Below are 114087 nucleotides of genomic sequence, written 5' to 3'. Positions count from 1 at the left end.
AGGGTCGCGCTCACCGGCACATAGCCGCCGGACAGGGCCTTGGCCACGCAGACCAGGTCCGGCTCGACCCCGTCGTCGTGCTGGTAGGCGTAGAAGTCCCCGGTGCGGCCGAGGCCCGTCTGCACCTCGTCGGCGATGAGCAGCGCCTTGTGCCGGTGCAGCAGTTCCTGCGCGGCGCGCAGCCAGCCGGGCGGCGCCTCGTGCACGCCCTTGCCCTGGATCGGCTCGACGATCAGGGCGGCCACGTCGCCCTTCCTCAGCTCCCGTTCGAGCGCGTCGAGGTCGCCGAGCGGGACGGCGGTGTCGGGCAGCAGCGGGGCGAAGCCGTCGCGGAAGCCCTCCTCGCCGTTGACGGACAGCGAGCCGGTGGTCAGTCCGTGGAACGAGTGCTCGCAGTACAGGATCCGCCCTCTGCCGGTGGCGCGGCGGGCGAACTTCAGCGCGGTCTCCACCGCCTCCGTGCCGCTGTTGCCGAAGAACACCCGGTCGAGGTGGGGACTGTGCGCGAGCAGCCGCTCGGCCAGCAGCCCGGGCAGCGGCTGGCAGTCGAAGCGGGTGAGGTCGGCGAGCTGGGCGTCCAGCACGTCGTGCAGCGCCTTGCGGACGACGGGGTGGTGGCGGCCCAGGCCCATCACCCCGAACCCGGAGAGCATGTCGAGGTAGTCGTTGCCCTCCGCGTCCCAGAAGTACGCGCCCTCGGCCCGCTCGTAGACCTTGTCGAAGCCGATGGTGTGCAGCATCCGCGGCAGTTGGTGGTTGAGGTGCCTGGCGTGCAGCTCGTAGCGCTCGGCGCCGCGCTCGGCCAGCAGGGCGCCGAGGTCGAACTCCGTGGTCATTGGGTGGTCTCCTTGACTGCCATGACGACCCCGGCGCCGTCCTGCGCCGGGAGCGTCCCGGCCTGCTCCCGCACGGCCAGGCTCGCGCCGATCCGTCCGGCGACCTCGACCGGGGTGAGCCCGATGTCGGCCAGTACCTCCCCGCGCTTGGCATGCGCGAGGAACTGCTCCGGGATGCCGAACCGGCGTACCGGTACGTCGACTTCGGCGTCACCGAGCGCCAGGGCGACCGCGGCGCCCACGCCGGACGCGCGGCTGTTGTCCTCTACCACGGCCACCAGCCGGTGCCCGGCGGCGAGGTCCGGCAGCGCCGGATCGACGGGCTTGACCCAGCGCGGGTCGACGACGGTGCAGCCGATGCCCCGCGCCTGGAGCAGTTCGGCGGCCTGGAGGCAGACCGGCGCCATCACGCCCACGGCGACCAGCAGCACGTCGGAAGTCTCCGCGCGGTGCAGTACGTCCATGCCGCCGACGTGGCCGACGGCCTCGATCCGCGGCCCGACCGACTCCTTGGGGAACCGGATCAGGGTCGGCGCGTCGTCGACGGCGACTGCCTCGCGCAGCTGGGCGCGCAACTGGTCGGCGTCGCGTGGCGCGGCGATCCTGAGCCCGGGCACGACCTGGAGCACGGACATGTCCCACATGCCGTTGTGGGAGGGCCCGTCGACGCCGGTGACTCCGGCCCGGTCCAGGACGAAGGTGACCCCGCAACGGTGCAGGGCGACGTCCATCAGGAGCTGGTCGAAGGCACGGTTGAGGAAGGTGGCGTAGACGGCGACGACCGGGTGCAGACCGCCGGTGGCGAGCCCCGCGGCCGAGACGACCGCGTGCTGCTCGGCGATGCCCACGTCCCACACCCGGTCCGGGAACCGCTCGGCGAACTTGCCGAGGCCCACCGGGTGCAGCATGGCGGCGGTGATCGCCACGACGTCGTCCCGCTCCTCGCCGATCCGCACGATCTCGTCGCCGAACACGGAGGTCCAGGACGGCCCGCCGGCCGGGGTGAGCGGCTCGCAGGTGAGCGGATCCATCACGCCCACGGTGTGGAAGTGGTCCTCCTCGTGGGCCAGCGCGGGCTCGTAGCCGCGGCCCTTCTCGGTGAGGCAGTGGACCAGGACGGGGCCGTGGAAGCGTTTGGCACGGCGCAGCGCCGACTCGACGGCCTTGATGTCGTGCCCGTCGATCGGGCCGAGGTACTTCAGCCCCAGGTCCTCGAACATGCCCTGCGGCGCGAACGCGTCCTTGAAGCCCTTCTTCGCGCCGTGCAGCGACTCGTAGAGGGTGCTGCCGACCACCGGGGTGCGCTGGAGCACGTCCTTGCCCCAGGCCAGGACCTTCTCGTAGCCGTCGGTGGTGCGCAGGGTGGCCAGGTGGTTGGCGAGGCCGCCGATGGTCGGCGCGTAGGACCGCTCGTTGTCGTTGACGACGACGATCAGCGGCCGGTCCCGGGCGGCCGCGATGTTGTTCAGCGCCTCCCAGGCCATGCCGCCGGTCAGCGCGCCGTCGCCGATGACGGCGACGACGTGTCCCTTCTCCTCCTGCACCTGGCGGGCCTTGGCGAGTCCGTCGGCCCAGCCGAGCGCCGTGGAGGCGTGGCTGTTCTCGATGACGTCGTGCTCGGACTCCTCGCGCGAGGGGTAGCCGGACAGCCCTCCCTTGCCGCGCAGCTTGGAGAAGTCCTGACGCCCTGTCAGAAGCTTGTGCACATAACTCTGGTGACCGGTGTCCCACAGGATCCGGTCGACCGGCGACTCGAAGACCCGGTGCAGTGCGACGGTGAGCTCCACCACCCCCAGGTTGGGCCCGAGGTGACCGCCGGTCCTGGAGACCGCCTGCACCATGAACTCACGTATCTCGTCGGACAGTTCACCCAGTTCCGCCTCGGACAGCGCCTTCAGGTCGCGTGGTCCCCGGATGCTCTCCAGAATGGTCACGCTGGGCCCCCTCTCGGTCCGTGCCGTACTTCAACTCACTGTCACTGTCGGTGTCCCCGTGACGGTGCCGCCGCCGGAAGCGGCGTCGTCCTGCCCCATCCCCTCCGCGAGCTTCATGGCCTCCTCGATCAGGGTCTCCACGATCTGCGACTCCGGAACGGTCTTGATGACCTGCCCCTTGACGAAGATCTGCCCCTTGCCGTTGCCGGAGGCCACCCCGAGGTCGGCCTCACGGGCCTCGCCCGGACCGTTGACGACACAGCCCATCACCGCGACCCGCAGCGGCACCTCCAAACCGGTCAGACCGGCGGTGACCTCCTCCGCCAGCTTGTACACGTCCACCTGCGCACGACCGCACGACGGACACGACACGATCTCCAGACCGCGCTGACGCAGGTTCAGCGACTCCAGGATCTGGATGCCGACCTTCACCTCCTCGACCGGCGGCGCGGACAGCGAGACGCGGATGGTGTCACCGATGCCCCGGGAGAGCAGCGCGCCGAAGGCCACCGCCGACTTGATCGTGCCCTGGAACGCCGGACCGGCCTCCGTCACACCCAGGTGCAGCGGATAGTCACAGCTCTCCGCGAGCTGACGGTAGGCCTCGATCATCACGACCGGGTCGTTGTGCTTGACCGAGATCTTGATGTCCCGGAAGTCGTGCTCCTCGAACAGGGACGCCTCCCACAGCGCCGACTCCACCAGCGCCTCCGGAGTCGCCTTCCCGTACTTCTGCAGCAGCCGGCGGTCGAGCGACCCCGCGTTCACCCCGATCCGGATCGGCGTGCCGTGATCCTTCGCCGCCTTCGCGATCTCCCTGACCTTGTCGTCGAACTGCTTGATGTTGCCCGGATTCACCCGCACCGCCGCACAGCCCGCCTCGATCGCCGCGAAGACGTACTTCGGCTGGAAGTGGATGTCAGCGATCACCGGGATCTGCGACTTCCGCGCGATCGTCGCCAGCGCGTCCGCGTCGTCCTGCGTCGGACACGCCACCCGCACGATCTGGCAGCCCGACGCCGTCAGCTCCGCGATCTGCTGCAACGTCGCACCGACGTCCGACGTACGCGTCGTCGTCATCGACTGCACCGACACCGGGGCCCCGCCCCCGACCGCCACCGGCCCGACGTCGATCTGCCGCGACACGCGCCGCTCGGCGATCGGCCGGGCCGGTACCTCGGGGACGCCCAGAGGAATGACGGCCATGGCGTCAGTCCCGGTTTCCGGAGACCGTCTCGCGCATCGCGCGCAGGGACTCCTTCAGCGATCCCATGGTGGCCAGTACGGCGGTGGGCTCGTAGCCGCAGTGCGCCATGCAGTTGGCGCAGCGCGGATCCTTGCCCCGGCCGTACTTGTCCCAGTCGGTGTCCTCGATGAGTTCCCGGTACGTCGGCACGTACCCGTCACTCATCAGGTAGCAGGGGCGCTGCCAGCCGAACAGGGAGTAGTTCGGGATCGCCCACGCGGTGCACGGGAAGTCGACCTTGCCCTCGAGGAAGTCGAGGAACAGCGGGGAGTGGTTCAGCCGCCAGCGGCGCCTGTTGCCGCCCGCGAAGGCCTTCCTGAACAGCTCGCGGGTCTGCTCCACGCCCAGGAAGTGTTCCTGGTCGGGCGCCTTCTCGTAGGCGTAGGCGGGCGAGATCATCATCTCGTCGACCTTGAGGTCGTCGTTGAGGAAGTTGAGCACCTCGACGACGGTCTGCGGGGTGTCGGTGTTGAAGAAGGTGGAGTTGGTGGTCACCCGGAAGCCGCGCCGCTTGGCCTCCTTGATGGCCTCCACCGCCTCGTCGAACACGCCCTCCTTCGCCACCGACTCGTCGTGCCGCTCGCGCAGCCCGTCGATGTGCACCGCGAAGGCGAAGTAGGGGGACGGCTTGAACTTGTCCATCTTCTTGCGCATCAGCAGCGCATTGGTGCACAGGAAGACGTACTTCCGCTTGGCCACGAGCTGCCGGACGATCTCGTCGATCTGCGGGTGCATCAGGGGCTCGCCGCCCGCGATGGACACCATCGGCGCGCCGGACTCCAGTACCGCTCCCACCGCCTGGGCGACGGGCATGCGCTGCTTGAGCACTCCGGCCGGATGCTGGATCTTGCCGCAGCCCTCGCACTTGAGGTTGCAGGCGAAAAGCGGTTCGAGCTCGACGATCAGCGGGAACTTGTCCCGCTTGCGGACCTTCTGTTCGGCCAGGTATGTGGCGACTTTGATGGACTGGCGCAGCGGCATGGCCATCTGGCTCACCTCCGGGGGAGCAGCACATTACGGTGCCATTCGAAAAAAGTCGGCAGGACGGAACGAAGAACACGGAAGGCCGATATTCCACCGCGCACCGTACCGATCCGGACGAGTTCATGTTCTGGAGCGTCCACGACCACCCGCACGGCCGCAACAGGGCGCACGCCCGTACGCACGGCGCTCAGAAGCGTGGCCGCCGACTCCATGTCGACCGCGATCGCGCCGGTGGCGCGCAGGTCGGACCGCTCGGGTCCGCGCACGACGTGATCGGAGCCGGTGAGCGGCCCGGTGTGCACGGTGCGCCCGGGCAGGGTGCGGGTGAGTTCCTTGACGAGCAGTTCGGTGCCCACACAGGGGACGGTGCCGCGCGGGTCCCGGGTCTCCTCGGCGACGACGAGGTCGCCGGGGTGCATGCCCGGGGCGAGTCCCGCGCAGAAGCCGGTGGCGAGCACCGCGGCCCGGTCCAGCGGCGGGCCGGCGAGGACCCGGGTGACGGAGCGTTCCGCCGCCTTGGGCCCCATGCCCGTCCGCAGGACGGTGACCGGCCCGCCGGCTCCGCCGCGGTCGCCGGCGCGCAGGGCGAGACGCTCGATGCCGAGCGCGCAGGCGATCAGCAGCGGGGCCGGTCCGGGCTGTGTGCGCATCAGCTCCCCTTGGCCTCGGCGCCGGGCCGGTCGGCGAGGGAACCGGTGGTGGGGCGCCGGCCGGCGAGTGGCTCGCCGTGCACGTACCGGCCGAGCGCGGTGAGCGGGAAGACCTGCCGGTACAGGTGGTAGTTGATGGAGAAGTCCCAGGGGAAGCCGGTGCCGGTGAAGTACGGCTCGTCCCAGGAGCCGTCCTCCCGCTGGGTGGCCGCGAGCCACTCGACTCCGCGCTCGACGGCCTTGGAGTCCTTCTCCCCCGCGGCCAGCAGGGCCATCAGGGCCCAGGCGGTCTGCGAGGCGGTGGAGGCGCCCCTGCCTCTCCACTCCTCGGCGTCCTTGTAGGAGCGCAGGTCCTCGCCCCAGCCGCCGTCGTCGTTCTGCACGCTCTCCAGCCAGCTCACCGCGCGGCGGACGGCCGGATGGGAGCCGGGCAGGCCCGCGGCGGTCAGGGCGGGCACGACCGACCCGGTGCCGTAGAGGTAGTTGACGCCCCAGCGGCCGAACCACGAGCCGTCCGGCTCCTGTTCGGCCAGCAGCCATTCGATGCCGCGCCGGGTGCGCGCATCGTGGGTGAGGCCCTCGGCGGCGAGCATCTCCACGACGTGCGCGGTGACGTCCGCCGAGGGCGGGTCGATCACCTCGCCGAAGTCGCAGAACGGCAGCCGGTTGGGGAACGGGCTGGTGTTGTCGGCGTCGAAGGCTCCCCAGGCGCCGTCCTTCGACTGCATCCCGAGGTTCCAGCGCACCCCGCGCCCGATGGCCTTGTCCAGCCGCTCCGGGTCGTGGTGCCTGACCCGGCGCAGGGCCAGGACGACCTCGGCGGTGTCGTCGATGTCGGGGTAGTTGTCGTTGTGGAACTCGAACGCCCAGCCGCCCGGCGGCAGTCCGGGACGGCGCACCGCCCAGTCGCCGGGTCGGACGATCTGCTCGCCCAGCATCCAGTCGGCAGCCTTGACCAACTGGGGGTGGTCGGCGGGCAGTCCGGCGTCGGCGAGGGCGATGGTGGCCAGGCAGGTGTCCCACACCGGCGACTGACAGGCCTCGATCATGCGGGCGCCGTCCTCGCGCCACACCGCGTAGCGGTCCAGCGACTTCAGGCCCGCCCGCATCACCGGGTGTTCGAGGTCGTAGCCGAGCAGGTACAGGGCGATGACCGAGTACACGGCCGGGGGCTGGATGCCGCCCCAGCAGCCGTCGTTCTCCTGGCGCTCGATGATCCAGCGGGCGGCCGAGTTCATGGCGGCCTCGCGCACCCTGCGCACGGCGACGCCGCGGTAGCCGCGCACCACCATGTCGAGCCGCTGGAACAGTCCGTCCCAGGTGCGCGCCGGGGCGAGCGGCCGCGGCGGACGGGGGTTGCCGGGGTCGGTGTGCAGCTCGTCGAGCGGGAACGGGGCCGGACGCACCGGGCGCTTGGCCGAGACGACGGTCAGGGGCACGATCGTCTGCCGCGCCCAGCAGCCGAAGTTGTAGATGTTGAGCGGGAACCACTTGGGGAACCAGATCAGCTCGGGCGGCAGCTCCGGCAGGTCCTCCCACTTCCACCAGCCGAACAGAGCCAGCCAGATCCGGGTGAAGACACGGGAGGCGGCGATGCCGCCCTGCTCGCGGATCCAGGCGGAGGCCCGGGCCATGTGGGGGTCGTCCGGCGCGTCGCCGGCCAGCCGGAGGGCGACGTACGCCTCGATGGTGGTGGAGAGTTCGCCCGGGCCGCCGTAGAAGGTGGCCCAGGTGCCGTCCTCGCGCTGCTCTCCGCGGATGAACAGCGCGGCGGCCCGAGTGGTGTCCTCGTCCAGGATGCCCAGGAACTGGCGCAGCAGCAGGTCCTCGGCGTCCATGGTGACGTTCGTCTCGAGGTCGCCCTTCCACCAGCCCTCGGCGTCCTGCTGGGCGAGCAGGAAGTCGGTGGCCCGCCTGACGGCGGCCGCGGCGGCTTCTTGTACCCCGGCCGCCTCGGGGGTGCTGAGTACGGTTTCACTGGCCGCGGCAGCGCGGGTCGGCAGTGTCGCCCCGGTGCTTCCGTCGGTCGTCGCTGTCATGGCTTCCCCTTCGTGCAGTCGTGCAAGTCGTGCTGCTGTGGGTCCGCCGTCGGCCGGTGCCTGAAACCTCCTTGCGGCACCGGCCGGCGACTACGCGAGGCTGGTTCGACCGATAGTGATCATCTCTTTCGTACGACGACGAAGTCGGCGAGCGCCGTGAACGCGGCCCGTACCTGCTCGGGCATGTCGACGGCGTCGAGGGCTTCGATGGCGATGGTGTGCTGACGGCGCGCCTCCTCGGCCGTCCACTCCCGGCCGCCCGCCTCCTCGATGAGGGCGGCGCGGGCCGCGAACTCCTCCTCGGAGAAGTTCGCGAAGTCGCTGCTCTTGGCGTCGGCGGCGAGGATCTCGCCGAGCCGTTCGGAGGCCGGGCCGCCCGCCGCGAGCGCGGCGACGACCGGCAGGGACTTCTTGCGCTGGCGCAGATCGCTCCAGGTCTGCTTGCCGGTGGCGCCCGGGTCGCCCCAGATGCCGAGGAGGTCGTCTACGGCCTGGAAGGCCAGGCCGAGGTGGTACCCGTACGTCTCCAGGGTGTCGGCGGTGCGGTCGTCCGCGCCGCCGAGGACCGCGCCGACGGAGGAGGCGCAGGCGAGCAGGGCGCCGGTCTTGTTGCCCTCCATCTCCAGGCACTCGGCGACGCTGACCCGGTCGCGGTGCTCGTAGGAGATGTCCTGCGCCTGACCGTCGATCAGGGCGCGGGTGGCGCTGGTCAGGCGGCGGGCGGCGCGGCCGGCCTCGGCGGTGCCCGGCTCCAGCAGCACCTCGTTGGCCAGGGCGAACAGCGCGTCGCCGACCAGGATGGCCTGGGCGGGGCCGTGCACCTTCCAGACCGTGTCGCGGTGGCGGCGCTGTTCGTCGCCGTCCATCAGGTCGTCGTGCAGCAGGGAGAAGTTGTGGACCAGCTCCACGGCGACCGCGCCGGGCACACCGGCCTCGGGCGCGGCCCCGGCGACCTCGGCGGAGAGCACGGCCAGGGCCGGGCGCACGGCCTTGCCGCCGTCCCCGGCCGCCGGGTTGCCCTGGGCGTCGATCCAGCCGAAGTGGTAGGCGGCGACGGTGTCCATCGGGGGCGCCAGGCGGTCGACGGCCGCCCGCAGTACCGGCGTGGCCAGGGTCCGGCCGCGCTCCAACAGCGCGGTCACGTCCACCGCGGTCCTCCGAGCGGCCGGCGAGGCCGGGGGCACAGTGGGCACAGTCTCTCCTCTTGTTGCGGTGCCGGAGGTGCGGGGGCCCGCCGCGGGCTGCTGATCGAACGTCATGCCGCCGCCTCCTCGATGGCGAAGAGACGGCTCGGGCGGGGCCGGCCCAGGGCGCTCAGCGCGGCCTCGGCCGCCTTCACACCGCTGCGGACCGCACTCTCCATGGTCGCGGGCCACCCTGTGGCGGTCCACGCTCCGGCCAGGTACAGGCCGGGAACCTTGGTGCGGGCGCCGGGCCGCAGCCGTCCGACGCCGGGGGCCGGGGCGAACGTCGCCGTGCGCTCCCGGGTCACGAAGAAGTCCTTCACCTCGGCCCCGCGGGCGCGGGGCAGCAGCCGCGTCAGTTCGGGCAGATAGCGCTCGCGCAGTACGGCGACCGGCGCGTCGATCTCGTCCTGCGCCACCGACTGGGACACCGCGAGGTACTGACCCTGCTTCAGGCCGGCCGCCTCGGTGCGGTCGAAGACCCACTGCACCGGTGTGCCGATGGCCGCGAAGAAGGGCGCGTTCAGCACCGTGCGGTCGTAGACGACGTGGGCGTTGAGGATCGGCGAGGTGCCGATCCTGAGCAGCCGGTCCGGCGCGTCCAGGGCGCCGGGCGGCAGCAGGCCGTGGGCCTCGCGCTGCGGTACGGCGAGGACGACCGCGTCCGCGAGCAGGTTCTCGCCGGGAACCTGAACGTTCCAGCTCCCGTTTCCGTTGAGGGAGACGGAGGTGACGCGTGTCCGGACCTCGGTACGCACGCCCGCGGAGTCGAGCGCCCTGCGGGCCAGCCGGTCGTGCAGTTCGCCCAGCGGGACGCGGGCCCAGCCGATGTCGGCCGCTCCCGCGTCGGACAGCAGTCCGGTCTTGAACACCATCGCGGCGAGCCCCAGCGAGGCGTCGCCCGCGACCGCGTTGAGGGTGGCGACCCCGACCAGGTCCCACAGGGCCTCGACGGCGCGCGCCGACTGGCCGTGCTCGGCCAGCCAGCTGCCGAAGTCCTGTGAGTCCAGGGTCGGATCGGAGAGGTCCAGGCCCTTGAGCGCGAGCGCGGCGCGACCCACCCGGGCCCGCTCGGCGAGCGAGAGGTGCGGATAGGTGGCGAGGCTGCGCCCCAGGTGCAGGGGCACGGGCAGCGCGTCGCGCCGCAGCGTGCCGAGCCGCCGGCCCTCGGGTCTCGCCGCGTCGACGACGGGCACCTCGAGACGGTCCTGCAACGGGGCGAGCGCGGCGCCGCCGATCCGGTCCAGGAACCAGCGGTAGGCGGTGCAGCAGCGCAGGTACACGTGCTGCCCGTTGTCGATGGTGAGGTCGCCGCGCTGGAAGGAGAAGGCGAGCCCGCCCAGGCGGGGTCTGCCCTCGAGGAGGGTCACGCGCATGCCGGCGTCGGCGAGCGCGAGCGCGGAGGTGAGGCCGGCCAGACCGCCGCCGACCACGACGGCGTGCCGTCCCGCCGGTCCCGTGACGTCGTCGAGCGGTCCGTCCCGCCGTGTGCCGTCGGTCATCGTGCGCCCTCCCCTGTGCGTCCGCCGCGATGAGCGGGGGCCTCGCGGGCGACCGTTGCCGTCAGGGACGCCGCCCGGCACCCGGAGGTTGCCCGCCTCTTCTCGCCGGTGGCCCCACCGTGCGCTGACATCGCCATCAGGCGCGCCTCCTGACGGTCTGCCGGGACACGTACCGGGCGTCGAGGCCGGACAGGCCGCGCACGGCGACGTACGCCTTCTCGTGTCCGGGCAGCGAGACCCGGCCGCGCAGCACGGCCTCCGGGTCGCGCTCGATGCGGTCGAGCAGGCGGCGGTAGATGCCGGCCATGGCGGCGACGCAGGCGCCGCTGCGCCGGTCCAGCAGGGGCAGCAGCCGGTAGCCCTCGGCGAACAGCGCGCGGGCCCGCCGCACCTCGAAGTGCACCAGGCCCGCGAAGTCGGAGCCCTCCGGCGGCGTCGGCCCGTGGAACCCGGCCGAGCAGCCGAACTTGGCGAGGTCGTCGGCGGGCAGGTAGGTGCGGCCGCCCTCGGCGTCCTCGCGGACGTCTCTGAGGATGTTGGTGAGCTGCAGCGCGAGCCCCAGCGTGTCGGCGTACTCGGCGGCGCGTTCGGCGCCGCGCGCGCCCGGCTCGGTGCCGAACACGCCGAGGGAGAGCCGTCCGATGGCGCCGGCCACGCAGCGGCAGTAGACCTTCAGGTCCTCCCAGGTCTCGTAGCTCACGCCGCGGACGTCCATCAGGACGCCGTCGATGAGTTCGTCCAGGCCGCCGAGCGGGATCGGGAAGACCCGGGCGGCGTGGGCGAGCGCGACGGCCACGGGGTCGGTGTCGTCGTCCTCGACCGCGCCGTCGCGGACCCGGCCGAGCAGGGCCCGCGTGTCCTCCAGACGGGTGATCTTCACGTCGGCGGGCAGCGCTCCGTCGCCGATGTCGTCGACGCGCCGGGAGAACGCGTACAGCGCCGACATCGCCCGCCGCTTGGCCGTCGGCAGCAGTCTGATGCCGTAGGCGAAGTTGCGGGCCTGCTGCCCTGTGACCGCCTCGCAGTAGCTGTAGGCGGCGAGCACCGGCGCGGACACGTGTTCCGACTCCACGGCCCGGATCACCCCTCTCCTCGCAGAGTCAGGCCCACCTCGCGCAGCAACCGGGTCTTGCCGGGCTTGGGCGGGCCGGGAAGTACGTCGTATTCGGCGGCGGCGATCGCCCGGATCGCCGCCCTTCCCCCCGCCACGAACCCCGCGAGCAGCAGCTTCAACCTGCCGTGGACGCTACCCACCAGGGGGGCGCCTTCATTCAGCAGACCGCGGGCGCGTTCCGCTTCGTACGCGACCAAGGCGCGCACCGATGCGCCCGCGGTGGGCGCGGCGAGATCGGACTCCTGCACGTGGAAACGTTTCATGTCGGCGGCGGGCAGATAAATGCGGTCCCGTCCGAGGTCCTCCCGGACGTCCTGGAGGTGCTCGACGATCTGGAGGGCGGTGCAGACGGCGTCGGAGCGGCGGATCCGCTCGGGGGTCGAGGTGCCGGTGACGGCGAGGACGAGGCGGCCCACGGGGTTGGCCGACAGTTCGCAGTAGGCGAGGAGGTCCTCGTAGGTCTCGTACCGGGTGACGAGCTGGTCCTGACGGTTGGCGGCGATCAGGCCGAGGAACGGCTCGGGGGTCAGTGAGCGGCGGCGGACGGTGGGCTGGAGCCGGCGCAGCAGGGGATGGCGCGGGGCGCCGTCGAAGACCCGGCGCAGATCTTCCTCGAAGGCGTCGAGGAGGACCAGGCGGTCCTCGGCCTCGCCGGGCGACACGCCGAGCAGCCGGGCGTCCGCGCCGCCGGGGGCCAGGTCGCCGTCGCCGATGTCGTCGACGAGACGGGCGAAGCCGTAGACAGCCATCAGGTCGACACGCCACGCCCTGGGCAGGAAGAACGGTGCCACGGGGAAGTTCTCACCCGCGGCCTTGTCGAGAGTGGCGCGCTCGGGGTCGCGCGCCGTCGTTGTCCACGTCATCGTCCACTGCCCGGCACGGTGACGGCACCTGCTGCGTTGAGCTGGGGAGTTTCCGTAGCCATTGCCGTCACATCTCCCGTTCTACACTGCCGACCCAACACACACTATTTCGGACACGCCGCCCGGCCGTCCGCGCGGCGGCGTCGGCGGAGGGTGTCGCGCATTATCTCCCCACTTGCCGCTTTCCGGGACCGGTACAGCTTACGTTGTACAACGCAGCCAGCCGCGCGGGGGGTCTCCCGCACATCACAACAACACACCGATTGCTGTCAAGATTCCTCAGGACGGCGCGAGTTGACGCATCCTTTGCGGACGAGGGGCCCCGCCGGACGCGTTCCGGCGGGGCCCTGACGCCTGCGGGCTACTTGCCCGTGAACTTCTCGTACTCCTTGAGCACCTCTTCGGTAGGGCCGTCCATGCGCAGTTCCCCGCGCTCCAGCCACAGCACCCGGTCGCAGGTGTCACGGATCGACTTGTTGTTGTGGCTGACCAGGAAGACGGTGCCGGCCTCCTTGCGCAGCTCCCGGATGCGCGCCTCGGACCGCTTCTGGAACTTGCGGTCGCCGGTGGCCAGTGCCTCGTCGATCATGAGGACGTCGTGGTCCTTGGCGGCGGCGATGGAGAAGCGCAGCCGGGCGGCCATGCCGGAGGAGTACGTGCGCATCGGGAGCGTGATGAAGTCGCCCTTCTCGTTGATGCCGGAGAAGTCGACGATCCCCTGGTAGCGCTCCCTGATCTCCTCGCGCGACATCCCCATGGCGAGCCCGCCCAGGATGACGTTGCGTTCGCCTGTGAGGTCGTTCATCAGCGCCGCGTTCACGCCGAGCAGCGAGGGCTGGCCGTCGGTGTAGACCCGACCCCTCTCGGCGGGCAGCAGGCCGGCGATGGCACGCAGCAGCGTGGACTTGCCGGAGCCGTTGGAGCCGATCAGACCGATCGCCTCGCCGCGGTGGGCGACGAAGGAGACGCCCCTGACGGCGTGCACCTTGCGCACGCCCCGCGCCTCGTCGTCGGAGCCCCGCTTGAGGATGCGGCTGAGTGCGGCGGTGGCGCTGCCCCTGCCGGTCCTGGCGCCGTTGACGCGGTAGACGATGTGCAGTTCGTCCGCGATCACGGTGGGCACCTGCGGCCCGTTGTCACGCATGTCCTGAGAGTGGTCCTGGTCAGCCACGGCCGTACCTCTCCTCCGCCTGCCAGAAGTACACGAAGCCGCCGACGAAGGCGAGCACGGCCCAGCCGATGGCGCCGGCCCACACGTGCGGCGGCAGGTGCGAGGAGCCGTAGCCGTCGATCAGCGCGAAGCGGATCAGGTCCATGTAGATGGCGGCGGGGTTGACCTGCATCAGCCGGATGAGCCACTCGGGCTTCCCCGCGAGCATGCCGCTGAGGGAGAACATCACGCCCGACGCGTACATCCAGGTCCGCGTGACGAACGGCATGAGCTGGGCAAGGTCGGGGGTCTTGGCACCCAGCCGGGCCATGATCAGCGCAAGGCCGGTGTTGAACAGGACCTGCAGCGCCAGCGCCGGCACGATCAGCAGCCAGGACAGGCCCGGGTAGCTGCCGAAGGCCATGGCCACGAGGAACAGCACGATCATCGAGTACAGCAACTGCTGGAGCTGCTGGAGCGCGAACGAGATCGGCAGGGAGGCGCGCGGGAAGTGCAGCGCGCGCACCAGCCCAAGGTTGCCGGAGATGGCGCGCACGCCGGCCATGACCGAGGTCTGGGTGAAGGTGAACACGAACACCCCGGTCACCAGGAACGGGATGTACGTGTGCCGGTCGAGTCCCCGGGTGGCGTGGATGAGGACGCCGAAGATGAAGTAGTAGACGGCGGCGTTCAGCAGCGGTGTCGCCACCTGCCAGAGCTGGCCGAGCTTGGCCTGGCTGTACTGGGCGGTCAGCTTCGCCCGGGAGAAGGCCAGGATGAAGTGGCGCCGACCCCAGAGCTGCCGGACGTAATCCCTCAGCGAGGGCCGGGCGCCGCTGACGGACAGCCCGTACTTGTCGGCAAGCTGGGCCGCGGTGAGGCCCTCGTCGGGCGACGGAGCCGCGCCGAGGGCGACGCCGCCGTCATGCGTTGTCTCACTCACAAGTGGAAACTTTCGTCTTCGAGATGCGCTGCCAGTGCGGATGTACGGGCCTGGCTGAAGCAGCGGCCGGGCGGGCCGGTGCTCCCAGGGAAAGAGCTTGGTAAGAGCTTCTCAGATGACCGGTGGCCGGCCCAGCCGGGTGAGTCGCCACACCGTACGCCACTTCATGGGCCGTCGCGGCCCGCAGGAGGTGGTCCAGCCCTCCCGGAAACCGCCGAACCACGCCTTCAGGGCCGGACGCGAGGGGCGGCGGGCGAGGGTGAGCAGCAGCCACACCCCCAGATAGACCGGGACGAGCGGCACGGGCAGGTTGCGGCGGGCCAGCCACACCCGGTTGCGGGCGACCATGCGGTGGTACACCGCGTGCCGCGACGGCGCGGTCGTCGGGTGGTACAGCACCATGTCGGACCGGTAGTCGATCATCCAGCCCGCGTCGAGGGCCCGCCATGCCAGGTCGGTTTCCTCGTGGGCGTAGAAGAACTCGTCCGGCAGGCCGCCGACTTCCGCGAAGACGCGGGTGCGTACGGCGTTGGCGCCACCGAGGAAGGTGGTCACCCGGGAGGAGCGCATCGGGTCGGCGGCACGCAGCCGCGGGACGTGGCGCCGCTGGGTGACGCCGGTGTCGGGGTCGGCGATGCGGAAGCTGACGATGCCGAGCCGGTCGTCGGCGGCGAAGGCCTGCCGGCACAGCTCGGCGGTGTCGTTCCGGGCGAGCAGGCCGTCGTCGTCGAGGAAGAGCAGGATGTCGACGTCCCGGCCGGCCGGGCCGAAGGCCTCGATGCCGACGTTGCGGCCGCCGGGGATGCCGAGGTTCTCCTCCAGCTCGATGGTCCGGACGCCCTCGGGGAGGTCCGGGACGGGCGAGCCGTTGCCCACGACGACCACCTCGACACGGTCGCCGTCCTGCTTGGCGACCGAGTCGAGCAGGGCCCGCAGTTCCTCGGGCCGGTTGCCCATGGTGATGACGACGGCGCCGACCTTGAGCGGAGTGTTCACAGAGGTCACGCCGCTCACCTCAGCCTGCTGGAGACGAGGACGGACACCAGGTGCAGCAGGGTCTGCAGCAGCGCGATACCGGCGAGCACGGCCGTGCCGAGCCGGGTGAAGAACAGGTCGCCCCTGACCGTGTCGGCGATCGCGAGGACCAGGATCAGCAGGGACGCCTCGATCCCGAGGATCAGCCGGTGGAACTTGAGCGCCGCCGCGGCCCGGCGGGCCAGCGCCATGCCGGAGGAACGGGGCTCGGCGGCGCTCTCCTTTACCGGCGGCAGCCCGGCCTGGTGGCGGGCCACGCCGACGAGGTCGGTCTCGGCCTTGATCAGGATCGCGCCGAGGGCGGCCAGGGTGCCCAGGAAGGCCCACAGCCAGTCGATCCGCCCGGACCCCCACAGGTCGGCGGCGCGCAGCCCGAGCCCGACCAGGACGGCGGCGTCGGTGAGATAGGCCCCGACCCGGTCCAGGTAGACCCCGCCCAGCGAGAACTGCTGCTTCCAGCGGGCGATCTCGCCGTCGACGCAGTCCAGCAGCAAGTACAGCTGGACCATCAGCACACCGAGCACGGCGCCCGCGATCCCCGGCACCAGCAGGGCCGGGGCCGCGAGGACGCCGAAGACGGTCATCAGGTACGTGAGCTGGTTGGGCGTGACCCTGGTGCCCACCAGGTAGCGGTCCACCCGCAGGGACACCTCACGCATGTAGAGGCGTCCCGCCCAGTGCTCTCCGCTGCGCCGGTCCTTCACCCCTGCCGGATGGACGACCGGTCTCAGTTCAGCTACCGATGGCCTTGACATAGTCGGCGTAGATGTCCTTGATCTGGTCGGTCTTGAGGTCGAGGTGTTCGAGGATCGTGTAGCGGCCGGGCCGGGTCTCCGGGGCGAACTCGACGACCCGGACGAACTCGTCCACCGTGAAGCCGATGTCCTTCGGCAGTACCGGCAGTCCGTGCCGACGCAGCACCTCGGCCATGTCGGCGGACTCCTCGTGGGCCCCGCGCAGGTACATCGCGAAGGCCGCGCCCAGCCCGCACTGCTCACCGTGGCTCGCGGCCCGCTTCGGGAACAGCAGGTCGAAGCCGTGGTTGATCTCGTGGCAGGCGCCGGAGGCGGGCCGCGAGTCGCCGGAGATCGACATGGCGACCCCGGTGAGCACCAGGGCCTCGGCAAGGACCTGGAGGAAGTCGTTGTCGCCGATGCCGCCCGGATGCCGCAGCACTGCCTCGCCCGCCTGGCGGGCCATGGCCGCGGCCAGGCCGTCGATCTTCTCACCGGTGACACGGTGGGACAGTTCCCAGTCCGCGACGGCGGAGATGTTGGAGACGGCGTCGCCGATGCCGGAGCGCACGAAGCGCGGCGGGGCGTCGCGGATCACGTCCAGGTCGATGAGGACGGCGATCGGGTTCGGCACACCGTACGAGCCGCGGCCCGCGTCGTTGTCCAGGGTGGCGACCGGGGAGCACAGGCCGTCGTGCGAGAGGTTCGTGGGCACGGCGACCAGGGGCAGCCCGACGCGCGCGGCGGCGAACTTGGCACAGTCGATGATCTTGCCGCCGCCCAGGCCCACGACCGCGTCGTAGCGGCCGGCCTTCATCTCGCCGGCCAGCCGGACGGCGTCGTCGAGGGTGCCGCCGCCGACCTCGTACCAGGTGGCGCCGGGCAGCGAGGGGGCGATCCGCTCACGCAGCCGGGCGCCGGAGCCGTTGCTGACGGCGACGGCGAGCCTGCCGGAGTGCGAGATGCGCTCGTCCGCGAGCACACTCGCCAGGTCGTCGAGGGCTCCGCGGCGGATCTCCACCACGACCGGCGACGGGATGAGCCGGCTCAGTACAGGCACGCGATCCCCCGGCCCTTGGCGAGGTCGTCGTGGTTGTCGATCTCGACCCACTTGACGTCGCCGATCGGCTCCACGTCGATCCTGAAGCCGCGGTTGACGAGCTCCTGGTAGCCGTCCTCGTAGTAGAGCTGCGGGTCCCGCTCGAAGGTGGCCTTCAGCGCGTCCGCCAGCTCGGGGGCGGCGTCGCCCTCGATCAGGGTGACGCCGATGTACTCGCCGGTGGCCTCGGCCGGGTCCATGAGCTTGGTGATCCTGCGCACGCCCTGCTCGGGGTCGGCGACGACCTTCATCTCCTCGTCGGCCAGCGACTTCACCGTGTCCAGGGCGAGGATGATCCTCTTGCCGTCGCCGCGGGCGGCGAGCAGGGCCTTCTCGACGGAGACCGGGTGCACGGTGTCGCCGTTGGCGAGGATCACGCCGTCCTTGAGCGCGTCACGTCCGCACCACAGGGAGTAGGCGTTGTTCCACTCCTCGGCCTTGTCGTTGTCGATCAGGGTGAGCTTCAGGCCGTACGTCTTCTCCAGGGCCGCCTTGCGCTCGTACACGGCCTCCTTGCGGTAGCCGACGATGATCGCGGCCTCGGTCAGGCCGACCTCGGCGAAGTTGGCGAGGGTGAGGTCAAGGACCGTGGGGCCGTCCTCCGCGCCGTCGGGCCCCACCGGCACCAGCGCCTTGGGCAGGGTGTCGGTGTAGGGGCGCAGACGCCGTCCGGCGCCGGCCGCCAGCACGAGGCCGATCATGCGGGTTCTCCTTCGTCGTGTACGGCGGGCGTACCCCCCAGATGAGAGGCCACCCAGAAGCGGATGCTCTCGACGAGCACCAGCAGGGCGACGGCCACGGCGAGAACCGTGAGCGCGACCTTGAACTGCGCGGCGGTGAGCAGCGCGGCGAGCAGGGTGAGGAGCAGCGTCCGCCCCTCCTGCCCCCCGAGTGCGCGCACCAGCCAGGCCGGCGGCGCGCCGGCGTTGCCGCGGATGCGGTACACCTTGTCGTAGTGATGGTAGGCGACGGCCGCCACCAGGCCGAAAGCTGCGGGAAGTGCTCCGTTCACGTCCGCTCTGGCCGCCAGCACCAGCACGGTGCCGTACTCGGCGGCGCGGAACAGCGGGGGGACGAGCCAGTCGAGGGGGCCCTTCAACGGCTGGGAGAGGGCCAGTCCCGAGAAGACGACGTAGAAGCAGGCGCCCACGAAAGGCATCCAGCGGTCGCCGTCGTACAGGCTCCCGGCAAGGAAGGCTGCGCCGACCAGGGCGCGCAGGAGCGGGTAGTCGAGGTACCAGCGCGCGTTGGGATCACGCAGTCCGGCGACGAAGCCCGCGATCGGGCCGTTGTCCGCGAGGTCCGCCAGGGCCTGCCCCGCCCTGTCGGTGCGCCGTGCCTTGCGCGTCACGGACCGCAGGACGCGGCCCGCCGTCGTGTACGACGCCGCCAGGGCGCAGCCGACGAGCAGGACGTAGAACGTGATCCTGGGGGTCGTGACCGCCGTCAGGACCGCGATCATCGCCCAGCGCTCACCGATCGGCAGGACGATTATCCGGCGCAGCCAGACCGTCCAGCCGACGCTGTCGAGCTTGTCGGAGAGGGCGGCGGTGGGGCTGGTGTTGGCGGTCGCGTCGTGATTCGCCTCGTTGAACGAGAAGTCGACCACGTGCCGGCAGGTCTGGAGGACCATGGCGGCCAGGGCCAAGGCCCAGACGTCGTCGCCGCCGCGGGCGGCGCCCAGCGCGAGGCCGGCGTAGTAGGCGTACTCCTTGGCCCGGTCGAAGGTGGCGTCGAGCCAGGCTCCGAGGGTGGAGTACTGGAGCGAGTAGCGGGCCAGCTGGCCGTCGGCGCAGTCCAGCACGAACGACGCGATCAGCAGCACGCCGGCCGCGACGAAGCCGGCGCGGGTGCCGGTGGCGGCGCAGCTCGCGGCTATGAGCGCGGTGAGCAGGGAGGCCGTGGTGACCTGGTTCGGGGTCAGGCCGCGGCGGGCGCACCAGCGGGCGACGTAGCGCGAGTACGGGCTGATGAAGAAGGTGGTGAAGAAGCCGTCGCGGGCCTTGACGGCCGACTTCAGGCGGACGGCCTCGTCGTCGACGGCGGCGACGGACTGGCGTGCCTCGTTGCGGGTCTGGGGATCCTGGGGCACGGCGGCGACGAGACTGCCGAGCACCGGGCGGTGCACGTCGGAGCCGTCGGCGTCCAGGGCGGCGGAGATCCGGTCGGCGAGGCCGGCGACCGCGACGGCGGTGTGGCCGCCGACCGAGTTCTCGCGGGCCATCGCGCGGATCAGCGCCTGACGGCCGGCCGGGCGTGCGGTCACCGCGCCGGGGACGGCGGCGAGCGGGAAGCGGGGGTCGGTCAGGCCCAGGCGCAGCGCGTGCAGGTGACCGACGAAGCGGGCGTCGACGATGGCGACCCGCTGGTCACCGGGCACCTGGGCGAGCAGCGTCTCGGCGTCGGTGCCGTCGGAGGCGACCCGCACGTCGAATCCGAGGGACCGCAGATCGCCCTCGAGCGACGATCCGGGGACCGGCTGACCGGTCAGGATGGCGGTCGACAACCGAACTCACTCCCTGGGTGCCGACGCGTCCGCGCCGGTCATGTGCATATGGGTCTGCCGCCTGCCTGTGGCGCCCGGGCGGCATGTCGGCAGAGGCTATCGGATGGCGGGAAGCCCTCGTTCACCGCCCGTTCACCGGCCCGACGGACCCGGTCCGGCGGCAGCCTGCACCGCGATCATCATGGGTGATCCGGCCGCCGGGCCACAAACTCCGCACCAGAGCGGGCATTCGTCACATCCGGCCCCGCGCCACGGGGAGGAGACCGCCTCGGGCCTCGCCCGCCGGGCCCGCCGTCCCGCCGCCACCGCCGTGCGCCGCGGCGCCGTCGCGTACCCTGACCTGCGATGCGTTTGCGCAGTTCAGGGCACATGACAACGGTGTTCAGTGCCGCGTTGCCCCATACCCCCCGCCCGTAGTTGACTGTGATCCCGGACGCAATACGGAAAGGGCGGTCATCCCATGGGGGCCGGTCACGACCACGGGCACGCGCACGGCGCGGGAGCGGGCGGCACGGCCGGCGCAGCGCACCGCGGCACGCTGCGCATCGCGCTGTCGATCACACTCACCGTGATGGTGGTGGAGATCGTCGGCGGCCTGCTCGCGGACTCGCTGGCGCTGATCGCGGACGCCGCCCACATGGCCACCGACGCCCTCGGCCTCGGCATGGCGCTGCTGGCCATCCACTTCGCCAACCGCCCGCCGAGCGGGAACCGCACCTTCGGCTACGCCCGTGCGGAGATCCTCGCCGCGCTCGCCAACTGCCTGCTGCTGCTCGGCGTCGGCAGCTATGTGCTCTACGAGGCGGTCCAGCGGTTCCTCACCCCGGCCCCCACCCACGGCGCTCTGATGCTCGTGTTCGGCGCGATCGGCCTGGTGGCGAACTCGGTCTCCCTGATGCTGCTGATGCGCGGCCAGAAGGAGAGCCTGAACGTGCGCGGCGCCTTCCTGGAGGTGGCCGCGGACGCGCTCGGCTCGGTGGCCGTCATGGTCTCGGCGGCGGTGATCCTTCTCACCGGCTGGCAGGCCGCCGACCCCGTCGCCTCCCTCGCCATCGGCCTGCTGATCGTGCCGCGCACCTTCCGGCTGCTGCGCGAGACCCTCGACGTGCTGCTGGAGGCGGCCCCGAAGAACGTCGACATGGACGAGGTGCGGGCGCACATCTTGGCGCTCGAGGGCGTGGCGGACGTACACGACCTGCACGCCTGGACGATCACCTCGGGTCTGCCGGTGCTCTCCGCGCACGTGGTCGTCCGTTCCGACGCGCTCAGCGCCATCGGCCACGAGAAGCTGCTGCACGAGCTCCAGGGCTGCCTCGGGGACCACTTCGACGTGGAGCACTGCACCTTCCAGCTCGAACCGAGCGGGCACGCGGAGCACGAGGCCCGCCTGTGCCACTGACGGCGCCCTCCCCGCGGCCTTGACCGACAGGGTGCCCGGCGCGCACGGCGCTCGCGCCGGTCCGCGCGGGCCGGTGTGCGCCCGTGTCCTCGCCGCGGGGGTGCCCGGACGGTTCCGGGTGTACCCGGCCGGGCACGATCACCTACGGTGCCCGGCGGCTGCCGAGCCGCCGACCGCGGCGCCCGCAGGACATGCGGATGCCGGGAAGTGCCGGGAGTGCCGGTTTCGTACGGCAGACTTGGGACTCGAGGACCGAAGTGAAGGATGGGTATGCCGACCACACCTGCCACCGCGAAGCACAGCTCGTCGAACGGTGCCGCGGACGCGATCTTGCTGGAACTGGTCGACGAGGACGGCGTGACGGTCGGCACCGCCGAGAAGCTGTCCGCCCACCAGCCACCGGGACGGCTGCACCGCGCCTTCTCCGTGTTCCTGTTCGACAACCGCGGCCGGCTGCTGCTGCAGCAGCGGGCCCTGGGCAAGTACCACTCCCCCGGTGTGTGGTCCAACAGCTGCTGCGGCCACCCCTACCCCGGTGAGGCGCCCATGGCGGCGGCGGCCCGGCGCACGTACGAGGAGCTGGGGATCTCCCCGTCGCTGCTGGCCGAGGCGGGCACGGTCCGCTACCACCACCCGGACCCGGACTCGGGCCTGGTGGAACAGGAGTACAACCACCTCTTCGTCGGCCTGGTGCAGTCCCCGCTGCGGTCGGATCCGGACGAGATCGCCGCCACGGCGTTCGTGACGCCCACCGAGCTGGCGGAGCGGCAGAAGGAGGACACCTTCTCCGTCTGGTTCCCGACCGTGCTGGACGCGGCCCGCCCCGCAATCAGGGAACTGACGGGTCCCGCCGGCTGGTGAGGTCCACGGACAGCCCCGCGGGCGCTGTCAGACCCGGTGCCCGGGTTTGAGCGGCAGGGCGGCCCAGATCACCTTGCCGCCGCTCGCGGTGTGCTCGACGTCGCAGACCCCGCCGGCCTCCCGCGCGATCTCGCGGACCAGGAGCAGCCCGCGCCCGCCGGTGCGCCCGTGGTCGGCCTCCAGGGCGGTCGGGCGGTAGGGGTGGTTGTCCTCCACGGACACCCGCACCCACTCCGCGCCGACCGCGACCTCCACGGCGAGCATCGGCGAGAGCAGCGCCGCGTGCCGCACGGCGTTCGTGACCAGCTCGGACACGATCAGCAGCAGCCCGTGGACCAGGTCGTCCGAGACCGGGACGCCCTGGCGCAGCAGCAGATCCCGGACCGCGTGCCGGGCCTGCGGGACGGAGGCGTCGACGGCGGGCGCGGTGAACCGCCAGACTCCCTCGTACGGCAGCGGATCCAGCGGTACGCCGTGGAGAGGTGCCCCTGCGCCGCCTTCTGGGCGTGAGCCGTACCCGCGCCCGTGGTTGTCCATCGTCCGGTCGCCACCCTCGCGCTCGATTGTCACCACACGTCGAGTGTTGGTAACGCACCGCGCTCAGCCCAAGGACTGAACACAAGTCAGCGTGTTTCAAGCGCCTTGTGACCGTTGGCGTACGAATCTGCCCCGGACGGGACTGTTCCTGTCCCGTCCGCGCCGACATCGCGAACTCTTCGGGTTGTACGGTCCATGGGCCCACGCGCTCGGCCCCCCGGGACGGGTCGCCAGTGGGGTCACGCGGTCCGGTCGGAGACCATGCCGACGATGCGGCGGCCGCCGAAGCCGGTCGCGATCAGGCCGAGGCCGTCGAAGAGCAGGGCGAGGGAGAAGAACGCGCCGATGACGTACTGACTGCTGCTCGGCCAGGAGCCCAGCACCAGGATGCCCAGCAGCAGGTAGAAGGCGCCCAGCAGGAGCGTCCAGCCGAACTGGGGGCCGCGCACCACGACGCTGCCGACCACCCGGAACAGGCCCCCGGTGAGGAACAGCAGCGCGGCGAACATGGTGAGCGCGGCGGCGGTCGCGTGCGGGTGTCCGATGACCACCACGCCCGCCGCGATGTTCAGGGCGGCCACGATGACGCCGAGCCAGAAGAAGCTCGAACCGCGCGCCTGGACCGCGTGCAGCAGCCCGACGACACCGCCGATCAGCAGCAGCCAGCCGAACAGGAGCATGGAGGTCAGCGTGACGGCGGCCGTGTAGACGAGTCCGACGAGACCGGCGACCACCAGGAGCACCCCGAGTCCGGCGAGCCAGGCGAAGCCTCGGCGCATCCTCGCCGTCTCACTGCGGGGCTTGGTGAACCTGGCCATCGGCGCCTCCTCACAGCCGCGCGAGCCCTCGTTTCCACCTTTTGTTCCGTTTGCCGCTGTGTCGTACCTGTCCCCCGACCCTTCTTGATCAAACGCTCGGACGGGCGGATAGCATCCGGCGCATGGAGCCGCAGTTGCTGCACGACGTCACCGGCGCGGTGGCCACCGTCGTGGTCCACCACCCGGCCAAGCGCAACGCGATGACCGCCGCGATGTGGCGCGCGCTGCCGCCGCTCCTGGACGGCCTCGCGGCCGATCCGGGCGTGCGGGCGCTGGTGCTGACGGGATCGGGCGAGACGTTCTGCGCCGGCGCCGACATCTCCACACTGCGCGGCTCGCCGCGGAAGGCGCAGCGGCTCGCGGGGGAGGCCGAGGAGGCGCTCGCCGCGTTCCCCAAGCCGACACTGGCGGCGGTGCGCGGGCACTGCGTGGGCGGCGGCGCCCAGCTCGCGGCGGCCTGCGACCTGCGGTTCGCCGAGGCAGGGGCGGTGTTCGGGGTGACGCCGGCCAAGCTGGGCATCGTCTACCCCGCCTCCGCCACCCGCCGGCTGGTCTCCCTGGTGGGCCCGGCGACCGCCAAGTACCTGCTTTTCTCGGGCGAGTTGATCGACGCGGAGCGCGCGCTGCGCACCGGCCTGGTCGACGAGGTGCTGTCCGAGGGCGAACTCGACAAGCGCGTCGCGGAGTTCACCGGGATCCTCGCCGCACGCTCGCAGCTGACGCAGGCCGCGGCGAAGGAGTTCGCGGACGGCCGCACGGACCGCGACGCCCACTGGACCGAGCAGGCGGGCGCGAGCGGCGACACCGCGGAGGGCGTCGCCGCGTTCCTGGAGCGCCGGGCCCCCCGGTTCACCTGGAGCCCCCGGTAGGCAATGACGGGTGTCCCACCTTTCCCGCCATGCCGCGTCCGGTCCCCGACGGGACGCGGGGCGACGGGAATCCGCCTCGCCGGGCGCCGCCCTGCGGCCCGGTTGTCGGCGGGGCCTGCCACAATTGCGGCGCACACCGGAGTGGAGAAGGCGGTACGGGATCGTGACGACACCCCTCACAGCGTCCATCGAGGGCAGGATCGCCGAGGAGCTCGGCGTACGGGAGCGGCAGGTCAAGGCCGCCGTGGAACTGCTGGACGGCGGTTCGACGGTGCCCTTCATCGCCCGCTACCGCAAGGAAGCGACCGAGATGCTCGACGACGCGCAACTGCGCACCGTCGAGGAGCGGCTGCGCTATCTGCGGGAACTGGAGGAGCGGCGGACGGCGATCCTGGAGTCGGTGCGCGAGCAGGGCAAGCTCACCGAGGAACTGGAGGCGCGGATCCGCGGCGCCGAGACCAAGGCGCGGCTGGAGGACGTCTACCTGCCGTACAAGCCGAAGCGGCGGACCAAGGCGCAGATCGCCCGGGAGGCAGGCCTGGAGCCGCTGGCCGAGGGGCTGCTCGGCGATCCGTCCGTGGAGCCGCTCGCGGCGGCGGCCGCCTTCGTCGACGCGGACAAGGGCGTCGCCGATCCGCAGGCGGCCCTGGACGGCGCGCGGGCGATCCTCACCGAGCGGTTCTCGGAGGACGCCGACCTGATCGGCGAGCTGCGCGAGCGCATGTGGGTGCGCGGGCGGCTGGCCGCCAAGGTCCGGGAGGGCAAGGAGGAGGCGGGCGCCAAGTTCGCCGACTACTTCGACTTCGCCGAGCCGTTCACCGAGCTGCCCTCGCACCGCATCCTGGCGATGCTGCGCGGGGAGAAGGAAGAGGTCCTGGACCTCGTCCTGGAGCCGGAGGAGCAGACGGACGGCCCGTCCTCGTACGAGGGGATCGTGGCCTACCGGTTCGGGATCGCCGACCGCGGCCGGGCCGCCGACAAGTGGCTCCAGGACACGGTCCGCTGGGCCTGGCGCACCCGGATCCTCGTCCACCTGGGCATCGACCTGCGGCTGCGGCTGCGTACGGCCGCGGAGGACGAGGCGGTGAACGTGTTCGCGGCCAACCTGCGCGACCTGCTGCTCGCCGCGCCGGCCGGCACCCGCTCGACCCTCGGTCTCGACCCCGGGTTCCGTACGGGCGTGAAGGTCGCCGTGGTCGACGCGACCGGCAAGGTCGTCGCCACCGACGTCGTCCACCCGCACGTCCCGGCCAACCGGTGGGACGAGGCCGTCGCCAAGCTGGCCCGGCTGGCCAAGGAGCACGCGGTCGAGCTGATCGCGATCGGCAACGGCACCGCGTCCCGGGAGACCGACAAGCTGGCCGCCGACGTCATCGCCGGGCACCCGGAGCTGAAGCTCACCAAGGTGATGGTGTCGGAGGCGGGCGCGTCGGTGTACTCGGCGTCGGCGTACGCCTCGCGGGAGCTGCCCGACATGGACGTCTCCCTGCGCGGCGCGGTCTCCATCGCCCGCCGGCTCCAGGACCCGCTGGCCGAACTGGTCAAGATCGACCCCAAGTCGATCGGTGTCGGCCAGTACCAGCACGACCTGTCCGAGGTGAAGCTGTCCCGCTCGCTGGACGCGGTGGTCGAGGACTGTGTGAACGGCGTCGGCGTGGACGTGAACACCGCGTCCGTGCCGCTGCTCGCGCGGGTCTCCGGCGTGACCTCGTCGCTCGCGGAGAACATCGTGGCGCACCGGGACGCCAACGGGCCGTTCACCTCCCGGGCGCAGTTGAAGAACGTCTCGCGGCTGGGTCCGAAGGCCTACGAGCAGTGCGCGGGCTTCCTGCGGATCCGCGGCGGCGACGACCCGCTGGACGCCTCCAGCGTGCACCCCGAGTCCTACCCCGTGGTCCGCCGGATGGTGAAGACCACGGGCCAGGAGGTGGCCTCGCTCGTCGGCAACACCGGGGTGCTGCGCTCGCTCAGGGCGGCCGACTTCGTGGACGACACGTTCGGTCTGCCGACGGTGACCGACATCCTGCGGGAGCTGGAGAAGCCGGGGCGCGACCCGCGGCCCGCGTTCAGGACGGCCACCTTCAAGGAGGGCGTCGAGAAGATCTCCGACCTGTCGTCCGGGATGGTCCTGGAGGGCGTGGTGACGAACGTGGCGGCCTTCGGCGCGTTCGTCGACGTCGGCGTCCATCAGGACGGTCTGGTGCACGTCTCGGCGATGTCGAAGCAGTTCGTGAAGGATCCGCGCGATGTCGTCAAGCCCGGTGACATCGTCAAGGTGAAGGTGCTGGACGTCGACATCCCGCGCAAGCGGATCTCGCTGACGCTGCGTCTGGACGACGAGGCGGCGGCGCAGGACCGCCAGGGTCAGGGCGACGGCGGCGACCGGCGCCGACGCGGAGGGCGCCCGCCGCAGCAGCGCCAGGGCCGTGGCGGCGGTGGAGGCGGCGGTTCCCGCCAGGCACCCCCGCCCGCCAACAGCGCCATGGCGGACGCCCTCCGCCGCGCGGGCCTCCTCGACCGGAAGTGACGCGCGCCGCCGACGGCACGGCCCGGACCCGCCTTCGGGCGGCTCCGGGCCGGATCACGTCAACTCGGCCGGCGGCTGAGGTCGGTTGACCGCTCCGAGCCAGGCGGGACTATCGCGGCGGGTGCTGCCCCGGGGGGAGTTCGGAGTGCGGGCGTGGGTTCGCGCCCGGGGGCGGCGGGCCCGGGGTGAAGGCGGCGCTGGGGTGCCCCGTTCGCATCACGTCCTCGAGCTGCCTGTGTATGGCCGTGGCCGCGTCGCGCACGCTCGCGGGCACGTCGCCTCGCTCGGCTACGAGTTGGTGATAAATGGGGGCGTCTTGGAACATGGGTGACCATGCCTTCCGATCTGCGGTTTCGTTCCGCTGGGCAACGGTGACCGAGTGTAAGACCCCGTGCCGGACGGTTCACCGCGGGTCCCGCCGAGGCGGGAAACGCCTAGCGCTCCGTCACCTTGCCCGCGGAGACCTCCAGTCGGCGGGTGACGCGGACCGCGTCGAGCATGCGGCGGTCGTGGGTGACCAGCAGCAGAGTGCCCTCGTAGGAGTCCAGTGCCGACTCCAGTTGCTCGATGGCCGGCAGATCCAGGTGGTTGGTGGGCTCGTCCAGGACCAGGAGGTTGACGCCCCTGCCCTGGAGGAGGGCGAGCGCGGCCCGGGTCCGCTCGCCCGGGGAGAGCGTCGCGGCGGGACGCGTCACATGGTCCGCCTTGAGACCGAACTTGGCGAGCAGTGTCCGCGCCTGAACCGGCTCGGTGTCCGGCACCGCCGCGCAGAAGGCGTCCAGCAGGCACTCGGCGCCGTGGAAGACGCGGCGGGCCTGGTCGACCTCGCCGACCAGCACGCCGGAGCCCAGGGCCGCGTGCCCGGCGTCCACCGGGACCCGCCCCAGCAGCGCGGCCAGCAGCGTCGACTTGCCCGCGCCGTTGGCGCCCGTGACCGCCACCCGGTCCGCCCAGTCGATCTGCAGGGACAGCGGGCCCAGCACGAAGCCGCCCCGGCGCACCTCCGCGTCCCGGAGCGTGGCGACGACCGCGCCCGACCGCGGGGCCGACGCGATCTCCATGCGCAGGTCCCACTCCTTGCGGGGCTCCTCGACGACCTCCAGCCGTTCGATCATGCGCTGGGTCTGGCGGGCCTTCGCGGCCTGCTTCTCACTGGCCTCGCTGCGGAACTTGCGGCCGATCTTGTCGTTGTCGCCGCCCGCCTTGCGCCGGGCGTTCTTCACGCCCTTGTCCATCCACGTGCGCTGCATCTGGGCCCGGTCCTGGAGGGCGGCCCTCTTGTCGGCGTACTCCTCGTAGTCCTCGCGGGCGTGCCGGCGGGCCACCTCCCGCTCCTCCAGGTAGGCCGCGTATCCGCCGCCGTAGAGGTTGATCCGCCCCTGGGCGAGGTCGAGTTCGAGGACCTTGGTGACGGTGCGGGTGAGGAACTCGCGGTCGTGGCTGACGACGACCGTCCCGGCGCGCAGGCCGGTCACGAACCGCTCCAGGCGCTCCAGGCCGGCCAGGTCGAGGTCGTTGGTCGGCTCGTCGAGCAGGAAGACGTCGTAGCGGGACAGCAGCAGTGAGGCGAGTCCCGCGCGGGCCGCCTGGCCTCCCGAGAGGGACGTCATGGGCTGGTCGAGACCGACGGCCAGGCCGAGCGAGTCCGCGACCTCCTCGGCGCGTTCGTCGAGGTCGGCGCCGCCGAGGCCGAGCCACCGCTCCAGGCTGCTCGCGTAGGCGTCGTCCGCGCCCGGCGCGCCCTCGACGAGGGCCTGCGTGGCCTCGTCCATGGCCCGCTGGGCCGCGGCCACCCCGGTGCGCCGGGCGAGGAACTCCCGTACGGTCTCGCCGGGCTTGCGTTCCGGCTCCTGGGGAAGGTGCCCGACGCTCGCCGCCGGCGGGGACAGGGTGACCTCGCCCTGTTCCGGGGTGCTCAGCCCGGCGAGCATCCTGAGCAGCGTGGACTTGCCCGCGCCGTTGGCGCCGACCAGCCCGATCACGTCCCCGGGCGCGACGACGAGGTCCAGTCCGGCGAACAGCGCGCGGTCGCCGTGCCCGGCGGCGAGGTTCTTGGCAACGAGGGTGGCAGTCATCAGAGGACCGATCCTAATGGCGGCGCCCCGGCGCCCCGGCGTCCCGTGCGAGCCGGTGCCGGCCGGGGGCCGGGATGGGCACGGTGTGCGCCTTCCGCTACCGTGCGCTGCGTGAACAGTGGGCCGGGTTTCGAGGTGGTGGTGGTCGGCGGCGGCGTCATCGGGCTGACGACGGCCGTCGTGCTGGCCGAGCGCGGCCTGCGGGTGCGGGTGTGGACGCGTGAGCCGGCCGAGCGCACGACGTCGGCGGTCGCCGGGGCGCTGTGGTGGCCGTACCGGATCGAGCCGGAGTCGCTCGTCGGGGAGTGGTCGCTCGAATCCCTGGCCGTGTACGAGGAGTTGGCGGCGCGTCCCGACGAGACGGGCGTACGCCTGGTCGAGGGGGTGCACGCCGGGACGCGGCTGGATGCGCTGGGGCCGTGGGCGGCGCGGGTGCCCTCTCTGCGCCCGGCGCACGCCGGGGAGTGGGCGGCGGGCACGGCGCTGTGGGCGCGGCTTCCGCTGATCGACATGCCGGCTCATCTGCCATGGCTGCGCGAGCGGTTGACCGGGGCGGGCGGGGTCGTGGAGGAGCGGGTGGTGACGGATCTGGCGGCGGTCGACGCGCCGGTCGTCGTGAACTGCACCGGCCTCGGCGCCCGTGAGCTCGTGCCCGATCCCGCGGTGCGTCCCGTGCGCGGTCAGCTCGTCGTCGTGGAGAACCCGGGGATCACGACGTGGCTGACGTCCGTCGACCCCGCCTCGGATGCCTCCACCTATCTCTTCCCGCAGCCTGGCGGGCTCGTCCTCGGCGGCACGGCCGAGGAGGACGACTGGTCGCCTGTGCCCGATCCGGCGGTGGCCGAGCGGATCGTCGAGCGGTGCGCGGCCCTCCGGCCGGAGATCGCCGGGGCGCGGGTGCTGGGGCACCGGGTGGGGCTGCGGCCGGTCCGGCACGCGGTGCGGCTGGAGTGCGAGGAGCTGCCGGGCGGGCGGGTGCTGGTGCACAACTACGGGCACGGCGGGGCCGGGGTCACCGTGGCCTGGGGGTGTGCGCGCCGGGCGGCCGGGCTGGTGTACCCGGCCGTCTGAGCGGGTGCGTTCCGGCCAGTCCGGTCCGTGGGTGTGGCTCGAAAGGCCCCTGAGCATGGTCGGCTCATGACGGCCGAATGGCGATCGTGTGACAGGGGTGGGCATGGACACGTCTGTGGCCGTCGGCACTCAATAGGCTCCGAACAGACCTCGTGCCCCTACGACTTGGAGCTGACGTGCACCGCAGAATGATCGCGCCGGGCGCACTGGTGGCGGCCACCCTGCTGCTGGCGATCCCGGCATCGGCGGCGAGCCACTCCCCCGGCGCTCCGGGCATCGGCGACCCCTACTACCCGTACTACGGCAACGGCGGATACGACGTCTCCCACTACGACCTCAGACTGAAGTACCAGCCGGCCACGGACGAGCTGGAGGGCACGGCGACGATCGAGGCACGGACCACGCAGGACCTGTCCAGCTTCGACCTGGACTTCCTGCTGGACGTCAGCGAGGTGCGGGTCAACGGGGCCACGGCGGCCTACGCCTCCTCCGGTCAGCACGAGTTGGTGATCACCCCGAAGAAGCCGCTGGCCAAGAACACGCCGATCACGGTGGTGGTCCGCTACAGCGGCGTGCCGTCCACGAAGAGCGCGTACGGCTTCACCACCTGGCACCGCACCCCGGACGGCGGCATCGCGGCGGACGAGCCGGAGGCGGCCTGGTGGTGGTTCCCGAGCAACGACCACCCGAGCGACAAGGCCACCTACGACGTGTCGGTGGCCGTGCCGGACGGCACGCAGGTGATCTCGGGCGGCACCCTCCAGTCGACCAGCTCGCAGCTCGGCTGGACCCGGTACAACTGGCGCCAGAACAAGCCGCAGGCCACGTATCTGGCGACGCTCGCGATCGGGAAGTTCGACATCACGACGGGCACCTCGGAGGACGGCGTCCCCGTCCTCAACGCCTACAGCAGGGACCTCGGCGACAACGCCGGGGCGGCGCGCGCGAGCGTGGAGCGCACCGGGGAGATCGTCGACTGGCTGAGCGGCTATTTCGGGCCGTATCCGTTCGCCTCGGCGGGCGGCTATGTGCCGAACACGACGACCGGGTACGCGCTGGAGACGCAGACCCGGGTGTACTACAGCCCGAAGCAGTTCGCGAACGGCTCCAACACGTCCGTCGTCGTGCACGAGCTGGCCCACCAGTGGTACGGCGACAGCGTGTCGCTGAAGGGCTGGAAGGACATCTGGATCAACGAGGGCTTCGCGCGCTACGCCCAGTGGCTGTGGTCCGAGCACGAGGGCGAGGGCACCGCGCAGGAGCTGGCGGACTGGGTGTACGCCTCGCACCCCGCCGACGACCCGTTCTGGACGGTCGCGCCGGGCGATCCGGGTCCGGACGACCAGTTCGACATCGCGGTCTACGACCGGGGCGCGCTCGCCGTGCAGGCGCTGCGCAACGAGGTCGGCGACAAGGCGTTCTTCGCCCTGCTGAAGGGCTGGCCGAAGAAGCACGCCTACGGCAACGCCTCCGTGGCCGACTTCCAGAAGTATGCCGAGCAGGTCTCCGGAAAGCCGCTCGCGGCCCTCTTCGACACCTGGCTCTTCCAGCCGGCCAAGCCGGCCGCCCCCGCGGCACGCGCGGCGTCCCTGGCGAAGACCTCGGCGCCCGTCGCCCAGCCGAGGTCCTGGAAGAAGATCGAGGCCACGAACGACGTGCACACGAGGTGATCCCCGGCCGGGCGGCCACCCCGAGCCGCCCGGCCTCACCCCTCGAAGTCGTACACCGTCACCACGCCACCGTACGAGGCGGCACCGACAGTGGCGTGGGTGTCAGTTCGTGAGGTCGGAGAGTTCCTGGTCGGTCGTACGGGCGACGCGGCGGCGGACGGGGAACCAGCCGGCGACCAGCAGGATCGCGATCAGCGGGATCAGCAGGAGGGTCTTGCGGCCCACGTCCGGGTCGTTCCACATGAGGCCCAGGCAGGCGAGGAGGAAGGCGATCGTGGCGATCTCGGTGACCGGGCTGCCGGGGAGGCGGAAGTGGGGGCGGGTGACCCGGCCGTCCCGGGCGCGGCGGACGAAGACCAGGTGGCAGATCATGATGATCACCCAGGTGCTGACGATGCCGAGGGAGGCGACGTTCAGCACGATCTCGAACGCCTGGCTGGGCACGAGGTAGTTCAGGCCGACGCCGAGCACGCAGACCGCGCAGGTCAGCAGGATGCCGCCGTAGGGGACCTGGCTGCGGCTCATCACACGGGTGAAGCGGGGCGCGGAGCCCGCCATGGCCATGGAGCGCAGGATGCGGCCGGTGGAGTACAGGCCGGAGTTCAGGGACGACATGGCGGCCGTGAGGACGACGAGGTTCATGATGTCGCCGGCCGCCGGGATGCCGATCTTCGACAGGACCGTGACGAACGGGCTCTCCCCGGCCGAGTAGACCGAGCCGGGCAGCAGCAGGGCCAGCAGGACGACCGAGCCGACGTAGAACAGGCCCACGCGCCACATGATGGAGTTCACCGCGCGCGGGACGACCTTCTCCGGCTCGGCCGTCTCGCCCGCGGCGACACCGACCAGTTCCAGGGCGGCGTAGGCGAAGATCACGCCCTGCATGACCAGGACGACCGGCATCGCGCCGTGCGGGAGCAGCCCGCCGTGGTCGGTGATCATGTTCAGGCCGGGCGTGTGTCCGCCGACGGGGTGCTGCGTGGCCAGCAGGAAGATGCCGATCAGCATGAAGCCGACCAGGGTGGCGACCTTGACGATCGCGAACCAGAACTCCATCTCGCCGAAGATCTTCACCGAGATCAGGTTCACGGTGAGGACCACCGCGAGGGCGATCAGCGCGAGCACCCACTGCGGTACGGGGGTGAACATGCTCCAGTAGTGCGTGTAGAGCGCGATCGCCGTGATGTCGGCGATTCCGGTCGTCGACCAGTTCAGGAAGTACATCCAGCCGGCGACGTAGGCGCCCTTCTCGCCGAGGAACTCGCGCGCGTACGACACGAAGGAGCCGGACGAGGGCCGGTACAGGACCAGCTCGCCGAGGGCCCGGACGACGAAGAACGCGAAGACGCCGCACACGAGGTACGCCAGCGCCAGGGCGGGGCCCGCGTTGTGCAGGCGACCGCCCGCTCCTAGAAAGAGTCCGGTGCCGATCGCCCCGCCGATGGCGATCATGTTGACGTGGCGGTGCTTGAGGTCCTTGCTGTATCCGGCGTCGCCCGCGTCTGCGGGCGTCCCGGTCGCCTGGGTGTGGGGGGCGACCTCGGCCGTGTGCGCGGATTCCTTGCTCACGGGTGGTTCCACTCTCTGGTGCCCCGGACGGCGCGCGCCCGGGTGTCCGTACGTGTTGCGGCCCGCACCACCCATGATCGCGGTACAGACCAGAACAGCAGCTTCCCAGGCCGGTCGGCCCCGGAGCGATGGCGGACGTCACAGAGCGGGACTTCTCACACGACCTTCGCTTATCGGTCACTGCCCGCACACTGGCAGGTCAGGGCTTTCACAGTACTGGTGGGACAGCGATACTGCTGCGATGACGACCGACTCCGACGAGCCGACCCTCACGATCGACGAGCTGGCCGCGCGGGCCGGCGTCACGGTGCGCACGGTCCGTTTCTACAGCGGCCGCGGCCTGCTGCCGCCCCCGGAGCTCGGCCCGCGCCGGGTGGGCCGCTACAGCCAGGAGCACCTGGCGCGGCTGGCGCTGATCGAGGAGATGCAGCTACGGGGCATGACGCTCGCCGCGATCGAGCGCCATCTGCGGCAGCTGCCGCCCGACCTCACCCCGCACGATCTCGCCATCCACCGCGCGGTGGTCGCGTCCTGGGCGCCGGACACCGTGGAGTCGCTGTCCCGGCGGGAGCTGGAGCGCCGGGCCGGCCGGCCGCTCGGCGAGGAGGACGTACGCCGGCTGGCCGCGATGAACGTCGTCGAGCCCGACGGGGACTCCTTCCGCGTCGACTCCGGTCTGCTGCGGCTCGGCGTGGAGCTCCTCGACGTGCCCCTGTCCCAGGAGACGATCCTCGCCGCACGCACGGTGCTGACCGAGCACGCGCGTACGGCCGCCCACGAGCTGTCGAAGCTGCTGCGCGACGCCGTCGCCGAACGCGACTCCCGGGACGTGAGGTCCCTGTCCGCCCTGATGCACCCTCTGGTGGTGCAGGCCCTGCTCACCACCTTCCAGCGCTCGCTGAAGGAGGAGCTGCGGGAGTGGCTGGACACGGCCGGGCGGGAGGCCCCCCGGGGAGCGGACCCCCGGGGGACGCGGAAGCCGTCGTCCGGCTGAACCGCTTGTCAGCGCGCGTCGGTGAAGGACTCGCCCTTCTCCGCCTTCGCCACCAGCAGCGCCGGCGGGGCGAACCGCTCGCCGTAGCGCTCGGCGAGTTCCCGCGCGCGTTCCACGAAGGCGGGCAGGCCGGTCCCTGCCCCGGCGCCGCCGTCGTAGCCGTTGATGTACTGCAGCACCCCGCCGGTCCAGCCGGGGAAGCCGATGCCGAGGACCGAGCCGATGTTGGCGTCGGCGACGGAGGTCAGGACGCCCTCCTCCAGGAGCCTGACCGTGTCGAGCGCCTCGGCGAAGAGCATGCGCTCCTGCATGTCCCGGAACGGGATCTCGTATCCGGCTTCGGTGAAGTGCTCACGCAGACCCGGCCACAGTCCGGCGCGAGCGCCGTCCTCGCCGTAGTCGTAGAAGCCGGCGCCGCCGCTGCGGCCCGTGCGGCCGAACTCGTCGACCATGCGGTCGACGACCGCGTCCGCGGGGTGCGGGGTCCAGGTGCCGCCCGCCTCCTCCACCGCCCGCCGCGACTCGGCCCGGATCTTCCGGGGCAGGGTGAGGGTCAGCTCGTCCATCAGGGACAGCACCTTGGCCGGGTAGCCCGCCTGGGCCGCCGCCTGCTCGACCGACGCGGGCTCGATGCCCTCGCCGACCATGGCCACGCCCTCGTTGATGAACTGCCCGATGACCCTGGAGGTGAAGAAGCCGCGCGAGTCGTTGACGACGATCGGGGTCTTGTTGATCTGCCGGACCAGGTCGAAGGCGCGGGCCAGCGCCTCGTCGCCGGTGCGCTCGCCCCTGATGATCTCGACCAGGGGCATCTTGTCCACGGGTGAGAAGAAGTGCAGCCCGATGAAGTCGGCCTGGCGTTCCACCCCTTCGGCGAGCAGGGTGATCGGAAGGGTGGAGGTGTTGGAGCACAGCAGCGCGTCCGGCGCGACGACCTGCTCGATCTCCTGGAACACCTTGTGCTTGAGCGCCGGGTCCTCGAAGACGGCCTCGATCACCGCGTCGCAGCCCGCGAGGTCGGCGACCTCCGCGGTGGGCGTGATCCGGGCGAGCACCGCGTCCGCCTTCTCCTGGCTGGTACGGCCCTTGGCGACGGCCTTGGCGCACAGCTTCTCGGAGTAGCCCCTGCCCTTGGCGGCGGCCTCCGGGGACACGTCCTTCAGGACGACCTCGATACCGGCGCGGGCGCAGGAGTAGGCGATGCCCGCGCCCATCATCCCGGCGCCGAGGACGGCCACCTTGCGCACCTGGCGGGGTTCGACGCCCCGCGGCCGACTGGCGCCCGAGTTGACCGCCTGGAGGTCGAAGAAGAACGCCTGGATCATGTTCTTCGAGGTCTGTCCCGCCGCCAGTTCCACGAAGTAGCGGGCCTCGATGACCTGGGCGGTCTCGAAGTCGACCTGGGCGCCCTCGACGGCGGCGGCCAGGATGTTGCGCGGGGCCGGGTAGGGGGCGCCGCCCGTCTGCTTGCGCAGACTGGCCGGGAAGGCGGGCAGGTTGGCGGCGAACTTCGGGTTCGCCGGTGTGCCGCCCGGGATGCGGTATCCGGGCTTGTCCCAGGGCTGCCGCGACTCGGGGTTGGCGTCGATGAAGGCGCGCGCCTTGGCCAGCAACTCCTCCCGCGAGGTGGCCACCTCGTCGACGAGCCCGTTCTCCCGGGCGCGCCGCGCGTTGTACTGGGTGCCCTGGAGCAGCACCTTGAGCAGGGCGTCGGTGATGCCCAGCAGCCGTACGGCGCGGACGACACCGCCGCCGCCGGGGAGCAGGCCCAGGGTCACCTCGGGGCAGCCGATCTTCATGCCCGGGGTGTCGAGCGCGATCCGGTGGTGGCAGGCCAGGGCGAGTTCGTAACCGCCGCCGAGCGCCGCGCCGTTGATCGCCGCGACGACCGGCTTGCCCAGGGTCTCGATGCGCCGCAGGTTCCGCTTGAGCGCGAGGCCGCCGTCGAACAGTTCCTGAGCGGTGTCCGGGGTGACCCGGATCAGGTCGCGCAGGTCGCCGCCCGCGAAGAAGGTCTTCTTGGCGGAGGTGAGGATGACGCCGCGGACGGAATCCTGCTCCGCCTCCAGCCGGTCGGCGACGGCGGCGAGCGAGTCGCGGAACGCCCGGTTCATGGTGTTCGCGGACTGGTCGGGGTCGTCGAGGACGAGGGTGACGACACCGGTGTCGTCCTGCTCCCAGCGGATGGTGGTGCTCTCGGTCATGTCGGGGTCTCCGTTGAAGTCTGGGTTCTGAGGGAGCCGCTGGGGGCGGGTCAGACGCGCTCGACGATGGTGGCGACGCCCATGCCGCCGCCGACGCACAGGGTCGCGAGTCCGTAGCGCTTGTCCTGGCGCTCCAGTTCGTCCACGAGGGTGCCGAGGATCATCGCCCCGGTGGCGCCGAGCGGGTGGCCGAGCGCGATGGCGCCGCCGTTGACGTTGACCTTGTCCAGGGAGAGTCCCATGTCCTTCACGAAGCGCAGGACGACTGCCGCGAACGCCTCGTTGATCTCGACGAGGTCGATGTCGTCGATGGTCAGCCCGGCCTTGGCGAGGGCCTTGCGGGTGGCCGGGGCGGGCCCGGTGAGCATGATGGTGGGCTCGGAGCCGGACACGGCGGCGGAGACGATCCGCGCGCGCGGGGTGAGGCCGTTGCGGTCGCCGGCCTCCTTGGAGCCGATGGCGACCAGGGAGGCGCCGTCGACGATGCCGGAGGAGTTGCCCGCGTGGTGCACATGGTCGATCTTCTCCACCCAGTGGTACTTCTGCAGGGCGACGGCGTCGAAGCCGCCCAGGTCGCCGATGTCCGCGAAGGACGGCTTGAGCGCCGCCAGCGAGTCGGCGGTGGTGCCGGGGCGCGGGTGCTCGTCGTGGTCGAGGACGACGAGTCCGTTGCGGTCCCTGACCGGGACGACGGAGCGGTCGAAGCGGCCCTCCTTCCAGGCGGTGACCGCGCGCTCCTGGGACAGGGCGGCGTACTCGTCGACGTCCCGCCGGGAGAAGCCCTCGATGGTGGCGATCAGGTCGGCGCCGATGCCCTGGGGCACGAAGTTGACGGCGAGGTTGGTCATCGGGTCGTTGAACCAGGCGCCCCCGTCCGAGGCCATCGGCACCCGGGACATCGACTCGACGCCGCCCGCGAGGACCAGGTCCTCCCAGCCGGAGCGCACCTTGGCGGCGGCCAGGTTGACGGCCTCGAGACCGGAGGCGCAGAAGCGGTTCTCCTGCACGCCCGCCACCGTGTCCGGCAGTCCCGCGGCGATGGCGGCGATCCGGGCGATGTCGGAGCCCTGGTCGCCGATCGGGCCGACGACGCCGAGCACGATGTCGTCGACGGCGGCCGGGTCGAGTCCGGGGAAGCGGTCGCGGATCTCGTGGATGAGGCCGACGACCAGGTCGATGGGCTTCGTGCCGTGCAGGGCGCCGTTGGCCTTGCCGCGCCCGCGCGGGGTGCGGATCGCGTCGTACACGTACGCTTCGGTGCTCACTGACAAGCCTTTCGACGAGGGTGGTGTCCGGGGGCGGAGGGGGCGTGGGGCGGGAGCCGGGGACGGGTCGCGGTCGTGGGTCCGTCACACGACGACCTCCCCGGCCTCGTCCTTCCCGTCGTTCCCGTCCTCCAGGAGGGCGGGCAGGTCCCAGTCGCGGGCCACGGCCGCCGCGCCGTCGCCGGGCCGGGCGGGGGCGGTGCGCACGGCGGTGGGTGTGGCGGAGAAGCGGGGCGCGGGGGCGGGCTGGGTGAGGCCGGCGTGCTCTGTGAAGGTGCCGCGGGCGGCGAGGTGCGGGTGGTGCGGGGCCTCGCCCAGCGACAGTACGGGGGCCACGCAGGCGTCGGAGCCCTCGAAGACCGCGGTCCACTCCTGCTGGGTGCGGGACTTGAAGCGGGCGGCGACCGCCTCGCGCAGTTCGCCCCAGCGGGTGTGGTCGGTACGGGCCCCGGCGCGCTCGTCGTCCAGGCCGAGCAGTCCGGTGAACTCGTCGTAGAACCGCTGCTCCAGGGCGCCGACCGCCATGTACCGGCCGTCCGCGGTCTCGTAGGCGCCGTAGTACGGGCAGCCGCCGTCCAGGAGGTTGGTCCCGCGGCGGTCCTGCCAGGCGCCTGCGGCGAGCATGCCGTGGATCATCGCGGAGAGGTGCGCGGCGCCGTCGACGATCGCGGCGTCCACGACCTGGCCGGTGCCGGTCGCGCGCGCGTGGTGCAGGGCGGCGAGGACGCCGACCACGAGGTAGAGGGAGCCGCCGGCGTAGTCGCCGAGGAGGTTGGCGGGGACGGCCGGGGGCGTGTCCGGTTCGCCGATCATGCCGAGGGTGCCGGTCAGGGCGATGTAGGCGATGTCGTGTCCCGCGCGCGGGGCGAGCGGTCCGTCCTGGCCCCATCCGGTCATCCGGCCGTAGACCAGCCGTGGGTTGCGGGCGTGGCAGGCCACGGGGCCGACGCCCAGGCGTTCGGCGACGCCGGGTCGGTAGCCCTCGATGAGGACGTCGGCGCGGGCGGCGAGGTCGAGGACCCGGGCGGGGCCGTGCGGGGACTTCAGGTCGACGACCACCGAGCGCTTGTTGCGGTTGGTGATGTCGTGGGCGGCGTCGATGCCGAGTCCGGCGCCGCCGGGGCGGTCCACCCGTACGACGTCGGCGCCGAGGTCGGCCAGCAGCATCGCGGCGAACGGGCCGGGGCCGATGCCGGCCAGCTCGACCACGCGCACACCGGTCAGCGGGCCGCGCCGCCCCGCCGCCTCTGCCGTTGTCATCAGGTCCCCTCACTGTGACACAACCGATGTAACACCGATGATGCTAAGAACGTGTTCCAGCGGATACAAGCCCTCGGCGAGCAAGCGCTTAGCCAAGCCCGTATCGAAGACGTACCCGCCGGCCCCGTGGCCGTACCGGGTGGCCTCGTGGCCGTACCCGGTGGCCTCGTGGCCGTATCCGCACCGCCGGACGGTCACCGCCGGGCCCTCGCCGCCGGACACCGCACTCCTCACGCTAGCCTCGGCCGCGAACAGCGGCGCGGGCTGCGAGAGCGAGGAGTGTCATGAGCAGGCTGAGGAACTCCGACCGTCCGTACGACGTGGTCCTCTTCGGGGCCACCGGCTTCGTCGGGGCGCTCACCGCCGAGTACCTCGCCGCACACGCCCCCGAGGGGCTGCGCTGGGCGATCGCCGGGCGCAGCGAGGAGCGGCTGACGGAGCTGCGCGAGCGGCTGTCCTCGGATGCGTCCGTCGGAGTGCTGCGCGCGGACATGGCCGACCCGGACTCCCTGCGCGACCTCGCCCGGCGCACGCGCGTCCTGGCCACCGCCGTGGGCCCGTACACGGCCGCCGGCGAGGAACTCGTCGCCGCCTGCGCCGACAGCGGCACGGACTACCTGGACCTGTGCGGCGAGCCCGAGTTCGTGGACCTGGTGTACGTACGGCACGACGCACGCGCGCGCGAGACGGGGGCGCGCCTGGTGCACGCCTGCGGCTTCGACTCCGTCCCGGCCGACCTGGGGGTGTACTTCACCGTCCGGCAGCTTCCGGAGGGCGTACCGCTGACCGTGGACGGATTCGTCCGGGTGGACGCCGCCTTCTCGAGTGGGACCCTCACGTCGGCCCTCAGCCAGTTCGCGCGCCCCCTGCGGGCGCGGGCCGCCGCGCGGGACCGGGCGCGGCACGAGCCCCGGCTGCTGGGGCGGCGGGCGGTGACGCCGACGGGCGCGCCGCGGTTCGCCGGGGAGGTGGGCGCCTGGGCGGTGCCCCTGCCGACCATCGACGCGCAGATCGTGCGGCGCTCGGCGCGCGTGCTGGAACGTTACGGCCCGGACTTCCGCTACCGCCACTACGCGGCCGTTCGGCACCTGCCCGTCGTCGTGGGTGGTGCCGCGGCCCTCGGCGCGGTCCTGGCCGCCGCCCAACTGCCGCCCGCCCGGCGCTGGTTGTCCGGACGGTTGCAGCCCGGTGCGGGGCCGAGCGAGGAGCGGCGGGCCAGGAGCTGGTTCTCGCTGCGGTTCGTGGGCGAGGGCGGCGGACGGCAGGTGTTCACCGAGGTCGCGGGCGGCGACCCCGGGTACGGCGAGACGGCGAAGATGTTCGCCGAGTCGGCGCTCGCCCTGGCCCTGGACGACCTGCCGCCGACGGCGGGCCAGGTCACCACGGCGGCGGCCATGGGCGACGCCCTCATCGACCGCCTGCGCCGGGCGGGCCTCACCTTCCGGACCGCGACGAGCCGCTAGCCGGCCTGTCCCGGCCGCCTGCCCGCCGTGGCCTCGCGCAGGGCGCGGCGGCACAGGGCGTCGGCGCGGCGGGTCGTCTCCGGGAGGCGGTGGGCCGGGGTGAGGGCGAGGGTGTGCGCGCAGGCGTTGTCCAGGCTCACCCGGTGGCCGACGGAGACGAAGACCGGCTTGACGCCGTCCCGGGTGCGCAGGGCCCGACCGACCTCGTCCGGGCCGGCGAGCAGCGGTGAGGCGCTGCCGCGCGGGGTGTCCGGAACCTGGTGCGTGAAGGTGAACGGGTTCTTGGCGACGCCGATCGTCGGCAGTCCGGTCAGCACGCCGAGGTGGCTCGCCAGGCCGAAGCGCCGGGGATGTGCCAGGCCGTAGCCGTCGCAGACGACCAGGCCGGGCGGGCGGGGCAGGGCGTCCAGCGCGGCGAGCACGGTGGGGATCTCACGGAAGGCCAGCAGCCCGGGCACGTACGGGAAGGAGACCCGCCCGACGGCGGTGGCCTCGGCGACGACGCGCAGGGTGGCCGCGTCCAGGACGACGGCGGCCGCCGCGACGAGGTTCCGCTCGTCGTCGTAGGCGACGTCGACCCCCGTGACGTGGCCCGCCCCGGGCGGCGGTCCCGGCTCGTCCAGCACCACCCGTCGGCGCAACTCGTCCTGGACCGCGCGGGCCTGCTCCTCGGTGGCGGGCCAGCCCGCCGGAATGCGTACGGTGGTCGTCATGACGGCCGAGCGTACGGCCACGCGGGTACCGCACGGCCGGGCGGGCCCGCGTCCTGACCGGAGGCGGGCCCGCCGGGCTCGGTGCGGGGGTCAGCCTTTGCCCAGGGCCTGCCGCAACTGCTGCTTGTTCATGTCCGAGCGGCCGTGGATGTTGCGCCGCTTGGCCTCCTCGTAGAGCTGGTCGTAGGTGGGCCCCTCGGAGCCCCGGCCCGAGCGCTGCCCACCCCGCCTGCCGGAGGACATGTCCTGGGTGGAGGTGCGGCCGGCGGTCTTCGACTCGCCGCTGCGGGCGCGCTCCTTGTTCACCGTGCGCCCGGCGATCTCCTTCGCGCGTTCGGTGCTCTCCCCCCGGTCCTGCGCGCTCTCCTTGATGTGCTCGTACTGGCGCTCGCGCTTGGAACTGGAACCGCGTGGCATGCCGTTCACTTCCTCTCTGTGCAAGGAACGGATACCCGCAATTCTGGATCGATTCGCCATTTCGGGCGATATCCAGTCCTCCAGTCGAGCGACACGAGAGCCGTGTCTCCTCGGTGAATGAAGTCGGTGACGGAGGTCACTCGCTCCTCGTGTGCACGGATCGGCGGCTTCCGTCGTCTTTTCCAGTGCCCGGCCTCATCCGACCGGAGGTTCGTCCAGCCGTCACAAGGGAGCAAGGCCTTGTCCACCGACATCGAGCAGTTCGTGGAGGCGCGCCTGGTCTCCGCCACGCCACGGATGCAGAGCATTCCCGCCACGCTGCACTACGACCGGCACGACCCGTTCGCCGTCCGTATGACCTTCCCGGCCCCGGCCACCCTCGAAGGTGTGGAGGTCTGCTGGATCTTCGCCCGCGAGCTGCTGGCGGCCGGCCTGCGCGAGCCCGAGGGCGACGGCGACGTACGGGTGCGTCCGTACGGCTACGACCGTACGGTCCTGGAGTTCCACGCCCCCGAGGGCACGGCCGTGGTGCACGTCCGCAGCGGTGAGATACGGCGCTTCCTGGAGTCCACGAGCGAACTGGTGCCGCTGGGCCTGGAACACCTCCAGCTCAATCTGGACCACGACTTGGCGGAACTGATGCGAGACGCCTGCTGACGACCCCGAGGGCCGGCAGACCCGGGGTGGCCGGGCCCAAGGTCGGCGGGCCGAGGTGATCGGACCCGGGGCCCGCAGGCTCGGGGTCCGCGGCCCGAGGCGGCCGGACCCGACAGCGCCGGACCCGAGGACGGCGGGCCCGGTCAGCCGGCTGCTGTGGCTGCTGCTGTGGTTGCCGCGATCATCGCCGCGTTCACCTCGCGTACCACCCGGCGCAGTGCCGGGGCCGCGGCTCCGCTGCGGTCGGTGAGTTCGTCGATGCGTGCCTTGTGGCGCCTGCGGTCCTTGGCGGGCACCAGGGTGCCCAGTTCGGCGGCCGCCGCGAGGGCGACGACGGCCGCGTCGCGTTCGGGGACCTCCGCGGCAGGCAGCGGCTCCTCCAGCACCTGGCGCGCCTCCTCCCGCAGCGCGTCCACGACGGCGACGCGCGCCAAGGCGTAGTCCACGGAGGGAAGGAAACCGAGGACCCGGCGCCGCTCGGCGCGCAGGAACCCCTCGGCGGCCAACTGCTCCCGCACGGCGTCGAGGGTGGTGCGGGCGTGCAATGTCACCCAGTTCTTCCAGCGGCGGGGCCGGGACTCCCGGACGAGTTCGAGCAGTCCGTCGAGCACGGGGTCCCCGGTGCTCGCGTCCAGTCCGGCGGGTACGGCGATGCCGCCGTCGTCGACGAGCAGCCCGCGCTGGGCCAGCTCGGTCAGGGCGCCGGCCCGGACCAGATGGTGCAGCCGTCCGGTGCCGGTGATCTTCAGCCGCCCGGTGTCCCAGGCCAGCAGGTAGAGCCGGGCGGGCAGCGAGAGCGAACCGTCGGGCACGGGTGCCTCCTTCCGAGGGGGCTCGGGCCACCCATTATTGCGTTGACAGGTGTCCCGGCCCCTCCTACCGTTTGCAGCGGTTCTGTTGCCGTCGATTGGAGAGGGACGTTGCTCGTCTGAGGTCCTGAGGCACCGCGTCACACCGGTCAGGTGTGTGCGTGGCGCGCGGCCTCGGCGTCCGAGCCGTCCCGAAGGAAATCCGGCCCAGGGCTGTTCTCCTGCCCCGTGGCTCCCCTCCTACACGGTGACCTCGCCCCGCGGTGTCTCACACGAGTCCGACACTGACCGCACCCAGTTACCGCGAGGCGCCCATGTCCGCATCCATCACCTGCACCTCCCTCTCCTTCGCCTGGCCCGACGGCAGCCCCGTCCTCACCGGCCTCGACCTGGCCGTCGGTCCCGGCAGGACCGGCCTGGTCGGCGTCAACGGCTCAGGGAAATCAACCCTGTTGAAGCTGATCGCCGGCGAGCTCGGACCGACCGGTGGTTCCGTCCGCGTCGCCGGCGAGATCGGACACCTCCCGCAGAACGTCACGCTCGACACCGCGCTGCGGGTCGACGAGGCGCTCGGCATCGCCGCGCAGCGGGCCGCGCTGCACGCCATCGAGGCCGGTGACGTCGCCGAGGAGCACTTCGAGACGGTCGGCGACGACTGGGACGTGGAGGAACGCGCCCTGGCCACCCTCGGCGAGCTCGGGCTCGGCCGCATCGACCTGGACCGCACCGTCGGGGAGGTCTCCGGCGGCGAGTCGGTGCTGCTGCGGCTGGCCGCGCTGCTGCTGCGCCGGCCGGACGTGCTGCTGCTCGACGAACCGACCAACAATCTCGACCTGTACGCGCGCCGCCGGCTGTACGCGGCCGTCGAGTCCTGGCCGGGCGTGATGGTCGTGGTCAGCCACGACCGGGAACTCCTGGAGCTCGTCGACCAGATCGCCGACCTCAGCTCCGGCAAGGTCACCTGGTACGGCGGCAACTTCTCGGCGTACGAGGAGACCCTCGCCCTGGAGCAGGAGGCCGCCGAGCGCATGGTGCGTGTCGCCGAGGCCGATCTGCGCCGGCAGCGGCGCGAACTGACCGACGCCCAGGTCAAGCTGGCCCGGCGCAAGCGGTACGGCCAGAAGATGTGGGACCAGAAGCGCGAGCCGAAGATCGTCATGGGGGCCCGCAAGCGCTCGGCGCAGGAGTCCGCGGGCAAGCACCGCATCCTGCACGAGGAGCGGCTCGCCGAGGCCAGGGAACGGCTCGACGAGGCGGCGGAGGCGGTGCGGGACGACGACGAGATCCGCGTCGACCTGCCGTACACGGCCGTACCGCCGGGCAGGACCGTACTCACCCTGCGGGATCTGGAACTGGCGTACGGCGCACGCGTGGAGGCAGGCCTCGACCTGCACGGCCCGGAGCGGGTCGCGCTGATCGGGCGCAACGGGGCGGGCAAGACCACCTTGCTGCGCACCATCGCCGGGGAGCTGCCGCCGGCGTCGGGCGAGGTGACCGCGCATGTGCCGGCGCGGTTCCTGCCGCAGCGGCTGGACCTCCTCGACGACGAGCTGAGCGTCGCCGAGAACGTGGCCCGCCTGGCGCCGGGCGCCACCAACAACCGGATCCGGGCCCAGCTGGCCCGCTTCCTGTTCCGGGGCGCCCGCGCCGACCAGGCGGCGGCGACGCTGTCCGGCGGCGAACGCTTCCGGGCGGCGCTGGCCGCGCTGCTGCTGGCCGAGCCCGCGCCGCAGTTGCTCCTGCTCGACGAGCCCACCAACAACCTGGACATGGCGAGCGTGCGCCGGCTGACGACCGCCCTGGAGTCCTACGAGGGCGCCCTGATCGTGGCCAGCCACGACCTGCCGTTCCTTGAATCGATCGGCATCACCCGCTGGCTGCTGCTGGAGGAGGGAGAACTGGAGGAAACCACGTGGGAGTCCGTCGCGGATCCCGACTAGCGCCGCGTGGGCTTTTGTCCGGGCGGGGGCTTGGCGCATGATGGCGGCCCGGTACGGTCTCGGCCGCGCCGGGGACCGCCCACGCGTCGCTACGAAAGGCCCCTCGTGCCCAGCAAGAAGGCCCTCGTCCGCCGTCCCGGCCCGCGTCTCGCCGAAGGGCTGGTCACCCATGTCGAACGGCAGACGGTCGACGTCGGACTCGCGGTGCGCCAGTGGGAGGCGTACGTCGAGGCGCTGCGCGGCCACGGCTGGGAGACGGTCGAGGTCGAAGCGGCCGACGACTGCCCCGACGCGGTGTTCGTGGAGGACGTCGTCGTCACGTACCGGAACGTCGCCCTGATCACCCGTCCGGGCGCCGAGTCCCGGCGCGGCGAGACCGCCGGGGTGGAGCAGGCCGTGGCGCGTCTGGGCTGCTCGGTGAACTGGGTCTGGGAGCCGGGCACGCTGGACGGCGGGGACGTGCTGAAGGCCGGCGACACCGTCTACGTCGGCCGCGGCGGGCGCACCAACGCGGCCGGTGTGCAGCAGTTGCGGGCGGTGTTCGAGCCGCTCGGGGCGCGGGTGGTGACCGTACCGGTGAGCAAGGTGCTGCATCTGAAGTCGGCGGTGACGGCGCTGCCCGACGGGACGGTCATCGGGCACATCCCGAAGGTGGACACGCCGTCGCTGTTCCCGCGTTTCCTGCCGGTCCCGGAGGAGTCCGGCGCGCATGTGGTGCTGCTCGGCGGCGACCGGTTGCTGATGGCGGCGAGCGCGCCGAAGACGGCCGAACTCCTGGGCGACCTCGGCTTCGAGCCGGTCCTGGTGGACATAGGCGAGTTCGAGAAGCTCGAAGGCTGTGTGACGTGCCTCTCGGTACGGCTGCGGGAGTTGTACGCCTGACGAGGCGGGCGGTGCCTGTCCCAGCCCCGGGACCTGCGGTCCTGAGGCGGTTCTGGGCGCCCGTCAACTCCGGCGCGCACCCGTCTGATCAGCCACCTTTACGGCGAACTTAACCTACGGATTCGTAACCTACGGATTCGTAGCCTACGATCCCGTAGGTTCCCGTGCACCGCTCGCCGGGCCCTTCCGGTCCCGCCCTGCCCGCCCCCGCTTCCCCGCGCGTCCCCCTGGAGTTTCCGTGACCCTTACCTCTCCTCACCTCGGCAGCCCGACCGCATGGACCGACGCGCGGCTGCTGTACGCGCTGGAGGAAGTGGTCGAGCAGGAGCTGAACCGGCATCTGAAGGTCGCCAAGGACTGGATGCCGCACGAGTACGTGCCCTGGAGCGACGCCCGGAACTTCCCCGGGCTCTTCGAGGACGGCGAGGCCTGGGACAAGGAGCAGTCCAAGGTCACGGAGGTCGGCCGGATCGCCCTGGTGGTCAACCTGCTGACCGAGGACAACCTGCCCAGCTACCACCACGAGATCGCCACCCTGTTCGGCCGGGACGGCGCCTGGGGCACGTGGGTGCACCGCTGGACGGCGGAGGAGGGCCGGCACGGCATCGTGATGCGCGACTACCTGCTCGCCTCTCGCGCCGTGGACCCGGACAAGCTGGAGCAGTTCCGGATGGCCCACATGAGCGAGGGCTTCGAGTCCGACAACCGGCACTCGATGCTGCACTCGATCGCGTACGTCGCCTTCCAGGAGCTCGCCACCCGCATCTCGCACCGCAACACCGGGCACCAGTCCGGCGATCCGGTCTGCGACCGCATGCTGGCGCGCATCGCGACGGACGAGAACCTGCACATGGTCTTCTACCGCAACCTGCTCAAGTCGGCGTTCGAGATCGCGCCCGACCCGACCATGCAGGCGGTGCGGGACGTGGTGGTCGACTTCCGCATGCCCGGCCACGGCATCCCCGGCTTCGAGCGGGCGGCGGCGCAGATGGCCATCGGCGGCGTCTACAACCTGCGCATCCACCACGACGACGTGCTCCAGCCGGTGCTGCGCTTCCTGAAGGTCCTGGAGATCGACGGGCTCGGCCCCGAGGGCCTGCAGGCACAGGAGGAGCTGGGTCTGTTCATGGGCGGCCTGGACGCGGAGGCGGCGAAGTTCGACGAGCGGCTCGCGGCGCGGATGGCGCGGATGGCGGCGCGCGCCGGCGCCTGATCAGCCGCCGGCGCAGGGGGCGGACCGCCCGGTCCGCCCGAGGGCCTGCCGTTCCTTCTCGGACAGTCCGCCCCAGACGCCGAAGCGCTCGTCGTTGGCGAGGGCGTACTCCAGGCAGGCCGAGCGCATCTCGCACATCCCGCAGATGCGCTTCGCGTCACGCACCGAGCTGCCCGGCTCGGGAAAGAAGAAGTCGGCCCCGGTCTGCGCGCACAGTGCCCGTTCCTGCCAGGCGATGTCGTCCGGGGTGGTCGTTTCGAAGTGCATGTACGGCATCGTGCCGACCGCCGCGAAACATCCGCTCAACACCGGATCAACGCGGCCGGCCACGCCCGCGCACAGCGCCGATGATGACCGCACACCCGCTCGGACACACGGCGGCGCGCGGGAACACCCCCAAGGGTCGTCACGCCGGCCACCGTCCCCGTGGAGCGGCCCCGGCCCAGGTCGCGGTGGCGCGTGGGTCGTGTTGCGGCGGCGGTTGTCAGTGGGGGGTGACAGACTCGGCAGTGCAGGGATCAGGGCACCTTCGAAGGAGGGCAAGGATGCTCACCACCCGTTTCGTCAACGGCGCTCCGAACTGGATCGATGTCGGCGCCCCCGACATCGCCGGCGCCCGCTCCTTCTACGGCGCTCTCTTCGGCTGGGAGTTCCGTTCGGCCGGCCCGCAGGCCGGTGGGTACGGCTTCTTCCAGCTCGGCGGGAGGACGGTGGCCGGCGGGATGCAGACCTCGCCGGAGCACGGGCCGCCCTCCTGGACCGTGTACTTCCAGAGCCCCGACGCGGCGGCGACCGCCAAGGCCGCCGAGGAGGCGCACGGCACCGTGCTGGTCCAGCCCATGGACGTGATGGGCGAGGGCCACATGGCGGTCCTCGCCGACAAGGCGGGCGTGCCGTTCGGCATCTGGCAGCCGGGGCGCATCAAGGGCGTGGACGTGGCCGGCGAGGCGGGCTCGCTGTGCTGGGTCGAGCTGTACACGGCGGACATCGCCGCGGCGGCCGCGTTCTACAACAAGGTGCTGGGCCTGGAGACGTCAGGGGTCCCCTTCCCCGGCGGCACCTACACGTGCCTGAACCCCGCCGAGGGCGGCGAGGACGCCATGTTCGGCGGTGTCGTGGCCCTCTCCGACGACCCGACCGAGGCGAAGACGGGCGCGTACTGGCTGCCGTACTTCGAGGTCCCGGACACGGACGCGGCGGTGGCCAAGGCCGAGGAGCTCGGCGGCACGGTCCGGGTAGCCGCCACCGACGTCACCGGAGTCGGCCGTATCGCCAGGCTCGCCGACCCCTACGGCGCCCGTTTCGCGGTGATCAGGAGCGCCCCGTCGCAGACGTGAGGCCGCCCCGGCGCCCTGGAAAAGGTCTCACGCGGAGGCACGCCGTACGAGTGTGGTCGGCAGGATGACACTGCGCGGCGCGCCGCCCACCCCGGCCGCGGCGCCGTGTCCGTCGAGGCCGCGCAGCAGGAGCCGGGCCATCAGCCGGCCCATCCCCTCTATGTCCTGACGCACGGTCGTCAGCGGCGGCTCGGTCTGCTCGGCCACGGGCAGCATGTCGTCGAAGCCGACCACGGCGACGTCGTCGGGCACCCGCAGCCCCCGCTCGCGCAGCACGCGCAGGGCGCCGGAGGCGGTGAGGTCGTTGGCGGCGAACACCGCGTCCAGGTCCGGGCAGCGGTCGAGGAGTTCGCGCATGGCGCGCTCGCCGCCGGCCGGGGTGAAGTCGCTCTCCACGATCAGCCGCGGGTCGGCGTCGACCATCACGTCCCGGAAGCCGTCGAGCCGGTCCGCCGCCGAGGTCTGGTCGAGGGCGCCGGTGATGTGCCCGATCCTGGTCCGGCCGAGGCCGACCAGGTGCCGTACGGCCTCCCTCGCCCCGCCCCGGTTGTCGCAGTCCACATAGACGACCGCGGAGTCCGCGGCGCCGGGGGCGGTGTCGTCGCCCCAGCCGGGCCGACCGCCGAACACGGTCGGCACCCCGGCGCGCCGGATCAGCCCCGGCAGCGGGTCGTCGAGGTGCAGCGAGAACACGAGCGCGCCGTCGACATGACCGCCGGCGAGGTAGCGCCCGACCCTGGCGTGGTCGTCGCGCCCCTCCGTCAGCAGCAGCACGAGTTGCGAGTCGTGGGCGGTCAGCTCCTTGCTGATGCCCCTCAGTTGCAGGGCGAAGAAGGGGTCGGCGAAGACCCGGGTCTCCGGTTCGGCGATGACGACGGCGACCGCGTCGTGCCGCTTGGTCACCAGGCTGCGGGCGGCCTGGTTCGGCACGTACCCGAGTTCCTCCACGGCCCGCCGCACCCGCTCGGCCAGCGACGCCCTCACCCCGTCCCCGCCGTTCACCACCCGGGACACGGTGGCCCGCGACACCCCCGCCCGCGCGGCCACGGCCTCCAACGTGGGTCGCGACGCTGTCTCGGTCACTTCTGGGCTCCTCACCGGCGGTTGTGGATCAGGATAACCGCGCACGGGCCCCACCGTGAGAGCGCTCTCGCGGCGCAGCACGCCTCCCACCGGGGGTGTCGGCGGACTCAGTCGGCGGCCGGGCCCTGCTTCCTCGCCCGGCTCGGCTGGACCCGCTTCGGCTCGCCCGGCATCTTCGGGTACTCGGGCGGGTAGGGCAGGTCGCCGAGGCCGTGGTCGCGTTCGTCCTGGGCGGCCAGTTCCAGCAGTGCCTCGAGGGAGAAGGCGTGGTCGTCCATGTCGGCGTGCACGTCGCCGACTTCGGCGAACCGGGCCGGCATGGTGGCCAGGTCGAAGTCCTCGGGCCGGGCGACGCCGACCTCCTCCCAGCGCAGGGGCGCCGAGACGGGGGCGTGGGGGCGTGGGCGCACGGAGTAGGCGGAGGCGATGGTGCGGTCGCGGGCCGTCTGGTTGTAGTCGAGGAAGATGCGGGCGCCGCGCTCCTCCTTCCACCACTTGATCGTCACGTGCCCGGGCATCCGGCGTTCCATCTCCCGGCCCACGGCGATCGCGGCGCGCCGCACCTGGGTGAAGGTCCAGCGCGGCTGGATCGGCACGAACACGTGCAGACCGCGGCCGCCCGAGGTCTTCGGCCAGCCGCGCAGGCCCCCGAACTCCTCCAGCACGGACCGCAGTTCATGCGCGGCGCGCACGGCGTCGGTGAAGTCGGTGCCGGGCTGGGGGTCGAGGTCGATGCGCAGTTCGTCGGGATGGTCGACGTCGTCGCGGCGTACCGGCCAGGGGTGGAAGGTGAGCGTGCCGTACTGGGCTGCCCACACCACGGCGCCCTCCTCGGTGGGGCACATCTCGTCGGCGCTGCGGCCGCTGGGGAAGGTGATGTGGGCGGTGGGAATCCACGACGGCATCCCCTTGGGCGCCCGCTTCTGGAAGAACCACTCGCCGGTGATGCCGTCCGGGTAGCGCTCCAGGGTGGTGGGGCGGTCGCGCAGGGCGCGCAGGATGCCGGGGGCGACGGACTGGTAGTACCGGGCGACGTCCAGCTTGGTGAATCCGCGCTCGGGAAAGAACACCTTGTCCGGGCTGGACAGCCGTACGGTCCGGCCGCCCACCTCCAGTTCCACCGCATCGCCCATGCGAGCCACGGTAGGGGCAGCGCGCACACCTCGCACACCGGGCGGGCACACGCGCGGGCGCGCAGAATCTAGGCATGGACCTGCCGGTGATGCCGCCCGTGAAGCCGATGCTCGCCAAGTCGGTGGCGAGGATCCCGCCGGACATGCAGTACGAGGCGAAGTGGGACGGGTTCCGGGCGATCGTGTTCCGCGACGGTGCCGAGGTCGAACTCGGCAGCCGTACGGGGAAGCCGCTGACCAGGTATTTTCCCGAGCTGGTCGAGGCGCTCAAGGAGCGGTTGCCCGAGCGGTGCGTGCTGGACGGGGAGATCGTGATCGCGCGGGAGGGCCGGCTGGACTTCGACGCGCTGACCGAGCGGATCCACCCGGCCGACTCCCGGGTGCGGATGCTGGCCGAGCGGACCCCGTCCTCCTTCGTGGCCTTCGACCTGCTCGCCCTGGACGGCGAGTCCCTGCTGGACGTGCCGCTGTCCGACCGGCGCGCGCTGCTGGTCCGGGCACTGGCGGAGGTCACCGCCCCGGTGCACGTGGCACCGGCGACGACCGACATCGAGATGGCCCGACGCTGGTTCGAGCAGTACGAGGGAGCCGGCCTGGACGGCGTCGTCGCCAAGCCGCTCGGGCTGCGCTATCTCCAGGACCAGCGGGCCATGTTCAAGGTCAAGCACGAGCGTACGGCGGACGTGGTGGTCGCCGGGTACCGTCACCACAAGAGCGGCCCGGTCGTCGGCTCACTGCTGCTCGGCCTGTACGACGACCGGGGCACGCTCCAGCACGTCGGCGTGTGCGCCGCGTTCCCGATGAAGCGGCGCGCCGAGCTGATCGAGGAGCTGGAGCCGCTGCGGTTGGACGACGTGGCCGGGCACCCGTGGGCGGCCTGGTCGGACGAGGCGGCCCACGAGGCGGCCCGGCTGCCCGGCGCGCCCAGCCGCTGGTCGGGGAAGAAGGACCTGTCCTGGGTGCCGTTGCGGCCGGAGCGGGTGGCCGAGGTGGCCTACGACCACATGGAGAACGGGGCGCGGTTCCGGCACACGGCCCGCTTCCGCCGCTGGCGCCCGGACCGCGCGCCGGAAAGCTGCACCTACGCCCAGTTGGAGGAGCCGGTCCGCTACGACCTGGCGGAGGTCTTCGGCTCCCGCCCCTGAGCCGGTCGTGCGCGGACGGGGGCGCCGGTCCGGACGCGGGCCGCACGCGCTCAGGGCCGCATGACGACCTTGACGGCCCCTTCCTGCTTGCGCTGGAACATCTCGTACGCGTGCGGGGCGTCCGACAGCGGCAGGCGGTGCGTGGCGAAGTCGTCGACGCCGAGCGGGTCCTCATCCGTGAGGTACGGCATGATCTCGTCCGTCCAGCGGCGGACGTTGGCCTGGCCCATGCGCATCTGGATCTGCTTGTCGAACATCGTGAGCATCGGCATGGGGTCGGCCGTGCCGCCGTAGACACCGCTCAGGGAGAGCGTGCCGCCGCGGCGCACCAGTTCGATGGCGGTGTGCAGGGCGGCGAGCCGGTCCACGCTGAAGCGTTCCGCGAGGGGTCCGCTCAGCGCGTGCGGCAGCGCCGCCGCGGCCTGCTGGACGAGACGGGCGGCCGCGCTGCCGTGCGCCTCCGTGCCGACCGCGTCGATCACCGCGTCGGGCCCGCGCCCCTGTGTCTCGTCGCGGATCGCCGCGACCAGTTCCTTCTCGTTGTCGAAGCCGCGCAGGTCGTACGTCTCCACGCCCCGCCGGCGCGCCCGGGCCAGCCGTTCGGGGACCAGGTCCACGCCGAACACCCGCTCGGCACCGCGCGCCTTGGCGATCCGGCACGCCATGTCGCCGATGGGGCCGAGACCGAGTACGGCCACGCTTCCGCCGCGCGGCACATCGGCGTAGGCGACCGCCTGCCAGGCAGTCGGCAGCACGTCCGAGAGGTAGAGGAACCGGTCGTCGGGCGGGCCCTCGGGAAGCTTGATCGGGCCGAACTGCGCCTGCGGGACCCGCAGATACTCGGCCTGGGCGCCCGGCACGGCGCCGTACAGGCGGGTGTAGCCGAACAGGGCGGCGCCCATGCCCTCGCTGGTGACCTGGGTGGTCTCGCACTGGGTCGTCAGGCCCGAGGAGCACATGAAGCAGTGGCCGCAGGAGATCTGGAACGGTACGGCCACCCGGTCGCCGGGCTTGAGGTTCGTCACCTCGGCGCCGACCTCCTCCACGATGCCCATGGGTTCGTGGCCGAGGATGTCGCCCGGTGTCATGAACGGCGTGAGCACCTCGTAGAGGTGCAGGTCGGAGCCGCACAGGCCGGTCGAGGTGATCCGGATGACGGCGTCCGTCGGCTCCTGGATCTTCGGATCGGGGACCTCGTCCACCCGAACGTCGCGCTTGCCCTGCCACGTCACAGCCTTCATCGCGGCGCGCTCCCTCCGTCGTTTCTGCGTCTCCCGTGCCGCGCCCGGGTACCCGGGGCCCGAGCCGCCGAACCGCCGGTCGCCCCATTGGGCCGACCGGCCCCATGGGTCGTGCTCGATGGGCCGGTCGACCCGGTGGGTCACGCTCGATCGGAAACGAGCGGGTATGGCCACCGATGAACGGATAAAAAGACAGTCAGGGACAAGGCACGGAAACGGGGGCTGAACGGTGGGCATGGGAGGAAGCGCGCGCATGCGGTGCGCCGCCTCGGCGGTGGCGCTGGCGGCCGCCTTGGCGACGGCCACGGTGACGACGGGCTGCACGGCGCGGCACGGCGCCGCCGAGGAGCAGCAGGACGGAAAGGGGCACAGTCCCGCACCTCAAGCGCCCGTGCGGGAACTGCCCAAGACCCCGGTACCGAGTCCGGAGCACGCCGGCCCGGTCCTCGCCGTCAAGATCGACAACGTGGGAGCGGCCCGCCCCCAGACCGGTCTGAACGACGCCGACATCGTGTACGCGGAGCAGGTCGAGGCGGGGCTGAGCCGTCTGATCGCGGTCTACGCCACCCGCCTTCCCCCGGTCGTCGGGCCGGTGCGCAGCGCGCGCGAGTCCGACCTCGAACTGCTGCGCCAGTTCGACCACCCCACGCTCGCCTTCTCCGGCGCCCAGCGCAAACTGCTCCCGCTGATCAACGCCGCGCCACTGACCCCCAGGACGCCCGACGCCAAGCCCGACGCGTACTTCCGGGGCGCCGCCAAGCCGTCGCCGCACAACCTGTACCTGCACCCGGGCAAGCTCCTCGGCTCGGCCCCGGGAGCGGGCGCGCTGACCACCGGCTTCCACTACGGCCCGGCGCCCGCGGGGGGCCGCGCCGAGACCTCGCGCACGGTCCGCTACCCGGCGGCCCGGTTCACCTTCACCTGGTCGGCGGGGCGGCACGGCTGGCAGGTGGCGATGGACGGCCGGCAGACCGTCACGACCGACGGCCGGAAGGTGGCGCCCGCGACGGTGGTGGTGCAGCACGTGAAGGTACGCAAGTCGGACCTGCACGACAAGCTCGGCCACTACACCCCGTACACCGAGACCGTCGGTTCGGGGAAGGCGGAGGTGCTGCGCGACGGGCGGGTGTACGACGCCACCTGGAAGCGCCCGAGCGCGGCGGACGGCACGCGGTTCACGGCCGCCGACGGCACGGACGTGAACTTCGCCAGGGGCCAGGTCTGGGTGGTCTTCACCGCGGAACGGTGACCACCGGAGGGCGGCCCATGACGGTGACGGAGGCGATCAGGGCTGCGCCGCGAGGGGCTCCGCCGGATGGCGCAGTCCCTCGGCCGCGTCCGCGACCCGCCGGATGAGGTCGAAGAAGAGGGCCTGCTCCTCGGCGCTGAGCGGCCCCAGGAAGACCTGGTTCATCCGGGCCGTGCGCACGGTCAGCTTCCGGTGGGTGCGCTCCCCCTCGCCGGTCAGCCGCAGCAGGAAGCGCCGGCCGTCCTGCGGGTCGCGCACCTTGTCGAGCAGTCCGCGACGGCCGAGGCGGCTGACCACCTCGGCGATCGTGGACCGGTCGAGGCCCACCCGCTCCCCCACCGTGCGCTGGTCGAGCCCCGGCTCGGCGACGAGCACGTTCAGGACCGCGAACTGCGGCGAGGTGATCTCCTCGGAGACCATCGTGTTCCACAGCAGGTAGTGCGCCTGCTGCAACCGCCGGGCCAGATGCCCGGGGTGGGTCGAGAGGTCCACCGCGCCCATGTGCGCTCCTCGCGTCGATCCGTCGTGTCGGCTGTGGCTTTTGTCGGTGCTTTTTGTCGGTGCTTTTTGTAGGTGCACTGAACGATACCGCTGACGGGCCAACCCCTCCACGCGGAATGCCCCGACACCTCGACCACCCTGCTCACACTGGGCAAGTGGGTATTGACTGGGCACGCCCCGAGTGGCAGCGTGAGGGAACCCACCAAATAGTCAGTGCCCTGACCATCTGCGGTTGCTGGACGCTCGGCAGAGATGAGGCTTGGTTCGATGGACAAGGTGGTCGCCACGGCCGTGGAGGCGGTGGCCGATGTGCCGGAGGGCGCGTCGCTGGCGGTCGGTGGTTTCGGGTTGAGCGGGGTGCCGAACGTGCTCATCCAGGCGCTGTACGAGCGTGGGGTGGGCGGGTTGTCGGTGGTGTCCAACAACTGCGGTGCGATGGAGTCGGGTCTGGCGGTGCTGCTGGCGGCGGGCCGGATCGGGCGGGTGACGGGTTCCTACATCGGGGCGAACAAGGAGTTCGCGCGGCAGTATCTGGCCGGTGAGCTGGAGGTGGAGCTGATTCCGCAGGGCACGCTGGCGGAGCGGCTGCGAGCGGGCGGGGCGGGGATTCCCGCCTTCTACACCCCGGCCGGGGTCGGCACCCAGGTGGCGGAGGGCGGCTTGCCCTGGCGCTACGACGGGCAGGGCGGGGTGGCGCTGGCCTCCCCGCGCAAGGAGGTGCGGGAGTTCGACGGCACCGAGTACGTGCTGGAGCGCGGCATCCGGACCGACTTCGCGCTGGTGCGGGCGGCGAAGGGCGACCGGCACGGCAACCTGGTCTTCAGCAAGTCCACCCGGAACTTCAACCCGCTCGCCGCGATGGCCGGCAAGGTCACCATCGCCGAGGTGGAGGAACTGGTGGAGCCGGGTGGGATCGACCCGGACGCGGTGCACCTGCCGGGCATCTTCGTCCAGCGCGTGGTCGCGCTGACGGCGGAGCAGGCGGCGGACAAGAGGATCGAGCGGCGGACGGTGAGTGGCTGATGGCCTGGAGTCGTGAGGAGATGGCCGCCCGGGCCGCGCGGGAGTTGCGGGACGGGCAGTACGTGAATCTGGGGATCGGGCTGCCCACCCTGATCCCGAACCATCTCCCGGCGGGGGTGGAGCTGGTGCTGGAGTCGGAGAACGGCATCCTGGGCACCGGCCCGTACCCCGCCGAGGACGCAGTCGACCCGGATCTGATCAACGCGGGCAAGGAGACGGTGACGGTCCTGCCGGGTGCGTCGTTCTTCGATTCGGCGTTGTCGTTCTCGATGATCCGCGGTGGGCACATCGACGTGGCCGTGCTGGGCGCGATGCAGGTGTCCGCGGGCGGTGACCTGGCGAACTGGGCGGTCCCGGGCAAGATGATCACCGGGATCGGCGGGGCGATGGACCTGGTCCACGGCGCCCGCACGGTCATCGTGGTGATGACCCACACCGCCAAGGACGGCTCCCCGAAGATCCTCGAAGAGTGCGCGCTGCCGCTGACCGGGCGGGCGTGCGTGGACCGGATCATCACCGACCTCGGCGTCCTGGACATCACCGGTGACGGACTGGTCCTGGTGGAGACCGCGCCGGGTGTCGGCGTCGAAGAGATCACCGCCCGCACCGGTGCCGCCCTGACCGTCGCGGAGGACCTGCTGTGAAGACCGTCTACCTCGTCGACGCCGTCCGCACCCCGATCGGCCGCTACAACGGCGCCCTCGCGAGTGTCCGCCCGGACGACCTCGCCGCCCACACGATCCGCGCGCTCCTGGCCCGCACCCCGGGCCTGGATCCGGTCCGGATCGAGGACGTCCACCTCGGCAACGCCAACGGCGCGGGCGAGGAGAACCGCAGCGTGGCCCGGATGGCCGGCCTGCTGGCCGGGCTGCCGACCAGTGTGCCGGGTGTGACGGTGAACCGGCTGTGCGCCTCCGGCCTGGAGGCGGTGATCCAGGCCGCCCGAGCCATCGCGGTCGGCGACGCCTCCATCGCGGTGGCCGGCGGGGTGGAGTCGATGACCCGCGCCCCCTACGTGCTGCCCAAGTCCGACCGGTCCTTCCCCGCCGGGCACGCCGAGCTGTACTCGACCACCCTGGGCTGGCGCATGGTAAACCCGCGGATGGACCCGCGGTGGACCGTCCCGCTGGGCGAGAGCGAGGAGCTGATCGCCGACAAGCACACGATCAGCCGCGAGCGGCAGGACGAGTACGCGCTCGCCTCCCACCAGAAGGCAGCGGCCGCGCAGGAACAGGGCCTGTTCGACGCCGAACTGGCGCCCGTGCCGGTCCCGCAGCGCAGGGGTGACCCGGTGATGTTCGCCGCCGACGAATCCGTACGCCCGGACACGTCCCTGGCGGCGATGGCGAGGCTCAAGCCGTCGTTCCGCACCGAGAACGGCACGGTGACCGCGGGCAACGCCTCCCCGCTCAACGACGGCGCCGCCGCCCTGCTGCTAACCGACGAGGAGGGGCTGAGGGCCACCGGCCGGGAACCCCTGGCCCGGATCTGCGCCACCGGTGTGTCCGCCACCGACCCGCACTACTTCGGCCTCGCCCCCGTCGAGGCCGTCAACCGGGCACTGGCCAAGGCCAACCGGACCTTCGCCGACCTGACCGTGCTGGAGCTCAACGAGGCCTTCGCCGCCCAGGTGCTGGGCTGTGTCGCGGAGTGGCCCGAGTTCGACCCGGCCGTCCTCAACCCGCAGGGCGGCGCGATCGCCCTGGGGCACCCGCTCGGCGCCTCCGGCGCCCGGCTCGCCGGCACCGTCGCCCATCGACTCGCCCGCCAGGGCGGGGGAATCGGCGTCGCCACCCTCTGCATCGGCGTTGGCCAGGGCCTCGCCCTCGTCCTCGAACGCTAAGGAAGCGGTAGGAAACCCCATGGCTCTCACCCAGCACGACATCGGCCAGGAGATCGCGGCCGAGCACGCCGCGTACGAGAAGCGCGTCGCCGAAGGCGCCCCGGTCGAGCACCATCCGCGCCGCGACTACGCGCCGTACCGCTCCTCGGTGCTGCGCCACCCCAAGCAGCCGCTGGTCGCCATCGACGTCAGCAAGGACCCGGAGCTGGTCGAGCTGGCCTCGCCCGCGTTCGGCGAGCGGGACATCACCGGGGTCGACAACGACCTCACCCGGCAGCACACGGGCGAGCCGATCGGCGAGCGGATCACCGTCTCCGGCCGGCTGCTCGACCGCGGCGGGCGGCCCGTGCGCGGCCAGCTCGTCGAGATCTGGCAGGCCAACTCCGCGGGCCGCTACGCCCATCAGCGCGAGCAGCACGACGCCCCGCTGGACCCCAACTTCACCGGCGTCGGCCGTACGCTGACCGACACGGACGGCTTCTACCGGTTCACCACGATCCAGCCGGGCCCCTACCCGTGGCGCAACCACGTCAACGCCTGGCGTCCCGCGCACATCCACTTCTCGGTCTTCGGCACGGCGTTCGCGCAGCGGCTGGTGACGCAGATGTACTTCCCGAACGACCCGTTGTTCCCGTACGACCCGATCCTCCAGTCCGTGACCGACGACGCGGCCCGGCAGCGGCTGGTCGCCGCCTACGACCACGGTCTGTCGGTGCCGGAGTTCTCGCTCGGCTACCACTGGGACATCGTGCTGGACGGCCCGCACGCCACCTGGCTCGAAGAAGGACGCTGACCTGCCATGACGAAGATCGACACGAGCAGCCCCGAGAACGTGCCGCCCACTCCGTCGCACACGGTGGGCCCCTTCTACGGCTACGCGCTCCCCTTCCGCGGCGGCGAGGAGATCGCGCCCCTGGGGCACCCGGACACCGTCACCGTGCACGGTTACGTGTACGACGGCGAGGGGCGGCCCCTGCCGGACGCCCTGGTGGAGGTGTGGGGACCCGACCCGGACGGCAACCTGCCCGCCGTCGACGGCTCGATGCGGCGCGATCCGGCCTCCGGCGACCACCTGGGCCGCAACGGCGTGGAGTTCACCGGCTTCGGCCGCATCCAGACCGACGTCGACGGCCACTGGTACGCGCGGACGCTGCGGCCCGGCGCGCGCGGGCGGAACGCCCCCTACCTCAGCGTGTGCGTGTTCGCGCGCGGACTGCTCGTGCACCTGTTCACCCGGATCTACCTGCCGGGTGACGAGGCCGCGCCGGCCGCCGACCCGCTGCTCGGCGGGCTGGACGAGGAGCGGCGCGCCACGCTGATCGCCGCGCGGGAGGACAGTGGGGCTTACCGTTTCGACATCCGCCTTCAGGGCGAGGGCGAGACGGTCTTCCTGGAGTTCCGGTGACACCACCTGCCGCTGATCCCGCCGCCGTCGGGCCCGACGTCGGCCTGCTCGGTCCGGGCTGGGCCGGCTCCCCCGCCGCGTCCGTTACGAGCGACTTGGCCTATCTGCAGGCCTTGCTCGAAGCGGAGGCGGCGCTCACGCGGGCCCAGGCCGCGCTCGGACTCGCCCCGGACGGGGCGGCCGAGGCGGTGACCCGGGCGGCCGATCCGGGCCACTTCGACGTGCGGTCGCTCGCGGAGCGCGCCCGCGGCGGCGGCAACCCGGTCATCCCGCTGGTCGCCGACCTCACCGAGGCCGTGGGCGAGGAGTACGGCCCCTACGTCCACCGGGGCGCGACCAGCCAGGACATCATGGACACGGCGACGATGCTGGTCGCCGTGCGCGCCCTGGACCTGATCCTCGCCGATCTGGCCCGCACCGAACAGGCGCTGGCCCGGACGGCCGCGGCCCACCGCGACACGGTGATGCCGGGCCGGACGCTGACCCAGCACGCCGTGCCGACGACGTTCGGCCTGAAGGCGGCCGGGTGGCGGTCCCTGGTGCTGGACGCCCGGGACCGGATCTTCAGGGTGCGGGGCTCCCTGCCCGTCCAGCTCGGTGGCGCGGCGGGGACGTTGGCGGCCTTCTCCGCGTACGGCGCCGAGGACCCGACCGCGCTCGTCGCCGCCTACGCCCATGAACTGGGCCTGTGCGAGCCGCTGTTGCCGTGGCACACGCTGCGCACTCCGGTCGCCGACCTCGCGGGATGCCTCGCCTTCGCGTCCGGGGCGCTGGGCAAGATCGCCGCGGACGTGCTGGTCCTGACCCGCACGGAGACCGCGGAACTCGTCGAGGGCAGCGGCGGCGACTCCTCCGCCATGCCGCACAAGGCGAACCCCGTGCGGTCCACGCTGATCGCGGCCGCCGCCCGGCGTGCGCCGCACCTCGCGGCCACCCTCCACGGGTCGCTGGCGGCGCAGGACGAACGGCCGCCCGGCGCCTGGCACGCGGAGTGGGAGCCGCTGCGGGAGTTGCTGCGGCTCGTCGGCGGCGCCGCCCGCGACGCCGCGGAGCTGACCGAGGCGCTGCGGGTGGACGCGGACGCAATGCGCGCCCATCTCGGGCTGACCCATGGGCTGATCGTCTCCGAGCGGCTGTCGGCCGAGCTGGCCCCGGCGCTCGGCCGGGCGCGCGCGAAGGAGCTGCTCACCGAACTCGCCCGGCACGCCTACGCGGAGAATCGCAGCCTCGGTGAACTCCTGGCCGAAGAGCCTGAGTTGAAGGAGGTGAAGAACTTGGGCGAACTCACCGACCCGGCCCGTTACACCGGCTCCGCCGGAGCCCTCACCGACCGTGCCCTGGAGCGACGTTGACTCTGCACCACCTTCTCGAAGGCCCCGCCTCCGCTCCCCCGCTGCTGCTCGGGCCGTCCCTCGGCACGTCGTACGCGCTGTGGGACAAGGCCGCCCCCGAGCTGGCGATCTCCCACCGGGTGGTCCGCTGGGACCTGCCCGGGCACGGGGGTTCGCCTGCCGCGCCGATCGGGCCCGGCGCGACCGTCGGCGACCTCGCCGGACTGGTGCTGGCGCTCGCCGACTCGCTCGGCATCGAACGGTTCGCGTACGCCGGGGTGTCGCTGGGCGGTGCCGTGGGTCTGCACCTCGCCGTGCACCACCCCGAACGCGTCGACTCGCTGGCGGTGATCTGCTCGTCGGCCCACTTCAACGGCGCCGAGGCGTGGCGGGAACGGGCGGAACGAGTCCGGCGCGACGGGCTGGAGTGGCTGGCCGAGAGCGCCGACGCCCGGTGGTTCGCCGGTGACTTCACCGTGCCGGAGCTGGTCCGGGACCACCGGGAGGCCGACCCGGAGGCGTACGCCGCCTGCTGCGACGCGCTGGCCGCCTTCGACCTCACCGACCGACTGCCGGAGATCGGCGCGCGCACGCTGCTGGTCGCGGGCCGCGAGGACCCGGCCACCCCGCCCGCGCATCTGCGGCAGATCGCCGACGCGGTGCCCGGCTCCGCGCTGGTCGAGATCCCCGGCGCCTCGCACCTGGCGCCCGCGCAGTGCCCCGAGGCGGTCCTGGAGGCGCTGCGCACCCATCTCCACGGTGCTCCCCGGCGGGGCATGGAGGTGCGCCGCGAGGTGCTCGGCGACGCGCACGTCGACCGGGCGCAGGCCCGGCAGACGCCGTTCACGGCCCGTTTCCAGGACTTCATCTCCCGCTACGCCTGGGGCGAGATCTGGACCGACCCGACGCTGAGCCGCCGCGAGCGCAGCCTGATCACCCTGACGGCGCTGATCGCGCACGGCCACTACGACGAACTGGCCATGCACGTGAGGGCGGCCCGCCGCAACGGGCTCACCCCCGACGAGATCGGCGCGGCGCTGCTCCAGAGCGCCGTGTACTGCGGGGTCCCGGCGGCGAACTCGGCGTTCGCGGTGGCCCAGCGGGTGCTGGCGGAGGAGTCGGACGAGGGGTGAACACGGGTGCCCGGACCGGTCCTACGCCGGGGTCTGGTCCAGCCCGTGTTCCGACTCCAACAGCCGTGCCGCCCGTTCCGCCAGGCCGTCCGCTCCGCACGACCGGGCCAGGGCCAGGCCACGGCCCAGTTCGGCGGCCGAGCGCGAGACGATGCCGAACTCGACGCGGGCGACGGCGTGTTCGTACTGGCAGGGGGACGCCTCCAGGTAGGCGACGGCCTGGGCGGCCAGCCGGACCGCGCGCTGGCCGGTCTCCAGGGCCGCGGCGCAGCGCAGGGCCTCTCCTATGGCGGTGTCGGTGCCGAACCGCTCGGCCTGGCGCCGGAGGTCGGCGACGAGCCGGCCGGCCCGCTCGGGGTCTTCGGCGGCGAGCGCGCGGGCCAGGTCGGCCGCCCAGGGCACCGTCACCGGGTTCTGGTGGCCGCGGGCGGCCGCCGCCTTCTCGGCCGCCTCCAGTTCGTTGACGCCGTCCTCGGTGCGGCCGAGGGCGAGCAGCAGCCGGCCGCGCACGCTGTGCGGATCGGGCAGCACGATCGTGGAGGGGTAGGGCGGCGCGAAGGCGTGCTCTTCGGCGACCTCCCAGGCACCCTCGACATGGCCGCGGGCGAGCAGGGTGTCGACGAGGTTGCAGGTCGCCGTCCAGTACAGGGGCAGTCCGCGGCCGACCCGCTCGGCCAGGCGCAGCGACGCGCGCAGGGACTCCTCCGCCTCCCGCAGCCGGCCGCGCCTGCGGTGCCCGAGGCCGACGTAGGCGTGCGCGAGGGCGAGATGGCCGCCGCTCCAGCCGGCGGTCTCGTAGGCGCGCAGGGCCTCGGTGTAGAGGGTCTCGGCGCGGTCGAGGCGGTCGCAGTAGGCGTAGGCGCTGGCGAGCATCAGCAGCAGCTCGATGCCCCACTCGGTGTCGGTCCAGCCGAGTCCGGGTGCGAGGCGGCCGTTGACAAGGGCCCGGTCGCACATCTCGACGACCTCCTCGGCGCTCTCGCCGCGGGTCATGGCGTCGAAGCCGCGCAGGATCAGCAGGGCGCGCTCGGAGTTGTCGCGTCCGGTGCAGCCCGCGGCGAGCGCGGCGAGGCGCTCGGAGCGGTCCGGGGAGCTGGTCCCGCCGGTGTACAGGCCCTCCCACATGTACTGCACGGCCTGCAACCGCATCCGGGTGGGCCCCGGCGCGTGGCGGGCGGCCTCCGCCTCCACCGTGCGGACGGCCTCTTCGAGCTGGTCGTTGTGGAGCAGGGCCTGGGAGAGCCGCCACACGGCGTCCACGCGGGTGGGTCCGTCCAGGCCGGGCATGGCCAGCGCCCGCTGGAGGTGCTCGATGGTGGTGGCGGGCGCGGTCAGCAGCGTGGCGCAACCCAGCTCGTGGAGCACGCGCGCGTGCGTGCCGGGCGTCGGCGGCTCCAGCAGGGCCCGCTCCAGGCAGCGGCGGGCCGCGTCGGACGCGCCCACGGCGAGGTGTTCACGGGCCGCCTCGCGCAGTTGCTCGACGAGTTCCTGGTCGTCGTCCGGGTGGACCCGGAGCAGGTGCCGGGAGGCCGCGGCGGCGCCGAACCCGGAGTCGGCGACCACCTGGGCGGCGATGCCGTGCATGGCGGTGCGCAGGGCGTCCGGGATGGAGTTGTAGACGTCGGTGGCGATCAGCGGGTGCAGGAACTCCAGCTCCTCGCCGCCGTCCCGGGCGGCCGCCGGGTCCGGCTCGGTGAGGATGCGGGCGCGGCGGAGCAGTTCGGCGCAGCGCGCGGCGTCGTCGCGGGTCATGGTGGCCAGCCGGGCGACGAGCTCCACGGAGATGCCGGTGCCCAGGACCGCGGCGGCCCAGGCGAACCGGGTGGCGTCTATGCCCAGTTCCTCCAGGCGGGCGACGAGGCCGCCGCCGCGGGCGGAGCGGTTCAGGGCGCGCAGTTCGGCGGCCCGGGCCTCGACCGGTTCGAGTTCGCTGTCACGCACCTTGGCGAGCAGTTCGACGGTCTCGTACGGGTTGCCGCCGGTGACCGCCCACACCTCGCGGCAGAACGGGGCGTCGGCGTGCGGGCCGAGGGTGGCGCGGGTGAGTCCGGCGGTCGCGTCCGGGGTCAGGGCGTTCAGGGCGTGCACGCCCGCGGCGGCGACGGCCGCGTCCAGGCACCGGGCGCCCTCGCCGCCGATCCCGCCGGGCCTGCGGGTGACCACGAGCAGTACGGGCAGGTCGTCGAGGCGCTCGGCGAACGCGGCGAGCCAGCGCAGGGTCTCCACGTCGGCCCAGTGGGCGTCGTCGATCAGCAGCACCAGCGGCCACTCGCGCTCGGCGAGCCGGCGCACGGCGGCCACCAGGCCGTCGCACACGCCCTGCGGGTCGGCCTGCCCGTCCCGGGGCTCCGCGATGCCGAGGGCGGGTCCTGCGATGTGGTACCAGTCGCCGAGGTACTCGCGGGCCTCCTCGGGCATCAGCGACAGGAGCGCGGGCTGGAGCAACTGCCGTACGACGTTGAACGGGACGGAGCGCAGGGTCTCGCCGGCGCGCGCCGACCACACCGCGCAGCCGCGGTCCCGGGCGATGCGGCGGGTCTCGGTGAGCAGGGCGGTCTTGCCCAGGCCGGCCTCGCCCTCCAGGACCAGCAGTCCTCCCGGGGACGCGCGGTCGGCGCACAGGACGTCGATCGCGCGTACGACGGCGGTGAGTTCCTCGTCACGCTCCCACAGCGAGTCCGAGGCGGCCGTGCCCGGCCGTACCTCCGTCATCCCGCTACCTCCCCAAGTCGCCCGACGGCGTGCAGACTTCGAGCGTAGCCCCCGAGCGTCCGATGCGGTGACCCGTCCTCGTACGCTGTTGCCTTGTCGGGTGACCTGCGGTAGAGGGACGCCGCGGGGAGCGTGACCGGGGTCCTCTCATCCGGCTTTCACCGACGCCTCATACGGTAGGCACATGACGCAGGTGACTCCTCCCGGGTGGTACCCCGACCCCGGGCAGACAAGTGACGGCCCCGCCACCGAGCGCTGGTGGGACGGCAGGGCATGGACGGACCAGACCCGTCCCGTCGGATCGGCCGCCGTGTGGGGTCCCCCGGCGCAGCAGGCGGCCCAGCACCCGTACCCGGGCTACCCGGGGCATCCCGGGTACCCCGGCCGGCCTCCCGCCCCCGCGCGGCGCGGCCTCCGGATCGGCATCGCCGTCGGGGTCGCGGCCGCGGTGCTGGCGAGCATCGGCGTCGGCGTGTACGCGCTGGCCCACGACGGCGGCGGCAAGGACGGCCGTGCCGGGTCCCGGCAGGGGCGGGACGGCCGGGGCGGCGGCGAGGAACGCGACCCCTTCGGCGGCCCGGGCGGACCCGGCGGCTCGGGCGACTCCGGTGGGTCCGGCGGCTCCGGTGGGTCCGACGGCGGCCCGTCCGGGGCGCCGAAGATCAAGAGCGGCTCGGTGACCGACGCGGCCAGCGGCATCAGCCTGCCCATACCCGACGGCTGGTACGGCCAGGAGTTGGGGGTGGGCGCCCAGGTCACGTCGGACAACTCGTACAAGTGCCCGGGCGACACCTCCAAGAGCTGCACGAAGGGCGGTGCCTACTCGGCCCCCGCGCTCGTGCTGGGCGTCCGCGGGAACACCCCCGAGGAGGTCGCCAAGGCCGACATCGCGGCGAACGCCGAGGACTCCTACGGGGGCGAGGCCTACGGCGGGATCACCTCCCACGAGGTGCTGGCCTCCAAGGCGGTGACCGTGGCCGGGCAGAAGGGCTACCTGGTCCGCTGGAAGGCCGTCACCAGCAAGGGCGCCGACGGAAACGTGGAGTCGCTGGCCTTCGCCTCGCCCGGCGCCTCACGGCAGCTGATCGTCGTCCGCTTCGGCGTCGACGTCGGGGAGCCGCAGTCCGTCATCGACGACATCACCCGGGGCATCGAGGCGGCCTCGGGCGGCGGCAGCGGCCAGAGCGTCTGAGCCCCCGCCCGGACCGTGACCGGGCATACCCCGCCCGGACGGCATACGGCGGCCGGGCGAGGTACCTCTCCGCTCCAGAGGTACCCCGCCCGGCCGGGGGTGCGCGCCGCCCCCGTCCCCACGGTGCGGCGCGGGCAGGTCACCGCCCGGTCATCCCGGGGACGGTGGCCTGAGTCGTGAACCGAGGCCCAGTGCCGGCAGCACGGCGGCCTCCAGGAACCGGACCACGTAGTCCGGGTCGGCGTACTGCCCCTCCAGGACGGGCCGGACGCGCAGGACGCCGAAGAGCTGCGCGGGCACGAACTCCAGCGCCGGGTTGTCCGCGGGCACCTCGCCGCGTTCCACCCCGCGCCGCAGGATCTCCCGCAGCGCGGCGATCTCCGGCTCCACCAGCGTCTCGCGCAGCGCCCGCTTCAGCTCGGGGTCCAGGGTGATCGCGTGTCCGAGCGCCTGGAGGAGGCGGGTGTCCCGGCCCGACCACTCGCCCACGGACCGCGCGACCCGCCGCAGGTCCTCGGCGAGCGAGCCGGTGTCGATGCCGGCGAAGCGGCAGCGGCCGCTGGACCGCAGGGCCGCCGCCACGAACTGCGGCTTGGTCCGCCACTGCCGGTAGAGCGTGGACTTGCTGCACCGGGTGGTGGCTGCGACGCCCTCCATGGTGACGGCGTCATAGCCGCGCTCGCGGATCTGTTCGAGCACGGCATCGAAGAACTCCTGCTCACGCTCCGGCGTGAGCTTGGAGCGGCGCGGGGCGACAACCGTCTCCGGCTCGTCCGCGGCCTGCGATGTCATCGCTGCGCTCCTCACTCGTGTCCCGGGAGTTCAGGCCCGGCTCGGGGCCCGCTCTCCGCTGTGGCGAAGGTCCATCGATACGACAGTGTACCGGTACGCATGCGTATCGGTACACTGTCGTATCGGTACGCTGCCGTGTCGATGTACCGAACATCCATAGGGGTGTGGGCCCAGGCACTTGCACAGATACCGACGCAGGCGCGAACAGCACCACCAGCAGCACCCCACGCACCACCGTCACGAGAGGTCCGGGCATGACATCCCGAAGCGAGGCCGCCGAAGCGGAGCCCGACGGACCGGCGCGGCGCCCGCCGACCGCCGGGTCCCGCCCGGCCGAGGGACACACCCCGGCGGGGGCGGCCCGGTGAACGCCGCCCTGACGGCCGTGGTGCTGTCGCTGTTCTCGGCCGTCGCCTACGCGACCGCCGCGGTCGCCCAGGAGCGGCTCGCCGCGCGCACCCGCGGAACGGGCGTGCGCGGACTGCGCCGCCTGCTCCGGGCCGGCGCCTGGTGGTGGGCCGTCGCGCTGAACGGATCGGCGGCCCTGCTGCACGTGGCGGCCCTGAAGTACGGCCCGCTCACCGTGGTCCAGCCGCTCGGCGCGCTCACCCTGGTGGCCGCCGTGCCGCTGGGGGCGCGGATGGCGGGGCGGCGGGTCGCGGCGGCCGAGTGGCGGGGCACGGCGTGCACGCTGCTCGGACTGGCCGTCCTGCTCCTCGCGGCCTCCGGACCGGCCCCGGTACGCGTGCTCAGCCCTCTGGAGGCCCTGTCGGTCGCGGGCGCCACGGCCGTACTGATCGGCGCGCTGTCACGGCCCGGGGCGCGGCCGGGCCTGCGGCACGCGACCGCGTCGGGGGTCGCCTCGGGCGTGGCCTCAGCGCTCACCCAGACGGTGACGGTGGCCGCCACGGACCATTCCGGCCCCCTGCTCAGCGCCCGCGTCATCCTGGTGGCGCTGCTCGTCGCGGCCTTCGCGACCGGTGGCCTGCTGCTGTCGCAGACCGCCTACCGGGACGGGCTCGGCGCCCCGCTCGCGGTGCTGACGCTGACCAACCCGGCGGCGGCCGCGCTGATCGGGCTCACCCTGCTCGGCCAGGGACTGAAGGGCGGTGCGACGGGCGCGCTGCTGGCGTCGGCGGGCGCGGCCCTCGCCTCCTGGGGGGTCGTGATGCTCTCGCGGGCCACCCCGAGGCCCTCGGACGCGCACCACGGACCGGGTGCGGTGCGCACCGTGCCGGGCGGCGACCCGGACCATCCGGTGGTCGCCGTGCTCGCCCTGGAGACGGAACCGCCCGTCCAGGAGCGGCCCGTCCAGGAACCGGCGCCGCCGTCCCGGCCGCTGGGGCCGGGACACCTCACCCCGTTGTGACCGCCGCTCAGTTCCAGCCGCGCGAGTCCTGCTTGAGCGCCGTGTCGACGGTCAGCGCCGTGGCGACCACCAGGCTCAGCAGCGGCTCGGGCAGTTGGTAGTGGATCTGGAGCACGTAGTTGTCGGCGGTCGTGAACATCGTCTTGGCCAGGCCCTCCCAGGTCTTGGTGATCCGGGCGACCTCGTTGTCGGCGTGGTCGACGATGGCGAAGTTCCAGGCGCGCCAGTTCTCCGCCTTGATGGCGCCGACCTGCTGCCCGTTCGCGTTCATCGCGAAGTTGATCTTGCCGAAGACGTTCTGCTGAACGATCTCGCCGACCTCGGAGCCGTCCGGACGGGACACCACCACGCGCGACTTGAAGACCTTCGCCGGCCGGGTGAGCACCAACTGGGGCGTGCCGTAGGCGTCGCGGATCTCCAGCCTGTGCGTCATGAACTGGTCGAGGCTGGAGACGAACCGCATCGCCTTCTTCAGCGCGCTCTGCCCGATCTCGGTGACCGCGCCGATCCGGTTGCCGTTCTGGTCGAAGACGTCGTACTCGTTGGTCAGCTCGATGAGTTTGACCTTCTGGTTCACCACCAGCACCGGCTCGCTGAACAGGGAGCCGCCCCCCTGGGCGCCGGGAGCGACCCCGGCCTGGTGCTGCACCTGCCGCTGCACGCGCGGATCGGGTGCGGCCTGCTGCGGCGGCACCTGCGGCGCGCCCTGGGCCTGCGGGTCGGCGTGGGTGTGCTCCGTCCACTGGGAACCGTCCCAGTAACGCAGCGTCCGGGCCGCTCCGTGCGGATCCGGGTACCAACCTGCCGGTGTGTTCGCGTACGTACTCACCGGCGCACACTACCGCCGGGCCGACCGGCCCTACGCCCGCGAGTGACACACCTCACACATTGATACTGCGGATTCCGGGCAACCCTTCACCGCTCCCGGCGATCTCCTTTGCGCATACACCTACCACTTCTGTTTTCGAGGTTCGCATGAGGATTCGCCGTTCCCTGGCTCTCGCAGCAGCCACAGCAGCCATCGCACCGGCCGTGCTTCTTGCGGCCCCCGCCGCCTTCGCCTCGGTGCCGTCCCCGACGGCCGCCGATACGACCGTCGGTGAGAACGAAACCGACTCCCACGAGTCCAACGACCCCGGCAAGACCGCCGAGTCGACCGATTCGACCGAGTCCAACGAGTCGAACACCTCCAACAACGAGGAGTCGAAGCCCGGCGAGGAGGCGGACCCGTCCGGTAAGAAGCTGGCGTCCGGCGAGGAGGAGAAGTCCGGCGAGGAGGCACCTCCCGCCGGCGGTGAGGACACGGCCAAGCCCACGGCCACCGCGCCCACTCCCTCCGCCTCGCCGTCGCGCGGGCCGCAGCAGTGCAAGGACAGCGAGGAGCCGAAGTTCGACAAGAACCTGCGCACCAGCCTGACCGGCCTGCCCTCGAAGGTCGTCGCGGGCAGCGGGTTCCACAACTTCAAGCTGAACGTCAAGAACACCGGCAGCAACTCCTACAAGCGCGTCGACATGGGCGTGGCCGCGCAGCTCGTCGACGACAAGAGGTTCACCGACCAGACCCGCCATCTCACCCTGCAGTACAAGGACCCGGCGTCCGGCACGTGGGAGAACATCTCCCAGGACGCGAAGGACCCGGCCTACGCCTACGTCGCCTACACCGACATCAAGGCCAACGAGTCCTTCTCCGTCGACCTGCGGCTCAGCGTGGACGAGAAGGCCCCGTCCGGCGTCGGCGTCACCATCACGATCGGCATGTACGCCGACGACAAGGGCAACTGCGTCTACGCCACCGACAAGGACTACTACCTGTTCGAGGTCCTCGCGGCCGGCACCAGCGCGGGCAACCCGCCCGACGCCAAGCCGCAGGGCGGCAGGAAGGAACTGCCGGCCAAGCCCGTCGGCGACCGGCAGATCGTCCCGCAGGGCCACCTCGCCGAGACCGGCTCCGACTCGGCGCTGCCGATGATCGCGCTGGCGGGCGGTGCCGCGGTCGCCGTCGGCGCGGGCGCCGTGTTCGTGGTGCGCCGCCGCAAGGCCGGCAGTGGTGCCACCGCTGCCTGATCCGCGTCCCTGACGCACTGAGGCAGCCGAGACACGAGGGCCGCACCCGCAGGAGCGGGTGCGGCCCTTCGCCGTCGGCGGCCGGGCGGGCAGGGCGCCGCGCCCGCATGTCCGCCCTACCCGTAGGACAGGTTGGAGCACAGGTCGTCGTCGGCCGAGCGGGCGTCCGCCGCCACCGACGTGGGCACGGAGGTCGGCCCGTCCGAGGCGCCGTCCTTGGCGGCCGCGAAGTCCTCGCCCAGGACCACGTTGATGCCCGGTCCCGTCAGGGCCTGGAACTCGGCCCCGGGAAAGAGCTTGGCGACCGTCTCGGCCTGCGCCTGCCGGCCGGGCCCGTACTGGATGAGGGTGTTGGCGTGGTTCTGGCTGCCCGCGTTCCCGGTGGAGGTCACGGTGAAGCCGTGGCCGGCGAGAGCGGCGGCGCCGCGGGTGGCCAGGCCGGGGGTGGTGGTGCCGTTGTAGACGCTCACGTCGATGCCCTTCCCCGGGCCGTCCCGGCCGGTGTCCGGGGACGGGGAGGCGTCCGCGTCGCCCTTCTTGCCCTTCTTGCCTCCGGCGTCCTTGCCGTCGATGGTGCGGTCGGCCCTGAGCGCGGCCCACAGTTCCGAGGCGTCCGGCTCCACGACGGCCACCCGCGCACCCTGATAGCGCCAGGGAATGGTAACGAACTTGGTGTTGTGCAGGTCTATGTTCTTCAACGACAGCGCGAACGAAAGCAGTTTGTCGGCCGAGCCCAGGCCGGGGTCCACGGTGAGCGACTTGGTCGCGGCGTCGGCGAGGGGCAGCAGCTTGGCCGGGGTGAGCCCGTCGGCCTTGACCTTCTTGATGAGACTGGCGACGAACGCCTGCTGGCGCTTGATCCGGCCTATGTCGGAGCCGTCGCCGATGCCGTGCCGGATGCGGACCCAGTCCAGCGCCTTCTGCCCGGCGACGGTCTGCTCACCCTTGGCGAACAGCACTGAGCCGCGGGTGGCCCGGTGGGGGTTGAGGTCCTTCTGGTACACGTCCTGCGGCACGCACACCGGCACCCCGCCCACCACGTCGGTCAGCGCGGCGAATCCCTTGAAGTCGACGACGACGGTGTGGTCCACCCGAAGCCCGGTGAGGTGCTCGACGGTGTTCTGGCTGCAGGCGGGGTTGCCCTCGACCGTGTTGCCCACGGAGTAGGCGGCGTTGAACATCGTGTCCTGCTGCGGCTCGGTCCAACTGCCGTCGGGGAGCCTGCAGGGCGGGATGGTGACCAGGGTGTCCCGGGGGATGGACACGGCGAGGGCGTGCCGGTGGTCGGCGTAGACATGCAGCAGGAACGCGGTGTCGGAGCGGCCTATGTCGTCCTTGCTGCCGCCGCCGAGGGCGTCGTTGCCGCCGACGCGCGCGTCGGAGCCGATGACCAGGACGTTCTCGCCCTTGGACGAGCCGGCCTCGGGCCGGTCGCCGGACAGGCCGTCGGCGCCGAAGGTGTTGATGTTGCCGTTGAGCTTCAGATAGAGCCAGCCCAGCCCCGCCGTGCCGAGCACCAGCAGGGAGAGCGCCATGATCAGGACGGTGCGTGCACGGCCGCGTCCGCCCCGGGCGCGGGAGGCGCGGCGGCGGGAACCACCCCGGCGCTGAGGCGGGACCTTCCCGCCCCTGCGGCGCGGAGGAGCGGTCTTGTGGCTGGTCGTCATGCGCGCACCCTCATCCGTCGTACTCATACAGGGGGGACGACTGGCCCCATCCAATGGTTGTACAGTTGCGCAATCTAGCAACAGTGGATGAGGGGCCCGGGCGACGGGGTGCGCGACCGGCCCGCACCCGGCTCCGGCGGGTGCGGTCAGGGGCTGGCCACGTCGAAGCCGTACCGCAGCGGCTCGCCCTTCGCGCGGGCGTCGCGGCGGTAGACGTACACCGCCTCCACGCGTACGCCGCCCTGCGGCGCCTCCGCCTGGCAGGGGAACGCCACCTGAAGCACCCACGGCCGCCCGGCGACCTTGACCCGCATCCCGTCCGCCGGCCCGCCCACGAGGACCGCGGCCTCCTGCCCCATCACGTCACCACCAGGTTCCATGGAGACAGTTTACGGGTTGCGCAACCGTTGACCCGAGGAGATCTCCCGTCCGCCGGGCCGAACCCATGATTTCCCCACCACCCTTGCCCGGCTGGCGAATTGGGGACCTGACCGGGGAGGATGGGCGGCGTGAACCAACCTGCCGACCTCGTCCTGGTCTTCGACCGGGACGAGGAACTCGCCGCTTTCCCCTCGCTCCCGGCCACGGAGGCCGGCCTCGAGGCCATCGACGTGGCGGACGGGGAGTACGCGGCCTTCACCGCCGAGGGGCGCCTCGTCGACCTGCGCGCCCCGGAGGGCGCGGAAGGCCCGGTCCTGGCCGCGCACACCGAGGAGGACGGCCGGGAGGACCTGGAACGCCACCTGGCCCGCTTCTGGGCCCGACACCCCGACCACACCCCGCTGAGCCCCGAGGACGCCGCCCGTCTGCTCCTGGACGGCGGACCGCGGGCCGTGCGTCGCGGACCGCGCCGCTCCTGGAACCCGTTCCGGCGCCACCGTGCGCCGCGCCCCTGACAGGGGCGGCCGATCACGATGGCGACTCGTTCCGCGCGGCCTGGGCCGCGCGCCCATTCACGCGTGCCGCGAACCGGCGACGCGCCACCGACACCGGAGCGCCGCGCTCAGGCAGACCGCTCCCGCGGCTCTACGGTTGCACACATGCGCAATTCAGAGAGTGTCCGCGCGGAGAAGCGCGCGCCGGCGCAGGGCGCCAAGGCGGCGCCCGGGCGCCGGCCGGCCCCGTCGCGGGCACCGGAGAAGGCGGCCGGGCCGCGGGCCCCGAAAGCGGCGGGGCGGCCTCGCGGCAGGGGCGCGGGACGGATGCCCGGGCTCGGCGCGGTCCGCGACCGCGCCCTCGCGCGGCTTCGGCGGGCCTGGGACCGGCCGCTCACCGGCTACTACCTGGTGGCGGGGAGTGCGGCGCTGATCGCCGGCCTGGGTCTTGTGATGGTGTTCTCCTCCTCGCAGATCCAGGCGCTGCGCTCCGGTCTGCCGCCGACCTACTATCTGCGCCGGCAGATCATGGCCGCTGTGATCGGCGCGGCGCTGACGCTGCCGGCCGCCCGTATGTCCGTGAAGGCGCACCGGTTACTCGCCCTTCCGCTGCTGGCCGGGTCCGTGCTGCTGCTGGCGCTGGTGCAGGTGCCGGGGCTGGGACAGACCGTCAACGGCAACACCAACTGGCTCGACCTGGGCGGGCCGTTCGTGTTCCAGCCCAGCGAGTTCGCCAAGGTCGCGTTCGTCGTGTGGGGTGCGGACCTGCTGGCCCGCAAGCAGCGGCACAAGCTGCTGGGCCAGTGGAAGCACCTGCTGGTGCCGCTGGTGCCCGGTGCGCTGCTGTTGCTGGGACTGATGATGCTCGGCGGAGACATGGGGACCGCGGTCATCGTGTGCGCCGTGCTGTTCGGTCTGCTGTGGCTGGCCGGGGCGCCGCCACGGCTCTTCGGGGCCGCCCTGACGGGCGCGGCACTCCTGGCCACCTTGCTGATCATGACCGCGCCGCACCGGGTGTCCCGGTTCGCCTGCCTCGGCGCGAGCGACCCGGGCCCGAACGACCAGTGCTGGCAGGTGGTGCACGGCCTCTACGCGCTGTCGACGGGCGGCCTGTTCGGCAACGGCATAGGCGCCAGCGTGGAGAAGTGGGGTCAACTGCCCGAGCCGCACACCGACTTCATCTTCGCCGTCACCGGGGAGGAACTGGGGCTTGTCGGCACGCTGTCCGTACTGGCCCTGTTCGCCGCGCTGTTCGCGGGCGGCCTGCGCATCGCCGCCCGCCACAAGGACCCGTTCGTCCGCCTGGCGGCCGGCGGCATCGTCACCTGGCTCGGGGCGCAGACCTTCATCAACCTCGGCGGCGTCCTGGGGCTGGTGCCCGTAGCGGGCGTACCGCTGCCGCTGTTCTCCTACGGCGGCAGCTCACTGATCGCCACGCTGTACGCGGTGGGGCTCCTGCTCGCCGCGACCCGCAGCGAACCGGCGGTCCACGCGGCGCTGGAGGGCCGCGGGCGCCGCATGCGCTCGGCTCTGTCACGCCGCCCCGGGCGCCGCCGCTGAGGCGCTGGAGTCAGGCGGGCAACGGGCGTTGCAGACGAATGCCCTGGAGGATGCCCACGGCGACCCAGCCGGCGAACATCGACGAGCCGCCGTAGCTGACGAACGGCAACGGCAGTCCGGTGACCGGCATGATGCCGAGGTTCATGCCGATGTTCTCGAACGCCTGGAAGGCCAGCCAGGCCACGATCCCGGTCGCAACCACCGTTCCGTACAGGTCGGGGCAGGCGCGGGCGATGCGCAGCGCGCGCCACAGCACCACGCCGAGCAGGGCGATCAGCGCCCCCGCGCCCAGGAAGCCCAGTTCCTCCCCCGCCACGCTGAAGACGAAGTCGGTCTGCTGCTCGGGCACGAACTGCCCGGTGGTCTGCGCTCCGTGGAACAGCCCCTGGCCCAGCAGGCCGCCGGCCCCGATGGCGATCCTGGCCTGACTGGTGTTGTAGCCGACACCGGACGGGTCGAGGGCGGGATCGGCGAACGCGGCGAACCGGTTGAGCTGGTACTGGTCCAGCAGATGAAGCTGCCACACCGCCACGGCACCCAGGACTCCGGCCGCGAGCAGTCCGGTGACCCAGCGCGCCGAGGCACCGGAGGCGAGCAGCACCCCGAGCACGATCACCCCGATGCCCATGAACTGCCCGAGGTCCGGCGTGAGGAGGACCAGCAGGGCGGGTACGCCGGCCACCGCCAGGGACTCCAGGACGCTGCGGCCGTCCGGGTTCGGCCGGTCGCCCGTGTCCACCTTGGTGGCCAGCAGTACGGCCATGGCCAGCACGATGGCGACCTTGACGAACTCCGCGGGCTGGATGGACATCCCGCCGACCATGATCCAGCGGCGCGACCCGTTGATCGTGGCGCCCAGCGGAGTCAGTACCGCGAGGACCAGCAGGAGCGTGACGCCGTAGAGGACGGGGACGAGGTCCCGCAGCCTGCGCGGGCCGAGCCACATGGTGCCGACGGCCAGGGCGATCCCGATGGCGACGTTGACCAGATGGCGTGTCAGGAAGGCGTAGGGGTCGCCCCCGGTCAGGTGAGTACGGCCCCGGGTCGCGGAGTACACCAGCAGCGCGCCGAGCACCGACAGCGCCAGCGCCGCAGCCAGCAGCGGCCAGTCCAGCCGCCGCAGGACCGTACCGAAGGCCGTGCGCGGCCGCGGCCCCGCGCGCAGGCCCGCCGCCCGAGTGGTCCGCGGTCCCCTGACCCCGCTTCCGACCTCCATCGCGGCTCTCCTTCACTCTGGTTCGTCCTGGTTCGTTCCGATCGCGCACCGGCAGGCCGTCCCCTGGGTACGCGCGGCATGGCACGTCATCATCGCCCACTTGCGCAATTCGTTGATTGAAGCACGCCGGGGCGTGACGCGATCACCAGCCCCGCCCGTGGTCACACCTGCTCAGCAGGCTCTACGCTGGCCCCTCGTGAAGGACTCCGTGACCACCGACGAAGGCGCCTCGCGGAACCGTCTTCGCGCCGCCTCCTACCATCGCGTGCCCGCCGTGGCCGGTTACCTGTGCCTGCTCGTGGGCGTGCTCGACATCGCGGGGGCGATCTTCCCCCGTATGCGGCACGGGCGGGTGCACACCCTGGCCGTGGCCCTGCCCGGGGCCGTGTCCACCGTGGCGACCGCCGCCTCGCTGATCGTGGGCGTGCTGATGGTGATGCTCGCGCACGCCCTGCGGCGCCGCAAACGACGGGCCTGGCGGGCCGTGATGGTCCTGCTGCCCACGGGCGCGGCACTGCAACTGCTGCGCTGGCACCAGCACGTGCCCGGCGCCGTCACGGTGCTGCTGTTCGTCCTGCTGCTCGTCGCCCGCCGGGAGTTCTACGCGCTGTCCGACCCGCGCACCCGGTGGCGGGCGGTGTGGAACTTCCTCCTGCTGAGCGCCTTCAGCTTCGGCGCCGGGCTCCTGATCGTCGGCGCGCATCCCAGGAAGGTCGTCGCGGCCCCGCTGTCCGACCGGATCCAGCACGTCGCCTACGGGCTGATCGGCATCGAGGGACCGGTGCACTACTCCAGCGAGCGCACCTCCGACCTCGTGTACTTCTCGCTCGCCGGGCTCGGCCTGCTGACCGCCGCCACCACCCTCTACCTCGCGCTGCGCCCCTTCACGCCCGTACCCGTGCTGGGCGACGACGACGAACGGCGGCTGCGCACCCTGCTGGACCGGCACGGTGAGCGGGACTCGCTCGGCTACTTCGCGCTGCGCCGCGACAAGAACGTGCTGTTCTCCCCCACCGGCAAGGCGGCGATCGCCTACCGGGTGGTGTCCGGGGTGATGCTCGCCGGCGGCGACCCGATCGGCGACGTGGAGGCCTGGCCCGGCGCCATCAAGGAGTTCATGGACACCGCTGCCCGGCACGCCTGGGTCCCCGCGGTGATGGGGTGCAGCGAGACCGGCGGCGAGGTGTGGACGCGCGAAGCCGGCCTGAACGCACTGGAGATCGGCGACGAGGCCGTCGTGGACACCGACGCCTTCACCCTGTCCGGGCGGCCGATGCGCAATGTCCGGCAGATGGTCAACCGCATCGAACGGGGCGGCTACGCCTGCCGCATCCGCCGCGTGCGGGACCTGTCCGAGCAGGAGACGGAGGAGATCCGGGCGGCGGCGGCCGCCTGGCGCGGCACCGAGGTGGAGCGCGGCTTCTCCATGGCCCTCGGCCGCTTCGGCGAGGCCGGCGACGGCGACTGCGTGGTCGTCACCGCCCACAAGGAACCGGACGCCGGCGCCCCCGCGCCCGGCGGGGACATCCGCGCGGTCCTGCACTTCGTGCCCTGGGGCCGCGACGGGATCTCCCTGGACCTGATGCGCCGCGACCGCACCGCCGACCCCGGTCTGAACGAACTCCTCATCGTCAAGGCCCTCCAGCAGTCCCCCGGCCTCGGCGTCAGCCGGGTGTCGCTGAACTTCGCGATGTTCCGCGCCGCCCTCGCCCGCGGTGAACGCCTGGGCGCCGGACCGGCGCTGCGCGCCTGGCGCGGTCTGCTTCTGTTCCTCTCCCGCTGGTTCCAGATCGAGTCGCTGTACAAGTTCAACTCCAAGTTCCAGCCCCGGTGGGAGCCGAGGTTCCTGGTCTACCCCACGGCCCGGGACCTGCTCCGGATCAGTCTGGCCGCGCTCCAGGCCGAGGCGTTCCTCAACCTGTCCTGGCCCGCCCCTTGGCGGCGCGGGCCCCGGCGGCCGGAACCCGTGCCCGCGGAGGCGAAGCCCGCCGCGTTGGAGCCGCCCGCGGAACCGCCGGTACCCTAGTTGCATGGATGTGCAAGAACAGGGGTGGGACGCCGAGGCGGCGGACCGGGCGGTGGCGGTGCTCAAAGCGGTGGCGGACCCCTCCCGCTACCGCCTGCTGTGGGCTCTCAGCCACGGCGAGCAGCCGGTGAGCGAGCTGGCGCGGATGCTGGGCGCCCATGTGGCCGCGACGTCCCAGCACCTGGCCCGGCTCAGGTCGGCCGGCCTGGTGACCACACGCCGGGAGGGCACCCGCATCTACTACCGGGCCGCGGGAGTACGCCCCCTGCTGGAGGCCGCCCACCTCGCGGTCGGCGAAAGCGGCGACCCGGGAGCCGGCGGCCCCGGCGGCGAGGAGAACGCGCCCGCCCCCCGGCGGGCCACCGCCACCAGCCCGGCGCTCTCACGCCGCCCGGCCCTGGGCGGCACCCCGTGAGGCGTCGGCCCCGCGGTGCTCGCACGGGCTACAGCGCGCCCGTGGGTCCGGCCGCGTCGCCGGTGTCGTCGCGGCGGTACTCCTCGGGTCCGGCGTCGTAGGCGTACAACTCGGCGTAGCGGCCCCAGTCGGTGGCCGTCTCCAACTGCTGGTCGACCTGCTCGCTGGTGTAGTGATGGGCCAGCAGATCGCGGAAGAAGCCGGCCCGCGCGGTGCCGTCGGCCTTGCCGCGCACGCTGCCGGTGATCACCTTGACCAGCGGCAACTGGATCGCGGCCCGGGCGAAGATGGTCTTCGACTCCTGGACGTCGGCCCCGGCGAACGCGGTGCCGGTGTCGGTGAGCAGCAGGTCGTTGCCGCTGAACCCGGCGAACCCCAGCAGGTCCAGGGCGTCGACCTGGGGCATGAGGTCGTCGACCTCGAGGCCGAGGTCGTCGGCGAGACCGGCGAGGTCGCAGCGCCCGCCGCGGTGCAGCACCAGCTCCGCCAGACCCGACAGCCCGTCCACGCTCGCCTGCGGCAGCGGGGTGTTGGCCACCGTCCGCTTCTCCAGGTCGGCCTGCTCCTGACGACCGGGGGTGCGGCCCTCCTTCTGCCGGCCGGTCATGGTGCGGTAGACGCGGTCGATCATGTCCTCGAAGGCGGCGGAGTTGCGGTCGCGGGGCCGGTCCAGGCCGACCTCGAAGACTTCCCGGATGGTGCCGTAGGGGCGGGAGCCGAGCACCACGATCCGGTCCGCCAGCAGGACCGCCTCCTCGATGTTGTGGGTGACCAGCACGATGGCCCGGGTGGGGAACTGGCCGGACTCCCACAGCTCCATCAGCTCGCCGCGCAGGTTCTCCGCGGTGAGCACGTCCAGGGCGGAGAAGGGCTCGTCCATCATCAGCACGTCCGGCTCGACCACCAGCGCCCGGGCGAAGCCGACGCGCTGGCGCATGCCGCCCGACAGCTCCTTCGGGTAGGCGGACTCGAAGCCGTCCAGGCCGATCAGGTCGATGGCCAGACGGGCGGCCTCGGTGCGCTCCACGGGGTGCACGCCCTTGGCCTCCAGGCCGAGTTCGACGTTCTGCTGCACGGTCAGCCAGGGCAGCAGCGCGAAGGTCTGGAACACCATCGCCGTACCCGGGTTGGCGCCGGTCAGCGCGGCGCCCTTGTAGCTGACGGTGCCGGAGCTGGCCGGGACGAGTCCCGCCATGCAGCGCAGCAGCGTCGACTTGCCCGAGCCGGACTTGCCCAGCAGCGCCACGACCTCACCGGCGCGGATCTGGAGGTCGATGCCGGAGAGCACGGGCAGTTCGCCGTCGGCGCCGGCGTACGACTTCGTCAGGCCGACGGTCTCCAGCAGCAGCTCACCGTCGGCCGGGCGGGCGTTCTTCGTGACCTGGAGGGTGTTCATCGCCATGGCATGTCCAAGCTGTGGGGTGCGGAGTGCGGGGTTCGGATGGGGCCCGGGGTGCGGCCCGAAGGGGATCACAGGGAGTACCGGCGCTCGGCCAGCCGGTACAGGCGGCGCCAGAGGAAGCGGTTGAGGCAGACGACGTAGGCGCTCATCACGACGACGCCGGCGATGAGCTCGGGATGGTTGCCCTCCTCCGTGGCGCGGGCGATGTAGGCGCCCAGGCCCGTGGCGGTGAGCGTGACACCGCCGAAGGTGACGACCTCGGCGACGATGGAGGCGTTCCAGGCGCCGCCGGAGGCGGTGATGCCGCCGGTGACGTAGGCGGGGAAGATGCCGGGGATGATCAGCCGCCGCCAGCGCTGCCGGCCCCTCACCCCGAGGTCGTCCATGGCCTCGCGCAGGTCGGTGGGGATGGCCATGGCCCCGGCGATGGTGTTGAACAGGATGTACCACTGGGCGCCCAGGGCCATCAGGAAGATTCCGCCGATGTCGATGCTCAGACCGGTCCTGAGGAAGAACCACACCGCGAGCGGGAAGAGGAAGTTCGCCGGGAACGACGCCAGCACCTGCACCACCGGCTGGGCGATCCTGGTCAGCCGGGGCGAGAAACCGATCTTCACGCCGATCGGCACCCACACCACCGTGGCCACGGCGACCAGGACGGCGACGCGGGCGAGGGTGGCGAGCCCGAGCAGCAGCGGCTCGCCGAACACCCCGAGGCCGGTGTGGTCGTACAGGTAGAGGCAGAGGTCGACCAGGCCCCAGACGATCAGTCCGCCCGCCACCAGGCCGAAGGCGACGTCCCCCGCGCGTTGCCTGCCCCGCCGCACCACGAGCGGCCGGTCGTCGGTGCCGAAGACGCGCCCGGCCCGGCTGAGCGCCCGGCCGGCCGGGCGCAGCAGACGGCCGGCGAGCCGTGGCCAGTCGGAGCGGCGCAGGAAGTCCAGGACGACCGAGCGCTGCACCTCGCTGGCCTCGGACTGCTCGATCTTGAACTTCTCCGCCCAGGCGGTCAGCGGCCGCCAGAAGAGGAAGTTCACCCCGATCACCATGACCGCCATGGTGAGGATGGCGCAGCCGACCTTGGCCAGGTCGCCGTCGGCGATCGCGGCCCCGGCGTAGGAGCCGACGCCGGGCAGGGCGTAGTCGGTGTGGCCGAGGGTGACGGCCTCGGAGGCGACGAGGAAGAACCAGCCGCCGCCGAAGCTCATCATGCCGTTCCAGACCAGGCCGATCATGCCGGCGGGCAGCTCCACCTTCCAGAACCGCATCCACCGGGTGAAGCCGAACGATCTCGACAGCTCGTCCAGCTCGCGGGGCAGCGAGGTGAGGGAGTGGTAGAAGCCGAACGTCATGTTCCACGCCTGGGAGGTGAAGATCGCGAAGATCGAGGCGCACTCAAGGCCGAGCATCGTGCCCGGGAACAGGGCCACGAACCCGGTCACCGCCACGGTCAGGAACGCCAGCACCGGCACGGACTGGAGGATGTCCAGCGCCGGGACCAGGATCCGTTCCAGCCGGCGGCTCTTGGCGGCGGCGTAGGCGTAGACGAAGGTGAACGCCGTGGACAGGACCAGGGCGACGAACATGCGCAGCAGCGAGCGGGCGGCGTCGTAGGGCAGCTCGCCGACGCTGGTGTCCACCTTCGCGGACTGGCTGGTGGAGAACGAGACCGTGACCCCTTTCCCCACCCGCAGGGTGACGTACAGCAGCACCACCACCGCGGCGGCGACGACCAGATCCACCCAGGTCATCCGGGTGAGGCCGCCGGCGAACCGGGCAGGGAGCGAGGTCCGCGACCGCGAGGCGGGCGCACTCGTCCGGAACGACATCACAGGCACCTCCGACCGCGCTCCACCCGGACTACGGCACATGGGCGCCCTGGGGCGAGCGCACCGCGACGCGGCAGCGCTCGCCCCAGGGCCGGCATGACAGGGTACGGCGAGAAAGCGGCGAAAAGAGAAGGAAGGAAAAAGAGGAAAGAAAGAGGAGGAGAAGAAGAAAGCGGACGACCGGGGCGGCGGTCAGAGACTGCCGGAGAGGCCGCTCGGACTGGGTGGGTCGATGTCCACGAGTGCCTCCGTTCAGCCATGCGGTTCCGTCGGGGAGCACGCGCCTCGCGCACGGCGCGGCAGGCGGGTGCCGACAGGTAGTGTGCCGCTTATTGCGTCGATACGCAAATAGGGGCCCGGGGGCTCGATCGAGCCCAAGGTGTCAGGCGTCGCGCCGCCGCACCGACCACCAGCCCGCCAGCAGCGCCGCCGTCGCCCACAGCGCCGTCACCGCGAGGCCCGTCCAGGGGCCGAGGCCGCCGGCCGGCTGCTGGTGCAGGACCTGCTGCCCGGCCCGGTCCGGCAGACAGCCCGCGGCGCCCTCGGCGATGTCCCCGACCACGAAGGACACGATCAGGATGAACGGGATGAGCAGGCTGAGCACCGCGACAGCGCTGCGCAGCAGGAAGGTGAGCCCGGCGGCGAACAGGGCCATCAGCGCGAGGTAGATCCCGGCGCCGACGCAGGCCCGCAGCGCTCCCGGTGTGCCGAGGCCGATGGCGTACTCCCCCAGGAACGCCTGGCCCACGAAGAAGGTGGTGAATCCGGTCGCGAGCCCCACCGCGAGGGCGGCGGCGCCGACGACCGCCGTCTTGGCCGCGCAGAACAGGCCCCTGCGCGGCACGGCCGACAGGGAGACCCGCAGGGCGCCGTTCGCGTACTCGGACGAGACGGCGGTGGCCCCGAACGCGATGGCCGCGATCTGCGCGAAGTTGATCGCGTAGAAGGCTCCGAAGAGGAGGTCCTCGCCGCCCTCCGCCTCCGCCCTGCCGACGGTGGCGTAGACGAGCAGGGTGATGGCCAGGGTGGCGGCGAGGACCGCGACGAGCGAGCCGAAGCTCGCCCGCACCGACCTGATCTTGATCCACTCGGAGTGGAGAACGGCCGTGACGGACATGGTCACACCTCCTGGGCGATGGTCGGGGACGCGGCGGTCGCGGCGGTCGCCGCGGCGAACTCCGCCTCGTCCGAGGTGAGCGCGAGATAGGCCTGCTCCAACGAGGCCCGTTCATCGGTGAGTTCCAGGATCGGGATGCCTTCGCGGGCGGCGACGGCGCCGACCTGCTCGGCTCTGGCGCCCTCGACGACCAGCCGGCCGCCGTCGCCGTCCGCCACCGGGTGTCCCGCGGCCAGCAGCACGGACCGCAGCCGGGCGGGGTCGCCGGCGCGTACCCGGACCCGCGGGTGGCTGTGCTGTTCGATGAAGTCCTCCATGGAGGTGTCGGCCAGGAGCCGGCCCCGGCCGAGGACGACGAGGTGGTCGGCGAAGGCCGCGGTCTCGTTCATCAGATGGCTGGAGACCAGGACCGTACGGCCCTCCCCGGCGAGCCGGCGCAGCAACTGCCGCATCCAGACGATCCCTTCCGGGTCGAGGCCGTTGGCGGGTTCGTCCAGCATGAGGACGGGCGGGTCGCCGAGGAGCGCGGCGGCGACGCCGAGCCGCTGACGCATGCCGAGGGAGAAGGTGCGGACGCGGCGGCGGGCCACGGAGGCGAGTCCGGTCTCCTGGAGCACCTCGTCCACACGACGGGCCGGGATGCGGTTGCTGACGGCGAGGAGACGCAGATGGTCGCGGGCGGTGCGGGAACCGTGGGCCGCCTGCGCGTCCAGCAGGGCGCCGACGGTGCGCAGGGGCTCGCCGAGGGAGGCGTAGGGGCGGCCGCCCACGGTGGCGGAGCCCGCGGTGGGGCGGTCCAGGCCGAGGACGAGCCGCATGGTGGTCGACTTGCCGGCGCCGTTGGGGCCGAGGAACCCGGTGACCCGGCCCGGTTCGACGGTGCACGTCAGACGGTCGAGGGCCCTGGTGCCGCCGTACTCCTTGGTGAGGCCTTGCGCTTGGATGCTGGTCATGGCCTCATCGTGGCCGGGCGGGCGGGGGCCGGGCCTCCCCCGCCGGAGGAGACCGCCTCCCCGTGCGGGGGAGCCGCCGGTCCCGCCCGACCTGCCAGGATGGCGGCATGCCAGGACCGCTGTCGCCGCTCACCCGTGCGGTCACCTACACCCGTTGGCTCCACCTGCTGGTGGGGGCGATCGTGCCGATCGTCTGCGCCATGGTCCATCCCGGCCTGGTCACTCCGACGGCCGGCGACTGGGCACTGATCGCGGTCCTTCCCGTCCCGCTGGTCCTGGCCGCGGCCCTCGTGCCCTCGATGCGCCGTGCGGAGGGGCTCCAGGCGCGGCTGATGCTGTTCCCCGGGCCGCACGCGCGGGTGCGGCCCGGGGAGGATCCGGAGATCTCCGCGGCGCCGTCCGCCTCGTGGAGCGACCGGGCCAGGACGGGTGCCTGGATGGTCCTGCGCATGGAGGCGGGACTCGCGGTCGCCCTGGTGTCGGGCCAGTTGATGGCGCTCTCGCTGTCGCTCGTCGGGGCGGCCACCGGGGATCCCGGCGTCGCCGACCCGTTCCTTCAGGCTCCCGGGACCGGCTGGGGGTACGCCCTCCTCGTACCGGTGCCCGTGCTGGTGCTGCTCGCGGTGGCCGCCGCGGCGGGCGCCCTCATGGCCCAGGCCGCCCGCCGCCTGCTCGGGCCGTCGGTCAGGGAGCGGCTGTCGGAACTGGAGGAGCGCACCGAGCGGCTGCTGGAACGCAACCGCATCGCACGGGAGTTGCACGACTCCCTCGGCCACGCGCTGACGCTGGCCGTGGTCCAGGCGGGTGCCGCGCGGGCGGCCGCCGACCCGGAGTTCACCGACCGGGCGCTGGAGGCCATCGAGGAGACCGGCCGGGCCGCGCTGGAGGACCTGGAACAGGTTCTGCTCATGCTGCGGGACACGGGACGGCCGGCGGGACCCCGCCCCGCCCTCGGCGAGGCGGACCGGCTGCTCGAGTCCGCGCGGTCCTCGGGCGCACAGGTCGACGCCGAGGTGACCGGGCCGCTGGAGGACGTGCCCGGCCCGGTCTCCCGCGAGGGCTACCGCATGCTCCAGGAGGCCCTCACCAATGTGCTGCGGCACGCGGGGCCCGTCGACGTGCGCGTGCGCATCGCCGTGGAGCAGGCACGGCTGCGGCTGGAGGTGCGCAACCAACTGGCCGGGGCGGCGGCCCCGGCGGCCGGCGCGGGTGGCGGCCGCGGGCTGCGCGGGATCCGGGAGCGGGCGGCGCTGCTCGGCGGCGAGGCGCGGGCGGGGCAGGACGGCGGCGGGTGGCTGCTGCGCGTCGACCTGCCGCTGCGGTGATCTACGCTGACCGGATGCCGATCACCGTTCTGCTCGTCGACGACGAACCGCTCGTACGGGCGGGGCTGCGCGCCGTGCTGGAGGCGCAGCCGGACATCGAGGTGGTGGGCGAGGCGGCCGACGGGGCCGCGGTGATCCCCCTGGTGCGGCAACTGCGCCCCGACGTCGTCGCGATGGACGTGCGGATGCCGCTGATGGACGGCATCGAGGCCACCCGGGCCGTGCTGCGCACCGTGCCGAATCCGCCGAAGATCGTGGTGGTCACGACTTTCGAGAACGACGAGTACGTGTACGGGGCGCTGCGCGCGGGCGCCGACGGCTTCCTGCTGAAGCGGGCACGCCCGGCGGAGATCGTGCACGCGGTACGGCTGGTGGCCGCGGGCGACTCGCTGCTGTTCCCGGCGGCACTGCGGGAGTTGGCCGCCCGGTACGGCGAGGACCACGGCAACGCCGCAGCCCGGACGGCCATGGAACGGGCCGCGCTGACCGAACGGGAGGAACAGGTGCTGCGCCTCATGGCCCGCGGCCTGTCGAACGCGGAGATCGCCGCTCGCCTGGTGGTGGGCACCGAGACCGTCAAGTCCCATGTCAGCTCGGTCCTGACGAAACTGGGCGCCCGCGACCGCACCCAGGCGGTCATCGCGGCGTACGAGTCCGGGTTCGTCGCGCCGGGTTGAGTTCAGGACGAGCGGGTGGTCCGAGTTCGGCGGCCGCGGCCTCCCAGTGGGCCTCGTCCCCGGCCTCTCGCCTCCCTTCCGGGCTTCGCCGCCTCGCGGAGCCTGCTCCTGGCGGCGAAGCCCGGGGTGCCCGCGGTCACGGGGTGAGGTACGCCTCCACTTCGCTGAACTGGCCTGCCGGCCAGCCGGTGTTGGCGCTGACGGTCAGGCGGAGCCGGCGGAGGTTGGTGTTGCCGGGCAGGGACACGGTGGCCGTGTTGCCGGTGGCCGGGTCGAAGCGGTAGCCCTGGGAGCCGACGACGGTGGAGTAGGACGAGCCGTCGGTGCTGCCCTGCACGGTGATGGTCTGGGTACGGGCGCCCCAGGCCGACGACGGCGGCAGCTTCAGCACGAGTCGGCGGACGGCCTGGTTCGAGCCCAGGTCGACCGTCAACGACTGCGGGAAGGCGTTGTTGGTGGACTCCCAGTAGGTGTTGGCGTTCCCGTCGACCGCGTTGCCCGGGGTGTAGACGTCCTGGGAGCCGGTGGCGGTGGCCGGGCGGCCCTTGGCCAGGTTGCGGCCCGGGTCGGGGTCGGGGTTGCCCTGGCCGGGCTGCGGCCAGGTCGAGCAGTCCGACCAGGTGGTGTTCCAGCCGGAGTTGCCGCCGCCGTCGGTCACCGCGAAGCTGCCCGAGTTGGCCGGGTAGGGGCAGTTGTAGATGCCCGCCGCGCCCACGCCGGTGGCGGTGACACCGCGCAGGGTCGCCGCGCCCTGCGCCTCGGCCTGGACGACGACCGTGCCGGTGTTCTTCACGGTCGCGCCGTCCACGGTGACGCCCTTCACCGGGTAGCCGTGGCCGCCGCCCGACACGAACTCGAAGGCGCTGTACGGGCTGTCGGTGATCGTGGTGTTGGTGATGCGGACGGTGGCGTTGATGGCGCTGTCGTAGGAGTCGACGCGCAGCGCGCCCATCGGGTGGTTCCAGTTGGGATTCATCGCGCCGGCCCGCACCAGCGTGTTGCCGTCGACCGTGATGGTGCCGGCCAGCGGCGAGAAGGGGTCGAGGAACTTCTGATTGGAGATCGCGATGCCGCTGCCGAGGGCATTGGTGTCGGAGATCAGGTTGTCCTTCACCGTGATGTCCGTGCCGCCGTAGATCGCGATGCCGTTGGCCAGGTTCGGCTGCGAGATGGTGTTGTTCTCGAAGCTGCTGTTGGTGTCAGGACCGTACAGCGACCACATGGCGAGCGAGTCGTCGCCCTGGTTGCGCAGGAAGTTGTTGCGGACCTTCACGCCCTTGGCGGTGCCGTTGAGGTTGAGCCCGTCGGCGGTGGTGTCGAGGATGCGGCTGTTCTCGACGACGAGGTTGTCGTTGTTGCCGGTCAGCCACAGGCCGACCTTCAGATGCTGGAGCCACATGCCGGAGACGGAGGAGTTCGGCCCGAGCGAGCCGTTGACGAAGTTGTCGGGGCTGGAGTCGACGCGCTCGGTGACCTCGCCGATGACCGCGAAGTCCTTGATGTGCACGTTCCCCGCGGAGCTGGACTGGTCGATGAAGCGGGAGGCGTGCACGACCGAGTACCAGCTCCCCGCGCCCTGGAGGGTGACGTTCTGGACGCCGCCCAGGGAGGACGTGAGCCGGTAGTCGCCGGGCGGGATCCACACCACGCCGCCCTGCGCGGCGGAGATGGCGTCCCGGAAGGCCTGGGTCGAGTCGCCCTGGCCGCTGGGGTCGGCGCCCCTGGAGGTGACGGAGACCGATCCGGCGGGCTGGGAGGCGGCACCGGCGGCCTGCTCGAAGTCGGCGACGTCCACGGTGACCTGGACGTTCGCGGCCTCCACGGCGACCTTGTCGCCGGGCTGGACGTTCTGGCCGAGCAGGAGCCGCGCGTTGTCGAAGAAGTGGTGCGTTCTGGCGCCGGCAATCCAGCCGGTGTCGACGTAGGAGTACTTCGAGGTGACCGCGAGCGTCCTGCTCAGCTTCGTGCCGTTGACGTACACGTTGAGCGTGCCGGACTGGCCGTCGGGGACGCTGTAGGAGACGTTCACGGCGTTGGCGGCGCGCGGCACGGTGAACTCCACGCGCTGCCCGGAGGAGAGCCGGACGGCCTGGCGCCCGGAGGCCTCGGAGGCGAGCGTGCCCTGCGTGTAGTCGGGCCCGATCCTGGTCCCGCTGGTGGTGGCGGACTCGGCCTCGACGGAGGTGAAGGGGAGGGTGGCGCCCGCCGCGGCGTGGGCGGCGGGTGCGCCGAGGGTGACGAGCATGCCGGCGGCGAGGGCGACGCTCGCCCCGATGGCCGGCAGGCGCCGGGCTGATCCGGCCCTGGTGTTCGCGTGCATGTGCTGATCCCTTCGTGGTGGGGGGTACGGGGATAGCGCGGTGCGTCGCAGCGGGCGGGCTGCGCGGGCTCAGGCGCGCAGCCAGGCCGCCGTGTCCTGCGGAAGCCGGCCGGTCTCGTCCAACGGGCCGCTGCTCAGCAGGAGTTCTGTGTGGGTGGGGAGTTCGGCAGGGGTGTCGGCGAGGTTGACGACGCAGGTCGTGCCGTCGGCACGGGTGAAGGCGAGGACGCCCTCGGGGGCGGGCAGCCAGGTCAGGGGTGCGTCCCCGAAGGCCGGGCGGAGGCGGATCGCCTCGCGGTAGAGGGTGAGCATGGAGGAGGGGTCGCGCTGCTGCCGGTCGACGGCGTACGCGGGCCAGCCGGCCGGCTGCGGCAGCCACGGTTCCCCGCGGGAGCCGAAGCCGGCGTACGGCGCGTCGGCCGCCCAGGGCAGCGGGACCCGGCAGCCGTCGCGGCCGGGGTCGGTGCCGCCGGAGCGGAAGTGCATCGGGTCCTCGATGCGGTCGAGGGGGATGTCGGCCTCGGGCAGGCCGAGTTCCTCGCCCTGGTACACGTAGACAGCGCCGGGCAGGGCGAGGGACAGCAGGGCGGCGGCGCGGGCGCGGCGGGTGCCGAGGGCCAGGTCGGTGGGGGTGCCGAAGGCCTTGGCGGCGAAGTCGAAGCCGGTGTCGGCGCGGCCGTAGCGGGTGACCGTGCGGGTGACGTCGTGGTTGCACAGCACCCAGGTGGCGGGCGCCCCCACCGGGGCGTGTTCGGCGAGCGTCGTGTCGATGGACTCCCGCAGCCGTCCGGCGTCCCAGGGGCAGGACAGGAAGGAGAAGTTGAAGGCGGTGTGGAGTTCGTCGGGGCGCAGGTAGCGGGCGAAGCGCTCGGGGTCGGGCAGCCAGACCTCGCCGACGAAGACGCCGTCGTAGGCGTCGGCCACGGACCGCCAGGAGCGGTAGACGTCGTGGAGTTCGTCGCGGTCGACGAACGGGTGGGGGTCCTGGCCCTCGACGAGGTCCGGCAGCGCGGGGTCCTTGGCGAGCAGGGCGGCCGAGTCGATGCGGACGCCCGCGACGCCCCGCTCGAACCAGAAGCGCAGGATGTCCTCGTGCTCCTCGCGGACCGCCGGGTGGGCCCAGTTGAGGTCGGGCTGCTCGGGCGTGAACAGGTGCAGGTACCAGTCGCCGTCGGGCAGCCGGGTCCACACCGGTTCGGTGGAGCCGACGAACTGGGACGGCCAGTCGTTGGGCGGGAGTTCGCCGTCCTGCCCGCGCCCCGGGCGGAAGTGGAACAGCTCGCGTTCCGGGCTGCCCGGCGGCGCGGCGAGCGCGGCGCGGAACCACGGGTGCTGGTCGGAGACGTGGTTCGGTACGACGTCGACGATGGTGCGGATGCCCAGTTCCCGGGCCTCCGAGATCAGTTTCTCCGCCTCGGCGAGGGTTCCGAAGGCCGGGTCGATGGCCCGGTAGTCGGCGACGTCGTAGCCGCCGTCCTTCATCGGCGACAGGTACCAGGGGGTGAACCAGAGGGCGTCCACGCCGAGTTCGGCGAGGTACGGGAGCTTCGCGCGGACTCCGGCGAGGTCGCCGGTGCCGTCCCCGTCGCCGTCCGCGAAACTGCGCACATAGACCTGGTAGATGACGGCGGAGCGCCACCAGTCGGTCTGCTTGCGGGCATGGGTGGGCTGTCCCACAGTGCGTGCCTTTCTGTCGAGGGGGGCCGTGTCAGCCCTTGGTGCTGCCGGCGCTGATCCCGGCGATGATGTGCCGCTGGAAGACGAGGAACAGCGCGACCATCGGAATGCTGGCGATCACCATCGCGGCGACCAGCACGGTCAGCTGGATGTTCTGCGAGAGCTGGACGAGGGCCACGCTGATCGGCTGTTTGTCGGTGTCGGAGAAGACCATCAGCGGCCAGAGGAAGTCCTGCCACACGGCGACCAGCGCGAAGATCGAGACTACGCCGAGGACCGGCCGGGACATGGGCAGCACCACCGACCACAGGATGCGCAGCCGTCCGGCGCCGTCGATCTCGGCGGCCTCCAGCACGTCCCGCGGGAGCTGGTCGAAGAACCGTTTGAGGAGGTAGAGGTTGAAGGCGTTGGCGACGGCCGGCAGCCAGATCGCGAGGGGGTCGTTGAGCAGGCTCGTGTGGATCAGGGGGAGGTCGGCGACGGTCAGGTACTTCGGTACGACCAGGGCCTGGGCCGGGACCATGAGGGTGGCGAGGATGCCGCCGAGGATCACCTTGCCGAAGGCGGGTCTCAGCTTGGACAGGGCGTAGGCGGCGGCCGTGCAGAACACCAGTTGGAACGCCCAGGCCCCGGCGGCCTGCACCACCGTGTTCCCCAGGTGCTGCGGGAGCTGCATCAGGTCCCAGGCGTCGGTGAAGCCGCCGAGGTGCCAGTGCTTCGGCAGCGGGGTGGGCGGGGTCCGGGCGATCTCGTCCGGTGACTTCATCGCGCCGGTCGCCATCCAGTAGACCGGGAAGAGGAAAGCGAGCGCGAAGAGCAGGACGACACCGGTGAACACGGTCCAGTAGGCGGCCTTGCCGCGCGGGCGGGCCAGGACGGCCGGGGAGATCAGGGTCCGGGTGCTCATGCGTCCCCCTCGGAGCGGGTGAGCCGCAGATAGACGGCGGAGAACGCGCCGAGCAGCGCCAGGAGCATCACGCTGAGCGCGCAGGCCCCGCCGAAGTCGTTGTAGAGGAAGGCGTACTTGTAGATCAGGTAGAGGACGGTGACCGTGGCGTTCTCCGGGCCGCCGCCCGTGATGACGAACGGCTCCGTGAACACCTGCATGGTGGCGATGACCTGAAGGAGCATCAGCATGAGGATGACGAACCTGGTCTGCGGGACCGTTACGTGCCGCACGCGTTGGAGGAGGTTCGCGCCGTCCAGTTCGGCGGCCTCGTACAGCTCGCCGGGGATGGACTGGAGCGCGGCCAGGTAGATCAGGACGGTGCCGCCCATGTTGGCCCAGGTCGCCACGATCACCAGGGAGAGCAGGGCGGTGTCGGCGCCGTTGGTCCAGTTCGAGGTGGGCAGGTGCAGGAAGCGCAGCGCCTCGTTGGCGAGGCCGGCTCCGGGATCGTAGAACCACTTCCAGAGCAGGGCGCTGACCACCGGAGGGATCATCACCGGCAGGTAGACCACGACCCGGAAGAAGGCCTTGGCGTGGCGGAGTTCGTTGAGGACCAGGGCGAGGACGAACGGGACGGCGAAGCCGATGAGCAGGGCCAGCAGCGTGAAGGTGAGCGTGTTGCGCCAGGCCGCCGTGAACTCCGGGTCGTGCAGGACGCGGGTGAAGTTGGCCGTGCCGACCCACTCGGGCTCGGCGCCCGGCGTGTACTTCTGGAAGGCGATCACGACCGCGCGGATCGCCGGGTACCAGGAGAACAGAGCGAAGCAGACGAGGCCACCCAGGAGGAATCCGTAGGCGTGGAGCTGGTCGCGCAGTCGCCGCCGCCTCCGGTCCCCCGCCGGGGGCGGCGCCGGAAGGGGGCTCACGGCGACCGCCGGGGCGGGTCGCCGCGCTGCCGTCTTCGTCATCGCCGTCAGCTCCGGGCCAGGATGCCGTCGATCTTGCCGGAGGCGTCCTTCAGGAGCTGGTCGATGTTCGCGTCCTTCTTGGTGAGGACGGCGGAGACGACACCGTCGAGGACGGAGTAGATCTGCTGGGCGTTGGGCGGCTCTATCTCGAGCTGGAGGTTCTTGTTGCCGTCGAGGAAGGCCTGGTAGTTCTCCACCGGGACGTTCGCGTTGGCCTTCTTGACCTCCTGGTCCTTGGCGTCGGCGGCGCCGGTGAACAGGCGCGGCTCGGGCAGGCCGACCGGGCCGTCGTTCTTCTTGGCGCGGGCGTAGTCGCCGAGGAAGCCGGCGCCCGGGGTGAGGAACATGTGGTCGAGCCACTTGAGGCCGGCGCGGATCTGGTCGGGCGTGGCCTTCTTGTTGAACATGTAGCCGTCGCCGCCGATGAGCGTGCCCTTGCCGCCGGGCATCGGGGCGAGGGCCAGGTCCTTGTAGTCGCCGCCCTTCTCCTTGACCAGGATCGGGATGTTGTCGGGGGCGGAGAGGTACATGCCGAGCTTGCCCGAACCCATCATCTGCTGCACGTCGTTGATGACGAGGAGCTGCTTGCTGCCCATCGAGTCGTCGGTCCACCGCATGTCGTGCAGGTTCTGGAGCACGGCGTGGCCCTCGGGGGTGTCCACGGTGGCCTTCTTGCCGTCGGCGTCGACGACGTCGCCGCCCTGCGAGTACAGCTCGGCGGTGAAGTGCCAGCCGCCCTGGTTCTGGGCGCTGTAGTCGGCGTAGCCGACGGTGCCGCCGCCGAGCGCGGCGATCTTCTTGGCGGCGGCGCGGACCTCCTCCCAGCTGGCCGGAGGCTTGTCGGGGTCGAGGCCCGCCTTCTCGAAGAGCTTGCGGTTGTAGATCAGGCCCATCGAGTAGCCGGTGCGCGGGATGCCGTAGATCTTGCCGTCGACGGTGTAGATGTCGCGCAGCTGCTGCTGGATGGTGTCGTAGCTCTTCAACTCCTTGACGTACGGGGTGAGGTCGGCGGCCTGGTTGATGTCCACGACGTGCTTGGCGTCGGTGAAGTAGGTGTAGAAGACGTCCTCCATCTGGCCGCCGGCCAGCTTGGCGTCGAACGTCTTCGGGTCCTGGCAGGGGAAGGCGTCGTGCGCGACGACGTCGATGTCCGGGTTCCGCTTCTCGAAGGAGGCGATGTCCTCCTCGAAGAACTTCCGGTCGACCTTGGCGCTCTTGGGCGGCTCGCAGTTGACGGTGATGCGGGTCTTGCCGCCGGACGACTCGTCGTCGGACGACCCGCAGGCCGTGGCGACGAGGGCAAGGGAGGAACAGACGCCGATCGCCACAAAGGTGCGGCGGAAGCCGGTGCTTGACATCGGTGGACCCCTCTGGACAGGAGCTGTGGGCGCCGCACACTCAAGCACCGGCGACAGAGCTTCGCAAGATGTCGCGCAGAATCTGTAATTATTCGACAGTAGAGAGGATCTACTGGATCTCAGGCACGCGGTGCTTGCGCTGTGGAGCCGCGGACCACCAGTTCCGGCTCGAACAGCAGCTCGTCGGCCGGTACGGAGGTGCCGCCGATCTGCGCGTTGAGCAGTTCGACCGCGGCCTTGCCCATCGACTCGATGGGCTGGCGTTCGGTGGTGAGCGGCGGTTCCGTGCAGTTCATCAGCGCGGAGTCGTCGTAGCCCACGACGGAGATCTGGGCGGGCACGTCGAGTCCCTTGCGGCGGACGGCCCGTACGACGCCGAGCGCGAGCGGGTCGCTGGCGCAGATGAAGCCGGTCACCCCGCGGTCGATCAGCTTGGCCCCGGCCGCGTGGCCGCCCTCGATGGAGAAGATCGCCCGTGCCACGAACTCGTCGGGCAGCTCGCCCGCGAGGGTGCGGGCCGCGGCCAGCTTCCGGGCCGACGGCATGTGGTCCTTCGGACCGAGCACCAGACCGATCCGCTCGTGCCCCAGGGAGGCGAGATGGCGCCAGGCCTGTTCCACGGCGACCGCGTCGTCGCAGGACACCGCGGGGAATCCGAGGTCCGCTATGGCCGCGTTGACCAGCACCACGGGGATGTTGCGCTCGGCGAGCCGCCGGTAGTGGTCGTGCGGCGCGTCCGCCTGGGCGTACAGGCCGCCGGCGAACACGACGCCGGACACCTGCTGCTGCAGCAGCAGCTCCACGTAGTCCGCCTCGGAGACCCCGCCCTTGGTCTGGGTGCACAGAACCGGGGTGAGCCCGAGCTGGGCCAGCGCCCCGCCGATGGCCTCCGCGAAGGCCGGGAAGATCGGGTTCTGCAGCTCGGGCAGGACCAGGCCCACCAACCGGGCCCGCTCGCCGCGCAACTGCGTCGGCCGCTCGTACCCGAGCACGTCCAGCGCGGAGAGCACCGCCTGCCGGGTGGCGTCGGACACGCCGGGCTTGCCGTTGAGCACCCGGCTGACCGTGGCCTGACTGACCCCGACCTTCTTCGCCACTTCCGCAAGTCGTCGTGTCATGCACGCAAGCGTAGCGCAAGAAACGCAAGCTGCTTGCGTAAAGGGAGGGGCGGCGCTCAGACCTAGAGCCTGCTCTCCGTCGCCGTGTCCGAGGACAGGCGTTGGGCGACGTAGATCGGGAGGACCGAGAGGAGGACCAGGACGGCCGCCACGACGTTCACCACGGGAGCCTGCTGGGGCCGGGTCATGTTGTTGAAGATCCAGATGGGCAGGGTCTCGACACCGGGCCCCGCGGTGAAGGTGGTGACCACGATCTCGTCGAAGGACAGGGCGAAGGCGAGCAGACCGCCGGCGAACAGCGCCGAGCGCACCAGCGGGAAGGTGACGTCGGCGAAGGCGCGGAAGGTGTTCGCCCCGAGGTCCATCGCCGCCTCCTCGTACGAGCCGGAGGTGCGGCGCAGCCGGGCCACGACGTTGTTGAAGACCACCACGACACAGAAGGTGGCGTGTCCGACGACGACGGTGAACAGGCCGAGGCCGACGCCGAGCGGCCGGAGCACCGTGGAGAAGGCGGAGTTCAGGGCGATGCCGGTGACGATGCCGGGCAGCGCGATCGGCAGCACCACCAGGAAGGACAGGGTGTCACGGCCGAGGAAGCGGTGCCGGGCCACCGCGAAGGCGATGAGCGTGCCGAGGACCAGGGCGATCGCGGTGGCCCCCAGGCCCGCCTTCACCGAGACCCAGACGGCGCCGCGCGCCCCCGAGTTGTCCCAGGCCACCGACCACCAGTGCAGGGTCAGTCCGGGCGGCGGCCAACTGGCGCTGCGGTCCGGGTTGAGTGAGTTGACGAGGACCAGCAGGAGCGGGACGTAGATCACCGCGAACCCGAAGGCGGCGGCGACGCGCAGCGCGACGCGCGCGCCACGGGAGAGCTGCATGACGTGGTACACCCCCCTGGGAAGGCTGCCGTGGACGGTCAGAGGCTGCTGAGGGCGCCCGTGCGCCGCATCGCCAGCAGATAGAGCACGATGACGACGACGGGCACCGTGCCGAGCGCGGCGGCCATGGGCAGGTTGAGTTCGATGTTGGAGTAGACGAGATTGCCGATCAGCTGGGTCTTGCCGCCGACGATCTGCACGGTGATGTAGTCGCCGAGGCTGAGCGAGAAGGTGAAGACGGACCCGGCGGCGACCGCGGGCAGCACCATCGGCAGCACCACCGACCGGAAGGTGCGCCACGGGCGCGCCCCGAGGTCGGCGGAGGCGTCGAGCAGGTTGGCCGGCAACTGCTCGAGAGCGGTGTGGATCGGCAGGATCATGTACGGCAGCCACAGGTAGGTCAGGGTGAGGAGGGCGGCCGGCAGGCCGAAGCCGGGGCCGCTCAGCCCGAACGGCTTCAGCATCCAGTCGGCGAGCCCTCCCTGAGACAGGATCAGCCGCCAGGCGTACACCTTGACCAGGTAACTCGCCCACAGCGGCGTGAGGATGGCGACGACGAGCAGCGGCCGCCACCGGGGCCGGGCGACGCGTGCGGTGCAGAAGGCGAGCGGGAAGGCGATCAGCGCGCACAGGGCGGTGACCGCGAGGGCCAAGCCGACGCTGCGCAGGATCACCTGGTGGAAGACGGACGTCGTGAGCAGGGCGCGGAAGTTGTCCAGCGACCAGACCTTGACGACCTCGGAGGTGAAGGAGTTCGTCGTCCAGAAGGCGGAGAGGAACAGCACGGTCAGCGAGCCGAGGTACAGCACGGCCAGCCACAGCAGCGGGGCGGTCAGCAGCAGGGTCAGGCGCAGCCGGGGGCGGCGGTGAAGTATCCCCGCCAGCCGCCGGACGCCGGCCCCCCGGCCCTGTCGTCCGGCGGACCGGGCGATGACGGTCATGGTTCAGCCCTTGATCTCGGTCCAGGCCTGCACCCACTTGGCGTACGGAACGCAGGTGACGTCCGTACGGCCGTCCAGGCACTGCGGAATCGGCGTGTTCCAGAAGGCGACCCGCTTCCAGTAGCCGGTGTCGGCCGCGTGGTAGGTGGCGCAGAAGCCCTTGTCGCTGGTCTGCTCGCAGGCCTTGGCGTTGGCGGGGGCCTCGCCGAAGTACTCGGCCACCTGGGCGTTGACCTTCGGGGAGACGATCCAGTCCAGCCACTTGTAGGCGCAGTTGGGGTGCTTGGCCTTGGCGGAGACCATCCAGGTGTCGGACCACCCGGTCGCGCCCTCCTTCGGCACGAACGCCTTGACCTTGGCGCCCTCGGAGGCGGCGAGGTTCACGATGACCTGCCAGGTGGTGCCGACCAGGGAGTCCCCGCTCTTGAACGCGGAGATCTCCTTGAGGTAGTCGCCCCAGTACTCGCCGATGTCGGCGTTCTGCTTCTTCAGCAGGGCGACGGCGGCGTCGAACTGCTTCTGGTCGAGCGCGTACGGGTCCTTGATCTTCAACTCGGGCCTGGTGGCCTTGAGATACAGGGCGGCGTCGGCGATGTAGATGGGCGAGTCGTAGGCGGTGACGTGACCCTTGTACCGTGCCGCGTCGTCGAAGACGGCGGACCAGGAGGTGGGCGCCGGCCGTACCTTGTCGGTGTTGTACATCAGCAGGTTGGCGCCGCGGCCGTGCGGGATGCCGTAGGCCTTGCCCTTGACGGAGTTCCAGGCCTGCATCTTCAGGTCGTCGAAGACGTCCTTGTAGTTCGGTACGAGGTCGGTGTTGACCGGGACGGCGTCGCCGGAGGCGATCAGGCGCAGGGAGGCGTCACCGGAAGCGGAGACGGTGTCGTACTCCCCCGTCTTCATCAGCTTGACCATCTCGTCGGAGCTGGCCGCGACCTTGGAGTGGACCTGGCAGCCGGTCTGCTTCTCGAAGCCGCTGACCCAGTCGGCCCCGGGGTCGTTGGAGCCGTCCTCGACGTAGCCGGCCCAGGCGATCACGTTGACCCGGCCCTCGGTCTTGCCGAGTTGTGACTGCGCCTTGAGGTCGGGAGGGTTGAGTCCGGTGGCGGAGGTGTCGCTCCCCGAGCCGGAGGAGCCGCATGCGGTGGCGGCGAGCAGCAGCGTGAGGGCGGCCGCCGTCTGGAGGGTTCGGGTCAGGCGCACGACGTACTCCATGGGTGAGGGGGACGGTGGTGCTTGTTCAGAGGGCGTCGGGGACCTGGACGGCGTGGCGGCTGTGCCATGCCAGCCGTACGCGGGTGCCGCGGTAGGCGGCGACGTCCTCGGCGGAGGTCTCCAGGTTCTGCTGGAGCGCGGTGAGGCGGCCGCCGGTGTCGAGGTCGACCAGGAGTCGGGTGGAGTCGCCCAGGTAGACGACGTCGGCGACGGTGCCGGTGACGGTCGCCTGGCCGGGCTCGTCGGCGTCGGCGGACTCCTTCAGGACGCGGATCTTCTCGGGCCTGATGCTGTGGGTTCCGGGAACGCCGAGGATCCGCCGGGCCGACTCGCCCTCGAGCAGGTTGGAGGTGCCGACGAACGAGGCGACGAATCCGGTCGCCGGGCGTTCGTAGATCTCGGCCGGGGTGCCGACCTGTTCGATGCGGCCCTGGTGGAAGACGGCGATGCGGTCGCTCATCGTCAGGGCCTCCTCCTGGTCGTGGGTGACGAACACGAAGGTGATGCCGACCTCGCGCTGGAGCGCCTTGAGTTCGACCTGCATCTGCTCGCGCAGCTTGAGGTCGAGGGCGCCGAGCGGTTCGTCGAGCAGCAGGACGCGGGGGCGGCCGACCAGGGCGCGGGCGAGGGCGACGCGCTGGCGCTGGCCGCCGGAGAGCCCAGCCGGGCGCCGTCCGCCGTAGCCTTCGAGGCGCACCTCGGCAAGGGCCTTGCGGGCGCGGGCGAGCCGTTCCGCCTTCGGTACTTTGCGGATCTTCAGGCCGTAGGCGACGTTCTGCTCGACGGTCATGTGCGGGAAGAGGGCGTAGTCCTGGAAGACGGTGTGGACGTCCCGTTCGAAGGGAGCGAGGCCGGTGACCTCCTGGCCGGCGAGTTCCACGCGGCCCGCGTCGGGGGTCTCGAAGCCGGCGATCAGGCGCAGGACGGTGGTCTTGCCCGAGCCGGAGGGGCCGAGCATCGAGAAGAACTCCCCGTCCCGGATCTCCAGGTCGACCCCGGCCACGGCGGCCGTCTCCCCGAACGTCCTGCGCAGGCCCTCCAGCCGGACGGCAACTCCCTCCATGCGGAACCTCTCTGACGCTTCCGAACGTTGAGCTGAAACCTATGAAGTCATAGTTCAAAGCTCAAGACCGCCTCTGGGTAAAACTTGGGTCAACTGGCAAGGTGGTGGCCGTGAAGCAGGGACACGTCGAGAACCGGGCCGGCAGTCCGCACGGGACGGTGGACGCGGGTGAGGCCGGTGCCCGCAGGGCCGTCTTCGCACCGGTGGAGTGCCGGGCGCGGGTGGACACGGTGGTGCGCAGGATCGGCGACGCCATCGAACTCGGGCTGCTCGCCGAGGGGGAACAACTGCCCGGCGAGAGCGAACTGGCCGGACAGCTCGGCGTGTCCACGGTGACCCTGCGGGAGGCGCTGATGGCGTTGCGGCAGCAGGGTCTGGTCGTCACCCGGCGGGGGCGCGGCGGGGGCAGCTTCGTCTCGCTGCCCGAACTACCGGGCGAGGAACGGCTGAGGACCCGGCTGCGCGGCTGGAGCACGGAGGAACTGCGCGACCTCAGCGACCACTGGGCCGCGCTGTCGGGGGCGGCGGCCGCACTGGCGGCCGAGCGCACCGAACCCGGCGATCTCGGCGGACTGCTGCGCACCGTCCAGGAGTTGGTGGGGGCCTCAGACACGGCGACCCGCAGCCGGGTCTACGGCCGGTTCCATGTGGAGCTGGCGGCGGCCGCGCAGTCCGCCCGGCTCACCCGGGAGCAGATCGCGCTCCAGACGGAGGTCGGCGCACTGCTGTGCCTGGTGTTCGGCGACGACGAATATCGTGAAGAAGTCGCAGATCGTCATCGCGCCGTCGTCTCCGCCGTGCAGGATGGGGCCCGTGATCCGGCCCGTGCGCTGGCGGAGCGGTGCGTCCGGGATTCTGCGGCGCGACTCATCGCCGTGCGGATGGGCCTCTGACGACGCGGCGCGCGGCCCTGCCCGCTGGAGGACGCCATGAGCACGAGCCGCGCAGGTGCCGGGGCGGCGACCGCGACGCGCGAGGTGTGCGCCGGGGAGCTCGTCGCCGCGCGGGTGGGCCGCACCCTGGAGGCGGTCTTCGACGCGGTCGCCGGGATCCGCGCCGAGGCGGCGGATCTGCTGGCGCGGGTGGTCGCGGAGGGCCGCGCGCCGGTGAGCGCCGACCTCGCCGCGCTGCGGCCCGGGCTGCATCTGCGGCTGGGCCGCGAGGAGCTCGTGTCGGGGGCGGGTTTCGTCGCCGCGCCGGGGCTGCTGGCCGACGTGCCGGCCTGGCTGGAGTGGTGGCAGTGCACCGCGCGGGGGGACGTACGACCGCTGCTGCTCGACCTGGATCCGCGGCAGTCGGCGTACTCGGACTACACCCACTGGGATTGGTTCGCCCTGCCCCGCGACACCGGGCTGCGGGCCGTGGCCGGGCCCTACGTGGACTACTTGTGCTCCGACGAGTACAGCCTGACCCTGTCCGCGCCGGTCCAGGCGGCGGGCCGGTTCGCGGGGGTGGCCGCGGCCGACGTGTATCTACGGCACTTCGAGGCGGCCGTGCTGCCCCTGCTGCGCGAACTGCCGTGCCCCGCCCACCTGGTGAACGCCCGCGGCCGCGTGGCGGCCTCCGCCGACCCGTCCCACCTGGCCGGCTCCCTGACCCGGGGCCCGGACTTCTCCGCGGCACTGGACCGGGGCCGCCCCGTGACGCATGCCGGAAAACGGCTGATTCCGTGCCGGGGCGTGCCGCTGATCCTGGTGGTCACGGCCGCGTGACCGCCCGGGAAGCCGGGGCGGCCCGGCGCCGTCGGCGACCTGAACGCCGACGGTGCCGGGTCAGCCCTCCGGGGCCGTGACCACGCTCAGGTGGCCGGCCGGGCGGCGGGCCCGTCCCGGTCCGCGCCGGGCGGGCGCGGGACGGCGGGCCTCGCGAAGCACCAGGGTGAGGCGGGTGTAGCCGAGCTCCTGGAGGGTCGCCGGAGTCTCCTCGATGATGCGGCACTCGGTGGCGCCCCAGCGCGGGTCCGGGTGCAGCAGGGGGCGCACCGCGCCGTCCGACACGACCGCCGTCTCGCCGACCGCGCGGATCCAGTGCGGCAGCCCCTGCCGGTAGGCGGCCTCCATGATGGGGTCCTCGGCGATGTCCTCGAGGATGGCCTGAAGTCCGTGGTCGTGGCCGCTGCGCTCCACCGTGGCGGCGAAGTGCGCCAGCATCGGCAGGCACCAGCGCGACTCGTGCTCGCCGAGGACGGTGGCCGCGTCCGGGTGGAACAGGACGAACCGGAGGAAGTTGTCGCCCGGCATGGCCGTCGGGTGCGGGCCGACGCCGCGGAAGAGTGACGTGAAAGCGCTGTTGGTCAGGACCACGTCCCAGGCCTGGTCGACGACGAGGGACGGGAAGGGGACGGCCTCCAGGAATGTGGTGTAGTCCCGGAGGTAGGCCTGCGCCTCGGAACGAACGGGGACGGACCGCGGCGCAGGCCGCTGCCCTCCTGCCTGATGTGCCATCGGGAGGTCACCCCTCTTGCCTATGCGGCCTTCACGCGGCGCCTTGATCCTGCTTCTCATCCATGAGGCGTGTCAACTATCGTGGCATTCCATGCCGGTTGACGGCTGAAATTGGCCACAGTTGTGGCGAGACCTGGATGCGAGTTCGAACGACCGGTTACCCTCCGGGAAGTTCACGGCACCCCGCCTTTGTGAGAAGCCTGTGAGAGACGTAGGAGATCTGTCGGTGACGGATGGCATCGAGGATCCGGGCGCCACGGCCTCGGCCGCGCTGCCGGCCGTCGTCGCACGCGTCACCGCGCTGGCCGACCGGCTCGGCGTGCCCCAGGCGGAGGTCTTCGACGTCGGCCGCCTCTCCGCGGCCTCCGGCGTGCCGGAGCCCGTGGTCAGAACCCTGCTCAGCGGCCGGTCCGCGGGCGAGCCGGACGTGCAGGCCCGCTTCCTGCAACGGCTCGACCTGCTGCGCCGCACCCGCCTGAAGCCCAACGGACGCCGCTACACACAGCAGGAGATCGCCGACGGCGCGGGCATGTCGCGGCAGCAGGCGGGCGCCCTCATCAACGGCGACCGGCGCCCCACCATGGAGCACTGCGACGCCATCCAGCGCTTCTTCCGGGTGCACGCCGGCTTCCTCACCGCCGAGGATCCCGAGGCCCTCGCGGGGGCCCTCCAGCACACCGAGCAGGAACTGCTCCAGCGGCTCGCCGACCGGGAGCGGGAGGCGGACACGGCCGCCGACGACCCGCTGGAGCGGCTGCTGCAGGACCACGGCGTGCGCGGGATCGCCTGGCGGGCCGCGCAACTGCCCACCGACCAGCACCGCGACAAGGTCGCCGAGTGGCTGGACATGCTTCTGGAGAGCGTCAAGCGGCCCGAGTCGTGATGCCGGGAAGGCGCGTGCGCATCCGCAGGGACATGCGCCGGCTGTGCGCCGAGCTCGTCGGCGAGGTGACGCTGCCGGCGCCGGCCCGGCCCGCCGATCTGTACACCGCGCTGTGCGAGGCGATGAGCCGGCGGCGCGGGCGGCCCGTCCGCTTCCGCACGGCCGCCTTTCCGGCCGGCACCGCCAGCGGGCTGTGGCTCGACATGACCGACCAGGACCTGGTCCTCGTCGAGGAACGCACAGCCCCCGATCACCAGTTGGTGATCCTCGGCCATGAGCTGTGGCACATGCGCGCCGGGCACCACGGCCACCACGTGGACGGTGTCCAGGTGGCCGCGCGCCTGCTCGACGACGGCGCGGATCTCCAGGCGGCCGTGCGTCGGGCCGCCGCGCGCAGCCGGTTCGACCTCGCCGAGGAGGGGGAAGCAGAGAGCTTCGGTCTGCTGCTGGCCAGCAAGTTCCGTACGTGGCTGGCGGGTTCGACCCTGCGCGGAAGGGTGCAGCGCGACCATCTGGCCGGGCGGATCGAGACCTCCCTCGGCTACCTGGGGCGGCGGGTGGAGGGGGACGGCCCGGGCGGAAGCCGGCCCTAGTCGCGGCTCCGAGGGGGGCGTCCTGAGTCGGGTCCGCCTGAGCCGAGGGGGCGTTTCCGAGTCCGCTCCGCCTGAGCCGAGTGGGCGAACCGGCGCGGAGCGCGAGGGCATTGTCAGTGGTGGGCGGCAAGCTGGAGACGCGCCACCGCCGTGCGGAGGCGCCGTGCGCCGTCCGGGCGACCGGGCGGGTGACCGTGTGACGCCGAAACCGGGGAGACCGAGCCATGCCCACCGCCGTGCTGACCGACCACGAACGCACCGCCGTCCAGGCCTATCTCAGGCTCCTGTCCACGGTGCGCGCCGCCTTCGACGACGGCCCGCCGGGCGGCGCCCGCCCCGCGGTGGTCCCGCCCTCCGTGCTCGCCGAGGCTGAGCAGGCGCTGGCGCGGGCGGGCCTGACGGGCAACGAGGAGGAGTTCTTCCGGATCCTGCACCGCTGGTGCCCCGGGCCGTGACCCCGTGCCCCCCTCAGGCGCGCGGGACCGCCACCGCGGTGACCACCAGGCCCTGGACCACGGTCCAGCGGCCCTCGAAGTGGCCGACGCGCCGTCCGTCGACCACGGGCCCCGGGACGAGGAGCCGGGCGCGGAAGCCGCCGTGCAGGGCCGGACCCGCCGGGGTGCCCACCTCGATGTCCGCCTCCTCGAAGTCCAGCCACTCGCGCGTGAGCGGGAACCAGGCCTTGTAGACGGACTCCTTGGCGCTGAAGAGCAGCCGGTCCCAGTGCACACCGGGGTGCAGCGTGGCCAGTTGCGCCAGGCGCCGCTGCTCGGCGGGCAGGGCGATGGTGGCCAGCACGCCGTCGGGCAGCGGGGCGTGGGGTTCGGCGTCGATGCCGAGGGAGGCCAGGTCGGTGGTGCGGACCAGGGCCGCGGCACGGTAGCCGACGCAGTGGGTCATGCTGCCCGTCAGCCCGTCCGGCCAGCGCGGGGCGCCGCGCTCGCCGGGCAGCACGGGCTGCGGCGGCACGCCGAGCTTCTCCATGGCCAGGCGGGCACAGGCACGCACACCGGCGAACTCGCGCCGGCGCTTGTCGACCGCCTGCGCCACCACCGCCTGCTCCTCGGGGTGGAGCGGGGCCTGGTCGGTCCCGTCGTCGCCGTACGCCTCCACGGACACCACCGAGTCCGGCAGCAGGTCCTCGATCACCGGGTTCCGACCTCCAGGGGAAGTATGCGGCGCGGTCGGCCCGGGGGAGCCGAGCGCTTCCGCCATTCTCGGGGGTACCCGACCGACACCTCCTCGAAGCGGACGCCCTCGTGGTGGGTGGTCCGCGGAATGTGGAGGTGGCCGTAGACCATGGCGGCCACGCGGAACCTGCGGTGCCAGTCGGCGGTGCGCCGGGTGCCGCACCACATGGCGAACTCCGGGTACCACAGGACGTCCGTCGGGTGCCGATGGAGCGGGTAGTGGTTGACGAGCACGGTCGGCAGATCGCCGGGGATCTCCGCGAGCCTGCGCTCGGTCTCGGCGACCCGGGCCGCGCACCAGGCCTCGCGGCTCGGATAGGGGTCCGGGTGCAGCAGGAACTCGTCCGAGCAGACCACGCCCGTGCCGTGCGCGTAGGCCAGTCCCTCGTCCTTGGTCGCGCAGCCGGCAGGCAGGAAGGAGTAGTCGTACAGCAGGAACAGCGGTGCCACGGCCACCGGGGCGCCCGGACCGTCCCAGACCGGGTAGGGGTCCTCGGGCGTCGTGACGCCCAGTTCGCGGCACAGCTCGACCAGGTACTCGTACCGGGCGACGCCCCGCAGGGTGACGGTGTCGCTCGGATGGGTCCACAGCTCGTGGTTGCCGGGGGCCCAGACCACCTTGCGGAACCGGCTCGCCAGCGTCTTCAGGGCCCAGCGGATGTCCGCGACGGTCTCCGCCACGTCGCCGGCCACGAGCAGCCAGTCGTCCTCCCGCTCGGGCGCCATCCGCTCGACCAGGGCCCGGTTCTCGCTGTAGCCGATGTGCAGGTCGCTGATGGCGAGCAGCCGCCCGGCCCCACCGGCCTCTTCCGTCACTTCTCGCCCCCTGTCACCCACCTGATGGGCACCACAAGAACACATCCGGCGGCACGGAGACAAGCGCCTCCCGGGCCGGCCGCGGACGCGCACCCGCGGTGGACCGGGCCGTGCCTCCGGGTGGCGCGACGCGCTCTGCGGAGGTCGTATGATCGCCCCAACACCGTCGCCTCAACTCCCTTTCTCGCAGGGCGATTTGGTGTCCCTCCTTCCCCTCTGGCCGGGCTCGGCCCGCTTCGCCGTGCCCGCGACCCCCCGAAAGGCGGCCCGCATGGTCTCCCGCGTACGCGTCTGGCTCAACCGCACGTACGCGGAGAACGTCTTCTTCATGGATCAGCTGCGGAGAAATCCCGCTGACCGGGCCGTCGAGATCCATGCCACGCACGGCGACGCCGACTCGCCCGTGCTGGCCGCCGCCGACACCGCCGTGCTCGAACCGGAAGGCCTTTCCCCGGCCGCCTACGTCGAGTACGCCCTCGACCAGTGCGCGCGGCGCGGCATCGACGTGTTCGTTCCACGGCTGAACCAGACCGCGATCGTGGCGCACCGCGCCGACTTCGCGGCGGTGGGCACCGCGTTGCTCGCGCCGACGCCGGAGGCGGTGGCCGTCTTCGCGGACAAGGCGACGGCGTACGAGGCGGCCCGGTCGATCGGCGTGCCGGTTCCGCCGTGGTGGCGGGTCCGCACGGCCGGCGAACTCATAGCGGCCGTCACGGAGTTGGAGGAGGCCGGGCATCTGGCGTGCTTCAAGCCCGCGGCCGGTGCGGGCGGCGTCGGCTTCCGCGTCATCACGCGCGCGCCCTTCTCGCTGCGGCAGTTGAGCGGCTTCCCCGGCCCGCACGTCCCGCTGGACCTGGTCCTGCGGGCACTGGAACAGGCGGACGGTCCGGTGGACTGGCTGGTGATGCCCCGGCTGGAGCAGCCGGAGGTGTCGGTCGACTGCCTGACCGGGCCGGACAACCGGATCCGGCTGGCCGTGGGACGCACCAAGAACGGCCGCCGCCGCGGCTTCACGCTGCACGAGCAGTGGCTGGAGCCCGCCCGGCGGATCGCGGAGGGCTTCGGGCTGCACTATCTGTCCAACATCCAGTTCCGGATGTACGGCGACCGCCCGGTGCTCCTCGACGTGAACCCGCGCCCGGCGGGCGGACTTCATCAGCTCGCGCAGTGCGGGATCAACGCCCCCTGGGCCGCGGTGCGGTTGGCGCTGGGCGAGGATCCGGGGGTGGTGGCGCCGTCGTTCCTCGGGCAGGACTACACGGTGGTGTCGGGGCCGCGTCCGCTGCGGCCGGAGGCGATGGTCCGGCCGCGGACCGGGATGCCCGCACAGACCGCGGCGGCCCGCACGGGGGCTCCGGCATAGCGGCCCGTCCGGCACTGGCAGGGACCAATCACGGCGTCATCCCTTGACACCCGGATTGGTCCATACCAACTTGGTCTGCGCACCTCCTGCACGGTCCGCTCTGCGGCTCTCTGCACTTCTGCACCTCTGCACCTCTGTGCCTCCCGAACACCCCCATATCTACAGGGAGATAGCGTGCGCGACACACTGAGACGTCCCGGACGTCGGCTTCTCGCCCTGCTCGGTTCCGCGGCCCTGGCGCTCGCCGGGGCCATCGCCCTGCCCGGCACGGCCCACGCGGCCAACATCCTGAACAACCCCGGCTTCGAGTCGGGCGGCCTCTCCCCCTGGACCTGCACCGGCAACCTCGGTTCGGTGGTCTCCTCCCCCGTGCACGGCGGCTCCAAGGCCCTCGCCGGCGCGGTGACGTCGAGCGACACCGCCCAGTGCAGCCAGACCGTCCCGGTCCAGCCGAACACGACGTACAAGCTGAGCGGCTGGGTGCGTGGCTCCTACGTCTACCTCGGCGTGGACGGCGGCGCCTCGACCTGGACCTCGTCCCCGTCGGCGTACAGCCAGCTGACGGTCTCCTTCACCACCGGCGCCGGCCAGACCAGCGCGAACGTCTACGTCCACGGCTGGTACGCGCAGGGCACCTACTACGCCGACGACATCAGCCTGGACGGCCCCGGCGGCGGCGGTGGCGGCGACACCCAGGCGCCGACCGCGCCGACGGGCCTGAGCTCCACCGGCAAGACGTCCTCCAGCGTGTCGCTGAAGTGGAACGCCGCCACGGACAACGTGGGCGTGACGGCGTACGACGTCTACAGCGGCTCCAGTCAGGTGCTGAGCGTCTCCGGTACGACCGCCACGGTGAGCGGCCTGTCGCCGAGCACCTCCTACACCTTCACGGTCAGGGCGCGCGACGCCGCCGGGAACGTCTCGGGGGCCTCCAACGCCGTCACGGTCACCACGGACGCCGGCAGCGGCGGCGGTGGCGGCGGGTTCAAGCAGGCGGCTCCTTATCTGTACGAGGGCTGGGGCAGCCCGCCGAGCCCGACCTCGGTGATGAGCGCGACCGGCATCAAGTGGTTCACGATGGCGTTCGTGCTCGACTCGGGGGGCTGCACGCCGTCCTGGGACGGCCAGCGGCCGCTGACCGGCGGCGTCGACCAGACCGCCATCAATCAGATCCGCTCGGCGGGCGGTGACATCGTCCCGTCGTTCGGCGGCTGGAGCGGCAGCAAGCTCGGCGCCAACTGCTCCTCCGCGAGCGCGCTGGCCGGGGCGATCCAGAAGGTGATCAACGCCTACGGCCTGAAGGCGATCGACATGGACGTCGAGAACTCGGACGAATTCGAGAACGAGGCCGTGCAGGCCAAGATCCTCACCGCGTTGAAGACCGTCAAGGCCAACAACCCCGGTCTGCGGACGATCGTGACCTTCGGCACCTCGACGACCGGCCCGACCTACTACGGCAACCGGCTCATCGAGCAGGCCAAGTCGCTGAACGCGGACATCGACGTCTTCACCATCATGCCGTTCGACTTCGGCGGCGGTGCCAACATGTACGGCAACACGGTGAACGCGGCCGAGGGCCTGAAGGCCAAGCTGAAGTCGACCTTCGGCTGGGACGACGCCACCGCGTACTCCCACATCGGCATCTCCGGCATGAACGGCCTGTCCGACCAGCAGGAGAACACGACTCCGGCCATCTGGACTCAGGTACGTGACTGGGCCAACGGCCACCACATCGCCCGGCTCGCCTTCTGGTCGGTCAACCGCGACCGGCCGTGCCCGGGCGGCGGCGTGGCCGAGAACTGCTCCGGCATCAACCAGAACAACTGGCAGTTCACCTCCATCACCGCGGGCTTCACCGGCTGAGCGGCACCTGACACCCCGTGCGGGAACACGTCCGGAACTTCTTCCGGAAATTTTCCGCCCGGGGTGTATCAGGGTCCGGGCCGTCGACTCTCAAGGGTGGGGGCGACGGGGAAGACGGGGGAACCACGGGGGAACGGGGGGCGGGACGGTCGGTCGCACTACGGGGGAGCGACCGACCGGACCCGCAGGCTATCCGAGGTACGCCAGGCCTGGGTGGACGGCGAGGTAGCCGTCGACGAGGCGGTGGGCCACGTTCACGGAGTCGATCAGCGGGTGCAGCGCGAAGGCCTTCACGGCCGTCGCGCGGGAGCCCGACGCGGCCGCGGCCAGCACCTCGCGCTCGACCGCCTTGACCGCGCAGACCAGCCCGGTCGCGTGCCCGGGCAGCGGGTCCACCGAGACCGGGTGGGCGCCGCTCGCGTCGACCAGGCAGGGCACCTCGATGACGGCCTCGGCGTCCAGCACCGAAAGGGTGCCCCGGTTGCGGACGTTGAGGATCAGTGTGGTGCGCTCGTCGCGGGCGATGGCCCGCATCAGGGCGAGGGCGACCTTCTCGTAGCCGCCGGAGAGGTCGTCGGCCTCCCGGTCCCCCGCGCCCGCCGACTCGCGGTTCTCCGCCATGTAGGTGGCCTCGCGCTCGGCGCGGGTGCGGTTCCAGGCCGGGAGGGCGGCGGCCTCCGGGTCCCGCAACTCCTCGTAGAACCCGGCCTGCTGGTCGCGCAGGAAGGCGCCGCGGGTCTTGCCGGCCCGCTGGTAGGCCCGTACGGCCTCGCGGTTGAAGTAGTAGTAGTGCAGGTACTCGTTGGGGATCGCGCCCAGCGACCGGAGCCAGTCGGCGCCGAAGAGCCTGCCCTCCTCGAAGGAACCGAGCAGTTCGGTGTCGGCGAGCAGGCGCGGGAGTTCGTCCCGGCCGGCCACACGCAGTCCGCGTACCCAGCCGAGGTGGTTGAGGCCGACGTAGTCGATCCATGCCCGCCCCGGGTCGGCGCCGAGCACGCGGGCGATGCGCCGGCCGAGACCCACCGGCGAGTCGCAGATGCCGATCACCCGGTCGCCGAGATGGCGGGCCATGGCCTCGGTGACCAGCCCGGCCGGGTTGGTGAAGTTGATGACCCAGGCGTCGGGCGCGAGGCGGGCCACCCGCCGGGCGATCCCGACGGCGACGGGCACCGTGCGCAGCCCGTAGGCGATGCCGCCCGCGCCCACCGTCTCCTGGCCGAGCACCCCTTCGGCGAGCGCCACCCGCTCGTCCTCCGCGCGTCCCTCCAGGCCGCCGACGCGGATGGCGGAGAACACGAAGTCGGCGCCGCGCAGGGCCTCGTCCAGGTCGGTGGTGGCCCGCACCACCGGCGCGTCCGGCACCCCGGCGGCCTGTTCGGTCAGCACCCTGGTCACCGCCGACAGCCGTCCGGCGTCCAGGTCGTGCAGGACGACCTCGGTGACCCGGCCCTCGGCGCGGTCGGCGAGCAGTGCCCCGTACACCAGCGGCACACGGAATCCGCCGCCGCCCAGAATCGTCAGCCTCACGCCTGCACCCTACGTCCACGCCCGCCGCCGGGGGCGCCGGGCCGGGGCGGGGCGAGGTCGGACGTCCCTTCTGTCGCGGTGAAGCCTTGAACTCCCGTTCCGTGCAAGGACTTTCTTCGTTTTAACTCTTGACGGCGGCGGAACCCGGGGGCACATTGGCCGCGCACACCTCGATGAGAGCGCTCTCAGACCTTCCGCAACGCGCTCGCAGGACCTCCCCGGACGTGTTCGAGCACGGCGTCGAGCACCCCCACTCCGTACCCGAGAGGCACCCCCATGAGTGAATCTTCCGTCGCGCCCGCCGGTGCGCGCCGCAGACGTTCCGTGCGGCGCGCGCTCGTCGCCGCCCTCGGCACGCTCGGTCTGGCGGCGGCCGCCGCCACCGCCGGGACGCTGCCCGCGAACGCCTCCGCCCCCACTCCCCCGTCGGGCTGGACCCAGGTCTTCCTCGACGAGTTCGACGGCCCGGCCGGCACCGGCGTCAACACCGCCAACTGGCAGTACGACACCGGCACTTCCTACCCCGGCGGCGCCGCCAACTGGGGCACCGGCGAGATCGAGACGATGACGTCAAGCACCAGCAACGTCTCCCTCGACGGCAACGGCAACCTGCTCATCACCCCGCGCCGGGACGCCGCCGGCAACTGGACCTCGGGCCGCATCGAGACCAAGCGCACCGACTTCCAGCCCCCGTCCGGCGGCAAGCTGCGCGTGCAGGCCCGCGTCCAGATGCCCAACGTCACCGGCGCCGCCGCCAAGGGGTACTGGCCCGCCTTCTGGATGCTGGGCGCGCCCTTCCGCGGCAACTACTGGAACTGGCCGGGAGTCGGCGAGCTGGACATCATGGAGAACGTCCAGGGACTCAACACCAACTGGGCGACCATGCACTGCGGCACCAACCCGGACGGGCCCTGCAAGGAGACCACGGGCCTCGGCGGTTCGACCTCGTGCCCCGGCGCCACCTGCCAGGCCGGCTTCCACACGTACGCCATGGAGTGGGACAGGTCGACCAGCCCCGAGCAGATCCGCTTCTACGTCGACGACGTCAACTTCCACACCGTGCGATCCACCGATGTGGACGCAACAACCTGGGCCAACGCGACCAACCACGGGTACTTCGTCATCCTGAACGTGGCGATGGGCGGCGGCTTCCCGGGCGCGTTCGGCGGCGGCCCCGACGGCGGCACCCAGCCAGGCCACCCGATGACCGTGGACTACGTCCAGGTGCTCCAGTCCTCCGGCGGTGGGAGCGGTACCACGCCTCCCCCGTCCGGCAACCGGGACGCCTACAGCCCCATCCAGGCCGAGTCCTACGACAGCCAGAGCGGCGTCATCACCGAGGCGACCACCGACGCCGGCGGCGGCCAGAACATCGGTGCCGTCGCGAACGGCGACTGGACCCTCTACAAGGGCGTGAACTTCGGCTCCACCGCGGCCCGGCAGTTCTACGCGCGGGTCGCCAGTGGCGCCGCGCCCGGGGTCAGCGGACTGGTCGAGGTGCGCCTGGACAACCGCGGCAACGCCCCCGTCGGCAGCTTCGCGCTGGCCAACACCGGAGGCTGGCAGTCCTGGAGGACGGTCCCGGCGAACATCAGCCCGGTGACCGGCACGCACGACGTGTACCTCACCTTCAGCAGCGGGCAGCCGGCGGACTTCGTGAACGTCAACTGGTTCGACTTCGGTCACTGACCGGCAAGCGGGCCCGGGCACCGGGCTCCACGCACACGCGTGGGGCCCCGGTGGCGTTCCGTAGGCGGGGCGTGTGGTGGGGCGGGGGGTACGGGGCGGGACCGTGGGCCGGGTCGCGGCCGTGAGCGGGGTCGTGTCGTCGGCGCCCGTGCGTCGCGTGCATGATCCGAACGCGACATGGAAGACGCTCACTGTGAGCGAAGCAGCCGTGACCGCGCCCCGGCCCGTTGCGCGCCGGGTCCCGCCCGAGGGTGCCGCCGCGCACCGGACGCGCCCACTTCGGGCGTCGATCGGGGTGAAGGATCCGCCGTACGAGGACACCCTGTATATGGACGAGCCGGTCGCGCCGTACATGGACGAGCCGGTCGCGCCCGGCACAGTGATCACCCCGCCGGCCGGGGATCTGCGAGGCACCCTGGCAGGGAGACCTGCTGGAGACGGCCACCAGGTCCCCAGACAGCAAGGGAGTTGACGCGGAATGAGCAAGAAGCCCACCGAGGCGGCGGCAGATGCCGCCCGGGCGGCGGACTCCGGCCCACCGGCCGCCCGCGGCCGGGCACCGACCGCAGCCGCGAAGCCCACGACCCCGAGCCCCGGCTCCGGGAAGAACCAGGCGCCGGACGCGGACGCCGATGTCCGGGTGCCAGTGGGGGCAGCCGCCGATTGGGTGAATCCGCTGCGTGACGCCCGGGACCGGCGGCTGCCGCGGATCGCGGGGCCGTCCGGACTCGTGATCTTCGGCGTGACCGGTGACCTGTCCCGCAAGAAACTGATGCCCGCCGTCTACGACCTGGCCAACCGCGGACTGCTGCCCCCGGGCTTCTCCCTGGTCGGCTTCGCCCGGCGGGACTGGGAGGACCAGGACTTCGCGGAAGTGGTGCACGACGCCGTCAGGGAGCACGCGCGTACGCCGTTCCGCGAGGAGGTCTGGCAGCAGCTCTCCGAGGGCATGCGGTTCGTCCCCGGCGACTTCGACGACGACACCGCGTTCAAGCACCTGCGCGCGGCGGTGGAGGACCTGGACTCCTCCCGCGGCACGGGCGGCAACTATGCCTTCTACCTCTCCGTACCGCCGAGGTTCTTCCCCAAGGTCGTGCAGCAGCTCAAGAAGCACGGCCTGGCCGAGGGTCCTCGGGGCGCCTGGCGGCGGGCGGTGATCGAAAAGCCGTTCGGTCACGATCTGGCGAGCGCCCGGGAGCTGAACCGGATCGTGCACGAGGTGTTCGACCCGGAGCAGGTCTTCCGCATCGACCACTACCTGGGCAAGGAGACCGTCCAGAACATCCTGGCGCTCCGCTTCGCCAACCAGATGTACGAGCCGGTCTGGAACCGCTCCTACGTCGACCACGTGCAGATCACCATGGCCGAGGACATCGGCATCGGCGGCCGGGCCGGCTACTACGACGGCATCGGCGCGGCCCGCGACGTCATCCAGAACCACCTTCTGCAGCTGATGGCGCTCACCGCGATGGAGGAACCCATCGCCTTCGACGCCGAGGCGCTGCTGACCGAGAAGCTGAAGGTGCTGAAGTCGGTGCGGCTGCCCGAGGACCTGGGCGCCCACACCGTGCGCGCCCAGTACGCGACGGGCTGGCAGGGCGGCCGTCAGGTCGTCGGCTACCTCCAGGAGGAGGGCATCGACGGGCGGTCGAAGACCGACACGTACGCGGCGCTGCGCCTGGAGATCGACAACCGCCGCTGGGCCGGTGTCCCGTTCTACCTGCGCACCGGAAAGCGCCTGGGCCGCCGGGTCACCGAGATCGCGGTGGTCTTCCAGCGGGCCCCGCACTCGCCCTTCGACTCCACCGCCACCGAGGAGCTGGGCGAGAACGCGATCGTGATCCGCGTCCAGCCGGACGAGGGCATGACGGTCAGGTTCGGCTCCAAGGTGCCGGGCACGTCGATGGAGATCCGGGACGTGACGATGGACTTCGCCTACGGCGAGTCCTTCACGGAGTCCAGCCCTGAGGCGTACGAACGCCTCATCCTTGACGTGCTGCTCGGTGACGCCAACCTGTTCCCGCGCCACCAGGAGGTCGAGGAGTCCTGGAAGATCCTCGATCCGGTGGAGACGTACTGGGACGGCAACGGCAGGCCCGCGCAGTACCCGGCGGGCACCTGGGGTCCGCCGGAAGCCGACGAGATGCTCGCACGAGACGGACGGAGCTGGCGCAGGCCATGAAGATCGACCTGACCGACACCACCGCGGGAGAGATCAACAAGGCGCTGGTGCGGGGCCGCCGCGACATCGGCACACCCGCCGTGGGCATGGTCCTGACGATGGTCATCGTCACGGACGAGGAGAACGCCTACGACTCGCTGAAGGCCGCCGAGGAGGCCTCGCGCGAGCACCCCTCGCGCACCCTGCTCGTCATCAGGCGGCACGCCCGCACCCTGCGCGACCGCACGCACTGCCGGCTGGACGCGGAGGTACGGGTCGGCTCCGAGGCCGGTACCGGCGAGACGGTCGTGCTGCGCACCTACGGCGAGGTGTCCGACCACGCCGACTCGGTGGTGCTGCCGCTGCTGCTGCCGGACGCTCCGGTCGTCGTCTGGTGGCCGGTGGACGCGCCGGAGAACCCCGCGCAGGATCCGCTGGGCAGGCTGGCGCAGCGCAGGATCACCGACCTGTACGCCGTCGATCGCCCGCTGGAGATCCTCCAGGCGCGCGTGCGCACCTACGCCCCCGGCGACACCGACCTCGCCTGGACCCGGCTCACCCCCTGGCGCTCGATGCTGGCCGCGGCCCTGGACCAGGCCCGGATGCGGGTCACCTCGGCGGCCGTGGAGGCCGAGGCGGACAACCCGAGCGCGGAGCTGCTGGCCCGCTGGCTGGAGGCCCGGCTGGGTGTGCGGACGGACCGTGTGGTCTCCGCCGGCCCGGTCGTCACGGCCGTACGGCTGGGCACCGACAACGGGGAGGTCGTCATCGACCGGCCCGAGGGCCCGCTGGCCACGCTGACCCTGCCGGGCCAGCCGCCGCGCACGCTCGCGCTGAAGGTGCGTCCTCTCTCCGAGCTCATCGCCGAGGAGCTGCGCCGCCTCGACGCCGACGAGATGTACGCCGTCGCGCTGCGCGGCGAGGGCGCCAAGGAGACCGTCTGAATGTCCGACATCCAGGAAGTGAGCTGACATGGCATCGATGCAGTTGGGTCTCGTCGGCCTCGGCAAGATGGGCGGCAACATGCGGGAACGCCTCCGCAACGCCGGCCTCACCGTGGTGGGCTACGACCGCAATCCGGACGTGTCCGACGTCAACAGCCTGGTCGAGCTCGTGGACCGGCTCGAGGCACCGCGCACGGTCTGGGTGATGGTGCCGGCCGGCGGCGCCACCCAGGGGGTCATCGACCAGCTGGCGACCCTGCTCAAACCCGGCGACATCGTCGTCGACGGCGGCAACTCCCGGTGGACGGACGACGAGAAGCACGCCAAGCAGTTGCACGCACGGGGCGTCGGCTTCGTCGACGCGGGCGTCTCCGGTGGCGTGTGGGGCCTGGAGAACGGCTACGCGCTGATGGTGGGCGGCGACGAGGAGCACGTCCGGTGGCTGAAGCCGATCTTCGACGCGCTCAAGCCGGAGGGACCGTACGGCTTCGTGCACGCGGGCAAGGTGGGCGCGGGGCACTTCGCGAAGATGGTCCACAACGGCATCGAGTACGCGATGATGCAGGCCTACGCCGAGGGCTGGGAGCTTCTGGAGACCGTGGACTCGGTCACCGACGTGCGCGAGGTGTTCCGCTCCTGGACGCAGGGCACCGTCATCCGCTCCTGGCTCCTTGACCTCGCCGTCGACGCCCTGGACGACGACGAGCACCTGAAGAAGCTGCGCGGCTACGCGGAGGACTCCGGCGAGGGCCGCTGGACGGTGGAGGCCGGCATCGACCACGCCGTGCCGATGCCCGCGATCACCGCCGCCCTCTTCGCCCGCTTCGCGTCCCGCCAGGACGACTCCCCCCAGATGAAGATGGTCGCGGCCCTGCGCAACCAGTTCGGCGGCCACGCGGTGGAAACGGCCGCAGCGGACCAGCCGAAGAAGACCTGATCCGGCCGGCCACCCAGGTCGTGCCCGTCGGCGAGCGATGCGGCGGGGGCGCGCTGGGCCCCCCGCCGGGCGCGCGGACGTCTTGGGGGCCTCCCCGCCAGGCGCCGGGACGTGTTGGGGGGCTCCCGTTCGGGCGTGGGCACGAGCGGGGTGCCCCGCTGAGCGCAGGGCCACGGCGCGTTCGGGGCGCCGTGCCGCCAGGTTCAAGGGTCCGTTCGCCGGCCGGGCCGCCCGGGGCAAGGGCACGGGGGTGCCGACCGCCCAGTCGCACAACCGGGGGTGCCGCACGGCCAGGCGCAGGGGTGCCTTCGGGGCCGTACTGTCGGGCGCCTGGCGGAGGACCGCACGCGGGGATTCGGGACACCGCGCCGCCTGGCGCACAGGCGCCTTCGGTGGCCCCCGGCCGGGCGCACAGCGTCCTCCGGGAAGCCGCGCCCGGCGCCGGTCTTCGGCCCCCGCCCGCGCTCCACCCGCTGACCCGAGCGACCCACGCCTGCCCCACGGGGCGCACGCGCGCATTCGGGACACCGCGCCGCCTGGCGCACAGGCTCCTTCAGCGGCGCCCCGCCGCCGGACGCACAGGCGTCCCCCGGGAAGCCGCGC

Annotated in this window: 99 protein-coding genes (1 of these 99 only partly in view); 42 read left to right on the top strand and 57 right to left on the bottom strand. The window is 72.1% G+C overall.

Features of this window, described 5'->3' with window-relative positions; translation table 11 throughout:
* The 18 genes from ACF09J_RS12660 to ACF09J_RS12575 form a co-directional block, all read right to left on the bottom strand.
* On the bottom strand, positions 1-836 hold the 5' portion of the coding sequence (locus ACF09J_RS12660; protein WP_392305390.1) for an aspartate aminotransferase family protein. It extends 547 nt beyond the left edge of the window; only the first 836 of its 1383 coding nucleotides appear in the window; it begins with the start codon at positions 834-836; the stop codon falls past the left edge of the window.
* The gene (gene dxs / locus ACF09J_RS12655) at positions 833-2770 is read right to left on the bottom strand and encodes a 1-deoxy-D-xylulose-5-phosphate synthase (protein ID WP_392305389.1); all 1938 of its coding nucleotides are present in this window, start codon (positions 2768-2770) and stop codon (positions 833-835) included. Before dxs ends, ACF09J_RS12660 begins: the two co-directional genes overlap by 4 nt.
* 30 nt (positions 2771-2800) lie before the next feature.
* A complete protein-coding gene (gene ispG, locus ACF09J_RS12650; protein ID WP_392305388.1) occupies positions 2801-3976 on the bottom strand; it encodes a flavodoxin-dependent (E)-4-hydroxy-3-methylbut-2-enyl-diphosphate synthase in 1176 nt (391 codons plus the stop codon).
* A gap of 4 nt (positions 3977-3980) precedes the next feature.
* A complete protein-coding gene (gene hpnH / locus ACF09J_RS12645) occupies positions 3981-5003 on the bottom strand; it encodes an adenosyl-hopene transferase HpnH (RefSeq protein ID WP_392305387.1) in 1023 nt (340 codons plus the stop codon).
* Between the two features lie 5 nt (positions 5004-5008).
* Positions 5009-5650, bottom strand: a complete 642-nt coding sequence (locus ACF09J_RS12640; protein WP_392305386.1) for a 1-hydroxy-2-methyl-2-butenyl 4-diphosphate reductase — start codon at positions 5648-5650, stop codon at positions 5009-5011.
* Positions 5650-7689: a squalene--hopene cyclase gene (gene shc / locus ACF09J_RS12635; protein ID WP_392305385.1), complete on the bottom strand. Its 2040-nt coding sequence runs from the start codon at positions 7687-7689 to the stop codon at positions 5650-5652. The genes ACF09J_RS12640 and shc overlap by 1 nt, the downstream gene beginning before the upstream one ends.
* Before the next feature lie 119 nt (positions 7690-7808).
* Positions 7809-8948 carry a polyprenyl synthetase family protein gene (locus tag ACF09J_RS12630; RefSeq protein ID WP_392305384.1) on the bottom strand — a complete coding sequence of 380 codons (1140 nt, stop codon included), beginning with the start codon at positions 8946-8948 and terminating at the stop codon, positions 7809-7811.
* Positions 8945-10375, bottom strand: a complete 1431-nt coding sequence (hpnE, locus tag ACF09J_RS12625; RefSeq protein WP_392305383.1) for a hydroxysqualene dehydroxylase HpnE — start codon at positions 10373-10375, stop codon at positions 8945-8947. Before hpnE ends, ACF09J_RS12630 begins: the two co-directional genes overlap by 4 nt.
* Positions 10372-10506, bottom strand: coding sequence for a DUF6380 family protein (locus tag ACF09J_RS12620; protein ID WP_392305430.1), 135 nt, complete (start codon positions 10504-10506; stop codon positions 10372-10374). The genes hpnE and ACF09J_RS12620 overlap by 4 nt, the downstream gene beginning before the upstream one ends.
* Before the next feature lie 5 nt (positions 10507-10511).
* Positions 10512-11459 (bottom strand): presqualene diphosphate synthase HpnD, encoded by a 948-nt coding sequence (hpnD, locus tag ACF09J_RS12615; RefSeq protein ID WP_392305382.1) that lies wholly within the window; start codon positions 11457-11459, stop codon positions 10512-10514.
* A complete protein-coding gene (gene hpnC, locus ACF09J_RS12610) occupies positions 11456-12352 on the bottom strand; it encodes a squalene synthase HpnC (protein WP_392305381.1) in 897 nt (298 codons plus the stop codon). Before hpnC ends, hpnD begins: the two co-directional genes overlap by 4 nt.
* 361 nt (positions 12353-12713) lie before the next feature.
* Positions 12714-13496, bottom strand: coding sequence for an ABC transporter ATP-binding protein (locus tag ACF09J_RS12605; RefSeq protein WP_392305380.1), 783 nt, complete (start codon positions 13494-13496; stop codon positions 12714-12716).
* Between the two features lie 19 nt (positions 13497-13515).
* Positions 13516-14445: an ABC transporter permease gene (locus ACF09J_RS12600; RefSeq protein WP_392305379.1), complete on the bottom strand. Its 930-nt coding sequence runs from the start codon at positions 14443-14445 to the stop codon at positions 13516-13518.
* Between the two features lie 111 nt (positions 14446-14556).
* Positions 14557-15441, bottom strand: a complete 885-nt coding sequence (locus ACF09J_RS12595; protein WP_392305429.1) for a glycosyltransferase family 2 protein — start codon at positions 15439-15441, stop codon at positions 14557-14559.
* A 14-nt stretch (positions 15442-15455) separates the two neighbouring features.
* Positions 15456-16235, bottom strand: a complete 780-nt coding sequence (locus ACF09J_RS12590) for a CDP-alcohol phosphatidyltransferase family protein (RefSeq protein ID WP_392305378.1) — start codon at positions 16233-16235, stop codon at positions 15456-15458.
* A complete protein-coding gene (locus tag ACF09J_RS12585; protein WP_392305377.1) occupies positions 16213-17274 on the bottom strand; it encodes an iron-containing alcohol dehydrogenase family protein in 1062 nt (353 codons plus the stop codon). Before ACF09J_RS12585 ends, ACF09J_RS12590 begins: the two co-directional genes overlap by 23 nt.
* Complete coding sequence (locus ACF09J_RS12580; RefSeq protein ID WP_392305376.1) at positions 17262-18014, bottom strand: sugar phosphate nucleotidyltransferase; 753 nt, start codon at positions 18012-18014, stop codon at positions 17262-17264. Before ACF09J_RS12580 ends, ACF09J_RS12585 begins: the two co-directional genes overlap by 13 nt.
* Complete coding sequence (locus ACF09J_RS12575; protein WP_392305375.1) at positions 18011-19819, bottom strand: DUF5941 domain-containing protein; 1809 nt, start codon at positions 19817-19819, stop codon at positions 18011-18013. The genes ACF09J_RS12580 and ACF09J_RS12575 overlap by 4 nt, the downstream gene beginning before the upstream one ends.
* A gap of 460 nt (positions 19820-20279) precedes the next feature.
* Between ACF09J_RS12575 and ACF09J_RS12570 the strand changes: the two genes are divergently transcribed.
* Both ACF09J_RS12570 and idi read left to right on the top strand, forming a co-directional pair.
* Positions 20280-21218, top strand: coding sequence for a cation diffusion facilitator family transporter (locus ACF09J_RS12570; RefSeq protein WP_392305374.1), 939 nt, complete (start codon positions 20280-20282; stop codon positions 21216-21218).
* 270 nt (positions 21219-21488) lie between these two features.
* Positions 21489-22079 carry an isopentenyl-diphosphate Delta-isomerase gene (gene idi, locus ACF09J_RS12565; protein ID WP_392305373.1) on the top strand — a complete coding sequence of 197 codons (591 nt, stop codon included), beginning with the start codon at positions 21489-21491 and terminating at the stop codon, positions 22077-22079.
* Between the two features lie 27 nt (positions 22080-22106).
* Here the strand turns inward: idi and ACF09J_RS12560 are convergent, their stop codons facing one another.
* Both ACF09J_RS12560 and ACF09J_RS12555 read right to left on the bottom strand, forming a co-directional pair.
* Positions 22107-22616, bottom strand: a complete 510-nt coding sequence (locus tag ACF09J_RS12560) for an ATP-binding protein (protein WP_392305428.1) — start codon at positions 22614-22616, stop codon at positions 22107-22109.
* A gap of 239 nt (positions 22617-22855) precedes the next feature.
* Complete coding sequence (locus ACF09J_RS12555; protein ID WP_392305372.1) at positions 22856-23434, bottom strand: HdeD family acid-resistance protein; 579 nt, start codon at positions 23432-23434, stop codon at positions 22856-22858.
* A gap of 122 nt (positions 23435-23556) precedes the next feature.
* On the opposite strand from ACF09J_RS12555, the gene ACF09J_RS12550 reads away from it, so the two are divergent.
* Positions 23557-24303, top strand: coding sequence for an enoyl-CoA hydratase/isomerase family protein (locus ACF09J_RS12550; protein ID WP_392305371.1), 747 nt, complete (start codon positions 23557-23559; stop codon positions 24301-24303).
* A gap of 163 nt (positions 24304-24466) precedes the next feature.
* Positions 24467-26830 carry a Tex family protein gene (locus tag ACF09J_RS12545; protein WP_392305370.1) on the top strand — a complete coding sequence of 788 codons (2364 nt, stop codon included), beginning with the start codon at positions 24467-24469 and terminating at the stop codon, positions 26828-26830.
* A 434-nt stretch (positions 26831-27264) separates the two neighbouring features.
* On the opposite strand, the gene ACF09J_RS12540 is transcribed toward ACF09J_RS12545, so the two are convergent.
* The gene (locus ACF09J_RS12540; protein WP_392305369.1) at positions 27265-28905 is read right to left on the bottom strand and encodes an ABC-F family ATP-binding cassette domain-containing protein; all 1641 of its coding nucleotides are present in this window, start codon (positions 28903-28905) and stop codon (positions 27265-27267) included.
* A gap of 135 nt (positions 28906-29040) precedes the next feature.
* Here ACF09J_RS12540 and ACF09J_RS12535 point away from each other — a divergent pair, with 135 nt between their 5' ends.
* Both ACF09J_RS12535 and ACF09J_RS12530 read left to right on the top strand, forming a co-directional pair.
* Positions 29041-29976: an FAD-dependent oxidoreductase gene (locus ACF09J_RS12535; protein WP_392305427.1), complete on the top strand. Its 936-nt coding sequence runs from the start codon at positions 29041-29043 to the stop codon at positions 29974-29976.
* A 176-nt stretch (positions 29977-30152) separates the two neighbouring features.
* Positions 30153-31646 (top strand): M1 family metallopeptidase, encoded by a 1494-nt coding sequence (locus ACF09J_RS12530; protein ID WP_392305368.1) that lies wholly within the window; start codon positions 30153-30155, stop codon positions 31644-31646.
* Between the two features lie 102 nt (positions 31647-31748).
* Here the strand turns inward: ACF09J_RS12530 and ACF09J_RS12525 are convergent, their stop codons facing one another.
* Complete coding sequence (locus tag ACF09J_RS12525; RefSeq protein WP_392305367.1) at positions 31749-33215, bottom strand: amino acid permease; 1467 nt, start codon at positions 33213-33215, stop codon at positions 31749-31751.
* Positions 33216-33456: 241 nt separating this feature from the next.
* Here ACF09J_RS12525 and ACF09J_RS12520 point away from each other — a divergent pair, with 241 nt between their 5' ends.
* The gene (locus ACF09J_RS12520) at positions 33457-34209 is read left to right on the top strand and encodes a MerR family transcriptional regulator (protein WP_392305366.1); all 753 of its coding nucleotides are present in this window, start codon (positions 33457-33459) and stop codon (positions 34207-34209) included.
* A gap of 8 nt (positions 34210-34217) precedes the next feature.
* Here ACF09J_RS12520 and ACF09J_RS12515 read toward each other — a convergent pair whose 3' ends face one another.
* The 3 genes from ACF09J_RS12515 to ACF09J_RS12505 all read right to left on the bottom strand — a co-directional run bounded on the left by ACF09J_RS12515 (position 34218) and on the right by ACF09J_RS12505 (position 38938).
* Positions 34218-36413, bottom strand: coding sequence for a 3-hydroxyacyl-CoA dehydrogenase NAD-binding domain-containing protein (locus ACF09J_RS12515; RefSeq protein ID WP_392305365.1), 2196 nt, complete (start codon positions 36411-36413; stop codon positions 34218-34220).
* 50 nt (positions 36414-36463) lie between these two features.
* Entirely contained in the window at positions 36464-37678 is a 1215-nt protein-coding gene (locus ACF09J_RS12510) for an acetyl-CoA C-acetyltransferase (RefSeq protein WP_392305364.1), read from the bottom strand.
* An 84-nt stretch (positions 37679-37762) separates the two neighbouring features.
* Positions 37763-38938 (bottom strand): CaiB/BaiF CoA transferase family protein, encoded by a 1176-nt coding sequence (locus ACF09J_RS12505; protein WP_392305363.1) that lies wholly within the window; start codon positions 38936-38938, stop codon positions 37763-37765.
* A gap of 284 nt (positions 38939-39222) precedes the next feature.
* On the opposite strand from ACF09J_RS12505, the gene ACF09J_RS12500 reads away from it, so the two are divergent.
* Positions 39223-40401: a saccharopine dehydrogenase family protein gene (locus ACF09J_RS12500; RefSeq protein ID WP_392305362.1), complete on the top strand. Its 1179-nt coding sequence runs from the start codon at positions 39223-39225 to the stop codon at positions 40399-40401.
* Here the strand turns inward: ACF09J_RS12500 and ACF09J_RS12495 are convergent.
* Both ACF09J_RS12495 and ACF09J_RS12490 read right to left on the bottom strand, forming a co-directional pair.
* Complete coding sequence (locus ACF09J_RS12495; RefSeq protein WP_392305361.1) at positions 40398-41114, bottom strand: endonuclease V; 717 nt, start codon at positions 41112-41114, stop codon at positions 40398-40400. The two genes, ACF09J_RS12500 and ACF09J_RS12495, sit on opposite strands and share 4 nt — an antisense overlap.
* Positions 41115-41204: 90 nt before the next feature.
* A complete protein-coding gene (locus ACF09J_RS12490) occupies positions 41205-41531 on the bottom strand; it encodes a plasmid stabilization protein (protein ID WP_392305360.1) in 327 nt (108 codons plus the stop codon).
* Positions 41532-41771: 240 nt separating this feature from the next.
* Between ACF09J_RS12490 and ACF09J_RS12485 the strand changes: the two genes are divergently transcribed.
* On the top strand, positions 41772-42188 hold the full coding sequence (locus ACF09J_RS12485; RefSeq protein ID WP_392305359.1) for an SsgA family sporulation/cell division regulator: 417 nt from the start codon (positions 41772-41774) through the stop codon (positions 42186-42188).
* A 143-nt stretch (positions 42189-42331) separates the two neighbouring features.
* Here the strand turns inward: ACF09J_RS12485 and ACF09J_RS12480 are convergent, their stop codons facing one another.
* Positions 42332-43000 (bottom strand): GPP34 family phosphoprotein, encoded by a 669-nt coding sequence (locus tag ACF09J_RS12480; protein WP_392305358.1) that lies wholly within the window; start codon positions 42998-43000, stop codon positions 42332-42334.
* 311 nt (positions 43001-43311) lie between these two features.
* Here ACF09J_RS12480 and ACF09J_RS12475 point away from each other — a divergent pair, with 311 nt between their 5' ends.
* The 3 genes from ACF09J_RS12475 (at position 43312) to ACF09J_RS12465 (ending at position 47032) form a co-directional block, all read left to right on the top strand.
* Complete coding sequence (locus tag ACF09J_RS12475; protein WP_392305357.1) at positions 43312-44937, top strand: ABC-F family ATP-binding cassette domain-containing protein; 1626 nt, start codon at positions 43312-43314, stop codon at positions 44935-44937.
* A 105-nt stretch (positions 44938-45042) separates the two neighbouring features.
* Positions 45043-45819 (top strand): dimethylargininase, encoded by a 777-nt coding sequence (ddaH, locus tag ACF09J_RS12470; protein WP_392305356.1) that lies wholly within the window; start codon positions 45043-45045, stop codon positions 45817-45819.
* A gap of 238 nt (positions 45820-46057) precedes the next feature.
* Positions 46058-47032 carry an acyl-ACP desaturase gene (locus ACF09J_RS12465; RefSeq protein ID WP_392305355.1) on the top strand — a complete coding sequence of 325 codons (975 nt, stop codon included), beginning with the start codon at positions 46058-46060 and terminating at the stop codon, positions 47030-47032.
* Here the strand turns inward: ACF09J_RS12465 and ACF09J_RS12460 are convergent, their stop codons facing one another.
* Positions 47033-47299 (bottom strand): WhiB family transcriptional regulator, encoded by a 267-nt coding sequence (locus tag ACF09J_RS12460; protein WP_392305354.1) that lies wholly within the window; start codon positions 47297-47299, stop codon positions 47033-47035. It lies immediately after the preceding gene.
* Positions 47300-47577: 278 nt separating this feature from the next.
* Between ACF09J_RS12460 and ACF09J_RS12455 the strand changes: the two genes are divergently transcribed.
* Positions 47578-48369 (top strand): VOC family protein, encoded by a 792-nt coding sequence (locus ACF09J_RS12455; RefSeq protein WP_392305353.1) that lies wholly within the window; start codon positions 47578-47580, stop codon positions 48367-48369.
* 27 nt (positions 48370-48396) lie between these two features.
* Here ACF09J_RS12455 and ACF09J_RS12450 read toward each other — a convergent pair whose 3' ends face one another.
* Both ACF09J_RS12450 and ligD read right to left on the bottom strand, forming a co-directional pair.
* Complete coding sequence (locus tag ACF09J_RS12450) at positions 48397-49452, bottom strand: LacI family DNA-binding transcriptional regulator (RefSeq protein ID WP_392305352.1); 1056 nt, start codon at positions 49450-49452, stop codon at positions 48397-48399.
* A 107-nt stretch (positions 49453-49559) separates the two neighbouring features.
* Positions 49560-50585, bottom strand: a complete 1026-nt coding sequence (gene ligD, locus ACF09J_RS12445) for a non-homologous end-joining DNA ligase (RefSeq protein WP_392305351.1) — start codon at positions 50583-50585, stop codon at positions 49560-49562.
* A 74-nt stretch (positions 50586-50659) separates the two neighbouring features.
* On the opposite strand from ligD, the gene ACF09J_RS12440 reads away from it, so the two are divergent.
* Complete coding sequence (locus ACF09J_RS12440) at positions 50660-51730, top strand: ATP-dependent DNA ligase (RefSeq protein WP_392305350.1); 1071 nt, start codon at positions 50660-50662, stop codon at positions 51728-51730.
* Between the two features lie 50 nt (positions 51731-51780).
* On the opposite strand, the gene ACF09J_RS12435 is transcribed toward ACF09J_RS12440, so the two are convergent.
* A complete protein-coding gene (locus ACF09J_RS12435; protein WP_392305349.1) occupies positions 51781-52971 on the bottom strand; it encodes a zinc-dependent alcohol dehydrogenase in 1191 nt (396 codons plus the stop codon).
* A 253-nt stretch (positions 52972-53224) separates the two neighbouring features.
* On the opposite strand from ACF09J_RS12435, the gene ACF09J_RS12430 reads away from it, so the two are divergent.
* On the top strand, positions 53225-54220 hold the full coding sequence (locus tag ACF09J_RS12430) for a DUF3048 domain-containing protein (RefSeq protein WP_392305348.1): 996 nt from the start codon (positions 53225-53227) through the stop codon (positions 54218-54220).
* A 36-nt stretch (positions 54221-54256) separates the two neighbouring features.
* Here the strand turns inward: ACF09J_RS12430 and ACF09J_RS12425 are convergent, their stop codons facing one another.
* Complete coding sequence (locus ACF09J_RS12425; protein WP_392305347.1) at positions 54257-54721, bottom strand: MarR family winged helix-turn-helix transcriptional regulator; 465 nt, start codon at positions 54719-54721, stop codon at positions 54257-54259.
* A 267-nt stretch (positions 54722-54988) separates the two neighbouring features.
* Between ACF09J_RS12425 and ACF09J_RS12420 the strand changes: the two genes are divergently transcribed.
* Genes ACF09J_RS12420 through pcaD form a run of 7 tightly spaced genes read left to right on the top strand, consistent with a single transcriptional unit; the run spans position 54989 to position 61456 of the window.
* Positions 54989-55744 carry a CoA transferase subunit A gene (locus ACF09J_RS12420; protein WP_392305346.1) on the top strand — a complete coding sequence of 252 codons (756 nt, stop codon included), beginning with the start codon at positions 54989-54991 and terminating at the stop codon, positions 55742-55744.
* Entirely contained in the window at positions 55744-56388 is a 645-nt protein-coding gene (locus ACF09J_RS12415) for a CoA transferase subunit B (protein WP_392305345.1), read from the top strand. The genes ACF09J_RS12420 and ACF09J_RS12415 overlap by 1 nt, the downstream gene beginning before the upstream one ends.
* Entirely contained in the window at positions 56385-57587 is a 1203-nt protein-coding gene (locus tag ACF09J_RS12410; protein WP_392305344.1) for a thiolase family protein, read from the top strand. Before ACF09J_RS12415 ends, ACF09J_RS12410 begins: the two co-directional genes overlap by 4 nt.
* 19 nt (positions 57588-57606) lie before the next feature.
* The gene (gene pcaH, locus ACF09J_RS12405; RefSeq protein WP_392305343.1) at positions 57607-58380 is read left to right on the top strand and encodes a protocatechuate 3,4-dioxygenase subunit beta; all 774 of its coding nucleotides are present in this window, start codon (positions 57607-57609) and stop codon (positions 58378-58380) included.
* A gap of 6 nt (positions 58381-58386) precedes the next feature.
* The gene (gene pcaG / locus ACF09J_RS12400) at positions 58387-58992 is read left to right on the top strand and encodes a protocatechuate 3,4-dioxygenase subunit alpha (protein WP_392305342.1); all 606 of its coding nucleotides are present in this window, start codon (positions 58387-58389) and stop codon (positions 58990-58992) included.
* Positions 58989-60344, top strand: coding sequence for a 3-carboxy-cis,cis-muconate cycloisomerase (pcaB, locus tag ACF09J_RS12395; RefSeq protein ID WP_392305341.1), 1356 nt, complete (start codon positions 58989-58991; stop codon positions 60342-60344). Before pcaG ends, pcaB begins: the two co-directional genes overlap by 4 nt.
* A complete protein-coding gene (pcaD, locus tag ACF09J_RS12390; RefSeq protein ID WP_392305340.1) occupies positions 60341-61456 on the top strand; it encodes a 3-oxoadipate enol-lactonase in 1116 nt (371 codons plus the stop codon). The genes pcaB and pcaD overlap by 4 nt, the downstream gene beginning before the upstream one ends.
* A 21-nt stretch (positions 61457-61477) precedes the next feature.
* On the opposite strand, the gene ACF09J_RS12385 is transcribed toward pcaD, so the two are convergent.
* Positions 61478-64168, bottom strand: a complete 2691-nt coding sequence (locus tag ACF09J_RS12385) for an ATP-binding protein (RefSeq protein WP_392305339.1) — start codon at positions 64166-64168, stop codon at positions 61478-61480.
* A gap of 184 nt (positions 64169-64352) precedes the next feature.
* Here ACF09J_RS12385 and ACF09J_RS12380 point away from each other — a divergent pair, with 184 nt between their 5' ends.
* The gene (locus tag ACF09J_RS12380; protein WP_392305338.1) at positions 64353-65360 is read left to right on the top strand and encodes a DUF2510 domain-containing protein; all 1008 of its coding nucleotides are present in this window, start codon (positions 64353-64355) and stop codon (positions 65358-65360) included.
* A gap of 150 nt (positions 65361-65510) precedes the next feature.
* Here ACF09J_RS12380 and ACF09J_RS12375 read toward each other — a convergent pair whose 3' ends face one another.
* On the bottom strand, positions 65511-66152 hold the full coding sequence (locus ACF09J_RS12375) for a TetR/AcrR family transcriptional regulator (RefSeq protein ID WP_392305337.1): 642 nt from the start codon (positions 66150-66152) through the stop codon (positions 65511-65513).
* A 364-nt stretch (positions 66153-66516) separates the two neighbouring features.
* Between ACF09J_RS12375 and ACF09J_RS12370 the strand changes: the two genes are divergently transcribed.
* Positions 66517-67521, top strand: a complete 1005-nt coding sequence (locus tag ACF09J_RS12370; protein ID WP_392305336.1) for a hypothetical protein — start codon at positions 66517-66519, stop codon at positions 67519-67521.
* 7 nt (positions 67522-67528) lie between these two features.
* Here ACF09J_RS12370 and ACF09J_RS12365 read toward each other — a convergent pair whose 3' ends face one another.
* Positions 67529-68350 (bottom strand): phospholipid scramblase-related protein, encoded by an 822-nt coding sequence (locus tag ACF09J_RS12365; RefSeq protein ID WP_392305335.1) that lies wholly within the window; start codon positions 68348-68350, stop codon positions 67529-67531.
* Between the two features lie 203 nt (positions 68351-68553).
* On the opposite strand from ACF09J_RS12365, the gene ACF09J_RS12360 reads away from it, so the two are divergent.
* Positions 68554-69585 (top strand): LAETG motif-containing sortase-dependent surface protein, encoded by a 1032-nt coding sequence (locus ACF09J_RS12360; RefSeq protein ID WP_392305334.1) that lies wholly within the window; start codon positions 68554-68556, stop codon positions 69583-69585.
* Positions 69586-69701: 116 nt separating this feature from the next.
* Here ACF09J_RS12360 and ACF09J_RS12355 read toward each other — a convergent pair whose 3' ends face one another.
* Both ACF09J_RS12355 and ACF09J_RS12350 read right to left on the bottom strand, forming a co-directional pair.
* Positions 69702-71252, bottom strand: coding sequence for an LCP family protein (locus ACF09J_RS12355; RefSeq protein WP_392305333.1), 1551 nt, complete (start codon positions 71250-71252; stop codon positions 69702-69704).
* A gap of 146 nt (positions 71253-71398) precedes the next feature.
* Entirely contained in the window at positions 71399-71632 is a 234-nt protein-coding gene (locus ACF09J_RS12350) for a hypothetical protein (protein WP_392305332.1), read from the bottom strand.
* Between the two features lie 129 nt (positions 71633-71761).
* Here ACF09J_RS12350 and ACF09J_RS12345 point away from each other — a divergent pair, with 129 nt between their 5' ends.
* Together ACF09J_RS12345 and ftsW are read left to right on the top strand one after the other, a co-directional pair.
* Positions 71762-72148 (top strand): hypothetical protein, encoded by a 387-nt coding sequence (locus ACF09J_RS12345; RefSeq protein WP_392305331.1) that lies wholly within the window; start codon positions 71762-71764, stop codon positions 72146-72148.
* Between the two features lie 144 nt (positions 72149-72292).
* Entirely contained in the window at positions 72293-73687 is a 1395-nt protein-coding gene (gene ftsW, locus ACF09J_RS12340; protein WP_392305330.1) for a putative lipid II flippase FtsW, read from the top strand.
* 10 nt (positions 73688-73697) lie between these two features.
* On the opposite strand, the gene rodA is transcribed toward ftsW, so the two are convergent.
* Positions 73698-74903, bottom strand: a complete 1206-nt coding sequence (gene rodA / locus ACF09J_RS12335; RefSeq protein ID WP_392305329.1) for a rod shape-determining protein RodA — start codon at positions 74901-74903, stop codon at positions 73698-73700.
* Positions 74904-75099: 196 nt separating this feature from the next.
* Between rodA and ACF09J_RS12330 the strand changes: the two genes are divergently transcribed.
* Both ACF09J_RS12330 and ACF09J_RS12325 read left to right on the top strand, forming a co-directional pair.
* Positions 75100-76929 carry a phosphatidylglycerol lysyltransferase domain-containing protein gene (locus ACF09J_RS12330; protein WP_392305328.1) on the top strand — a complete coding sequence of 610 codons (1830 nt, stop codon included), beginning with the start codon at positions 75100-75102 and terminating at the stop codon, positions 76927-76929.
* Between the two features lie 4 nt (positions 76930-76933).
* Entirely contained in the window at positions 76934-77344 is a 411-nt protein-coding gene (locus ACF09J_RS12325; RefSeq protein ID WP_392305327.1) for an ArsR/SmtB family transcription factor, read from the top strand.
* A gap of 28 nt (positions 77345-77372) precedes the next feature.
* On the opposite strand, the gene ACF09J_RS12320 is transcribed toward ACF09J_RS12325, so the two are convergent.
* The 4 genes from ACF09J_RS12320 to ACF09J_RS12305 form a co-directional block, all read right to left on the bottom strand.
* The gene (locus tag ACF09J_RS12320) at positions 77373-78746 is read right to left on the bottom strand and encodes a nitrate/sulfonate/bicarbonate ABC transporter ATP-binding protein (protein WP_392305326.1); all 1374 of its coding nucleotides are present in this window, start codon (positions 78744-78746) and stop codon (positions 77373-77375) included.
* Between the two features lie 68 nt (positions 78747-78814).
* Complete coding sequence (locus ACF09J_RS12315) at positions 78815-80575, bottom strand: ABC transporter permease (protein ID WP_392305325.1); 1761 nt, start codon at positions 80573-80575, stop codon at positions 78815-78817.
* Positions 80576-80957: 382 nt separating this feature from the next.
* Entirely contained in the window at positions 80958-81692 is a 735-nt protein-coding gene (locus tag ACF09J_RS12310; RefSeq protein ID WP_392305324.1) for an ABC transporter permease, read from the bottom strand.
* A gap of 2 nt (positions 81693-81694) precedes the next feature.
* Positions 81695-82645 carry an ATP-binding cassette domain-containing protein gene (locus tag ACF09J_RS12305; RefSeq protein WP_392305323.1) on the bottom strand — a complete coding sequence of 317 codons (951 nt, stop codon included), beginning with the start codon at positions 82643-82645 and terminating at the stop codon, positions 81695-81697.
* Positions 82646-82752: 107 nt separating this feature from the next.
* On the opposite strand from ACF09J_RS12305, the gene ACF09J_RS12300 reads away from it, so the two are divergent.
* Entirely contained in the window at positions 82753-83970 is a 1218-nt protein-coding gene (locus ACF09J_RS12300) for a sensor histidine kinase (RefSeq protein ID WP_392305322.1), read from the top strand.
* Positions 83971-83984: 14 nt separating this feature from the next.
* Positions 83985-84647 (top strand): response regulator, encoded by a 663-nt coding sequence (locus ACF09J_RS12295; RefSeq protein ID WP_392305321.1) that lies wholly within the window; start codon positions 83985-83987, stop codon positions 84645-84647.
* Between the two features lie 136 nt (positions 84648-84783).
* Here the strand turns inward: ACF09J_RS12295 and ACF09J_RS12290 are convergent, their stop codons facing one another.
* The 10 genes from ACF09J_RS12290 to ACF09J_RS12245 form a co-directional block, all read right to left on the bottom strand.
* Positions 84784-86967 carry a discoidin domain-containing protein gene (locus ACF09J_RS12290; RefSeq protein ID WP_392305320.1) on the bottom strand — a complete coding sequence of 728 codons (2184 nt, stop codon included), beginning with the start codon at positions 86965-86967 and terminating at the stop codon, positions 84784-84786.
* A gap of 69 nt (positions 86968-87036) precedes the next feature.
* Complete coding sequence (locus tag ACF09J_RS12285) at positions 87037-88644, bottom strand: glycoside hydrolase family 13 protein (RefSeq protein ID WP_392305319.1); 1608 nt, start codon at positions 88642-88644, stop codon at positions 87037-87039.
* Between the two features lie 31 nt (positions 88645-88675).
* A complete protein-coding gene (locus ACF09J_RS12280; RefSeq protein ID WP_392305318.1) occupies positions 88676-89551 on the bottom strand; it encodes a carbohydrate ABC transporter permease in 876 nt (291 codons plus the stop codon).
* On the bottom strand, positions 89548-90501 hold the full coding sequence (locus tag ACF09J_RS12275) for a carbohydrate ABC transporter permease (RefSeq protein ID WP_392305317.1): 954 nt from the start codon (positions 90499-90501) through the stop codon (positions 89548-89550). Before ACF09J_RS12275 ends, ACF09J_RS12280 begins: the two co-directional genes overlap by 4 nt.
* Before the next feature lie 5 nt (positions 90502-90506).
* Positions 90507-91859, bottom strand: a complete 1353-nt coding sequence (locus ACF09J_RS12270) for an ABC transporter substrate-binding protein (protein ID WP_392305316.1) — start codon at positions 91857-91859, stop codon at positions 90507-90509.
* Positions 91860-91978: 119 nt separating this feature from the next.
* Entirely contained in the window at positions 91979-92977 is a 999-nt protein-coding gene (locus tag ACF09J_RS12265) for a LacI family DNA-binding transcriptional regulator (protein WP_392305315.1), read from the bottom strand.
* 62 nt (positions 92978-93039) lie between these two features.
* Positions 93040-93855 carry an ABC transporter permease gene (locus ACF09J_RS12260; RefSeq protein WP_392305314.1) on the bottom strand — a complete coding sequence of 272 codons (816 nt, stop codon included), beginning with the start codon at positions 93853-93855 and terminating at the stop codon, positions 93040-93042.
* 38 nt (positions 93856-93893) lie between these two features.
* Positions 93894-94796, bottom strand: coding sequence for an ABC transporter permease (locus ACF09J_RS12255; protein WP_392305313.1), 903 nt, complete (start codon positions 94794-94796; stop codon positions 93894-93896).
* Between the two features lie 3 nt (positions 94797-94799).
* Positions 94800-95999 carry an ABC transporter substrate-binding protein gene (locus tag ACF09J_RS12250; protein WP_392305312.1) on the bottom strand — a complete coding sequence of 400 codons (1200 nt, stop codon included), beginning with the start codon at positions 95997-95999 and terminating at the stop codon, positions 94800-94802.
* Between the two features lie 37 nt (positions 96000-96036).
* Entirely contained in the window at positions 96037-97074 is a 1038-nt protein-coding gene (locus ACF09J_RS12245) for an ABC transporter ATP-binding protein (protein WP_392305311.1), read from the bottom strand.
* A gap of 158 nt (positions 97075-97232) precedes the next feature.
* On the opposite strand from ACF09J_RS12245, the gene ACF09J_RS12240 reads away from it, so the two are divergent.
* Both ACF09J_RS12240 and ACF09J_RS12235 read left to right on the top strand, forming a co-directional pair.
* Entirely contained in the window at positions 97233-97967 is a 735-nt protein-coding gene (locus ACF09J_RS12240) for a FadR/GntR family transcriptional regulator (RefSeq protein WP_392305426.1), read from the top strand.
* Between the two features lie 36 nt (positions 97968-98003).
* The gene (locus ACF09J_RS12235; protein WP_392305310.1) at positions 98004-98786 is read left to right on the top strand and encodes a cache domain-containing protein; all 783 of its coding nucleotides are present in this window, start codon (positions 98004-98006) and stop codon (positions 98784-98786) included.
* 60 nt (positions 98787-98846) lie between these two features.
* Here the strand turns inward: ACF09J_RS12235 and ACF09J_RS12230 are convergent, their stop codons facing one another.
* Positions 98847-99518: a hypothetical protein gene (locus tag ACF09J_RS12230; protein WP_392305309.1), complete on the bottom strand. Its 672-nt coding sequence runs from the start codon at positions 99516-99518 to the stop codon at positions 98847-98849.
* Positions 99519-99744: 226 nt separating this feature from the next.
* Between ACF09J_RS12230 and ACF09J_RS12225 the strand changes: the two genes are divergently transcribed.
* From ACF09J_RS12225 to ACF09J_RS12215, 3 genes are all read left to right on the top strand, one after another.
* Positions 99745-100401, top strand: a complete 657-nt coding sequence (locus ACF09J_RS12225) for a helix-turn-helix domain-containing protein (protein ID WP_392305308.1) — start codon at positions 99745-99747, stop codon at positions 100399-100401.
* Positions 100402-100433: 32 nt separating this feature from the next.
* The gene (locus ACF09J_RS12220; RefSeq protein ID WP_392305425.1) at positions 100434-100994 is read left to right on the top strand and encodes a toxin-antitoxin system, toxin component; all 561 of its coding nucleotides are present in this window, start codon (positions 100434-100436) and stop codon (positions 100992-100994) included.
* Positions 100995-101218: 224 nt separating this feature from the next.
* Positions 101219-101449 carry a hypothetical protein gene (locus tag ACF09J_RS12215; protein ID WP_392305307.1) on the top strand — a complete coding sequence of 77 codons (231 nt, stop codon included), beginning with the start codon at positions 101219-101221 and terminating at the stop codon, positions 101447-101449.
* Between the two features lie 13 nt (positions 101450-101462).
* Here ACF09J_RS12215 and ACF09J_RS12210 read toward each other — a convergent pair whose 3' ends face one another.
* Entirely contained in the window at positions 101463-102143 is a 681-nt protein-coding gene (locus ACF09J_RS12210; RefSeq protein ID WP_392305306.1) for a 4'-phosphopantetheinyl transferase, read from the bottom strand.
* Complete coding sequence (locus ACF09J_RS12205; protein WP_392305305.1) at positions 102140-103000, bottom strand: metallophosphoesterase family protein; 861 nt, start codon at positions 102998-103000, stop codon at positions 102140-102142. Before ACF09J_RS12205 ends, ACF09J_RS12210 begins: the two co-directional genes overlap by 4 nt.
* Positions 103001-103271: 271 nt before the next feature.
* On the opposite strand from ACF09J_RS12205, the gene ACF09J_RS12200 reads away from it, so the two are divergent.
* A complete protein-coding gene (locus ACF09J_RS12200; protein ID WP_392305304.1) occupies positions 103272-104363 on the top strand; it encodes an ATP-grasp domain-containing protein in 1092 nt (363 codons plus the stop codon).
* Positions 104364-104537: 174 nt separating this feature from the next.
* On the top strand, positions 104538-106226 hold the full coding sequence (locus ACF09J_RS12195) for a carbohydrate binding domain-containing protein (protein WP_392305303.1): 1689 nt from the start codon (positions 104538-104540) through the stop codon (positions 106224-106226).
* Positions 106227-106415: 189 nt separating this feature from the next.
* On the opposite strand, the gene ACF09J_RS12190 is transcribed toward ACF09J_RS12195, so the two are convergent.
* On the bottom strand, positions 106416-107753 hold the full coding sequence (locus tag ACF09J_RS12190) for a 6-phospho-beta-glucosidase (RefSeq protein ID WP_392305302.1): 1338 nt from the start codon (positions 107751-107753) through the stop codon (positions 106416-106418).
* 276 nt (positions 107754-108029) lie between these two features.
* On the opposite strand from ACF09J_RS12190, the gene ACF09J_RS12185 reads away from it, so the two are divergent.
* The 4 genes from ACF09J_RS12185 (at position 108030) to gnd (ending at position 113484) form a co-directional block, all read left to right on the top strand.
* Positions 108030-109442 (top strand): glycoside hydrolase family 16 protein, encoded by a 1413-nt coding sequence (locus ACF09J_RS12185; protein WP_392305301.1) that lies wholly within the window; start codon positions 108030-108032, stop codon positions 109440-109442.
* A gap of 478 nt (positions 109443-109920) precedes the next feature.
* Positions 109921-111624 carry a glucose-6-phosphate dehydrogenase gene (zwf, locus tag ACF09J_RS12180; protein WP_392305300.1) on the top strand — a complete coding sequence of 568 codons (1704 nt, stop codon included), beginning with the start codon at positions 109921-109923 and terminating at the stop codon, positions 111622-111624.
* The gene (gene opcA / locus ACF09J_RS12175) at positions 111621-112547 is read left to right on the top strand and encodes a glucose-6-phosphate dehydrogenase assembly protein OpcA (RefSeq protein ID WP_392305299.1); all 927 of its coding nucleotides are present in this window, start codon (positions 111621-111623) and stop codon (positions 112545-112547) included. The genes zwf and opcA overlap by 4 nt, the downstream gene beginning before the upstream one ends.
* 37 nt (positions 112548-112584) lie before the next feature.
* On the top strand, positions 112585-113484 hold the full coding sequence (gnd, locus tag ACF09J_RS12170) for a phosphogluconate dehydrogenase (NAD(+)-dependent, decarboxylating) (RefSeq protein WP_392305424.1): 900 nt from the start codon (positions 112585-112587) through the stop codon (positions 113482-113484).
* Positions 113485-114087: the final 603 nt, after the last annotated feature.

It is taken from the genome of Streptomyces sp. NPDC014889 (genome assembly GCF_043081205.1).
In the GTDB taxonomy this organism is placed as follows: domain Bacteria; phylum Actinomycetota; class Actinomycetes; order Streptomycetales; family Streptomycetaceae; genus Streptomyces.
Note: the sequence above shows the minus strand (reverse complement) of the source record. Positions and strands in the feature narration are given on the sequence as shown.

Coding starts and splice junctions, on each gene's coding strand:
- ACF09J_RS12265 (WP_392305315.1), bottom strand. CDS start 92,977: ATGACACGACGACTTGCGGAAGTGGCGAAGAAGGTCGGGGTCAGTCAG.
- ligD (WP_392305351.1), bottom strand. CDS start 50,585: ATGGGCGATGCGGTGGAACTGGAGGTGGGCGGCCGGACCGTACGGCTG.
- ACF09J_RS12515 (WP_392305365.1), bottom strand. CDS start 36,413: ATGACCGAGAGCACCACCATCCGCTGGGAGCAGGACGACACCGGTGTC.
- ACF09J_RS12380 (WP_392305338.1), top strand. CDS start 64,353: ATGACGCAGGTGACTCCTCCCGGGTGGTACCCCGACCCCGGGCAGACA.
- ACF09J_RS12555 (WP_392305372.1), bottom strand. CDS start 23,434: ATGGCCAGGTTCACCAAGCCCCGCAGTGAGACGGCGAGGATGCGCCGA.
- ACF09J_RS12495 (WP_392305361.1), bottom strand. CDS start 41,114: ATGACGACCACCGTACGCATTCCGGCGGGCTGGCCCGCCACCGAGGAG.
- ACF09J_RS12315 (WP_392305325.1), bottom strand. CDS start 80,575: ATGTCGTTCCGGACGAGTGCGCCCGCCTCGCGGTCGCGGACCTCGCTC.
- ACF09J_RS12560 (WP_392305428.1), bottom strand. CDS start 22,616: ATGGACAACCACGGGCGCGGGTACGGCTCACGCCCAGAAGGCGGCGCA.
- ACF09J_RS12235 (WP_392305310.1), top strand. CDS start 98,004: ATGAGCACGAGCCGCGCAGGTGCCGGGGCGGCGACCGCGACGCGCGAG.
- ACF09J_RS12435 (WP_392305349.1), bottom strand. CDS start 52,971: ATGAAGGCTGTGACGTGGCAGGGCAAGCGCGACGTTCGGGTGGACGAG.
- ACF09J_RS12270 (WP_392305316.1), bottom strand. CDS start 91,859: ATGTCAAGCACCGGCTTCCGCCGCACCTTTGTGGCGATCGGCGTCTGT.
- ACF09J_RS12490 (WP_392305360.1), bottom strand. CDS start 41,531: ATGCCACGCGGTTCCAGTTCCAAGCGCGAGCGCCAGTACGAGCACATC.
- gnd (WP_392305424.1), top strand. CDS start 112,585: ATGCAGTTGGGTCTCGTCGGCCTCGGCAAGATGGGCGGCAACATGCGG.
- ACF09J_RS12570 (WP_392305374.1), top strand. CDS start 20,280: ATGGGGGCCGGTCACGACCACGGGCACGCGCACGGCGCGGGAGCGGGC.
- ispG (WP_392305388.1), bottom strand. CDS start 3,976: ATGGCCGTCATTCCTCTGGGCGTCCCCGAGGTACCGGCCCGGCCGATC.
- ACF09J_RS12460 (WP_392305354.1), bottom strand. CDS start 47,299: ATGCACTTCGAAACGACCACCCCGGACGACATCGCCTGGCAGGAACGG.
- ACF09J_RS12590 (WP_392305378.1), bottom strand. CDS start 16,235: ATGTCAAGGCCATCGGTAGCTGAACTGAGACCGGTCGTCCATCCGGCA.
- ACF09J_RS12500 (WP_392305362.1), top strand. CDS start 39,223: ATGAGCAGGCTGAGGAACTCCGACCGTCCGTACGACGTGGTCCTCTTC.
- ACF09J_RS12255 (WP_392305313.1), bottom strand. CDS start 94,796: ATGACCGTCATCGCCCGGTCCGCCGGACGACAGGGCCGGGGGGCCGGC.
- ACF09J_RS12605 (WP_392305380.1), bottom strand. CDS start 13,496: ATGCGTGACAACGGGCCGCAGGTGCCCACCGTGATCGCGGACGAACTG.
- ACF09J_RS12475 (WP_392305357.1), top strand. CDS start 43,312: ATGTCCGCATCCATCACCTGCACCTCCCTCTCCTTCGCCTGGCCCGAC.
- ACF09J_RS12215 (WP_392305307.1), top strand. CDS start 101,219: ATGCCCACCGCCGTGCTGACCGACCACGAACGCACCGCCGTCCAGGCC.
- ACF09J_RS12620 (WP_392305430.1), bottom strand. CDS start 10,506: ATGTCAGCGCACGGTGGGGCCACCGGCGAGAAGAGGCGGGCAACCTCC.
- hpnE (WP_392305383.1), bottom strand. CDS start 10,375: ATGACCGACGGCACACGGCGGGACGGACCGCTCGACGACGTCACGGGA.
- pcaH (WP_392305343.1), top strand. CDS start 57,607: ATGGCTCTCACCCAGCACGACATCGGCCAGGAGATCGCGGCCGAGCAC.
- rodA (WP_392305329.1), bottom strand. CDS start 74,903: ATGGAGGTCGGAAGCGGGGTCAGGGGACCGCGGACCACTCGGGCGGCG.
- ACF09J_RS12260 (WP_392305314.1), bottom strand. CDS start 93,855: ATGCAGCTCTCCCGTGGCGCGCGCGTCGCGCTGCGCGTCGCCGCCGCC.
- hpnC (WP_392305381.1), bottom strand. CDS start 12,352: ATGACGTGGACAACGACGGCGCGCGACCCCGAGCGCGCCACTCTCGAC.
- ACF09J_RS12440 (WP_392305350.1), top strand. CDS start 50,660: ATGGACCTGCCGGTGATGCCGCCCGTGAAGCCGATGCTCGCCAAGTCG.
- ACF09J_RS12415 (WP_392305345.1), top strand. CDS start 55,744: ATGGCCTGGAGTCGTGAGGAGATGGCCGCCCGGGCCGCGCGGGAGTTG.
- ACF09J_RS12580 (WP_392305376.1), bottom strand. CDS start 18,014: ATGATCGGCCTCGTGCTGGCGGCCGGCGCCGGACGGCGTCTGCGCCCC.
- ACF09J_RS12375 (WP_392305337.1), bottom strand. CDS start 66,152: ATGACATCGCAGGCCGCGGACGAGCCGGAGACGGTTGTCGCCCCGCGC.
- ACF09J_RS12220 (WP_392305425.1), top strand. CDS start 100,434: ATGCGCCGGCTGTGCGCCGAGCTCGTCGGCGAGGTGACGCTGCCGGCG.
- ACF09J_RS12640 (WP_392305386.1), bottom strand. CDS start 5,650: ATGCGCACACAGCCCGGACCGGCCCCGCTGCTGATCGCCTGCGCGCTC.
- ACF09J_RS12520 (WP_392305366.1), top strand. CDS start 33,457: ATGACGACCGACTCCGACGAGCCGACCCTCACGATCGACGAGCTGGCC.
- hpnH (WP_392305387.1), bottom strand. CDS start 5,003: ATGGCCATGCCGCTGCGCCAGTCCATCAAAGTCGCCACATACCTGGCC.
- ACF09J_RS12320 (WP_392305326.1), bottom strand. CDS start 78,746: ATGGCGATGAACACCCTCCAGGTCACGAAGAACGCCCGCCCGGCCGAC.
- ACF09J_RS12350 (WP_392305332.1), bottom strand. CDS start 71,632: ATGGAACCTGGTGGTGACGTGATGGGGCAGGAGGCCGCGGTCCTCGTG.
- ACF09J_RS12385 (WP_392305339.1), bottom strand. CDS start 64,168: ATGACGGAGGTACGGCCGGGCACGGCCGCCTCGGACTCGCTGTGGGAG.
- ACF09J_RS12550 (WP_392305371.1), top strand. CDS start 23,557: ATGGAGCCGCAGTTGCTGCACGACGTCACCGGCGCGGTGGCCACCGTC.
- ACF09J_RS12630 (WP_392305384.1), bottom strand. CDS start 8,948: ATGACGTTCGATCAGCAGCCCGCGGCGGGCCCCCGCACCTCCGGCACC.
- ACF09J_RS12455 (WP_392305353.1), top strand. CDS start 47,578: ATGCTCACCACCCGTTTCGTCAACGGCGCTCCGAACTGGATCGATGTC.
- ACF09J_RS12420 (WP_392305346.1), top strand. CDS start 54,989: ATGGACAAGGTGGTCGCCACGGCCGTGGAGGCGGTGGCCGATGTGCCG.
- ACF09J_RS12230 (WP_392305309.1), bottom strand. CDS start 99,518: ATGGCACATCAGGCAGGAGGGCAGCGGCCTGCGCCGCGGTCCGTCCCC.
- ACF09J_RS12245 (WP_392305311.1), bottom strand. CDS start 97,074: ATGGAGGGAGTTGCCGTCCGGCTGGAGGGCCTGCGCAGGACGTTCGGG.
- zwf (WP_392305300.1), top strand. CDS start 109,921: ATGAGCAAGAAGCCCACCGAGGCGGCGGCAGATGCCGCCCGGGCGGCG.
- ACF09J_RS12505 (WP_392305363.1), bottom strand. CDS start 38,938: ATGACAACGGCAGAGGCGGCGGGGCGGCGCGGCCCGCTGACCGGTGTG.
- ACF09J_RS12300 (WP_392305322.1), top strand. CDS start 82,753: ATGCCAGGACCGCTGTCGCCGCTCACCCGTGCGGTCACCTACACCCGT.
- ACF09J_RS12355 (WP_392305333.1), bottom strand. CDS start 71,252: ATGACGACCAGCCACAAGACCGCTCCTCCGCGCCGCAGGGGCGGGAAG.
- ACF09J_RS12430 (WP_392305348.1), top strand. CDS start 53,225: ATGCGGTGCGCCGCCTCGGCGGTGGCGCTGGCGGCCGCCTTGGCGACG.
- opcA (WP_392305299.1), top strand. CDS start 111,621: ATGAAGATCGACCTGACCGACACCACCGCGGGAGAGATCAACAAGGCG.
- ACF09J_RS12200 (WP_392305304.1), top strand. CDS start 103,272: ATGGTCTCCCGCGTACGCGTCTGGCTCAACCGCACGTACGCGGAGAAC.
- ACF09J_RS12295 (WP_392305321.1), top strand. CDS start 83,985: ATGCCGATCACCGTTCTGCTCGTCGACGACGAACCGCTCGTACGGGCG.
- idi (WP_392305373.1), top strand. CDS start 21,489: ATGCCGACCACACCTGCCACCGCGAAGCACAGCTCGTCGAACGGTGCC.
- ACF09J_RS12325 (WP_392305327.1), top strand. CDS start 76,934: ATGGATGTGCAAGAACAGGGGTGGGACGCCGAGGCGGCGGACCGGGCG.
- ACF09J_RS12540 (WP_392305369.1), bottom strand. CDS start 28,905: ATGACTGCCACCCTCGTTGCCAAGAACCTCGCCGCCGGGCACGGCGAC.
- ACF09J_RS12275 (WP_392305317.1), bottom strand. CDS start 90,501: ATGACGAAGACGGCAGCGCGGCGACCCGCCCCGGCGGTCGCCGTGAGC.
- ACF09J_RS12290 (WP_392305320.1), bottom strand. CDS start 86,967: ATGCACGCGAACACCAGGGCCGGATCAGCCCGGCGCCTGCCGGCCATC.
- ACF09J_RS12425 (WP_392305347.1), bottom strand. CDS start 54,721: ATGGGCGCGGTGGACCTCTCGACCCACCCCGGGCATCTGGCCCGGCGG.
- ACF09J_RS12310 (WP_392305324.1), bottom strand. CDS start 81,692: ATGTCCGTCACGGCCGTTCTCCACTCCGAGTGGATCAAGATCAGGTCG.
- shc (WP_392305385.1), bottom strand. CDS start 7,689: ATGACAGCGACGACCGACGGAAGCACCGGGGCGACACTGCCGACCCGC.
- pcaG (WP_392305342.1), top strand. CDS start 58,387: ATGACGAAGATCGACACGAGCAGCCCCGAGAACGTGCCGCCCACTCCG.
- ACF09J_RS12185 (WP_392305301.1), top strand. CDS start 108,030: ATGAGTGAATCTTCCGTCGCGCCCGCCGGTGCGCGCCGCAGACGTTCC.
- ftsW (WP_392305330.1), top strand. CDS start 72,293: ATGCGCAATTCAGAGAGTGTCCGCGCGGAGAAGCGCGCGCCGGCGCAG.
- ACF09J_RS12305 (WP_392305323.1), bottom strand. CDS start 82,645: ATGACCAGCATCCAAGCGCAAGGCCTCACCAAGGAGTACGGCGGCACC.
- ACF09J_RS12280 (WP_392305318.1), bottom strand. CDS start 89,551: ATGAGCACCCGGACCCTGATCTCCCCGGCCGTCCTGGCCCGCCCGCGC.